Below are 115343 nucleotides of genomic sequence, written 5' to 3'. Positions count from 1 at the left end.
GGAATGAGGAACAGGTATGGAAGCTTTACGCTGGAACATGCTGGTGAATAACGTGCTGGATGCAGCGGAAGAGCATCAGTTATGGGTTCCCGGGGATCGGATTGTCGTCGCAGTATCGGGCGGGCCGGACTCGGTAGCTTTTTTGCATATCATGCACGAGATTAGCAAGCGACATGTGCCGCTCGTATTGATCTGTGCCCATGTGCATCATGGTTTCCGGATGGAGTCCGATGAAGAAGCGGAGCAAATGAAGGATCTGGCGCAACAGCTTGGTATCACTTTTGAATGGGTTAAGGCTGATGTACCTTCATATATGAAGCATACGGGTCAGGGACCCCAGGAGGCTGCCCGCAACAAGCGCTATGCCTTTCTGCATGAAGTAGCTGTCAAATATAATGCCGCAAGCATCGCTTTGGCACACCATGCGGATGATCAGGCAGAGACCGTTATGCTTCATTTGCTTCGTGGAACTGGTCTGTCGGGACTCGCAGGAATGAAGTTTAAAAGGCAAGAAAAAAATGTGGAACTTATTCGTCCGTGCCTTCGTATAAACAAGACAGACCTTGTAGAAGCTTGTAATACTCAGGGTTTTACGTATTTCAATGATGAGAGCAACGCCCTGCGTAAATATCGGCGTAATGCCATTCGCTTGGATGTGCTTCCTTTTTTGGGGCAGTATAATGGACAACTCACGCCGTCTTTGAATCGGCTTGCCGAAATTGTGGGTGATGAAGACGATTTCATGGAGCAGAGTGCATATGACACATACAGGTGTCTAGTGCAGGTGAACGGCGGAAGGCAAACCTTTGAGGTGCCTTCCTTCTTGAAGTTACATGTCGCTTTACAACGAAGGTTGATTAAACTAATATTGAATTATCTGCCTTTGGACAGTGATTTTGTCGACTTTACCCGTATAGAAACCATTCGGCGCAAGGTCATGGAGACTCATGTGACGACCTGGAGCCTGGATATAGGACAGACATTCTCCTGCAGCCGGGAGTATGATCTGATTTCTTTTGGCATACGGACGGACGTACAGGATCAATCTTACGAGTATCGTCTTGCGCAATGGAGTGGAACTTATGAGCTTTCACTCACCGAGATTAACCGATATATTCGGTTGAAACCGATGAGTCCCGAGGACTATCATGTACCGGAATCGGCGGATCTAGCCGCGTTTGATGCGGATCAACTTCTTATGCCGCTGGTTGTGCGTTCACGGTTACCTGGAGATACCATGAAAGTAATGGGATTAAACGGAAGCAAAAAGGTGAAAAATATTTTCATCGATGAGAAAATTCCCCCGTCTGTCCGTCCACGCATTCCTGTGGTATGTGATGGAGCAGGCAAAATCATCTGGTTACCGGGTGTTCGACGGTCCGGTGTGGCTCCTGTCACGGAGGAAACTTCCGCAATCCTGTACATGACTGTAGGCGATTCAGCGATTCAGGGGTAGTGGTTATGGTTCAGGTAAGGCTTTCATAGTATAACTTAGGAGGTTCGCACAGTTGCAGAACGACATTCAGGAAGTATTGATCAGTGAAGAAGAAATTCAGAGTAAAGTCAAGGAATTAGGCGCAACACTAAGTGCCGAATATGCAAATCGCAATCCTTTGGTCATTTGTGTGCTCAAGGGTGCGTTTATATTTATGGCTGATTTGGTTAAGAACATAACGGTACCTGTTGAAATGGATTTTATGGCAGTATCCAGTTATGGCGCTTCCACCAAGTCATCTGGCGTTGTCAAAATTATTAAGGATCTGGATGAATCCGTTGAAGGACGGGAAGTTCTGATTGTCGAAGATATTATCGACAGCGGACTTACACTCAGCTATCTAATTGAACTGCTGCAGAACCGCGGTGCCGAATCGGTGCGTGTGGTTACGCTGTTCGACAAGCCATCAGGCCGCAAAGTGGAGTTAGAAGCTCATTATACAGGCTTTGACATTCCTGACGCGTTCATCGTTGGTTACGGTTTGGATTATGCGGAGAGGTACCGGAACCTGCCCTATATCGGGGTTTTGAAGCCGGAAGTCTACAGTAGCTAATATCCTGCCTGACCCAAGCCTTGAGCTGTTCTTGGCTTCTGTTGAGAAGCTGTGTCGGGCTATGTTAAAATAATTAAAGTGTCTCGAGAGGAGGTAGGGGATGAATCGGTTCATCCGGAATTCTGGTTTTTATTTGATTCTTTTTTTAGTTGTGGTGGGGATAGTCCAATTCGTCAGCAATGGCGGCGAAGCCACCGATAATCCTAGATATGATCAGTTGCGCACAGAGATCAAAGCCAACAACGTCTCGGAATTGACAGTTCAATTCAACGGTCAAACGTATCTCGTGACCGGTCAATACAAGAAGGCGCCTGAAGGAGCCAAATCAGAAAATTTCTCAACGTATATTCCTCCTACGGATGAGGCAATTAGTGAGCTTGTAGCTGCAAGTGAAACTAACAAATTCCAATATCATCAGGAACCAATGAAAGGTGACAGCATCTGGTTAACGTTGCTGACTTCCTTCATTCCTTTGATCATTATGTTCCTGCTGTTCTTCTTCCTGTTTAATCAGGCTCAAGGCGGCGGCGGTAAAGTAATGAACTTTGGTAAAAGCCGTGCTCGTCTCTATAACGAAGAGAAGAAGCGGGTTACATTTGAAGATGTTGCGGGTGCTGACGAAGAGAAGCAGGAACTTATTGAGGTTGTAGACTTCCTCAAGGATCCTCGGAAATTCGCAGCAGTAGGTGCACGGATTCCTAAGGGCGTATTGCTCGTGGGGCCTCCAGGTACGGGTAAAACATTGCTCGCTCGTGCGGTAGCCGGTGAAGCGGGTGTACCATTCTTCACAATTTCAGGTTCCGACTTCGTAGAAATGTTTGTCGGTGTCGGCGCATCACGTGTACGTGACTTGTTCGAAAATGCGAAGAAAAATTCACCATGTATCATCTTTATCGATGAGATTGATGCTGTAGGACGTCAGCGTGGTGCTGGTCTTGGTGGTGGTCACGATGAACGTGAACAAACACTTAACCAGTTGCTCGTTGAAATGGACGGATTCGGAGTTAACGAAGGTATTATCATCATAGCTGCAACGAACCGTGCAGATATTCTGGACCCTGCCTTGTTGCGTCCAGGACGTTTTGACCGTCAAATTACGGTTGATCGCCCTGATGTAAGAGGACGTGAGGCTGTTCTGAAAGTACATTCTCGTAATAAGCCGCTGACTAACGATGTGAAAATGGATGTTATTGCGAAACGTACAACAGGTTTCTCTGGTGCAGATTTGGAGAATCTCTTGAACGAAGCGGCATTGATTGCAGCACGTCGTAACCGTAAAGATATTTCCATGAAAGAAGTCGACGAAGCGATTGACCGTGTTATTGTCGGTACGGAGAAGAAAAGCCGTGTCATCAGTGATCGTGAGAAACGTATTGTTGCTTATCACGAAGCAGGTCATACCATTGTAGGATACTTCCTGGAACATGCTGATATGGTACATAAAGTGACCATTATCCCGCGTGGACGTGCGGGTGGATATGTAATCATGTTGCCGAAAGAAGATCGTATGCTCGTTACCAAGCAGGAGCTGTTGGACAAAGTTACCGGACTCCTCGGAGGTCGTGTAGCAGAAGAATTGTTCATTGGTGAAATTGGAACAGGTGCATATAGTGACTTCCAGCAAGCGACAGGTATTGTTCGTAGCATGGTTATGGAATATGGTATGAGTGAGAAATTGGGACCTATGCAATTCGGAAGTTCACAGGGACAGGTATTCCTTGGTCGGGATATCGGTCACGAACAGAATTATTCGGATTCCATTGCCTATGAGATTGATCAGGAAATGCAACGCTTCATTAACGATTGTTACGAGAAATGTAAGGATTTGCTCGTTAAACATTCGAAAGAGATGCATTTGATCGCTCAAACTTTGCTGGAGGTAGAGACATTGGAAATGGATCAGATCAAGCAATTGATCGAAACAGGTTCCCTGACTCCAAAAGTAGAGGATGACAATGAGGGTGAAGGTACGCCAACTGAAGGCGGAGAGCCAATTATCGATACCATCGGTGATGTGCGTGTCCGTATTCAAGGCAAAGATGAAACACCTCAGCCACCAGCCGGAGATATTCCGAACGAAACTCCGAATCTGGAAAAGGGTAATAACAATAACCCGGATGATGGTGGAACGAAGCCAACGTCTTAATGCCTAATAGAGCCTGCCTATTACAGCAGGTAAAGATCAAGAGAGCCTTTGGGCTCTCTTTTTTATCGATTATTATAAAAGGTGTGGCTGTGATATTTGGGGGATAGATGGCGTACTGGTTAGCAAATGGGTGGTTAGGCCGCATTTCTGGGCCTTTTTCATTTATTGACAGAGTCGTGAACGTTGTGTACATTAGTTGTTAAACCGCTTGTGATTCGTTTCTCAAGCGAAGGTGACGACGAGGTTAGCCCTATGAAACAGCGGATGACGCTGTCCCGATAAAGGAGAGGATCGCAGGTGGAAGCTCTGGCTTTAGAGCGCAAGGCTGAGATGAACCGGGAGCTGCGTGAGCGGCTGATGGAATTGAAGAAGGAACGTAATGCTATTATTCTTGCTCATTATTATCAACGTGACGAGGTTCAAGAGGTTGCGGACTTCCGCGGGGATTCATTCCTGCTGGCACAAAAAGCAGCTCAGACCGATGCGGATGTTATCGTTTTCTGTGGTGTTCACTTTATGGGTGAAAGCGCTAAAATTCTGGCGCCTAACAAAACCGTTATAATCCCGGATGAGCGTGCAGGCTGCCCAATGGCAGACATGGTTAATGTAGAGGGGCTACGCAAACTGAAAGCGCAACACCCCAACGCCAAAGTTGTCACATATATCAATTCCTCGGCTGAGATCAAAGCAGAGACTGATATCTGTTGTACGTCTGCGAACGCAGTCCGAGTTATTCAATCGGTTGATTCTGACGAGATCATTTGGGTCCCGGATAAAAACCTGGGACATTATGTGCAACAGCATACAGACAAGAAAATGATTATCTGGGAAGGGTACTGCAACACCCATGATATGTTGACGGTCAAAGATGTGGTTGAGATGAGAGCCAAGCATCCCCAGGCAGAGTTTGTTGTTCATCCTGAATGCCGCCCTGAGGTTGTGGAGATGGGTGACTTTGTGGGCAGTACAACAGCCATTCTGGAGTATTGCAAAAATTCATCAGCCAAGGAGTTTATCGTAGGTACTGAAGACGGCACTGGATATCAGCTTCGTCTGGATAGCCCGGATAAACAGTTCCATTTCGCTACGAAGTTCCTCGTATGTCCTAATATGAAGGTCAACAACTTGAAGAAACTGGTTAAATGCCTGGAAACGATGAAGCCACAAATCTATGTACCACCGGCTGTTGCCGACAAGGCCAGAGAATCACTAGAGCGCATGTTACTGGTGAAGTAGCATGCGCTACTCTTGCTCCAAGACAGGTGAATGACATGATACCGCAATATTTAGTTGACTTTGATCTATCTGCGCTACCGACGGTAGAGATGGATGTGCTGGTGATAGGTTCAGGGATTGCTGGCTTGTTCACTGCAATTAAGGCAAGTGAACAACAACGTGTTTTAATGATCACGAAGAAGTCCTTACTTGAAAGTAACACCCGGTACGCGCAGGGAGGAATCGCTGCAGTTATTGCTGAGGATGATTCACCTGCCTATCACTTGCAAGACACACTTATTGCTGGAGCGGGTTTATGCCGCTCTGAAGCGGTAGAGGTATTGGTGAATGAGGGTCCAGACGGAGTCAAGGAACTGATTCGTTTGGGTACCTTGTTTGACCTGGAGAACGGCGAGTTGGCGTTGACGCAGGAAGGTGCGCATAGCCACCGCCGTATTTTGCATGCCAACGGGGATGCAACGGGATATGAGATCGTACGTGCGCTTGCGGTCGAAGTGAATGAACATCCCGGGATTGAAGTATGGGATGAGCATTTTGTTATTGACCTGATTACAGATCGAGAACGAGGGGAATGCATCGGTGCCCTCATCCAGAAGGAAGATGGATCGCAAGTGTTCGTGAAGGCACAGGCTACCGTTCTTTGTTCGGGTGGGGCAGGACAGTTATATCGATATACGACGAATCCGGATGTGGCGACTGCCGATGGGATAGCCATGGCTTATCGTGCCGGTGCTGTTGTCCGTGACATGGAGTTCATCCAATTCCACCCGACTTCCCTTTGTTACCCAGGAGCACCGCGCTTCCTGATATCAGAAGCCGTGCGTGGTGAAGGGGCATTTTTGCGAAATGTGAAGGGCGAACGGTTCATGGAACGTTATCATACTCAACTTGAACTGGCACCGCGTGACATTGTCGCACGAGCTATCGTCAGTGAGATGGAGTCCACCAACAGCATCTTTGTGTATTTGGATATTACTCATGAACGACCAGAGATGATCAAGCATCGGTTTCCTACCATATATGAGACTTGCATGCGTTATGGGTTGGATATGACAACCGATTGGATTCCTGTTGCACCTGCTGCCCATTATATGATGGGTGGAGTGAAAACGGATCTTAGTGGGGAAAGCAGCATCTCACGGTTATTTGCTTGTGGTGAGGTGTCTTCTACAGGCGTACACGGTGCTAATCGTCTGGCGAGCAACTCCTTGTCTGAAGCGATTGTATTTGGCCGGAGAATCGTAGACCGTATTCAATCTCTTCCTCCACTTGCTTCATCGCCAGTAAGAAGTGCAGCATCTTCGTCTGTGAATATGCATAGCAAGAGTCAAGATGAACAGAAACCGATATCCGAAAGACGGTTGCGGCTGCAGAAAATGATGGTTCGTCAGGTAGGCTTGCGCCGGAATGGTGAGAACCTGCAGAAGGCAATGGATAAGCTGCAACAAGAATTGCAATTTTTTGATCAGACACTGACACATAAGGAAGAGCTGGAGTATGCGAATCTTCTAACCTGCGCCTGGCTAGTTACCAGTGGTGCATTACACCGTGAGGAGAGCCGAGGGGCTCACTATCGTGAGGATTTCCCGGCACGGAATGATATCGTATGGCAGAAGCATAGTCTGCAGCAGCGAGAACAAGCGATTCTGGAGGAATGGATGTCATGATACTGAACGGATATAATGAAGGACTTATCGAATCAATCAAGAACTGGCTTCGAGAAGATGTCGGTGCAGGGGACGTTACAACAAGTGTGACGATTCCGGCGGGCAATCAATCCAAGGCAGTTATACATGCTAAAGATAATGGAATCATTGCGGGAATTACCGTAGCCGGACTCGTATTTCAGATCGTCGATCCTGAACTTGTGTTCACACCTATGGTGAAAGATGGCGATGAGGTCACCCATGGCACGATTTTGGCTGAGGTAGAGGGAAGTACACATTCTTTGCTAACGGGTGAACGTCTGGCTCTAAACCTGTTGCAGCGCATGTCGGGAATTGCTACTCGAACGCGTTCCTATGTAAATGTGTTGGATGGCCTTGAGACCAGATTGGTGGATACACGTAAGACAACACCGGGTCACCGATTGCTTGAAAAGTATGCTGTACGTGTGGGTGGCGGAGCGAATCATCGGTTCGGCTTGTATGATGCGGTTATGATTAAGGACAACCATATCAAGGGTGCAGGTGGAATTATTGCAGCGGTACAGCGTGCGCGAGCCGTTATTCCCCATACGATGACGATTGAGGTGGAGACTGAAAATCTGGAACAGGTGAGAGAAGCCTTGCAAGCCGAGGCAGATATCATTATGCTGGATAACATGCATCCTGATCGGATGCGTGAAGCAGTTAAGCTCGTTCGTGAGCAGGCTCCACATGTGAAGATTGAAGCATCCGGCAACGTCTCACTGAATACCATTCGTGGTATTGCGGAAAGTGGAGTGGATGTAATCTCAGTTGGCAGGTTAACCTATTCTTTTGAGAGTCTGGATATCAGCCTGGATTTAAACGAAAAGAAAGAGGGGTGAACCTCTTTGATTCTAGTTGTAGACGTGGGGAACAGCAATATGGTGCTCGGTGTATATCAAGGCCGGGAATTGCTGCACCACTTTCGTCTGAGTACATCGCGTCAGTCAACAGTGGATGAATACGGCGTATTAATTTATAATTTATTTCATATGTCTGGTATCCGGGCACGTGAGATTGAAGGTGTGATCATTTCATCTGTGGTTCCTCCGCTGGTGAATGTGATTGAAGCAATGTGCGAGAAATATGTGGGCAAAAAGCCGCTGCTCGTGGGGCCTGGCATCAAAACGGGCTTGAACCTGCGGTACGAGAACCCGCGCGAAGTTGGCGCAGATCGTATTGTTAATGCAGTGGCAGCCGTTGAAAAGTATGGCGGTCCTCTCGTTGTAGTCGATTTCGGCACTGCGACAACCTTTGACTGTATTGACGAGAAAGGTCATTACCTGGGGGGAGCCATCGTTCCCGGCATTCACATTGCCACCGAAGCGCTCTATGAGCGGGCATCCAAGTTGCCTCGCATTGAGCTGGAGAAACCCAAGAAGGTCATTGGTCGTAACACGATTCACGCGATGCAAGCAGGTATTATATATGGCTATGCAGGACAGGTGGATGGTATCGTAGAGCGCATTCGCGAAGAAATGGGAGCGAGGCCCAGAGTCATTGCAACGGGTGGTCTCGCATCACTTATTGCAGAAGAAACCCGTAGTATAGAGGAAGTAGATCCGCTGCTTACGCTTGAAGGGCTGCGTATCATCTATGAGCGGAACCGGGAAAGGTAAGCATAGAGACGGCATACAGCGGGCTGAGATTACAGCTTAAGTGTTGTGCCGTTTTTTCTGTGTTACTACTATTATGGCGATACGCCAAAGGAGGCTGAATGACTTGGAAAACAATAACAAGCATGACCGTTTAATTCGTGGTACAGCAATGAACGGAAAGGTAAGAGCCTTTGCAGTCGAGACTACGGAACTGGTTGAAGAACTACGCAGAAGACATGATACGTTTCCCACGGCTACAGCAGCCATGGGGCGTACAGTTACAACAGCAGCCATTATGGGAGCCATGCTAAAAGGTGAAGAGAAGCTAACGATACAAGTCAACGGTGATGGCCCAATTGGACAGATTGTAGCTGATGCCAATGCGAAAGGCGAGGTGCGGGGGTATGTCTCTAATCCACATGTACATCTGCCAAGTAATAGCGTGGGGAAACTGGACGTTGCAGGCGCGGTTGGAACCGAAGGCTTCATCAACATAACGAAGGATCTGGGACTGAAAGAGCCATACCGTGGCAGTGTGCCCATTATTTCTGGAGAACTGGGTGAAGATTTCACATACTATTTTGCCCAATCCGAACAGACACCTTCTGCTGTAGGGGTCGGTGTCCTTGTCGATACGGATCATTCCGTTATTGTCGCAGGAGGGTTCATTATGCAGCTGTTGCCGGGATTGACTGATCAAGAGATCACGGCAATCGAAAACGCTATTGGCGCATTGCCGCCAGTGACGACTTTGCTGGAACAGGGGCTTGAATTGGAAGAGTTGCTTCGCCGTTTACTGCCGGATGTACAGGTAATGGAAGGCATAGATATTCATTTCAGCTGTGAGTGTTCACGTGAGCGAGTAGAGAAGACGCTAATCAGCCTGGGCCAATCGGAAATGGAGCAATTAATTGAAGAAGAAGGTCAGGCTGAAGTGGTTTGCCAATTCTGTAATGAAGCTTATGATTTTAACAAAGAACAACTAATGACGATCCTAGAGCAAGCCAAGAACTGATTCATGCGGGGACGGGATGCGGAATGACAAGACAGGAAAAAGGGTTGTGGACGGCTGTAATTGTCTTAACGCTGGGTATGTTGGTCATGGGTACAGTGATGGCTTTGCATGGTCTCAGACAGGGAAAAGATGAGGCAGATGCATCCCATGATGCCAATACGGAAGAAGGAAGCGCCGTTGCAACGATCAATGGAGAAGTCATCACGGACAAGGAATGGTCAGATGCGCTGAAACGACGTTATGGCAGTGAGTTATTACTCCAGATGCTAAACCGTAAAGCCGTATATGCCGAAGCCATTGAACGTAAGCTAACCGTCACTCCTAAAGAGATTGCAAGGGAACTGGCTGCTGCGATGGAGGGATACGATTCAGAGAAATCATATTTTGACGAAATGAAGTCCCAATTGGGACTGTCGAAACAAGAGCTTGAATTGGAAGCTGGCTATAGGCTATTACTTGAAAAAATCGCCACGATTAGCATACAGATCAAAGATGCAGATATTGAGCATTACTGGACCGAGCACCGTGATGATTACGTTTCCCCCGAGAGATATGATTTGTCCATCATCGTAGTGAAAGAAGAAAAGGAAGCGGATTCCTTACTGGATGCATTGGAGAAGGGCGAAGACTTTGAAGAATCTGCTCGCAGGCAATCGACGGACAGTTTCTCTCGTGATGCTGGTGGGAGGTTGGGTTGGATTGAGCGGAATGATCCATTCCAGTCTGAAGAAATCCTTCAACTCGCTGCTGGACTGGAAGTGGGCGATATTGCAGGTCCAATTCCAGTGGAAGAGGGCTATGCTATCATCAGACTAAATGATAAAGAAGAACGCCAGGAGCAGTCGGCTGAAGAGGTTCGTGAGGAGATTCGAATGCAGCTGGCTCTGGGCCAGGCCGATCCGTTGCCACAGGTGGAGCAAATGCTGCGTAACAAGTACGAAGCCGTGATCCTGTCTGAGATTCCAGCCTCCTAATTTTCATCCGTGAGGATCGTTTGGTACTACTGCATCTTGATAAAAGACTCTGTCTACGGTCCTAAGGCCCAAGGCAGGGTGTTTTTTTTTGAGTACTCATATTGACAATAAGGGTTAACGTTGATAAGATGAAAATAATCAAATACCTACTCGTTTACTCGGATATAAAAGATTAACTTATGAACAAAGAAACTTTCGGAAACCTCCGTCCCGTCTGGAACGCTTAACAGAAAGGGATGGATTAACAGGATTTCCGCAGTTCTTCTATAACATCCAGAGGCTATCGGCCACACAGTATAGGGCAACAGGACTTATTAAGTAGTATTCATCCCACTAAGGAGGGCATTCATATGGCTAAAGTAGTTAATAACGTAACAGAACTCATCGGAGGTACTCCGCTTGTTCGTCTGAACCGTATCGTACCTGAAGGCAGTGCTGAAATATTCGTGAAGCTGGAGTACCAGAATCCAGGTTCAAGCGTGAAAGATCGTATCGCAATTAGCATTGTGGAAGAAGCGGAAAAAGACGGCACGCTGAAGCCGGGTGGTACCATCATTGAAGCAACAAGCGGTAACACGGGAATTGGAATAGCGATGGTGGCTGCAGCCAAAGGCTACAAGTCCGTTATTGTTATGCCTGAAACGATGAGTATGGAGCGTCGTAACTTGCTTCGCGCCTACGGATCTGAGCTTGTGCTCACGCCTGGAGCCGAAGGTATGAATGGTGCTGTCAAAAAAGCCGAAGAACTGTTGAAGGAAAACCCAACCTATTTCATGGCTGAGCAATTTAAAAATAAAGCCAACGTGAAAATCCACCGTGAAACGACCGGCCCTGAGATTGTTGAAGCGATTCAATCCGTGGGTGGTACGTTGGATGCTTTCGTTGCCGGAATTGGTACAGGTGGAACAATTACAGGTACAGGCGAAGTGTTGAAAGAAGCTTTCCCTGCTATTAAAATTGTTGCAGTTGAGCCAGCGGCTTCGCCAATTCTGGCAGGCGGCAAACCAGGACCTCACAAGATCCAGGGGATCGGTGCCAACTTTATCCCTGAGATTCTGGATCAGGAAATCTATGATGAGATCATTCACATTGAGAATGATGATGCCTTTGAAACAGCTCGTCAGGTAGCGAAGGAAGAGGGCATTCTGTCCGGTATTTCTTCCGGTGCAGCGATTCGCGCAGGTCTACAAGTTGCGAAACAGCTGGGCGCAGGCAAACGTGTTGTCGTGATCGTGCCAAGTAACGGCGAACGTTACCTCAGCACACCACTCTACAACTTCGAAGGCTAAGCCGACCAAAGACATAGCCAATCCTCCTTGCCCGCCTGATGGGTATGGGGGATTTTTTTGCGTAATGCTTTTAAAAGGAGCGGCGCTTTAGTATACTATCAGACAATAGAACTAGCGACAGATGGAGGGCGGCAGACCGCAATGACACACCTGATGACAACATACGCCGACTGGACGGATTGGGCTGGACAAGGCTGGAACATGATGCCTTATATCACCAAGTCGGAAGAGGGACCGTATCATGGCGGTTTACCGTTAACGTGGGAAGCAGCCTGGCAGCAGGCGTCACCTTATGCAATTGTGCTGGAGAATGGTAAAGGCGGGAGATATACATTTCTGGGGCTAGAACCCGTATCCGTTATTTCGGGTAAGGGTCAAGAAGCGGTTATTCATGAAGTGACTCAGGGAACCACCTCGACAGACAGCGGTAAACCGCTTGATGTATTGAAGAGATGGACGGCCCCATATAGCGCACCCAAGGTTACTGGGGCTCCAGACTTTGGGGGTGGATACGCAGGTTATCTTAGCTATGATGTAGCGAGATCGTTGGAGAAGCTGCCAGCGTTGGCTGAAGATAATCCGGCTCTGCCCGATTATTGGTGGATGCGTTTTGAAGAAATATGGGCATACGATCATGAGCAGCAGGCGCTCTTCTGTATGGTTCATCTGCATATAGAACCTAACCAGAACGAAACCGATCTTGGTAGCTTTTATGCATCGGCAGAAAGACGAGCAGCAGCGATGCAGCAACGTTGGGTTCATATTATGGGGTTTGCGCAGGCTGAGGAACAACAGCAGGCACTGGAACGCCGCAACAGGCAGATCGGTCGCAACCCACAACCCGAAGATGCACAGAGGGAATCCGAAGGGTGGGAGACCTCCTTTCCGCAGGAGGACTTCGAACAGGCTGTGCGCACGGTACAGGAGTATATCAGGCAGGGTGATGTGTTCCAGGTCAATCTGTCCTTGCGACAGGAAAAGCGGCTTCAATCGAGTGCTGAGCACATCTATGAATGGCTGCGCCTCGTGAATCCATCACCGTATATGGGCATGCTGCGCAGTCCGGACTTTCAACTGGTGAGCGGGTCACCCGAGCTGCTGGTCAAAGTGGATAATGGCAAAGTCAGTGCACGTCCCATTGCCGGGACCCGAAGAAGGGGCCTTAACGCCGCCGAGGATCAGGCCATGGCCGATGAACTGCTCAGTAGCGAGAAAGAGCGGGCAGAGCACATCATGTTGGTTGATTTGGAGCGTAACGATATTGGGCGTATTGCAGCTTACGGATCGGTTCATGTTCCTGAATTGATGACCATCGAGAGGTATTCCCATGTCATGCATCTTGTATCCCAGGTGGAGGGCAGGCTGGCAGAAGGATTATCTGTATTTGATGTCATCGCTGCCACATTCCCGGGTGGAACGATTACAGGTGCACCGAAAGTCCGTACCATGGAGATTATTGAGGAACTTGAGCCTGTGCGGAGGGGGCCTTATACGGGCTCCATCGGGTGGATAGATTACAGTGGGAACATGGAACTGAACATTATCATTCGTACTCTTGCCATTAAGGATGGTACGGGGTATGTGCAGGCTGGAGCAGGCATTGTTATTGATTCCGATCCATACCGGGAATACAAGGAATGCCGCAACAAGGCAAGAGCGATGATGAGAGCTGTGAATTACAGTGAGGAAGCGATGGAGAAGTCAGAACAACAGCAACCAGACGGCCTGAAGCTGGTAAAAAATAAATGAAGCAACCGTCACTTACATCGACGGAACAATAGGAGGAGCAGGCATATGATACTGGTTATCGATAATTATGATTCCTTCACGTACAACCTGGTTCAATATCTTGGAGAATTGGGTGAGACGGTGGAAGTTCACCGTAATGATGAGATTGATCTGGCAGGCATAGAGGCTCTGGCACCGGATCATATTCTGATCTCTCCTGGTCCATGTACGCCGAATGAGGCGGGGATTAGTCTGGCTGTCATCGACCACTTCAAAGGAAATATTCCGATCTTTGGTGTATGTCTTGGTCATCAGGCGATTGGACAAGCGTTTGGCGGCAACGTTATTCGCGCTGAGCGCATGATGCATGGCAAAACATCAGAGATGCACCATAATGGGACATCCGTATTTGTCGGATTGCCATCTCCGTTTACAGCTACCCGCTATCACTCCCTGATTGTGGAGCGTAGCAGCTTGCCCGACTGCCTGGAGATTACAGCAGAGACAACCGAAGGTGAGATTATGGGCCTGCGTCACAAAGAATATGCCATTGAAGGCGTTCAGTTCCACCCGGAATCCATTATTACAGACCACGGTCATCAGATGCTTCGCAACTTCCTGTCTCAACAGGTGAAGGTATAATATGCAATATGCCGCGATAAACGGAGCGTTGGTTCATATGGCGGCAGCCGTGGTTCCTGTAACGGATCACGGCTTTTTGTACGGACTAGGATTATTCGAGACGTTCCGGACGTATCGGGGTGTGCCCTATCTTCTGGAACGTCATCTGGAGCGTATGGCTTCAGGATGTAGGGAGTTGGGTATTCCTTTTACAACAACCGCAGCAGAAGTGACGGAATGGATTACCCGTCTGATGCATGCTAATGAACTTCAGGATGCTTACGTGCGTTACACGGTATCAGCGGGTGAAGCGCCATTGGGCCTCCCTTCTGGTGATTATATGAAACCCAATCATATCGTCCTGGCAAAAGCATTATCTGAACCTTCCCCCTCTCTATACGAGAACGGCAAAATGCTTCAACGTCTATCCACACCGCGTAATACGCCCGAAGGTGAAGTGCGATTCAAGTCGCTGCATTACATGAACAGTATTCTGGCGAAACGGGAGTTGAACGGACACGGGCAGCAGGTACAGGGTGCAGAAGGACTGCAACTAACCCGTGATGGTTATGTAGCTGAGGGTATTGTTAGCAATGTATTCTGGGTGCAGGAAAATGTACTATATACGCCAGCACTCACAACAGGCATTTTGCCGGGCATCACCAGAGCTGTGGTACTTGAAATCGCTAATCAGCGAGGTATTCCTTGCAAAGAAGTGCTAACCTCTTGGGATCATTTCCTGCAAGCAGATGAAATATTTCTAACAGGCTCCGTTACCGAACTCGTTCCAGTTACGACGTTGAGAGATCGGGACGGAGCCGAAACGATAATCAGCAACGGACACATAGGCCCGGTTACCGCGGCCCTTCTGGGTATGTACCGGCAGAAAGCGGGGTATACTTCATGACACTTACACCTGTCATCTATGAGCGAAACTATGCATGGGGACCAGCAGAATTGCAGCTGGGCGCACGAACTCAGATTATGGGCATTCTTAACGTCACACCGGACTCATTCTCGGATGGAGGACGTTATACCAACGTAGAGCGGGCAGTTGCCCAGGCAAAACAGATGATGGCGGATGGCGCGGACCTGATTGATATCGGCGGAGAGTCCACCCGTCCAGGTTCAGAGGTCGTCAACGCCGATGAAGAGCTTAGCCGGATCATTCCGGTGATTGAAGCATTGCATAAGCAAGCCCCGCATATCCCGATATCAGTAGACACATATAAGGCCGATGTTGCGCGTCAGGCCATTCTGGCTGGTGCTCATATCATTAATGATGTGTGGGGTGCAAAGGCAGATCCGAATATGGCCCATACTGCTGCAGAACTGGGATGCCCTATCATATTGATGCATAACCGACAGCAACGAGACTATACCCATTATCTGAATGATGTCGTCAGTGATCTGCAGGGAAGTATTCAGCTGGCAGTAGACGCGGGAGTGCAAACAGATCAGATTATATTGGACCCAGGTATTGGCTTCGTGAAGGATCTCGCAGAGAATCTGAAGCTCATGTCATCATTGGGGCTGCTGGGTGAGATGGGTTACCCGATCCTGCTCGCCACTTCACGCAAAAGATTCATCCAGAACACACTGGATGTCAGCGCGGATGATGCGTTGGAAGGTACAGCAGCAACCGTTGCATTTGGCATTGCCCAAGGCTGCCAGATGGTTCGGGTTCATGATGTGAAGCCGATGCGGCGGACGGCAGACATGTGTGATGCCATGTTATATGCTTCTCCGGGTATACGGAGGAAATAATACTGGCGGGTCGAGTGACCCGTCCAGTGTAAGCGCAGCGTTTTTCAAAGGCAAAGCAAAAAGATATCTTTAAATAGATCACTATTTCAATATATATAGAAGGCAGGCGGAGCCAGTGGACAGAATGGTATTGCACCGTATGGAGTATTACGGATATCATGGCGTTTTTGCAGAAGAACGGAAACTTGGGCAGCGGTATTATATTGATCTGGAGATTGATATGGACTTGGGAGAGGCTGGACGAAACGATGATCTGACCAAAACCATCAATTATGCGGAGATCCATGAGCTGGTCAAACAGATCGTCGAAAATAAATCATTTCAGTTAATTGAAGCTTTGGGCGAACATATTGCATCTTCTTTACTAGACACTTATACTGTTATCAATGCACTGACAGTCAAGGTGACGAAGCCACATCCGCCATTCGATATTCATTTTGAGGGCGTAACGGTAGAGCTTCGCCGCACAAGAAAGTGAGAACCGATCATGATTGCACATTCGACCTCTGAATCTTCAGAGGCTTATATTGCTTTAGGGGCTAATTTGGGAGACCGGGAACAGACGCTGCTTGAAGCATTGTCATTGCTGGATGCGAACCCTCATATATCCGTTTTGCGCTGTTCTGCGCTGTATGAGACGGAGCCTGTAGGATATGTAGACCAACCTGCATTTCTGAATATGGCAGTAGCCGTTCAGGCAAGCCTGACACCGGAGCAGTTGCTTACGGAATTACTGGATATCGAGAACCGGCTTGGACGAGTTCGTGACATTCGCTGGGGCCCACGCACTGTGGATCTGGATTTGCTCTGGATGCAAGGAGAGACGCGGGATACGGAAGTGCTCCAATTGCCTCACCCACGTATGGGAGAAAGGGCTTTTGTACTCGTGCCGCTGTTGGATATCGTACCTGAGGGCGAGGATTCAGGTTTGTATACCTTTGTACACTCATCGTTGTCTGTACTGGATGGAAAGGATGGAATACAGCTTTGGAAAACATGCAATTGGCCAATCGCATCCGGGCATTCCGGAAGCTGAAGGGTTTAACACAACATGAGCTTGCTGCTGAGACCGGCATCTCGCTGGCCATTCTGGGAACCATTGAGCGGGGAAACCGTAAGGTATCCCCGCAAGAACTGGATCGGATTGCCGGTGTGCTGTCGATCAGTATCGAGGAATTAAAGGGCAAATAAAACCGTTTCGTTTTCAATTTGCCCTAACAACAAAGAACACTAATCGATCTTTAATCGTTGAACTATACAACCAGAATTCAATGCAAAATTCTTCGGATTTCAAAAGGAGTGGAACGAATACCGTGCTTAAAATTGGTGGCATTGAAATGAAAAACCAGGTTGTACTTGCGCCGATGGCTGGCGTATGTAATCCGGCTTTTCGTTTGATCGCAAAAGAATTTGGAACAGGCCTCGTGTGTGCGGAGATGGTGAGTGGCAAAGCCATCGTGCATGGCAACCAGCGTACACGGGAGATGTTGTTTGTCGATGAGCGTGAGAAACCACTGAGCCTTCAGATTTTTGGGGGAGATCGTGACTCGCTCGTAGAAGCAGCCAAAATTGTAGACAAAGAAACAAATGCAGATATTATCGATATCAATATGGGATGTCCCGTGCCGAAAGTGACGAAGTGTGATGCAGGTGCACGTTGGTTGCTCGATCCGAACAAAATCTACGAGATGGTGTCTGCTGTAGTGGACGCAGTTGAGAAGCCGGTGACGGTCAAGATGCGTATCGGCTGGGATAACGAGCATATCTTCGTGGTTGAGAATGCACTTGCGGTTGAACGCGCTGGCGGACAGGCGGTAAGTGTGCACGGTCGCACACGTGAGCAACTCTATACAGGTACAGCAGATTGGTCACATATCAAAAATGTAAAAGAGGCTGTCTCCATCCCGGTGATCGGCAATGGTGATGTCCATACACCAGAGGATGCACGCCGTATGCTAGACGAAACGGGTTGTGATGGCGTTATGATTGGTCGGGCTGCCTTGGGTAATCCATGGATGCTGTATCGTACCATTCAATACTTAAGTACGGGTGAATTGCTACCTGACCCGAACGGGGAAGAGAAGATTCGTGTAGCCATCCTGCATATGGATCGCCTGATCGCATTGAAGAATGAAACGGTAGCTGTACGCGAGATGCGCAAACATCTGGCTTGGTACCTCAAAGGCTTGAAAGGATCGGCTCGCATTAAGGACATTATTATGGAAGAAACCAAGCGCGATGAGATGGTTCACATACTGGAGAGTTTTGTAAGTCAGCTCAGAACAGAAGGTAATCTGGAGTCAGAACCAGCAATTGTCGGAAGTGCTTCTTAATCAGGTTGTAGAACATTTACAGCCATATGGGATGTAACATTGACTTTTCGAGACCGTTCCCCTATAATTTCACAGTATAAATTCGCCATGTGCGTTAATAAAGCTAGTGCATCAGGAGGAATATTCTATTTCTCTGGAGAACTTCATATAGTTTTGAAGATGTATGCGGGCGGAGCTCTGTAATAAGCACTGATTCCGTTGCCGTACAATCAAATTATTCCCATGACAGGAGAATCGGTTGAGATGAGCGACAAGGAAGTTATCCTTACACCAGAAGGACTTAAGAAGCTGGAAGAAGAACTGGAAACATTGAAATCAGTGAAGCGCCGCGAAGTGGCTGAACGGATTAAGGTAGCCATCGGTTATGGAGATATCAGTGAAAACTCCGAGTACGAAGATGCCAAGAACGAACAGGCTTTCATTGAAGGTCGAGTTATTACTTTGGAGAAATTACTTCGGAATGCGCGGATTATTAACAGTGACGAGATTAATACTGAAGTGGTAAGTGTGGGTGCAACAGTCACTGTGGAAGATTTGGAATTCGGCGATATCACAGAATATACGATTGTAGGTTCTGCAGAGGCAAATCCGCTTCAAAACAAAATATCGAACGAAAGCCCTGTCGGAAAAGCCATTCTGGGTAAAAAAAGAGGTACGGTTGTTGATGTAAGCGTGCCTGCGGGCGTCATTCAATATAAAATTGTAGATATTCAAAAAAAGTAATATAGCAATGAAGCAGTCGAGCACTGAGACAAAAGCTTCCTTAGGGAAGCTTTTTTCAACATGAGAGGGTTATCTACCTTCTGAGGTGCCTGCCATGTAAATAAGGAGATGAATATAGATCATGACGGATGAAGTCTTGAATCAGGAAACCGAACTTAGCGAGCTTTTGCAAATTCGCCGTGACAAATTGGACGAGCTCCGCAAATTGGGCATCGACCCTTTTGGCCAAAAATACGTACGCACGGAAGAAGCCGGCTCCATTCTGAAGAAGTATGAAGAACTGACCAAAGAAGAGCTGGAAGAGAAGCACATCGAAGTCAGTATTGCCGGACGGATTATGGCGAAGCGGGGAATGGGCAAGGCAAGCTTTGCACACATTCAGGACCTGAGCGGCCGAATCCAGATCTATGTTCGTCAGGACTCGGTGCCAGAAGACAAATATGCGGCCTTTAGCCTGCTGGATCTTGGCGATATCGTCGGAATTCAAGGCGTAATTTTCAAAACCAAAACAGGTGAGACATCCGTCAAAGTTAAAAATTTGGAAGTGCTGTCGAAATCGCTCTATCCGCTTCCGGATAAATTTCATGGTCTTACGGACGTAGAGCTGCGGTACCGCCAGCGTTATGTTGACCTGATTATGAGCCCGGACGTACAACAGACCTTCATCTTACGTTCCAAAATCATTCAATCGATGCGTCGTTATCTGGACTCCCTGGGATATCTGGAAGTCGAGACACCAACACTGCACACCATTGCAGGCGGTGCGGCGGCACGTCCGTTTATCACACATCACAATGCGCTCGATATGGAATTGTACATGCGGATCGCCATTGAACTTCACCTGAAACGCCTGATCGTTGGCGGATTGGAGAAGGTATATGAGATTGGCCGTGTATACCGGAACGAAGGCATGTCGACACGTCACAATCCGGAATTTACGATGATTGAACTGTATGAGGCATATGCGGACTACAAGGATATCATGCATTTGACGGAGAATCTGGTTGCCCATATCGCACAGGAAGTACTGGGTAAGCAAGTGATCCAGTATGGAGATTATGAGGTGAATCTTAAACCGCAATGGCGTCGTGTTACGATGGTGGATGCAGTTAAGGAAGTTGTGGGCGTAGACTTCTCCGTGCACATGACGGATGAGGAAGCTCATAGCTTGGCGAAAGAGCATAAAGTTCCGGTTGAAAAACATATGACATTCGGTCATATTCTGAATGCATTCTTCGAGCAGTTCGTGGAAGAGACGTTGATTCAACCGACATTCATTATGGGACATCCCCTGGAGATCTCACCACTGGCGAAGAAAAATGATGTGGACCCACGCTTCACGGACCGCTTCGAGTTGTTCATCGTTGGACGCGAGCACGCGAATGCCTTCACCGAGCTGAATGATCCGATCGATCAGCGTCAGCGCTTTGAAGCACAGATGCTGGAGAAAGAACATGGGAACGACGAGGCTCATGAAATGGATGACGATTTCATCCGTGCGCTCGAATATGGTATGCCGCCAACAGGCGGACTGGGAATCGGGATTGATCGTCTGATCATGCTGCTCACCAACTCCCCATCGATTCGTGACGTACTGCTTTTCCCGCACATGCGTCCTCGCACGCAAGATTAAATAAGGAACGTATTATTCGTTCATAATAGAAGAGGAACCTGCCGTTCAGTATCATGCTGGGGCAAGTTCCTCTTTAGGTTTACATAGGCGCTATTGTATAGGTTGAGTTCCGATTTGCTTCCCAGTTCGTATTTTGTTAAAAGAGGTGCCCTTCATGAAGTTCAGGCTTCACTTTGCCCGATTTTTATCCCCCCCGTTAATCCTGGTCGGCGGTTTTCTATTGATCATTGCGATTGGAACGGTGCTTCTCATGTTGCCGATCTCTAACCAAAGCGGTAAGCATTTGGCGTTTATTGATGCTCTCTTTACATCAACCTCTGCAGCATGTGTAACTGGGCTAGTCGTGGTGGATGTAGGGACTACCTTTAATCTGTTCGGTCAGATCGTAATTATGGTACTAATGCAGCTTGGTGGACTCGGCTTCATGACTATAGCTACTCTCTTTGCACTGGTATTGGGTAAGCGGATTTCACTCAAGGACAGGCTGTTGCTCAAGGAAGCCATTAATGCAGACAGTATGGAGGGTATCGTACGCATTATCCGTAAGGTGTTGATTTTCTCCTTTACCATTGAGGGAGTGGCAGCTGTCATACTGGCACTGCGCTGGGCGTCGGAGATGCCTTTGGGCCAAGCCGTATACTATGGAATATTTCATTCCGTTTCATTGTTTAACAACGGGGGCTTCGATCTGTTCGGCAACAGCTTCCAATACTACACTGGAGATTGGACGTTCAATCTGACTGCTTCCATACTTGTTATCTCTGGTGGACTTGGTTTTGTGGTATTGAATGATCTGTTTGAATATCGGAAACGCCGCCGCTTATCTCTTCAGTCCAAGCTGGTGCTTTCTGTATCGGGAGCACTGATAGGCATAGGAGCAATTGTGCTGTTTGTTTTCGAATTCACCAATGGACATACGCTGGCTTCACTCACCTGGATTGAGAAGATCTATGCAGCATTCTTCCAGTCGGTCTCTACTCGTTCGTCCGGAACAAGTACGATTGATATCACGGAGATGAGACAGGCCACCCAGTTCTTCTTCATCCTGCTGATGTTTATCGGGGCTTCCCCGGGTTCGACGGGTGGCGGGATTAAGACGACTACATTCCTGATCATGATTGGAGCAGTGTATGCCATGATTCGTGGCAATAAGGATATCGTATTTTTTCGCCAACGTGTTCCGAAAGAGTTACTTATGAGAGCGTTGACCATTATTATGGTTTCTCTGATTATATTCATGATTGTGGTGATGCTTCTGCTTACGACTGAGGATGCACCGTTCCTTTCACTTATGTTTGAAGCGGCTTCCGCAATCGGTACCGTGGGGCTCTCCGTGGGAGTGACACATGAATTGACCAATTGGGGAAAGATCATTATTACCTTTACCATGTTTGTGGGTCGCATTGGGCCATTAACCATAGCGTATGCCCTTCGTCCGCGCAAAGAGAAGAAACTGTATCGTCATCCGGAGGGCCGGATCATTATCGGATAAAAAGAAAAACCGTCAGACATTCAGAGCTAGTCCTGTTACGTTTACAGGCCTTAGTTACAATGAATGTGCTACGGTTTTTTTTATTTATGGAACCATTTCGTTTTGCTTTTGCCTTTTACATTAAAACTAGATCTAAATTAGGTCTCTGTATTGGCGTACGCCAGCTTAGCGACATAAGGAAGCAAGATGCAGGGTGAGAATATCATCCATAATCTTGCCATTCATCTGGTCCGGTCTAAGCACGGTATGAATACCCAAGCCATCCAACAGCGCATACAATCTCTCGATCTCCAGTTCTTTGTTCAGATCAGGTCTGGAGAGATCGAGTTTGATCAGGTAAGTGATAACCGAACCTACAGCTTGTCTGAGTTCATTATACACTGTATCGGCAAGTTCTCTGAGAGTGGGATCGGTTTTGGATCTGGCTGTAAAAGCGTACCACACCTCCATTTCGGCCAATTTTTCGTCCGTATTCGGTAAAAATTCAAGCAACAAGCATTTCATATTGTCCATGGGAGAACCATTGAACGACATTTGTTGGATTCGATTGGATACCCGTTCAGATACCAATTTCATGGCATATAGTAGTAATTCCGACTGAGTAGAAAAGTAGTGGCGCATCGAACCGACCGAGATGCCAGCTTCTTCAGCAATATTTCGAACAGAGGCCTGCTCCATGCCATCTTTTCGTATAATACGCCAAGCCGCTTCGGCCACGTGCACGCGTTGCTTATCATGATCAACAATTTTTGGCATAATCGCATTATATCATTGTTGATTATTATAATACAAATGTGCTAAATTATATTTAATACAACTGCACCATAAAAAGGGGGTGCTAAATTGATTGGTTATTTTATCATAGGATGTGAGATTTCCTTTTGGATTTTTGTTGCTGCGGGCCTGAGTGTAAGATATCTGCTTGGCATGAAAAGGTTGGGCATCGCATTGTTGATGGCAACACCGATCGTTGATCTGTTATTGCTGGTAGCTACAGTGATGGATCTTCAGCGCGGGGCGACAGCCAGTGCAGTTCATGGTATCGCTGCGGTGTATATAGGAGTCAGCATCGCTTATGGTCATCAAATGATTGCTTGGGCAGATCGGTACTTCCTATATTGGTTCAAGGGTGGAGAGAACCCGCGTAGTAGCAAGTTATATGGCAGAGAGCATGCAAGCCGTGAACGTATTGGTTGGTTCAGGCATCTGTTGGCTTGGGCTATAGGCAGCGCATTCCTATTCGTCATGATATGGTGGATCGGTGATGCTGAACGTACAGCCGTCTTCAACAATCTGAGTAGCGTATGGGGAATCATCCTTGGAATCGATTTTCTGATAAGTTTTAGTTACAGTTTGTGGCCAAGAAAGGTCCCTGTAGAGAGTATTAAACATTAATGAGTAAGATGGGCGTGCATAAAATCTTGTTAAACTGAGAGAATACTGTATGTACGTCCATAACTGAACGAACAAACGAAAAGTATAACTTAAAAAAAGACTTGCAATGAAAATCTGTACATGGTATATTCTAATTCCGGCCAAGAAAACACAGGATAAACGGTGCGGCAAGCAAATGAAATAAGCTTCGAAAGAAACTTAAAAAAAGAGCTTGCAACGTTGGTTCGGATGTGATATGATATAAAAGTTGCTGAAGAGAACGACATTCGGTAGCGAAATAAGTTTGATCTTTGAAAACTGAACAACGAGTGAGTAAACATTCTGCTTGCAGAATGAACGCGAAAGTTTGAGACAAGCCTTGGCTTGAATCGGCTGGAGCACAAATGAGATTTTTAATCTCGTCAGATTCAAAATGAGCATATCGCTCTTTTCAAATACTTGAGATGATTTTTATAGCGTCTAACCACGCTACTGAAATTCATCTTTTATTGGAGAGTTTGATCCTGGCTCAGGACGAACGCTGGCGGCATGCCTAATACATGCAAGTCGAGCGGACTTGAAGAGAAGCTTGCTTCTCTGATGGTTAGCGGCGGACGGGTGAGTAACACGTAGGCAACCTGCCCTCAAGTTTGGGACAACTACCGGAAACGGTAGCTAATACCGAATAATTGTTTTCTTCACCTGAAGGAAACTGGAAAGACGGAGAAATCTGTCACTTGGGGATGGGCCTGCGGCGCATTAGCTAGTTGGTGAGGTAACGGCTCACCAAGGCGACGATGCGTAGCCGACCTGAGAGGGTGATCGGCCACACTGGGACTGAGACACGGCCCAGACTCCTACGGGAGGCAGCAGTAGGGAATCTTCCGCAATGGGCGAAAGCCTGACGGAGCAATGCCGCGTGAGTGATGAAGGTTTTCGGATCGTAAAGCTCTGTTGCCAGGGAAGAACGCTTGGGAGAGTAACTGCTCTCAAGGTGACGGTACCTGAGAAGAAAGCCCCGGCTAACTACGTGCCAGCAGCCGCGGTAATACGTAGGGGGCAAGCGTTGTCCGGAATTATTGGGCGTAAAGCGCGCGCAGGCGGTCATTTAAGTCTGGTGTTTAATCCCGGGGCTCAACCCCGGATCGCACTGGAAACTGGGTGACTTGAGTGCAGAAGAGGAGAGTGGAATTCCACGTGTAGCGGTGAAATGCGTAGATATGTGGAGGAACACCAGTGGCGAAGGCGACTCTCTGGGCTGTAACTGACGCTGAGGCGCGAAAGCGTGGGGAGCAAACAGGATTAGATACCCTGGTAGTCCACGCCGTAAACGATGAGTGCTAGGTGTTAGGGGTTTCGATACCCTTGGTGCCGAAGTTAACACATTAAGCACTCCGCCTGGGGAGTACGGTCGCAAGACTGAAACTCAAAGGAATTGACGGGGACCCGCACAAGCAGTGGAGTATGTGGTTTAATTCGAAGCAACGCGAAGAACCTTACCAGGTCTTGACATCCCTCTGATCGATGCAGAGATGTATCTTTCCTTCGGGACAGAGGAGACAGGTGGTGCATGGTTGTCGTCAGCTCGTGTCGTGAGATGTTGGGTTAAGTCCCGCAACGAGCGCAACCCTTATATTTAGTTGCCAGCACATGATGGTGGGCACTCTAGATAGACTGCCGGTGACAAACCGGAGGAAGGTGGGGATGACGTCAAATCATCATGCCCCTTATGACCTGGGCTACACACGTACTACAATGGCCAGTACAACGGGCTGCGAAATCGCGAGATGGAGCCAATCCCAACAAAGCTGGTCTCAGTTCGGATTGCAGGCTGCAACTCGCCTGCATGAAGTCGGAATTGCTAGTAATCGCGGATCAGCATGCCGCGGTGAATACGTTCCCGGGTCTTGTACACACCGCCCGTCACACCACGAGAGTTTATAACACCCGAAGTCGGTGGGGTAACCGCAAGGAGCCAGCCGCCGAAGGTGGGATAGATGATTGGGGTGAAGTCGTAACAAGGTAGCCGTATCGGAAGGTGCGGCTGGATCACCTCCTTTCTATGGAGAATCGTTTCCCGAGTGGAAACATTCAAATAAGCAGGTTCTTTAGAACCTGCACAGCGATTCATTTCGGTCCGCCACTTCGGTGTGGATGAAATGGAAAGCACAAGCAACTCACTCGTTGCTCAGTTTTGAGAGCTCAAACTCTCAAACAGCTTGCTTTTGCATGGAGCTTGTTCTTTGAAAACTAGATATCGAAACGAAATTTTGCGAATTAGAACATTCCTTTAAGGGATGAATGCTTGTTCGGTTCAAGTAACCGATCAACAATCATCCTAGCTGATCTTGTGTAAACAAGTGAAGTGTTTATAAGGTAGATAATTGCTGTTGCGATGGTATCGAATGGGAGCGACTTTTGGCTTTGCGCAAGCAAAACAAGGGAAGCGAGCAGTCAATACCGGAACAATTTGGTTAAGCTACTAAGAGCACACGGAGGATGCCTAGGCGCTAGGAGCCGATGAAGGACGTGGCGAACAACGAAACTGCCTCGGGGAGCTGTAAGCAAGCTTTGATCCGGGGGTGTCCGAATGGGGAAACCCAGCTGGGGTAATTTCCAGTTACTCATAACTGAATACATAGGTTATGCAGAGGCATACCAGGGGAACTGAAACATCTAAGTACCCTGAGGAAGAGAAAACAATAGTGATTCCGTCAGTAGCGGCGAGCGAACGCGGAGAAGCCCAAACCAGAGAGCTTGCTCTTTGGGGTTGTGGGACGTCTCACATGGAGTTACAAAGGAACCGATTAAGCGAAGAGGTCTGGAAAGGCCCGCCAAAGAAGGTAAAAGCCCTGTAGTTGAAAGTCTGTTCTCTCCGAGACGGATCCCGAGTAGTGCGGGGCACGTGAAACCCCGTATGAATCCGGCAGGACCATCTGCCAAGGCTAAATACTTCCTAGCGACCGATAGTGAAGCAGTACCGTGAGGGAAAGGTGAAAAGCACCCCGGAAGGGGAGTGAAATAGAACCTGAAACCGTGTGCTTACAAAAAGTCAGAGCCCGTTTTAGGGGTGATGGCGTGCCTTTTGTAGAATGAACCGGCGAGTTACGTTCCCGTGCAAGGTTAAGGTGAAGAGCCGGAGCCGCAGCGAAAGCGAGTCTGAATAGGGCGACATAGTACGTGGACGTAGACCCGAAACCGGGTGATCTACCCCTGTCCAGGGTGAAGGTGCGGTAACACGCACTGGAGGCCCGAACCCACGCATGTTGAAAAATGCGGGGATGAGGTGGGGGTAGCGGAGAAATTCCAATCGAACTCGGAGATAGCTGGTTCTCCCCGAAATAGCTTTAGGGCTAGCCTCGGAAAACAGAGTCGTGGAGGTAGAGCACTGATTGGGTGCGGGGCCCGCAAGGGTTACCAAGCTCAGTCAAACTCCGAATGCCATAGACTTACTTCCGGGAGTCAGACAGTGAGTGCTAAGATCCATTGTCAAAAGGGAAACAGCCCAGACCATCAGCTAAGGTCCCCAAGTGTGTGTTAAGTGGGAAAGGATGTGGAGTTGCACAGACAACCAGGATGTTGGCTTAGAAGCAGCCACCATTGAAAGAGTGCGTAATAGCTCACTGGTCGAGTGACTCTGCGCCGAAAATGTAACGGGGCTAAACACGCCACCGAAGCTATGGCTTGATGCAGTGCATCAGGGGTAGGGGAGCGTTGTATAAGGGTTGAAGGTGTACCGTAAGGAGCGCTGGACATTATACAAGTGAGAATGCCGGTATGAGTAACGAAAAGACAAGTGAGAATCTTGTCCGCCGAAAGCCTAAGGGTTCCTGAGGAAGGCTCGTCCGCTCAGGGTAAGTCGGGACCTAAGGCGAGGCCGAAAGGCGTAGTCGAAGGACAACAGGTCGAAATTCCTGTACCACCGTAAGCCGTTATGAGCAATGGGGGGACGCAGTAGGGTAGTGACGCGGACTGATGGATGTCCGTCTAAGCAGTAAGGCTGATGTGTAGGCAAATCCGCACATTACTAAGGCTGAGCTGTGATGGGGAGCGAAAATTATAGTAGCGAAGGTCATGATCTCACACTGCCAAGAAAAGCCTCTAGCCAGGTGATGGTGCCCGTACCGCAAACCGACACAGGTAGGCGAGAAGAGTATTCTAAGGCGCGCGGAAGAACTCTCGTTAAGGAACTCGGCAAAATGACCCCGTAACTTCGGGAGAAGGGGTGCCCCGGTAGTGTGAATAGCACGAGGGGGCCGCAGTGAAAAGGCCCAAGCGACTGTTTAGCAAAAACACAGGTCTGTGCGAAGCCGTAAGGCGAAGTATACGGGCTGACGCCTGCCCGGTGCTGGAAGGTTAAGGGGAGTGGTTAGGAGCAATCCGAAGCTGTGAACCGAAGCCCCAGTAAACGGCGGCCGTAACTATAACGGTCCTAAGGTAGCGAAATTCCTTGTCAGGTAAATTCTGACCCGCACGAATGGCGTAACGACTTGGGCGCTGTCTCAACGAGAGATCCGGTGAAATTTTAATACCTGTGAAGATGCAGGTTACCCGCGACAAGACGGAAAGACCCCATGGAGCTTTACTGCAGCTTGATATTGAATTTGGGTACGATCTGTACAGGATAGGTGGGAGCCTTTGAAACGTGAGCGCCAGCTTGCGTGGAGGCAACGTTGGGATACCACCCTGATCGTATCTAGGTTCTAACCTGGTACCGTAATCCGGTGCGGGGACAGTGTCAGGTGGGCAGTTTGACTGGGGCGGTCGCCTCCTAAAGAGTAACGGAGGCGCCCAAAGGTTCCCTCAGAATGGTTGGAAATCATTCGAAGAGTGCAAAGGCATAAGGGAGCTTGACTGCGAGACCTACAAGTCGAGCAGGGACGAAAGTCGGGCTTAGTGATCCGGTGGTACCGCATGGAAGGGCCATCGCTCAACGGATAAAAGCTACCCTGGGGATAACAGGCTTATCTCCCCCAAGAGTCCACATCGACGGGGAGGTTTGGCACCTCGATGTCGGCTCATCGCATCCTGGGGCTGAAGTAGGTCCCAAGGGTTGGGCTGTTCGCCCATTAAAGCGGTACGCGAGCTGGGTTCAGAACGTCGTGAGACAGTTCGGTCCCTATCTGTCGTGGGCGTAGGAAATTTGAGAGGAGCTGTCCTTAGTACGAGAGGACCGGGATGGACGTACCGCTGGTGTACCAGTTGTTCCGCCAGGAGCACCGCTGGGTAGCTATGTACGGAAGGGATAAACGCTGAAAGCATCTAAGCGTGAAGCCCCCCTCAAGATGAGATTTCCCAGTATGTAAGACCCCTTGAAGACGACGAGGTAGATAGGCTGGGGGTGGAAGTGCAGCAATGCATGGAGCTGACCAGTACTAATCGGTCGAGGGCTTATCCAATGGCAAGTGATAAATTGCAAATTTCGTTTCGAATCTAGTTTTCAGAGAATGATCTCTGAATTTGCGCTAAACCATTCATCCACACAGCCGTGTCGGACCGAATGGAACGCGAACGCATTTGTACTACAAATGCTCGTTTGGTGGCGATAGCGGAGGGGTTCCACACGTACCCATCCCGAACACGACCGTTAAGCCCTCTAGCGCCGATGGTACTTGGACCGCAGGGTCCTGGGAGAGTAGGACGCCGCCAAGCGAAGAACCACTGCCGATGTTATTCGGTGGTGGTTTTTATTTATATTATTTAGTAGGATCAAAGACAGCCTGTTAACGGTAAATTCACATACTTATAGAGCTAATAGAAGATAAACGTCATTTGATACGAATAGACGTTTTTTTGTTATAAGAACAGTACTTGTCCGCATGAGAAAAACAGTTGTGTTCATCAGGCAACACAACTGATATAACCAAGTACTTTTCCTTGACAGTCTAAATATCGCTTTGCTAAGATGGCAATAATAAATTTTTCAGAAAACGTATTTTCAGCGTATAATACAGCCTGGAATCTTCGGGTTTTGGACCGTAAAGCTGAGCAAACATAAGGAGGAACACCTGCGTGTGGGAAGATAAATTTGGTAAGGAAGGCTTCACCTTTGACGATGTATTGCTGGTGCCACGGAAATCCGAGACACTGCCTAAAGAAGTAGACGTTTCCGTTCGCTTGAGCGATAGCGTAAAATTAAATATACCTTTGATCAGTGCAGGTATGGATACTGTTACTGAAGCGACACTTGCGATTGCCATTGCTCGCGAAGGCGGCATTGGGATCATCCATAAAAATATGTCTGTTGAACAACAAGCGGAAGAAGTGGATCGAGTTAAACGCTCCGAGAGCGGTGTAATTACGAATCCATTCTCACTGACAGCGGATCATCTGGTATCGGATGCAGAAGAAGTGATGTCGAAATACCGGATATCTGGCGTGCCGATTATTGAAGGAGACCAGAAGCTAGTTGGTATTTTGACGAATCGTGATTTGCGTTTTATCCATGATTACGGCATCAAAATCAGCGAAGTAATGACTCGTGAGAATCTGGTTACAGCTCCTGTAGGTACGACACTGCAAGAAGCTGAAGGCATTCTTCAAAAGCACAAAATTGAGAAACTTCCATTGGTTGATGATTCAAACACTTTAAAAGGTCTCATCACCATTAAAGATATTGAAAAAGCCATTCAATTCCCGAAAGCAGCCAAAGATGCACAAGGCCGTCTGTTGGTTGGTGCGGCTATTGGTATTTCGAAGGATACGTTTGAACGTGCAGATGCTCTGGTACAAGCTGGTGTTGACGTGATTACGGTAGATTCCGCTCACGGGCACCACATCAATATTATTGAGGCAGTTCGTCAACTTCGTGAACGCTTCCCTAACCTGACTATCATTGCAGGTAATGTGGCTACGGGTGAGGCAACTCGTGACCTGATTGAAGCAGGGGCTTCCGTTGTCAAAGTTGGTATTGGTCCAGGTTCCATCTGTACGACTCGTGTTATTGCAGGTATTGGTGTTCCTCAAGTTACAGCTGTGTACGATTGTGCTACTGTCGCACGTGAGTATGGTGTGCCAATCATTGCGGATGGCGGTATTAAATACTCTGGTGAGATCACGAAGGCTATTGCAGCAGGCGCTCATGCAGTTATGCTGGGTAGCTTGTTTGCAGGGACGGAAGAGAGCCCGGGCGAATCAGAGATCTATCAAGGTCGTCGTTTTAAAGTATACCGTGGCATGGGTTCCATGAGTGCGATGAAGCAAGGTAGTAAAGATCGTTACTTCCAGGATGATGACAAGAAACTGGTTCCGGAAGGAATCGAAGGTCGTGTGGCTTACAAAGGTCCATTGTCTGATACGATTCACCAACTGATTGGTGGTCTGCGTTCGGGTATGGGATACTGCGGAACAAGCAATCTTGAACAGCTTCGGAACGATACGGGCTTTATTCGTATTACAGGTGCGGGTCTGCGTGAAAGTCATCCGCATGATGTACAGATTACGAAAGAAGCACCTAACTACTCGTTGTAATCGGAAGAGAGTCAATTATTTCCAGGACAGGCTTGGTGATTTTCACCGGGTCTGTCTTTTTTTGCAGATACCCCTGTGATAGAATAGAACAAGCGTTGACGATCCACAGATGGATTAGTGCGTTGCGCCGGCTTTTTGACGTGAATCTATGAATATTGTTTTGTAAGCAAAAGGAGCGCCAGAAAAGGCTGCCAGCTAAATAGAAGCGCGGACGTCCTTTTACATAAGCATTCGCAAAAAATGCGGACTAAGTGACAATCGATAACGAACTTTAGGAGCGAAATTATATTGCTCGTTCGATACAGCGCATACAGAACACATCTCACACACATCCACGCAGGTTAGGGAACTAGAAAATCGCAGCTTGAGCTGCACTGAAGTATATCAAAGTGCTTCGGATCGAAGGGAGTATTCATCATTGAAAGCCAAACACATGAATAAAAAGAAACGCCAAATGCTCAAAAAGAGCGTAGCCTCGGTTATGCTGATTAACATGCTCTGCATGTCCGCAGTAATGCCTGTTATGGCTGCTGCGAATAACTCTGGTCAGGTTCTGACGGCTGCTGCAACAGCAACAAAGACGGAGAAGGCAGTGCAGGTTCCCGCGGTAGACTCACTTGGGCTTGAAGTTAAATCAGCCGTGCTGATGGAGGCTTCAACAGGTCAGGTTCTATTGTCTGTCGATGCGGATAAAGCAATGCCACCTGCAAGTATGACTAAGATGATGACGGAATATATTGTTGCAGAACAAGTCAAACAAGGGAAATTCAGCTGGGACGATATCGTGACTGTTAAAAAGAATGCTGCACAAAGCGTCGGATCACGTATTTTCCTGGCGGAAGGTGACCAGCATACGGTTAAAGATCTCTATATTGCTATGGCTGTTGGCTCTGCCAATGATGCTACAGTTGCGCTGGCTGAACATGTGGCAGGTTCGGAAGAAGCTTTTGTGAAAATGATGAATGATGAAGCGAAGCGTATGGGCATGAAGGATACGTTCTTCATCAACTCTTCGGGTCTGGACCGGGCAGATATGCCAGCCGATTTTCGCCCAGCTGAAGAAAAGGAAACAGTTATGTCCGCATTGGATGCTGCAATTCTATGCAGATACATCATTAGGGATCACCCCGACTACACAGAATTTACAACCATTCAATCTTACAAGTTCCGCCCCAATGATAAAGCTCCAATTATCAACTACAACTGGATGCTGGAAGCGAATAAAAATATAACCAATTTCAAAAGCTATGCCTATGAAGGTCTGGACGGAATGAAAACAGGCCATACCACGAATGCGGGCAATAACTTCACAGGTACGGCAGAACGTAATGGTATGCGTCTGATTAGTGTTGTTATGGGCACCGATTCGGAATCCGCACGTTTCAGAGAAACCAAAAAGGTACTGGATTTTGGATTTAATAACTTTGAAGTGAAACAGGCTGTTGCGGGTAAAACCAAAGTGACAGGCTGGGAAGCAGTACCTTTGAAAAAAGGGAAAGAAACGACCGTTCCTGTCGTAACAGATAATGCGGTAAGTTTCGTTGTTCCCAAAGGTACTCAAAACCTGGATGTGACTTTCAAAGCCAATGTAACTGAGGCCGACAAGCTGGTAGCCCCAATCAAGGCAGGTACGAAGGTTGGTACGGTAACGTATACGTATAAAGCAGATGGAATGGAACCTCAGGAAAAAACAGTGAACTTGATCACTGCTGAAGAAGCCGATAAAGGCGGATGGTTCCGTCTGTTCTTCCGTGCTGTGAAGGATTTCTTCGTGGATCTCTTTGACGGAATCAAAAACCTGTTCTAACCAATAGTAAACGTAATGAAAAAGAGTGGAATTATGAATTTGACGCCTATCTGGTCAAATCACTGACAAAATACAAGTTATTCCGACCGGATGGATTGTATATTTGCAATTTTTCCGGTAAAATATCAAGTTAGAATTCTACGTATGGTGAAGTAAAAAAGTCTATTGTTCTTTTACTTGGGGGAGCGAGTTTACCCGCAGTATTCAAGGCAATGAACGACACATACATTACGGGGGGCTTGGAATATGGAAACGGGGACATCACGCGTTAAAAGAGGTATGGCTGAAATGCAAAAAGGCGGCGTCATCATGGACGTCATGAATGCTGAACAAGCTAAAATCGCTGAAGCAGCAGGCGCAACAGCAGTTATGGCGTTAGAGCGTGTTCCTTCAGATATTCGTGCAGCAGGCGGAGTAGCTCGCATGGCTGATCCAACCATTGTTGAAGAAGTGATGAAAGTCGTAAGTATTCCTGTTATGGCTAAAGCACGGATCGGTCATTATGTAGAAGCGAAGGTACTCGAATCACTGGGTGTGGATTACCTTGATGAGAGTGAAGTACTGACTCCTGCGGATGAAGTATTCCATATTGATAAACATGAGTTCACTGTACCGTTTGTATGTGGAGCCAAAGACTTGGGAGAAGCGCTGCGTCGGATCGGTGAAGGAGCTTCTATGATTCGTACCAAAGGTGAACCGGGAACAGGTAATATTGTTGAAGCTGTGCGTCATATGCGCTTTATCAATAGCCAAATTCGTAAAGTAACCAACATGTCCAAGGACGAGCTGTACGCTGAAGCCAAAAATCTTGGTGTGGCATATGAGCTGCTGCTTGATATCCATGTAAATGGAAAACTGCCTGTAGTTAACTTCGCAGCTGGCGGCGTGGCTACACCTGCAGATGCTGCACTGATGATGCATCTGGGTGCTGACGGTGTATTTGTAGGTTCAGGTATCTTCAAGTCCGAAAGCCCGGAGAAGTTCGCACGTGCAATTGTAGAGGCGACAACTCACTACACAGACTATAAACTGATTGCTGAAGTGTCCAAGAATCTTGGAGCACCGATGAAAGGTATTGAGATTTCCAAACTTGCACCTTCCGAGCGTATGCAAGATCGTGGCTGGTAGAGAAGGGGAATGTGCAGATGAAGATCGGCGTTTTAGCACTTCAAGGGGCTGTAACAGAGCATATACGGAGTATTGAACGTGCTGGAGCAGAAGGTGTGGCCATCAAAGAGGTTAAGCAACTGGATGATCTGGATGGTCTTATCCTTCCTGGAGGGGAAAGCACGACAATTGGCAAACTGATGCGCAAGTATGAGTTTATCGATGCTATTCGTGCGTTTGCTACTAAAGGCAAACCGGTATTTGGTACCTGTGCAGGCCTGATCGTTATGGCTAAACACATTGCAGGGCAAGAAGAAGCTCACTTGGAGCTAATGGATATGACTGTATCTCGAAATGCATTTGGACGGCAGAGAGAAAGCTTTGAGACAGATCTGCCAGTCAAAGGCATCGAGGAAACGGTAAGGGCTGTGTTTATCCGGGCTCCCTTAATCGAGAGTGTCGGAGACCAAGTGGAAGTTCTCTCCACCTACAAGGATGAGATTGTTACGGCTCGTCAGGGACATTTACTGGCTTGCTCCTATCATCCAGAGTTGACGGATGACTATCGTTTGCATGCTTATTTTGTGGACATGGCCAGATCCTACAAACACTCGGTAGACCCTAAATAATGTATGATGTACAACCTATGATCTCCCGGTCATCGGATCACTCCCCAGCAGCCTTGTAAGGCCGCTGGTTGGCAGTTGCATCTGAACGGATGCCTGATGTTGCCTGTAACTGCTTCATAGCGGGAATCGCAGCGGAGGGTGACACCGGGGAGTGTAGGTTGTTTTTTTGGTTATAGGGTCCGATAAGTATATAGTAAGGTACACAGAAGAGTTATGAGATTGGAAGTAACATAAGGCTTCACTTCGTGGGGTTATTTAGGAGGGGTATATTGTGCTTGATGTGAAAATATTGCGGAATGAGTATGCGCGTGTTGAAGAAGCATTGACTAACCGTGGCAAATCACTGGATCTTGTTGCTGGATTTACTGAGATGGATACCAAGCGTCGGGAATTACTTCAAGAGAGTGAAACGCTGAAGAGTCGTCGGAATACGGTCTCTGGTGAAGTCGCCAGACTGAAGAAGAACCGTGAGAATGCAGACGAATTGATTACGGAGATGCGCGAAGTCTCGGATCGAATCAAAGCCATGGACGAAGAAGTACGTGAACTGGAAGCGAAAATTAATGACCTTACGATGGCGATTCCGAACATTCCTAACGAGAGCGTACCCATCGGAGCTTCCGAAGAGGACAATGTGGAGATTCGGCGTTGGGAAGAACCCAAGTCATTTTCGTTTGCACCAAAAGCACACTGGGAAATCGCACAGGATCTTGACATCCTTGATTTTGAAGCGGCAGCCAAAGTAACAGGTTCACGTTTTACCTTTTATAAAGGGCTGGGGGCACGTTTGGAGCGCGCATTGATCAACTTCATGATGGATCTGCACAGCGATCAGCATGGATATGAAGAGATTCTGCCTCCATATATCGTCAATCGGGACAGCCTTTTCGGAACAGGTCAACTGCCGAAGTTCGAAGAAGATCTGTTCAAGCTGAAAGATACCGAATATTATCTGATTCCTACCGCTGAAGTTCCGGTAACGAACTACCATCGTGAAGAGATTCTGAATCTAGATCAATTGCCTAAGCACTTTGTGGCATACAGTTCTTGTTTCCGTTCTGAAGCCGGCTCAGCTGGCCGGGATACACGTGGGTTGATTCGTCAGCATCAATTTAACAAAGTAGAGCTACTCAAGCTCTCTACTCCGGAGACTTCATATGAAGAGCTGGAGAAAATGACACAAAATGCGGAGCGTGTGCTTCAATTATTGGGCTTGCCGTATCGTGTTCTGACATTATGTACGGCAGATATGGGCTTCACTTCAGCGAAAACGTATGATATTGAAGTGTGGTTACCTGAGAGCAACACCTATCGTGAAATTTCTTCCTGCTCCAACTGTGAGGACTTCCAGGCACGCCGTGCGAATATCCGTTTCCGCAGAGAGCCAAAAGCCAAACCGGAATTTGTGCATACATTGAACGGGTCAGGATTGGCTGTAGGACGGACGGTAGCTGCAATCCTGGAGAATTATCAACAGGAAGATGGCACGGTTGTTATTCCAGAAGCATTGCGTCCTTATATGGGCGGCCACAGTGTGATTGCACATCGGTCTTAAGAGTCAGTATCTTTTCTCATATTAAGGGATTACAAATTCCGTCCGTCATTTCTGAATGGCGGATTGGAATGTATTGTATAATGGAGTCTGCTTTCTGATATGGATCACCCATTGAGATACAAAAAGCTTGCATTATGATATTGAATTGTGGTATGATACTTTTTGTGGAAAGTTTATAAAAGTTTTCTTTTTGGAGAGGTACCGAAGCGGTCATAACGGGGCGGTCTTGAAAACCGTTAGGGGGCAACTCCACGTGGGTTCGAATCCCACCCTCTCCGCCATACTACACTTATAACAAGGACTTGAGCGATATCGCGCGGGTCCTTTTTTGCGTTTTAAGAAAGCGCAACGTCGCGAGAGCGCACCATGGCGGCTGATGGAGACTTTGTCGAGTACGACCTATATTTCAATCCGGCGGTTATGCATAAAAACATCCTCATCGCCGCACTTTATAGGAGTGGAGGTGGTAAGATGAACCGCGAGTTAAACATTGATCAGACGGAGCTTGTAGGAGCTTGGCAAGAACGGTTGCCGGAAGTACTGAATGTTGGCGACCAGGCTCAAGTGATGGCTGATGAAGCCGATCAGCAGGCTATTCGGATACACATTGCGACGGCAGGGCACGAGATGTACTCCTTTGATTTCAAATGTGCTTATGTCGATTCCCGTGAAGTCAGTGTACAACTGATTGATGTGGAACGGGATGGACGAACGACAGATGAGCGTACAGAACCGATTCAGGAATTGGCTCATGATTATACGCGGCACATTCACGAATGTGCCCAGTCGTTACAGTCTCAGACGAATCAGTAGCCTGAACTCTGAAGGAGTGAACTCCATTGACTCAAGCTAAACAAAAACTTGCAAAATGTAGTCGATGATCTGAAGCAGCCAGCCGTAAACAGTCATCATGCCCAGCAAATTCAGCAAGGTACCAATGATCGTCGCCATCAGGATGCACTGAATCATGACCAAACGGAAGATAGGGATCCATCCCATTCCTAACAATGATGAGGGGGCAACAACATGAGCAAACCCAAAGCAATTCCTGTACCGGAAGCGCAAACCTCTGAACAGCACCGTCATTCATCCAAACGCTCTTCCATGCAGGAGCCACTGTCCGGTTCCAAAAAAGTAAAAAATCAGAATCATGTGGATCACTTGAATCCACAAGGTTAATAGAAGAAAACACCACGAGTTTTACTCAGGATAGACCCTGTGGTCTGCAACTCAACACGAAAGTCCCTTGTTACCTAACAAGGGGCTTTTGCGTATTCATACATATATAAAGACAGGTAACTGGTTATTCCCAAAGCTGACATAGGTCTTTGTAGCCATTTTAAAGAGGAAAGATCACAATTTTCCCAAATTAGGTTTCGGTATCTGGCTAAATGGTATATCATTGATATTGAATTACTTTTTTTGGGGTTATCACGAGAGGAGAGACACAAAATGACTAAACGTATGGGGGCGCTTCTTCTTACGTTGCTGTTAACCGTATCCATGGCATTGACAGCATGTAGTAGCAAGCAGGAACCAAAAGAGGCATTGAAAACGGCTGCGGCCAATGCTTCGAAATTGACTTCGTATGAGATGAGTTCCAACTTCACAATTAATGAATTGAGCTATAAACCTGCAGACGCGTCACAAAGTGACCCGACCATGACTCAGTTCATGAGCATGCTGAAGGATGCCCAGTTGAACGTAACAGGTGTATACCAGAGCGAGCCAATGCAGACAGAGATGACTGTTAGCATCGAGCTTAAAGGCGACATGGGTATGACCTTTAATATTCCAATGGTAATGACGGCAGAGAAACTCTATGTCAAGGTACCGAATATTCCGTTCTTCCCGATTCCAGAAAATGTTGTTGGTAAATTCCTGGAGCTGGATCTAAAAGAACTGGCTGAGCAAGAGGGCACGGAATGGAACCCGGATGCTATGGACGCAGCCAAAACACAAAAGTTGAGCAACGAAGTAATGGATGCAGTGCTGAGCGAGTACGACCAAGCTAAATTCTTCAAAAATCTTGACACCAAAGATGCAAAACTTCCTGAAGGTGTAGATGCGAAGCAGGTCGTACAATTCTCGGTGAATAATGACAATGTTAAAGAAGCGGTTACTGTACTGGTAACGAAAGCTATGCCTAAAGTATTGGATATTCTTTCCAAAGAGGAATATCGTGAAATGCTGCAAATGGATCAGGCTGATATCGACAAAGCGAAAGAAGACCTGAAAATCACTGAGGCAGATCAGGCTGAAATGGCTAAAGACCTGGACAAATTGAAAGATGTTCTGACGATTAATCAATTCAACATTGATTTCGCATTGGACAAAAACGACTTCCCGGTATATCAAAAGATCGTTGCGGATGTGCTGATTAAACCGGAAGATACAAAAGACGAAGTGAAATTGGCATTTACCGGTTCTAATACGTACACCAAGATTAACGAAAAGGCAGCATTCAAAATCAACATCCCTACTGGCGATGATGTGATTACGATGGCAGAGTTCGAAAAAATGATGAACGCTTCGTACGGATACTGATCTAAGATTCAAGCCAACCGTTTGCTATTCAAGTGGAAGATATCAATCCGCTTGGGTACAAGCGGTTTTTTTGTTAAACACAGTAGAGAGGATGTCTACTGAATAAATGGCTATGATTTTGAGTTGACCTGAAGTTCTATACCAAAAACCGCACTGTTCCCTAGGAAAGGGAAGTGCGGTTTCTGGTATGATGAACTACAATGTGGACAGCTGTAAGAGGTAGCAGGTTATCTTGTGAGTTCATCATCCAGATCCTCTGCAAGCACAGCGTAGATCTGATGATCCTGATATTTGCCGTTGATCTTGAGATATTTGCGAGCTATGCCTTCAGCCTGAAATCCGTTCTTCTCCAATACGCGCTGTGAACCCTTATTAGAGGGCAGTACCGCAGCCTGAATCCGATTTAATTTCAGGGCACGGAAGCCATATGCGACAGCCAATTTAACAGCAGCAGTCATTCGTCCGCCGCCCTGATAATCCGGATGGATAAAGTATCCCATGTCAGCATAGTTAGCGACACCCAATGCCACATTATTGAGACTTACTTGTCCAATTAGGCGGCTGTCTTCGATCGTATAGATTCCGAATTGATACCCCGCACCTTCTTCTGCAGCTTGTACCCGATCCTGAATGCGGCGAGTCTGAGCATCCAGCGTATAGAAATCGTCTTCCCGCACAGGTTCTACAGCTTGGTAGGGGATACGTGTGATCTGGATCAGGTCCAGATATGACTGTGTATCCTGGGATGTGAGCAACCTAAGGCTTATGCCGTGGGCTGTATCATAGAGTGTTAGTGCCATTGCGTTATACTTCCTTTCCGATTCGAATGTTTATGTTCAAACTTTGTTTTTGCGTAAACTTCTGAAAAATTGAGTCAACATAGTAGAACATTCAGGCTGGAGAATATCTGGAATAACCTCGGTTCGATGGTTAAAACGGGGCTCCTGTAGCAGATTCATCAGTGTACCTGCACAGCCAGCCTTGGGATCGGCAGTACCATAGATTACACGGGGAACTCTGGATTGTACAATAGCACCAGCACACATCGGACAGGGTTCCAATGTGACGTATAGAGCACAATCGAGCAAACGCCAAGCACCAATGGTCTCGCTGGCCTGACGAATTGCAACCATCTCTGCATGGGCGGTAGAATCCAGTGTCGTTTCACGCAGATTGTATCCTCGACCAATGATCTGGTTGTTTTGCACAATTACAGCTCCAATGGGAACTTCTCCAAGAGCCTCAGCTTTGTAGGCCTCGGCAATGGCCGCGCGCATCCAGTGCTCATGCTGAGCTTCCTCGGATAAATTCACAAGATCAGGCTGGAAAGAATGGTCATTCATTACAATATAACTCCTTCCAAAAGCGTTTATTCAGCGAACAAATATTCGGGTTGTTAACATGTTGTGCATAAAGATGTGGATAACCATGTAGTTGCTCACATAGTTATAAACAAACTATCCACAAGCCTGTGGATTTGTGGATAATTATAGTGATTAATTTCACTGTAGAGTCCGAAAAGGCATAAAACAACGAATTTCGAGCTTTTCAGCCAATCGGTAAACTTTGGACACAGGTCAATTATCCTTTTCAAATAGACATACAAGCGTTATGATGGATATAGGTTTTGCCATATATCGCCAGAGGGTACAAGCCGAGAGGTGAACAAAAAAAGTTGTCTATTAAAACGAAATTATCCATGATTATGTCGTGCTCAGTGCTCGTTATTTTAGTGTTGAATATCGCACTAAGTTATTATACTACAGAAGAGAATCTGAGGCAGGACAGTGAAAACAAGATGGTACTCACTGCAAAGCAGATTGCAATTGCTGTCGAACAGAATCAATACAGTTCGGATTATGTAAAACGACAGATTGGAAACAATCTGTGGCTTGCTGCCGTAATGGCGGCGGAAGAATTGGACCCTGATATTAATAATATCACAAATGAAGAACTTGTTCGTATGAGCAAAAAGGTAGGCGTTTCGCATATTTCGTTGATGGAGCAGACGGATGATGACATTGTTGTAAGTCGCTCTTCAGATCCGAGAGAGATCGGACTATCGACGAAATCCATGACCTACTGGTATCAGGCATTTAAGCAGTTGTTTGAAAAACAACAGGTGACCATTCCCCAAGGGCAAAAGTTGGAGCACTTCTGGTCAGATGGATTCGAGTATTCTACATCCAGTCCTACAGATATTGATATCTGGGGTTACTATCATGATGGAAAAAGAAACTACATAATCAACCCCTTCTTTAATAATACGGAAGTCGATGACTATGTGAAAATCTCTAGTCCGGACGAGATTTTGAATAAAATTCGTGAGGTTAATCCGTCTATTCTGGAGATTACAGGTATCAATCCGTTGACTTTCGGTAGCCCAAACATGGGCGATGACGGAAGAGATTCGAACTTTAGCAATTTGAATAACAGACCCATTCGTTTCGGTACATACCAGTATGGTTCAGCGGATGAAGACCATCGTGCTGTGGTGCGAGCCATTCGAACAGGGCAGAATGTATCTTTTGTCAGTGAAACACACGAACAGAAGGTATTGAAGAGTTTTATCCCGATTTTCACACCTAATCAGTCCTCTTATGTCATCAGTATTGTCATGGACTATAAGCAAATATCCTCCATGGTATCTGAGCAGTTGGTTAGCCATGCCTCAATATCCCTTGTTTTGCTGGAGATCGTGATCTTTGGCAGCTACTTGCTCGCAGGGTATATTACCCGCCCGATTCAATCCATACTGGGCAAAGTGAATGATGTGGCTGATGGACACTTCGATTTCCGTCTGAAAGTAAGGAGGAAGGATGAACTCGGCCAACTGGCCAATCGTATTAATGCCATGATTCGCAATCTGGGTCATTATACGAGCCGGTTGAAACAGATGTATGAAGAGAATCGGGCTGTGAAAGAGCATCTAGAGTCCATTATCAATCAGACAGCGGATGCCATTCACATTACGGATCTTGAAGGGAAAGTGCTGCGGGTTAACCGGGCATTTGAACAATTATACGGCTGGCGAAGTCGTGAGGTGGAAGGTCGTAACTTGAAGATCATTCCGCCGGAGGCAGAAGAAGAAATGAGTCGTCAGCACGCCCAACTCGTTGAGGGTATGTCCATTACATCCAACGAAACGATCTGGATGAAGAAGGACGGGACCCGAGTAGAGGTCAGTGTCAGTACGGCCCCGGTACGAGACGAGGCTGGAGAGATTACCGCGCTCATTAGCGTCTCCAGGGATATTACAAGCCGTAATCGGATGGAGGAGCTTCTCAGACGCTCTGAGAAGCTTACTACCGTGGGCCAGCTTGCAGCGGGTGTGGCCCATGAGATTCGCAATCCACTCACCACATTGCGCGGGTTCCTACAGCTTCAGCAAGAGAGCAACAAGCTGAATCATCGTCATCTGGATCTGATGTTATCAGAGCTGGATCGTATCAATCTTATTGTTGGTGAATTTCTAATTCTGGCGAAACCGCAGGCTGTTCATTTTCAGAATCGGGATATTCGATTTATTCTCGGCGATGTCATCTCATTACTGGATAGTCAGGCCCATCTGCATGGTGTAGAATTTGTACTGCGTGCCTCATCCGATTCGGCTATGGTACACTGTGAAGAGAATCAGTTGAAGCAGGTATTTATCAATTTGCTGAAAAATGGTATGGAGGCCATGCCAAATGGAGGAAAAATCCATATTAAGCTCAAGCATGATGAGCAGCTGAACCGGGTAAGAATTGAGATCAAGGATGAAGGGATTGGTATCCCGGAAGAGATGATGCCCAAGCTCGGTGAGCCCTTCTTCACGAATAAAGAGTCTGGAACAGGGCTTGGCCTTATGGTCAGTCAGCGCATTATTCAATCACATAAGGGCATGATGGATATTAGAAGCGTCATGAACAAGGGAACAACGGTTATTATTGAACTGCCTGCATCCGAGCAACAACCGGAAGTTATGGAGGCAGACCAGGTAACGGATGACACACTTACAGATGAACAGAAATAGATGAGGTGAGATTACCTTTTGCGTATTAATAAATTTATTAGTGAAACAGGCTATTGCTCCCGGCGTGAGGCCGACAAGTTGGTGGATAACGGAATGGTTACCATTAATGGAGTTAAGGCTGAACTGGGCAGTCAGGCAGAGGATGGCGACGATGTACGAATTAATGGTAAACCGATTAAGGAAAAGAGAAAACATGTATACATCGCGCTGAATAAACCGATCGGGATCACAAGCACAACGGAGCAGCATATCCAGGGTAATATTGTTGATTTTGTCGGGCACGATGAACGTATTTTCCCTATCGGACGTCTGGATAAGGATTCGGAAGGTTTGATCCTGATGACGAATGACGGGGATATCGTGAACCGGATTCTTAGAGCAGAAGGACGTCATGAGAAAGAGTATATTGTCACCGTAGATCGAGCGGTAACGCCGAGTTTCCTTCGAGGCATGAGTACAGGGGTCAAGATTCTGGGTGAAATGACTCTGCCATGTACAGTCACTCGGATGACGGAGCATGTATTCCGTATGATTCTGACGGAAGGAAAGAATCGCCAGATTCGGCGGATGTGCAGCGCGTTTGGCTACGAGGTCCGTAAGCTGAAGCGGGTTCGTATTATGAATATCCATCTTGGAGAAATGGCAACCGGTTCATGGAGAGAGCTTACGTCCGCAGAAAAAGCAGAATTGGGAAGTCTGCTCGACTACTCAATGGAATAACCGATTCAATTTGGACTTATCGAAGCTCTGCGTTCCGTAATGGAATGCAGGGCTTTTTGGTATCTGTACATTTGGTTCAGGATGAATTGGAGAAGATGGCAAGAGTATAGTGCAACATACAACGTATAAAAAAAAAGACCGCTCTCCATGTAAGATGAAGAACGGTCTGTGGTCATATGTCATTGGAAGTCGTCTGTAGACCTCTAATTGCCTTTGCCAACGGCTTTTACAGCCGTATTGTTACTTTGGTACTTCCGAATGATAGACACCTCTACACGGCGGTTCTGTGCCCGTCCGACATTGGAGTCGTTGCTGGCAATCGGATGATATTCCCCATAACCACTGGGTGTGAATTTGGAAGGGTCCAACTTCGTATTCAGCAACAGAATTTTCAGGAAGTTAAGTGCACGGTCTGCACTCAGATCCCAATTATCCTTATACTGGTTGTTCGAAATGGGAATATTATCGGTATGACCGGATACAACCACTTCGTATTCAGGGAACTCTTGCAGCATGCTCGATATCGCTTTGGCCAGGGATCGTGACTCAGGCTTCACATCCGCTCGTCCCGAAGAGAACAGGGCATTGTCACTGATCGTGATCTTCAATTCAGACTGATTTAGCTTGGTGTTCAGCTGGTCCGAAAGCCCGTTTTTGGAAATATACTGGTCAAGTCGTTTCTTGAGCTTCTCCAGATCTTCCTGCTCTTTCTGAGCCATCTGAGCATCTGTAATCTGACCCGGTGTGTTCTTGGTGATTTCCTTGGGCTCTTGTTTATTCTTACCCAAGTCCGCACCAGGGGTGTCTGGATTCATGGACGTATGATCCAGAATACCAGAGCCACCGTTCAATGCACTGTTTAGTGCGGAAGCCATCTGCTCGAACTTAGCTGCATCGATTGAACTCATGCCGAACAACACAATAAACAGAGCGAGCAACAAGGTCATCAAGTCGGAATAGGGAAGCAACCAGCTCTCGTCTATATGCTCTTCATGTGGTTCGTGCTTCTTAGCCTTTTTCACCTGATGATCCCTCCTTCTCTTCCAGTTGTTTACGCTCGGAAGGTGTCAGGAATACGGATAACTTTTGGTTGATGGCGATGGTGGAGACACCGGATTGTATGGATAACAGTCCTTCAACCATCATCAGCTTGATCTCCATTTCTTTCTTGGACATCCGCTTCAGCTTGTTAGACATCGGGTGCCATAACACGTAACCACTAAATATACCGAGAAGTGTTGCGATAAATGCGGCCGCAATCGCATGGGAGAGTTTCTCCATGTCACTGAGATCGGCAAGTGCTGCGATGAGACCTACAACGGCCCCGAGAACCCCGAGCGTTGGTGCATACATCCCCGCCTGAGCGAAGATCAAGGCACCGCCACGATGGCGATCTTCTGTAGCATGAATGTCTTCCATAAGTACATCACTTACAAATTCCTGATCGTTGCCGTCAATAATCATACGCATACCGCCACGAAGGAATTGATCGTCAATCTCTTCTACTTTTGATTCCAGTGCAAGCAAACCTTCACGACGGGTAGTGGAAGCCCATTCCATAAATGTGCCGATCAGAGATACTCGATCAATAAGTACTTGATTTTTGAAGACAATCCCGAAAAGCTTAGGGATTTGTTTAACTTCAGACATCGGAAATGCGATAAAGATGGTTCCTGCCGTACCAACAAAGATAATAATGTAGGCTGCGGGATTGTTAACCAGGTTGATTAAGGGCGCACCCTTCAAGAACATACCAAATACAAGGGAGACCAGCCCCAAAATTAGTCCAATAATCGTTGAAATGTTCATCATACACCTCATCCATGAGATAAAATTGAATCCTTTCAAGCGGCTGTATTCGGGCTTCCGGACGAATGTTTGGCCACAATCCGTTCAACGTTAGGCATTCCTTACGGTTGCTAAAACAGTTAAAACGGTCATATATACTATTTATCGACCAGAAGGCCTTTTTTTTTAAGGGTTATTTTCAGGTATAATAAGATCAAATCCGCTCCTTAGGGGCCGAATAGGAGTGAAAAATCAATGGGCGTAAAGCATGGACGGGATTATGAAGGAATTTTGACAGATTTGACAATGGCAATCGGACGCATACCAGATCGGTATGTTTTCTTCGAAATGGACTCGGAAGAGTGGGAGAGACTAGGTGCATCTGAGCAACTTGAAGTGGATGAGGCTTTGGCGGAAGATCTGTTCTATGGGCTGGGTGAAGACTCTATTATTCCAGTTGGAAGTGGGGTTGTGATCCATGATAAGGATCAGCACCGGATTCATATTTTGATCGGGGAAGAAGAATTGACGTTTGTACCGTTAATTTAGCATGCGCACATACTATTTTTAAGGATAGGAATCAAAATGGGGATACTAGGTGTCGATGGTTATACGGACATATGTCTGTCATGTACCGTCCTATGGGGAGGAAGATAACGCATGGTTTTTTCGCAAGAGGAAGTCGAAGCTCATCTGGGAAGGCTGGAAGGCTGGGAACTGGAAGAGGGACGGTGGATAGTACGTAAATTCGTGTTTTCCAACTACATGAAAGGGATTGCATTTGTGGATGAGGTCGCTGCGATCTCGGAAGCATTCAATCATCACCCTTTTATTACGATTGATTATACAACGGTTACGCTGCGTCTCACGTCATGGGATGAGGGCGGCATTACATCAGTAGATATTAAGGAAGCAGAGCAGTATAACGAAGCTTTTGAGAAAATGAGGTTATCATGACCGCTGGAAGTGAGTGAGCCAATACATGTCAGACCCTAATCAGAAACAACCTCTTATCGCTGTTGTAGGCAGCCTTAATATGGATCTCGTGGTCAAGACGGATACGATTCCGGAAGAGGGCGAGACGGTGAGTGGTGAGGAGCTGCATTATCTCGCCGGTGGCAAAGGAGCCAATCAGGCAGTTGCTGCCGCACGTCTGGGTGCACAGACTACAATGATTGGTGCAGTGGGCTCAGATGGTTTTGGCGAACGTCTGCTGCACAGTCTGACGGAAAGTGGTGCAGATGCTTCGCAGGTGCGCATATTGGAAGACACGGTTACAGGGACAGCTTCCATTTGGCTCTCTAAGGGAGACAATCGAATCATTGTCATTCCTGGCGCGAATGGACAAGTTGTGCCTGCCATGCTGGATGAGGCGGATACGGTAAAAAGCCTGACTGCAGCCGCAGCGGTGCTGCTGCAGCTGGAGATTCCGCTGCCAGCGGTTACCCGCGCCGCCCAACTGGCGGCTGAAGGCAGCGCACTGGTGGTGCTCAACCCGGCTCCTGCGGTGCCGGGTCTGCCCCAAGAGCTCCTGCGGTGCGTCGACGTCGTCACGCCCAACCGCAGCGAGCTCGCCGTGCTTACCGGCCGGGATGATCTCCGGCCGGAAGACCTGAATGCGGCGGTCGCTGAGCTCGCCGCATCCCTCGGGGCCGCCGTCGTCACGACGCTCGGCCCCGAGGGGGCTGTGTACGCGGCGGCGCCTGGTGGCCGCGTACAGGCAGGGCATGCCGGCGCGAGCCGTGCGCCCGGCTATGCCGTTAGCGCCGTCGATACGACCGGCGCTGGCGATTGCTTCAACGGCGCGCTGGCGGTAGCCCTCGCGCGTGGCGAGAACCTGGACGCGGCCGTAGGCTTCGCCATGGGGGCGGCTGCGTTGTCCGTGACGAAGCTCGGCGCCCAGTCCGGGATGCCGTCCGCACGTGAAGTAGAGGCCTTTCTGGCCGAACACGCGAAAGATGCCCGATAAAAGTGGGGATTGCTTATCCTGGTAACATGTCCTCACGGGGCTATGTTGTCACTGGACAGACCATTCAACTGAACGTGTGAAATATTGGTATAACGAAGAGGCTCTTAGTCTCCCAACAGGGAATTAAGGGCCTCTTCGTTGTAATCAGCAGATTATTTCTTCTCTGCCAGCCACATAGCAATATTTGAAATTTCTTCATCTTGCAGTTTGCCCTTGAAGGAAGGCATGCCGCCCTTACCTTTGACAATGGTAGAGTAGATCTTCTCCACGTCGTCCTGACTGCCAATGTTCGCAAGAGCTGGGCCTACGCCCCCTTGAAGCTGATCACCGTGACAGGAAATACAGTTGGCTTTGACCAATGCCTCAGCCTGTCCAGCATCCATCACAACTTCCGGCATGGTTGGTTTCGCTTCTTCAGCCACTTCCTCTTTCCCTGGAAGCGCAAACATCAAAACAATTGCTAACGCGCATGCTGCAAAAAATACCCCGCTCATGATCCATTTGTGCATCCCTTATGTCCCCTCCAGAATGAAAGATCATCTAACTTGAAACTATCCATATCATTATAACGGAAGCTGTAGTCACATCATAGCATTTTGTGGTAATTTTTTGAACTAATCACATAACAAGGAGCAGATTCGGTGATTTTGTACCGGAAACTAATCGCGAGGCCCTTCATAGACCATGCAATAGAAGGGCATTAAACCGCTTGGGGTCTGTCGTTCGTATGTATCCTGGGTGACAAATCCACTCTTCAGATAGACTTGAATGGCACGAGCATTCCAGGTGAGCACTTCCAAATCAATCTCATTCGTCGGATTCCGGCGGATGGCTTCCTGCACAATGGAGGTGACAAAATGGCTCCCTTGACCCTGACCACACAGCTCTGGATGCATGCCCAGTCCAATCCGGGTTACGCCTTGAAGTGGGAAGTATTGAGCGAATCCGCACATCCGATCGTTCTGATCCAGTACGACCGCATATTGTTCTTTCCGCAACTGTGCATCCCCAAATTCAACTTCGAGTGCTTTCATTTGCTCCCAAGGGAGCCAAGTATAGATATTGTAAGGCGGATCATACTGCCAACTGCAGATGATTCCCGCGTGTTCCTCTTGCATGGGTACTACGTGAAACGTCAAGGGGTTTCCATTCATACAACGGTATGCTCCTTTTCTGGTAACAGAACTCTGTGTCTACTCTACAAAAGAGATGTTCATTTGGCAAGTTTGCCTTATCAGAAAAAAAAGTGAAACAAAAGTTCCGGTAATTCCGTTTATATTATAATGAGATGGGTAAAAACATCATAAGGGCACGGACGAACGAGTGAAAAATGAACCAATTCATGCAGTTGTTACACCCCGGGTTTAACTTGCAACGTCAACAGAGGATGAAGCGCAAAAAAACCGCCGGATACATTCCTGCGGAGAATGTACCGGGCGGTTCTGTTATGTTTCTTAACTTGGTTACAGTAATGGTCATTGGTTACAGCACCATGTTGCTCAGCTTGTCCCTACTCTTGGGCCAGTGATTCATACGTGTCCGTGCTCATAATCCGTTTAGCGCCAACATAACGATTGGCCCAGTAGTTTTCACTCAAAGCACTGATCGTTACGCCTTTGGAAGAAGAAGAGTGTGCAAACTTTCCATCCCCTACAAAGATTCCTACATGTGATACGCCTTTACCTGTTGTATTAAAGAATACCAGATCGCCAGCTCTCATCTCCATGCGGGATACGGAGTCACCCATGTCGAATTGGGAACTGGATTGACGTGCCAAATCAATACCCAACTTGTCGAATACATAACTTGTGAATCCGGAGCAGTCAAAGCCATTAAGCGTTGTTCCTCCGCTTTTGTATGTAGTTCCCATTGCTGAATCAATAACTTTGTCCATCTTTGAATCTGCGAATGCGCTACCTGCACCAAGTGACAATGCGAATGTGAGGCTAAGTACAGCTGCGGTTAATTTCTTCTTAAACAAGAGATATACCCCTTCCAACGCCTGCGAGGTTAGCTTAAGGATTCGGTTGAAGGTCCCCTATGATCCCTCTGTAGCAAGATCAATTCACCCATAACTGGTTCCCCCGCTTCCCAGGTGCCAGGAATTTGGCTATGCTAGTTATGCACCTGTGAAATCAAGAAAAGACGATTTAATTTTAAGGTTTAAATTTAAGTTGTTACAAATATGAATGTAAATATTACAAAGTTGTTACTAAAAACTCACTGCGATTATTGTAACAGAGGAATCTTGCTTTGGCAACGTTTAGCAACAAATTTAGCAAAAAAAACCTCGACCTTTGACGGGGAAAGGTTGAGGTTTTCCTATTTACTAGTACATATTAGGCCATAAATTTAACATGGATTGGTAACAATTTTTAAACTATCTTCTCTAACCTTTGGATGATTTGGACTGCCATAACCGGAAATGGGCACATATTTTCCACAGACTCAAGAGACATCTGGCAAGTGGATAAGTCTGTTGTAGTATAAGTCCGGTGAGTCCCGTTAGTAACCATGAGGCTGAAGTAAATGCCCCGAAGACAAGCAGATGGACTCCGCCCAGCAGCAGTGCAATGCCAATCACAGCAATAAGATGACGCAGTGCAATCCAGAGCGCTTTGAGTATGCCGTGAGCGCCGCCTTCCCCTTCCGGTGCGGAAACACCGAACTGCATGTAGAGCAGGGTATGGTGGATAATCCAACCATATGCGATCCAGGCAGCAACATAAGGTATGCCAGGCAAAAGCAATTGAAGGGAATGAAATCCGTCCATTAGAATCGAGTACAGCTTCGGCACGAGCCAGTAGCCGGGCAGAAGCACTAATAATGTACGAATGGTGTGGAGCAGCAGCATCGGTTTCCATAGACTTTTAATCCCGCGGACGAATGGAATTCGCTCTTCTGTACTATTATAGTGCTGAAGCGAGTAAAGCAGTCCTGCCTGAATGAGGGGGCTGATCAACATGCGAACCAGCAGCATGGCCCCCAGAATCCACAGATAACGGTGAACTTCTGGATTAGTTGACAGGCTAAGCTGGCTTTCCATTTTGAACAGAAGTGTACTCAGCTCCCCGGCATCGGGATCCGGATAACGCAGGAGCAGAGGAACGACAGCCGATTGTACCATTCGATACAGGAAATATCCCCATATGAGTTGATAAAGAAATAAGAGTGCCGCAATGAACATATGCTGACGGACGAGAAACCAGCCTTCGCGAATTTTTGCTTTCACTGTCTCCACCTCACCATGATAGACCTCCAAGTATGGCTTCTATTAGTTTGGTTACACTCATGCTCCAGCGGGACTTCGCCCGCTCATCCAGTCCGGTTTTCAGGAAATTGTTCATATGGCGGTTCTCCAGCACGATCGTGTACAGGGGATCGGTCATGGCCCAGGAAGCCGGGGATGTGTGCGTTAGCTTATAGGTGATGCGATCTTCTTTGCCATTCCATTGCTTCGTGAGCGTATGCCCGTCTTCAAAAGCAATGCGGACAGGAACTGCGCTGTAATCACTGCCTTTTTTCACAATTGTCACAGATGACTCGTACCATGTTTGACCGTCTTTCTGCACGGGAGTGACACGAATCTTCTCTACAGCAAAGTCAGCCATTCCGCTACCATAAACGTATTGATCAAAATAATCAGACCAGGATGTGCGGGTTACTTGCTCCACAACCTTTTGAAAATCAGCCGATGTGGGATGTTTGAAACGGTACTTCTTCACATAGGTAGAGAGAATGCGCTCCATCTTCTTGGCACCAACTTGATGTTCAATGCCGAGCAATACTAGCTTGCCACGTGTGTACACATTGGCTGCATACTCATCCTGTGAATCGAACTTCCAGGACTCTTGTGTTAATGATGAAGGAGATGTAATCAGACCCGATTGTACCGGCAGATTCGGGATGAGTCCGTATTCTTGCTCCATCAATTTGTCTTCTGCATAAGAGGTGAACCCCTCATCCAGCCAAGCTTCCTCGAATTCGTTGCTCGCGACCATCCCATAGAAGTATTGATGGCCAATCTCGTGAACTACGGTACGCTCCAGGTCATAACCTGGTGTGCTATCATCGGCTCCGAAGGCTGTAATTAGCGTGGGGTATTCCATGCCTCCTGCACCATTCCCCGCTTTGGGTGGAACAACGATCGATAAGGTCGCGTAAGGATATGGACCAAACCATTTGCTATAATTGGCTAGAGCTGCCTTCGCGGCGTAGAAATAACGTTCCTTGAGATCCTGATGGGCAGGGTCCAGATATAACTTGATTCGTACACCAGGAACATTGGGTGCGGAGAAGGGCTCCTCGGCGTAGACAAAATCAGGTGAGGCTGCCCAAGCGAAATCATGCACATCATCGGCATAGAATTGATAGACTTTTTCTCCGTTCTTCACCACGGCTTGCTGCGTTGGAAATCCGGTAGCAGCCACTTTGTATGTTTCAGGCACCCGAATACGCACACTATATATACCGAAGTCGGCGTAAAACTCCGAATTGCCGTGGTATTGGTGCAGATTCCAGCCTTCTGTGGTTCGTCCGCGTCTGCCCACAGGTTCATAGGCACTGATTTTGGGAAACCATTGACCCGCCATGACAAAGTCATCGGCTGTGCCCATCCGGGCAAAAATCTTAGGCAAATTCACTACAAATCGGGTGTGGAGTGTAATGCTCTCTCCACCTTTGACAGGTTTGGGTAATCGTACTTTAATGAGAGTAGTATCTTTGATATTGCCATCATCCGGTTGCACATACTGCATCCGGTGCAGCAGAGAGAGCCCGTCCTCCGTTTTTATTTCGGTAATGTTCATGGAGCCATAGCCATTCGTTGGCATGACATCACCACGAAGCTTTCCGCCGGATTCCTTCATAAAGGTGGTGTCAGCAGTAGAGAAGGCGTTGGGATACATATGCAAGTAAAGCTCGCTGACGGTTTTTTTGCCCGGATGTGTCCAGGTGATCGTCTGAGTTCCTTCCAATACGTTCCTTTCGGCCAGTTTCACATCCATGTGATATTCTACAACACGGTTGCTGTACACTTCGGCGGTAGGGGTCTGTACACTTTCTGGAGGTGCTGGCGTTGGGGCTATTGCCTTGGGCTTGCCCGATTCCGGGGCGAGTACTGGCAATTCGGAATGAGTTGAGCGATTATAACCCAGAGTGACCCATATCCCTCCGGCAAGCACACACAGGATCAGGGATAGGGTGAGCCAGCTCTTGGCGCGTCGTGGAATCATCGTTTAATACCTCCCGTTGACAAGCATCTACAGCATGTATATGTTTGCAATGGGCCGATTATTAGTTAAAATATTCGTATCAACTCTTGGAGGCTATAAACATGGACCAGAACGAGCAAAACGGCAAAAAACAGATTGCCTTGAATATCGTTAGTGCAAAAAGCAAGCATAAAGGCTTCGGTGCAGGCTCCATTGATCTGAATAACCTTTCCCCGGTCATTATTGATAATGGTGAAGCCAAGATCGATATCGGTGCAATGCATGCGAAGAGCAAAGTGGAGCGTAATATCAAGTTCTCGACGAACCGTGAGGATGTACCCAACGGACGCCAGGTATGGCTGGTGTGGGTAGCTGTGGATCGCACGGAGGAAGGGCAACTGTATGGTGGAGCAACCGCATGTGAGATGTGGATTGATACAGAAGCAAGACGTGGATGGAAACTGCTTGCGGAACATGTGAATCGGATGGATTATGCTCTGAAGCGTCGCTTCATGCTAGATGAGCTTGGGCCAGAAGATCGGGCCGCACTCAAGACGCTGCTGATCTCACACAACGAAGAATGGTGGAATGCTTCTCCGGATGTATTAAAGGAAGCACTCTCCTAAGTTAGAGTATTCAACAGATTATAGAAGAAACAAGTAAAAGGCCTCGTGACCGGAAATATCGGTGCGAGGCCTTTTACTTGTATTGCAGCAGTATTCACTGGTTTGAATAATTATAAGTTTGGACGAAAGTGAATTTCCAAATGTAACGATGTATTGGTCGTGACGCAATAAAGTCATCACGCATTTACGTCATTCAACCCACCAACGCTTGAAATCTGTCCACCAGGAATGTTTCTCTTCCTGTATTCCTTGTTGGTTTTGTACCTGGCGAGCCTTATCGTCCGCTCCTGAATCCGAACCATCCGTCGTCGTACCATGACATACCTCAGTCGGTTCTGTGCCATCAATAAATACTTCCAGTCGCTTCTCTTCACAGCCGTTTCCAGCCAGTTTGCCGGATTCAGGATCGATATAGACACTTACGACATGGTCAGGCACTGAGAAGATTTTGGGGGGGACACTCGCAAGCGCCTGCTCTGTGAATTGGGCAAATATTGGCGCAGCCCGGCGACCATCCGAAGTCGAGATGGCTTTACCTTGGTCATACCCGACCCATACCGCAGTGGAGAGCTCGGGAGTGAATCCAACCAGCCAGGCATCTGTATTGGTTGTTCCCGTTTTGCCGGCTACCGGACGTTTGATCGCGGCAGACACCCGGTTACCCGTACCCCCATTTTCGAAGACGCTTTCCATTAAACGGGTCAGTACATAAGCTGCGGGAGGTTCCACCACGGTCTCCGCTTGGGTCTGAGGAGATTCATAGAGTACACGTCCCGCAGCGTCCGTCACTTGCAGAATGGCAACCGGCGGTGTCCGTTGCCCGCCAGCGGCAATGACGGAAAAGGCCGATGCCATCTCCAGCGGACTGACAGGCGAGGTTCCTAATGCAAGAGAAGGTACGGCACTCAGGTTGCTTGTAATGCCGAGGCTTTTCGCCATGTTCACGACCTGCTCGGCACCAATCTGCATGATGGTATTCACTGCATAGATGTTGTCCGAAGCAGCAATCGCTTGCCGCAGATCAATCTCACCCAGATACTTGTCTCCGAAATTGCCAGGTTTATAGGTTTTGCGGTCATTGTCATAATGGAACAGGGTGGGCTCACTGTTAAACATCGATGCACTAGTGAGTTGCTTGGATTCCAGAGCTGCCAGATACATTATGGGCTTAAATGCTGAACCTGGCTGGCGTGTGGTTGCCAGCACGTGATTGATCTGATTGGTGCGGTAATTCTTGCCTCCAACCATCGCTTTAATATAACCGGTGCGAGGGTCGATGGACACGAGAGCCGTCTCCAGCTCACTTTTGGCGTCCATTCCTTTCGCTATGGCGTCTTCAGCCGCTTTTTGTACACGCAGATCCAGCGTGGTGTAGATGTTCAATCCCCCGTGATCCAGCATTGCTTCACTGATTCCCAACTCCTTGATCGCCAGACTTCGGATATAATCACGAAAATAAGGGGCACTTTCGACCGTCTTACGCTCGCTTTCCGGTTTGAAAGAGAGGATCTCCTCATAGGCCTTATCTGCCTCAGTCTGGGTGATCTTGCCGATATCAGCCATGGCGTTTAATACAATTTTCTGCCGGTCTTTGGCATTCTTCATATGGTTATAGGGCGAATAGTAAGTGGGTCCTTTTGGAATTCCGGCCAGCATGGCGCTCTCTGCAAGATCCAGTTGTTTGGCTGGTTTACCAAAATACATACGCGAAGCTGCTTCAATCCCGTATGCTCCATGTCCGTAATAGATTTCATTCAGATACATCTGCAAAATTTCATCCTTGCTGTATTTCATCTCCAATTGTGCGGTGTACATCGCTTCCTTTGCTTTGCGGGTCCAGGTTTTCTCATGAGATAGATACAGGTTCCGCGCCAGTTGTTGGGTCAGTGTGCTCGCACCCTGAGACATGTGCATATTTTCAATGTTAACCAGCACGGCTCGTCCCATGCCTTGAATGTCGAAACCGTAGTGATTATAGAATTTGCGGTCCTCTACAGCCAGAGTGGCATGGACCAGATCTGGAGCAATATCCTCCAGTTGAACAGGTACGGAATCTTTGCCGCCTGCGGAGAACGTAGCGATTACCTCACCCTGACTATCCAGCAGTCTGGAATTGCGATCCGAGTCTGCGAGGGGCAGACTGGTTGCGTATAGGTAGACTAATCCCGCTGCGGTAGCAAGTACACCGAGCACAGCGAGTATAGACAGATTTTTGAGCAGTTTTCGTATACGGAACCCGCGTTTGCGGGTCTTTTGGTTTGGCTTGTTCATGGAACGGGCTCCTCTCTTTTCTTTCCAGTATGGGACTTCTACGACAGGGATATTCAATCGGGTGTCTAAGCGAACAAAATGTAGCATTTTCGCGAAAAAAACCGTTTTGCAGTCTAAACCTCAATCGCGTATAATGCAAAAGGGTAATGAAAAGGTAAGCTTCGGCACAATATACTAAAGCATACAAGGATGAACAGCATTAAATATACAGCGCCAAACGCTGGACGTGCTTGGGCGAACCGATGGCGCATTTCGAAAGGCCGGTATGACTTGATCAATAACTTTACGGAAAGAAGGTAGAGATCATGGAATTGTGGTTTACGGAGAAACAGACCCCTGTATTCGGGATCACCGCGAAAATTAAGCAGACCTATGTTACAGAGAAAACCGAATTTCAAGATTTGGCAATGGTAGAGACCGAGGAATTCGGTAACATGTTGCTTCTTGATGGCATGGTGATGACTACCGTAAAAGATGAGTTCGTATACCATGAAATGGCGGCACACCCTGCGCTGAACACTCACCCGAATCCGAAAAAAGTTCTGGTTGTCGGTGGCGGTGATGGCGGTGTCATTCGTGAAGTGATTAAGCATGCTGGTGTAGAAAAAGCAGTCCTCGTCGAAATCGACGGCAAAGTCATTGAATACTCCAAAAAATATTTGCCTCAAATTGCCGGCAAGTTGGACGAGCCTAATGTGGAAGTGATCGTGAATGACGGTTACATGCATATTATTGAACATAAAAATGAATACGATGTGATTATCGTAGATTCCACGGAACCTGTAGGCCCTGCTGCTCCGTTGTTTGAGCGTGGTTTCTACCAAGGTATCTATGAATCGTTGAAAGAAGACGGAATCTTCGTTGCCCAGACGGACAACCCTTGGTTCAAGGCGGATCTGATCCAGAAGGTGAACAAAGATGTCAAAGAAATCTTCCCGATCGTACATGTGTACGGCTGTAATATTCCAACCTACCCAAGTGGTCTGTGGACATTCACCATGGGCAGCAAGAAACATGATCCACTTGAGGTTGATGAAACTCAAATTCCAGAGATGGATACGAAGTATTACTCTCCGCGTCTGCACAAAGCGGCATTTGTACTTCCTAAATTCGTGGAAGATTTAACGAAATAAAGGGGAAATCACTAATGAAATTGGATCAAGCTTATTCAGGAAACGTATTTATTTGCAGCTCTGAGGATTATGAGAACTCCAAAGCCGTTATCTACGGTATGCCGATGGATTACACCGTCAGCTTCCGTCCGGGCTCCCGTTTTGGCCCAACGCATATTCGTCAAGCATCGGTGGGACTTGAAGAGTACAGCCCGTACCTCGACAAAAGCATTGTGGACATGACGTACTTTGACGCTGGAGACTTGCTTTTGCCTTTCGGTAATGCAGGACGAAGCCTTGAAGTGATTCATGAATACATCGGTAGCCTGCTGGCTGACGACAAATTCCCGATTGGTCTCGGTGGCGAACATTTGGTCACTTGGCCTGTCATCCAACAAATGTACAAAAAATATCCGGATCTCATTCTGATTCATATTGATGCACACGCAGACCTTCGTGAAAACTATGAAGGCGAGCCATTGTCCCACTCGACGCCTGTACGCAAAGCGGCTGAGCTGATGGGTGGCCAAAATATCTATCAGTTCGGAATTCGTTCCGGTTCCCGTGAGGAATTCCAATACGGTCGTGAGAACATCAATTTCTATCCGTTTGAAGTGGCAGCTCCTATGAAGAAAGCTCTTCCGAAAATGGGCAAACGCCCAGTATATGTGACTATCGACATTGATGTACTTGATCCATCAGCAGCACCGGGAACAGGTACAGCAGAAGCGGGCGGCATTACGTCCAAAGAGCTGTTGGAGGCTATTCATATGATCGCTGGCTCCGATGTGAACGTAGTTGGCTGTGACCTTGTTGAAGTTGCGCCGATCTATGATCCAACACAACAGACACAGATCGTAGCTGCAAAAATGATTCGCGAAATGCTGCTTGGATTCGTGAAATAATCACAAAATAATCGATAAACCTAATGCTCTCTTTCTGTGCGGTATCAAATCTGCGCAGGGGAGGGCATTTTTGATTGCTAATGTTTATCCGTGCGTCCTTAACTTTTGTCCAGAGCTATGCTATACTGACTACATAAGTATTCAGTAGTATATAAGTTGATATATTACTTTCGTGAAGTATATGGTGATTGGGTTCGACCATATACTAAAAAAGAGCCTCTACCGCGTCAACGGTAAAGACTCTTAGGACCCGAAAGGCTGTGGACTGCCACGGCGCGCATGAATTAAATGCTATTCAAGCGAAACCCACCGTCAGGCGCCAACCTTATGAGGTGGGTTTTCGCTTGCTACGAAACTTTTTACGCAACCAACGGTACAGCTTTCGGATACTCAGCACTAGACTGAGAACCGCAGCAATCCATCGGATTACATCAAGCAACGCTACAAGTTTGACCATCGACGTCACCCCCTTTCGGGAAGCTGCGCCGTGATCTGGAAAACATCCACCGTTATTCAAAAGTCCATAAGACTGATTATAGCACGTACGTTCCTATACCACTACCATTTGTTGTATATGTTAGTGTATGGCCCTCCCATACAGATATTCTGCTTTGGGATGACACTGTATTTCTCAATTTCACTTTGTTGATGGCTAATCTGGCAATGCTTTTTTGCTGCATATAGCATTCGGGAATATAAATATAACAAATTGGATTTCGGATTATTTCTATTTTTAAGTATCAGTTTTGTTATCATTGCTATCCGGACATTTCCTGGTTAGCATAGATCACACAACGTTTAGTGATGAACCACCCTTGCCTGCATGATACCAATCATGGGTAAAGGTGGTTTTTTTCTTGCAGAATTGTCATCCGGCTTCATTGGATTGTTACATTAGAACAATCGAAATTGGGTAAAACCATAGAAGGAGGTGTTACGATGACAACCAGTATAAAGACATGGAAACGGATGGGTACAATCGTATTATCGTTAACGCTGGCATGGGGGATGGGGCCGATACATACACTATCAGGCGCTAATGCTGCATCCTCACAGGCATGTGGTAAGGGTGATCATGGACTAGCTGCAACGTTGCAAAAAGGCAGTGGTGTGGAAGAGCAACACCTGGAATTTACCGATATTGATTTTCTTAATGATACAACTGGACGAGCCGGGGGGAAGGGGTTCCTGATCGGCACCTCAAATGCAGGCTGTACATTGCAGTCCATATATACGGGACAGTGGCAGTTCGCGCAGTTGGATTTTCCGAATAATGTGATTGGATATGCGTTGGCACAAGTAAAAAATTCACCTGCAACCTACCTAATTCGTACTAATGATGGGGGATCTCATTGGAAACGACTTGATACGCCGCCGGGCATCCAATTCAAACGGATTGATTTTCGCAATAAAGATGTAGGCTATGGTTACACCTATAATGGCGCATACCAGACGAAGGATGGCGGCTTAACCTGGAGCAAAATGAACACGCCTGCCAATACGCGTGCAGCTGCCTTCGCGACAGAGAAGCAAGGATATGCTGTCGTGGTTGTACCCGGATCGGGTTATCAATTGAAGCAAACGAGTGATGGTGGCAAGAACTGGAGCACTTCTCTCCGGGTTGCATCAGACACATGGAGCGGAGCGGATCTGTATGCACAGGGACAGCAAGTATGGGCCCTTCTGTATGGTGATGCAGGCATGTCCCAGCAATCTTACTCCCTCTATGCGAGCGGTAACCAAGGGAAGAACTGGACACAAGTATTTGCGCAATCCACAGCAGGGGGAGGGCCCGCACCGGGCGGAAACAGTGTAGGTAAAGGAACTGGACCTGCCAATCCCGGCGGTCATCCTGGCAATATGGCGTTGATTGGTGACCAGACGGCTTATCTGTCCGCAGGGTCACCCGCAGCTGGCAAAGTGGGGATTGGGCGTTCATATGATACAGGTTCCACGTGGAAAAACGTAGACCTGAAAGATCCGGGATACAGTTCCCGTATCTCCTTCCCATCCGCCCGAACAGGCTGGCTTGTGGTAACCAGTGATAACTCTCCAGCGATTTATCAGACCACTGATGGTGGAACCACCTGGACTCCAAAAATGTTACTTCGTTCAGAACAGGACTAGATGCCCTGATATTCTGAAGTAATAACCAGGCGAATCCAGATCAGAGACGACTGATAAACGTTTACGCTTGTCTCTGTATGTTTTTTATAATAAGCTAGCCCTTTCCTGATTGGATGCAACGGAAAGGGCTTTTTTTTATGGAAATAAAAACGGTTGAAACCTGCTTCAAAACAAGTTATTGTAAGCGATAACAATACATTTTATGGGGGTTGGAATTATGGTTGATGTTATTCTAAAGGCCGATTCAGATCAAGGATTAATAAATCGCAATATATATGGTCACTTTTCCGAACACTTGGGACGTTGTATTTATGAAGGGTTGTGGGTAGGGGAAGATTCACCTATTCCGAATACGGATGGCATCCGAAATGATGTGCTGGCGGCCTTACAGAAGCTTAATGTTCCTGTTCTGCGCTGGCCAGGCGGTTGTTTTGCCGATGAATATCACTGGAAAGATGGTGTAGGGCCTAAGAGTGAGCGTGCTCGTATGATCAATACACACTGGGGCGGTGTGGAAGAGAACAACCACTTTGGTACGCATGAATTCTTGAGGTTATGTGAGCTGCTCGGCACTGAGCCTTATATTAGCGGCAATCTTGGTAGCGGTACGGTACAGGAGATGCAGGAATGGGTGGAATACATCACGTTTGATGGCGAATCCCCGATGGCGAACTGGCGGAAGGGCAATGGCCGGGAAGAGCCATGGAAACTGAAATATTTCGGCGTCGGCAATGAGAACTGGGGATGCGGCGGGAACATGCGGCCGGAATATTATGCCGATGAATATCGCCGGTATGCCACTTATGTACGTAACTATTCCGGGAATGAAATCTATAAGATTGCTTGTGGACCCAATGACAGCAACTATGAGTGGATGGAAGTACTGATGCGCGAGGCTGCCCGTTTCATGGACGGAATTAGTCTTCATTATTACACGATTCCAACAGGTGTCTGGGAGGATAAGGGGCAGGCAACTGGCTTTGGAGAAGCCGAATGGTTTACAACTCTGAAGAAGACGCTGTTCATGGATGAGTTACTTGTGAAGCATTCTGAAATTATGGATAAATATGATCCAGAGGGCAGAGTCGGCATTATTGTGGACGAGTGGGGCACGTGGTATAACGTTGAACCGGGAACCAATCCGGGCTTCCTGTACCAGCAGAATACAATGCGTGATGCTGTGCTCGCAGCCGTTAACTTGAATATTTTCAATCAGCATAACAAAAGGGTACAGATGGCAAATCTTGCGCAGATCGTCAACGTGCTGCAATCACTGGTGCTCACGGAGGGAGACAAGATGCTCCTGACACCTACGTATCATGTATTCGATATGTATCAGGTTCATATGGATGCACAGCGACTGGATTTGAATTATGAGAGCCCAGGATACACGTTCGGTGATGAAACGATTCCCCAACTCAGCTTGTCTGCTTCCCGCAACAAAGAAGGCGTTATTCATGTGACAGCATGTAATTTGAGTCACACAGATAAGCTGGAAGTCGTATGTCAGCTTGAATCCGCTCAAGCGTCCCGTGTATCCGGACAGATTCTGCATCATGCTGATTTTGGTGCGTTCAACACATTTGAACAACCGAGCCACGTTACGCCTACGGCTTGGGAGGGTCTCACACTGGAGAATAACACATTACGTTTTGTTCTTCCTCCAGCATCGGTCGGGGTGCTTGCTGTAGAGGGTTAGTGGATGAGCTCAACAAGTACGGGCAGACACATGAAAAGACAGGAACCTTGCAAGGGATGTAATGATCAGTATGATGTGAAGATTAGCGATGCCAAAATGGCTAAACTTGTGGAGATTGCTTCCCGTTCGCGCCCGACGGTGAAGGATGAGGAGTATGAGCGACGTTTATCGATCTGCGCCGAATGTCCGGGATTGCAATATGGCACAACCTGTCGGCATTGCGGCTGTCTCGTACAGGTGCGAGCCAAGCTGGTTGAGTCGACGTGTCCCTTTCCTTATGAATCGCAATGGGCCTGATCTAATGAACTTATTTCATTATAATGAAGCAAAAGGGAGTTGCACTTTACAGGTGTGGCTCTTCTTTTTTTGTCGTGCTGAGGAAAAAACTCTGAATTTGGATTTGAATTGAGCGGGTGAACTGGATATAGTTATACAGTAGAGTGTAGGATAGCGAGCTATCCAGGAATATGAGCGCGTATAGCGACACAACAATACGGGAAGGGCTGTTCTCACCAGCCGTACCTGATTTTGCGTCGCCTCGAATATAATGGAGGTTAACATTCATGTCGAACATGCGACCGGTACACATCCGGCTGCACAGCCGTTATGAAGGTGAAGATGTGCTGCAGGAAATGCAGGGTGAAGCCGTGTTAAAAGGGTCATTTCTTTATGTTCGTTATGAAGAGCCACAGGTTGGACCCGAGGGAGGCACTACCCGTACAATATTGAAGCTGGACGAACAATCTATCAAGATTATACGTCATGGCGAGGTAGAATCGGAGCAGACGTTTGAATTGAATCAGAAGCTCCCTGGTTTTTATCGATCTCCATACATGTCGTTTGCCTTGTCCACGCATACACAGAAGCTGGAACTTTCCATTCAGGGATTGAGCGCACGCGCAGCGTGGAGCTACGACTTTTACCGCTTTGATGAAGAATTCGGACATTTCGCGATTAGTTTGCATATACAGGAGGAACCAATTTCATGACACGTAATCCACTAGATACGATTAACGAACGGGTAAGCACGGCCATAGGCAATGCTATTGTGAAGGCCGGAATTGTTACACAGGAAGAATTGCCAGTCATTACATTAGAAGTACCGCGTGAGAAAACACACGGTGATCTGGCGACCAATACGGCCATGCAACTGACCAAGATTGCCAAGCGCAATCCTCGTCAGATCGCTGAAGAGATCATTGCCAATCTGAATCTGGCTGAAGCAGGAATCGAGAATGCTGAGATTGCTGGCCCAGGGTTCATTAACTTCAGATTGGACAAGAGTTATCTCTATCCAGTGCTTGCGCTTGTACAGGAGCAGGGTGAGAACTACGGAAGAATTAACATTGGTGAAGGACGCAAAGTGGAGATGGAATTCGTCAGTGCCAACCCGACAGGCAGCTTGCATCTGGGTCATGCCCGGGGAGCGGCTGTAGGTGATGCACTATGCAACATCCTCGACTATGCAGGATATGATGTAACCCGTGAATACTACATTAATGATGCGGGTAATCAGGTGTTTAATCTGGCTCGTTCCATTGAAGCTCGGTATCTGCAAGAGCTGGGTCAAGATGCAGAGATGCCGGAAGATGGTTATCACGGTGAAGATATCAAAGGATTCGCCAAGCAGCTTGTTGCTGAAAAGGGTGAAGAATTGCTGGCGATGCATCCTGGAGACCGTGCAGCTTATTTCCGTGACTTTGGTCTGGAGAAAGAGTTGGACAAAATCAAACGTGACTTAAACCGCTTCCGCGTTAACTTCGATATCTGGTTCAGTGAAACGTCTCTGTATGACAATGGAGAGGTTCTTCGGGTGCTTGATGAATTGCGTGACCGTAATGAGATCTATGAGCAAGATGGAGCGACTTGGCTGAAAACGATGCAATATGGTGATGACAAGGAACGTGTATTGATCAAAAACGACGGCACGTATACTTACCTGACGCCGGATATTGCGTATCACCGGGATAAATACGCTCGTGGATACGACACGATGATTAACATCTGGGGAGCGGATCACCATGGATATATTCCACGGATGAAAGCTGCGATGCAGGCACTCGGTAATGACCCTGAGAAATTGGTGGTCTTGATTGCACAGATGGTGAGCCTGTTCCAGAACGGTGAAAAAGTGAAGATGTCCAAGCGTACAGGTAAAGCTGTAACGATGGAAGATCTGATGGATGAAGTGGGTATTGATGCGATCCGTTACTTCTTTACGATGCGTAGTATGGACTCCCATCTGGACTTTGACATGGACCTTGCGATTTCAACGTCCAATGAGAATCCGGTATTCTACGTACAATATGCTCATGCACGTGTATGCAGCGTATACCGTCAGGCTGAAGAACAAGGGATTGAGCTGCTGCCACTGGCGCAGATCGACTTGTCCAAGCTGACAACAGAACATGAATATGATCTTCTACGCAAAATGGGCGAGCTGCCTGAAGAGATCTCAGCAGCTGCTATCGGATATGCGCCTCATCGCATTATCCGTTATGTTTACGAGCTCGCATCCCTGTTCCACAGTTATTACCGTGCGGAACGCGTTATTACGGAAGACGCGCAGCAAACTCAGGCGCGTCTGATGCTCATCGGTGCTGTGCGCACCGTCATCGCAACATCACTCCGTCTGGTAGGCGTAACCGCACCAGACAAAATGTAAATCAGGGCTCGCGGTACATCGCCGCATTGCCTATGGCAAAAAGTCTCCATGCATCACGTTGGCAACGCAACGTGGCATGGAGACTTTTTGTGTATCCGGAGCTGGATCTGAACAGACCACCCTGACCCGGATACACAAGCTTGGCCTTGCTGTGCAAGTCTCAACGGGTTTCTCCCGGCGAAGGTAGAGCCGGATTACTCTCCACCCTCTTGTATTAGCCGCAGGGCATCAATCTCCCCACCGCGCACCTTACTTTTCGCGGTGGTAGTCTTGCGGGCGCGCAGCGGGATCGTAGCACGTTTGACGAGAGTCTTGATTTCGCCGGGGGATAACCCTGGATGTTTCGCAAGCAGCAGGGCGATTGCGCCGCTCACATGGGAAGTCGCCATGGATGTGCCGCTCATCTCGTGATGCTTGCCTTGCACCCAGGAGGAGACAATCTTATCACCTGGTGCATAGACATCCACGTATGCGCCGCGATTGCTGAAGGACGCAATACGTCTATTTTTGTCAGTTGCCCCAACAGATATGGTCTGCGGATATCGCGCTGGATAATCGATGCTACGGCGTTTGCCGTCATTTCCTGACGAAGCGACAATAACGATACCGGCATGGTACGCACGGTTAACCACATCAAGAAGCGCCTTACTACGTGTTTTCATACCAAAGCTCATATTGATGATATCAACCTTGTTGCGTACACACCAGTCGATCCCGAGGACAATATCGGATACATAAGCTGATCCGTTGTGGTCAAACGCTTTCACCGGATAGATCAGAGAGCGTGGAGCTACACCGATCATGCCAGCAGTGCTGTTGGCGGCAGCGATGGTCCCTGCAATGTGGGTACCGTGTCCATTATCATCATGGGGAAGCAGGCTGCGGTTTAACAGATTGATCCCGCGTGCCAGAGAATAACGAAGATCAGGGTGGTGGTAATCCGCACCTGTATCAATCACACCAATTTTAATCCGGTGTCCGGTAGATACAGACCATACTTTGGGTGCCCGAATCTGTTTCACTCCCCAGGGTATGCCCTGGGCATTGCTGGGTTTGCTGTGGAGTGAAGTGGCGTGAAGTGAGATGGGGACATCTGCTTCAATGGTAATCTCATCCCCGTAGCGGTACAGATCCTCCGGGCATTGCACTGAAGCGATAATCGAACGAGCCAGCCGTGAGGAACGGACGGCCCCGAGGTCGGTGTATTCATTTCGCATTCGGGACATTTCCAGGAGACATGCCTCGTACTGCTGTGGTTTGGAGAATCGGATCAAATATCGCCCTCCCTGTTCTGGTTCGGGGCGTCGCATTCCGTCAATCAATTGATGTAATAAACCAGTATAGTCCATAATGGGCAGCCCCCTTCGGGATGAACATGCTGAGGTATTCTATGAATTCGCTCATCTCGCCGCATGGGGAACTTGCCCTTTTTTTACAAAAACGCATTCTCTTCGTGTCAAAACGGGCGCAGGGACATATGATGGATGGAGAGCTAGAGGGCTCTTGCGGGGAACCTGGTGAGGAGCAATCCTACGAGGGTATACAGTCAGAAGGCGGAGGGGGACTCCGTCTTTTTTATATTTCTAAAGGTTAATGGGTGGGCGGATTGGAGTCGCTCCCCGCATTTGCGTCATATGCTTACATAAAAACTTGCTTTTTAACGCTAAATAGGTTTTACTTAGGTTTGTTAATGGATATGTTATACGTAACGTTCCAGTTCGTAGGGGATATAAAGTGAATTTGTGTGAGAGGAAGTGTCTGCAGTGAGTACCTCGCTCAATTTGAAAATTGATAAAGAAAAGGTTAGAGAGATTCCTTTGGTGGACCTCGCCTTTATGGTGCTGAAAGCGGCAAATACGCCGTATTACTACCGTGATTTGATGAATGAGGTAGCGAAGCAACGTGGAATGAACGATGAAGAAATCAACGAATTTATCGCCCAGCTATATACCGAGATTAATATCGATGGTCGTTTCGCTTGTGTCGGTACGAGTCTGTGGGGATTGAAGCGCTGGTATCCGGTAGCTGGAACAGAAGATTCCATGACGGGTGCGAAGCGTCCGCGTATCATCAACGATGAAGACGATGATCTGGAAGATGAAGACTTCGGCGAAGAAGAGATCTATAACAGCGACGAAGACTTCGACAGCACGGATAGCGAGCAAGAAGAAGACGAAGAAGAAGAAGAGGAAGAAGACGAAGAAGACATCTTTGAAGAAGACAGCGAAGAAGAAGTGCTGGTCGAAGATGACGATTTGGAAGATGAAGACCTCGAAGAAGACGAAGAAGAGTCCGAAACTGAGGATGAATTTGACGACGATTCTGATAATCGGTAGTCATTTTTGACGTCTATAATTTACCCGTTTCCCCGACATAGTCAGCCTTGACAGCAGACGGGGTAACGGGTAAACTATTGCATGGGCTTATGAATGAGCGACAATATATTTATGTTTTTTATAGAGAGTGCCCCGTCCTGCGGGAGTACTTTTTTTTTGTATTTTTAGAGGCATAATTTTGCAAAATGATTTCTTTTCCGTATGCTCCCGGCCAACATTTCGTGGCCCGTTTTTGTATATCAAAAACACCAAATGGAACAGCAAGCTGATCTCGGTTTGGAGATAGGCATGAAATGACGGCGATCGGAATGTTTGCACCATCTTTGCTGTAGAACAACATGTTTTAATCCGTCTTCGCAAAAAAGAGCAGTTCGCAGATGCAGGGAATTTCTGCCATTGCTCTTTTTAACGATGATTACCTGGGAAACAGGTTACGATAACACCATATATCGCCTGAATTTCTGTACTTATATTAGGAGGGTAATAACAGTGACAAAGTATATTTTCGTGACGGGCGGAGTTGTGTCCTCCCTGGGCAAAGGGATTACGGCTGCTTCGCTGGGCAGACTGCTGAAAAACAGAGGACTTAAGGTAACGATCCAGAAATTTGATCCATACATTAACATCGACCCAGGGACAATGAGTCCTTATCAGCACGGTGAGGTTTTTGTAACGGATGATGGCGCGGAAACGGATCTGGACCTTGGCCACTATGAACGTTTTATTGATATCAACCTCTCCAAAAACAGCAACGTCACGACTGGTAAAGTATACTCTTCCGTCATCAGCAAAGAGCGACGCGGGGAATATCTGGGCGGCACGGTACAAGTCATTCCGCACATTACGAACGAGATCAAAGAGCGTGTATTCCGCGCTGGACGTGAAGCGGGTTCGGATGTTGTTATTACGGAAATTGGCGGAACAGTGGGCGACATCGAGAGTTTGCCTTTCCTGGAAGCTATTCGTCAGATCAAGAGTGATGTAGGTCGCGATAATGTGATGTATATCCATGTAACACTTATTCCTTACATCAAAGCTGCTGGTGAAGTGAAAACAAAACCAACGCAACATAGTGTTAAGGAATTGCGCAGCATCGGTATTCAGCCAAACGTGATCGTATGCCGTACCGAGTATGAGTTGTCTGATGACATGAAAGCCAAAATCGCTCTCTTCTGCGACATTGATGAGAATGCTGTGGTTGAATGTCGCGATGCAGACACCTTGTATCAAGTGCCTCTGAACCTGCGTGAAGAAGGCTTGGACGAGATCGTGGTAAATCACCTGAAACTGACTACTCCTGCACCGGATATGAGTGAGTGGGAAGGGTTGGTTGACCGGATCAACAAGTTGGAGCGTACGGTTGAGATCGCCATTGTAGGTAAATATGTAGCGTTGCATGATGCATACCTGAGTGTTGTGGAGTCCTTGTCTCATGCGGGATTTGCATCCAATGCAGATGTCAAAATTCGCTGGATTCATTCCGAAGATGTCACTGATGAGAACGTAGGCGACCTGTTGCATGGCGTTGGCGGGATTCTGATTCCTGGCGGATTCGGAGACCGGGGTATCGAAGGTAAAGTATCCGCAATCCGTTATGCTCGTGAGAAACAAATTCCGTTCTTTGGTATTTGTCTGGGTATGCAGGTTTCTGTTATTGAGTATGCACGTTCTATTGTTGGTCTGAATGGTGCGAACAGCTCCGAGATTAATCCGGCTACGGAATTCCCGGTGATTGATCTGTTGCCTGAGCAAAAAGATATCGAAAATCTGGGGGTACTATGCGCCTGGGTCTGTATCCTTGTAAGCTTCAGGAAGATTCTTTGGCGATGGCTTGTTACGATGACGAGCTGGTGTATGAGAGACACCGTCACCGGTATGAGTTCAACAATGAATACCGTGAAGCCATCGAAAAAGCAGGTCTGGTGATCTCGGGTACATCTCCGGATGGACGTCTGGTTGAGATCGTGGAGCTTCCAGGACACCCATGGTTCTTGGCGGTGCAATTCCATCCGGAATTCACTTCCCGTCCGAACCGTCCACAGCCATTGTTCCGTGAATTTGTGAAAGCTTCTCTGGAGAATGCAGAGAAATAATACATGTGTTTAATGATTATGTAATAGATATTGGGGATGTTCCTGGCAGCCATAGCGGAGGCCGGAACATCTCTTTTTTCTTTGCGTGAAAAGTAGGTCGAAATGGTTCTTGCCATTTTGAGAAGGTAGCAGGATTTTAATGGAAAAGGTAGAATACTTATCATGACGACTATGGGATAGTTATCCAGATCAGAAGATGTACATGCTTTCCTAATTCTAGGAGGTTACAGAGTGGAAGATAAAAAAGTTTTGATTGTTGATGACCAGAACGGTATTCGAATCCTGTTAATGGAAGTGTTCAGCAGTGAAGGATATAACACGTTTCAAGCACCTAACGGCAAGGTAGCGCTGGAGATAGTGAACAATGACAAGCCTGATCTGGTATTGCTCGATATGAAGATCCCTGGCATGGACGGCCTGGAAATCTTGAAGCATATTAAAGAAATTGATCCGGATATTAAGGTCATTATGATGACCGCTTATGGCGAACTGGACATGATCAAGGAAGCCACGGATCTTGGAGCGCTCATGCATTTTACGAAACCGTTTGATATCGATGAGATGCGAGTGGCCGTGAATATGCAGCTTCGTAATGGTGCCGCCAATAAATGCAGCTGAATCCTGTAGATACAGGATTTTTTTGCGTGTGGAGAACATAGAAGGTACTTGGTGGGCAAATAGGGTATTTCACTCTGTCATCCGGGGAATATTGGAAATGAAGACGTCATTATGCGGTGTCTATGAAAACTGTGCTGCATAGCACAGCATTTTTGCAAATGCTTGTTTAGTATTTGACATGGGATGTGGTATAATAAGGCCGTATGTGATTTCGGCTAAAAACCATAGACACAACCCAACACCCTAGGAGGATTGAAACCATGCCATTAGTATCTATGACAGACATGTTGAACAAAGCACTCGAAGGAAAATATGCAGTTGGTCAATACAACATCAATAACCTTGAGTGGACTCAAGCGATTCTTGGTGCTGCTGAAGAAGAGAAATCCCCGGTAATTCTGGGCGTATCTGAAGGTGCAGCACGTCACATGGGCGGCTTCTACACTGTAGTTAAAATGGTAGAAGGACTCATTCACGACATGAAAATCTCCGTTCCAGTTGCCATTCACCTGGACCACGGTTCAAGCTTCGACAAGTGTAAAGAAGCGATTGATGCTGGGTTTACATCCGTAATGATCGACGGTTCCCACCACTCCATCGATGAAAACATCGAAATGACTAAAAAAGTAGTTGAATATGCACATGCTAAAGGCGTTTCTGTTGAAGCCGAAGTTGGTACTGTAGGCGGACAAGAAGACGACGTTATCGGTGGTATCATGTACGCTGACCTTAATGAGTGTGTACGTATCGTTAAAGAAACAGGTATTGACACATTGGCTCCAGCTCTTGGTTCCGTACATGGTCCTTACCATGGCGAGCCTAACTTGGGCTTCAAAGAGATGGAAGAAGTTCGTGACGCGGTACAAGTTCCACTCGTATTGCACGGTGGTACAGGTATTCCTAAACACGACATCGACAAAGCCATTTCTCTCGGTACTTCCAAAATCAACGTAAACACAGAGAACCAAATTGTTTTCGCGAAAGTGGTTCGTGAAGTGCTTGCAGCTAAACCGGATGCTTACGACCCACGTACGTTCATCGTACCAGGCCGTGATGCAATCAAAGAAACTGTTAAAGGTAAAATCCGCGAGTTTGGTTCCAACAACAAAGCGTAATTTATCGATACCAGTTCCATACTGTGAAATGGAAGAACACCGCCTAGCCGGTGTCTTTCCATTTTCACACCTTATTTCTACATCGAAAGCCATCAGCACGTATTGCCGTTCATCGGCTGCAAAACACGTAGGGGGACATTAAGCTTTATGGAAAAATTGATGATTAGTGGCGGACGTCCGTTACAGGGAACTGTAACCATAAGCGGCGCCAAGAACAGCGCCATTGCGCTTATACCTGCAGCATTGCTTGCCGAGTCAGAGGTCGTGCTGGACAACCTGCCACTTTTAAGTGACGTAGCGGTTTATGCGGAAATTTTGGAGGAACTTGGAGCACATGTGACTTGGGAAGGTAGTCAGATGAAGATTAACCCTTCCGATATTAAATCCATTCCCATGCCAAATGGTCCCGTGAAGAAGCTTCGTGCTTCGTATTATATGATGGGAGCATTGCTTGGCCGTTTTAAAGAAGCAACAATAGGTCTGCCTGGGGGCTGTAATTTCGAGCCTCGTCCAATTGATCAACATATCAAGGGGTTTGAAGCGCTTGGCGCTACCGTAACAAACGAACATGGTTCCATTCATTTGCATGCCAAAGAGTTGCGCGGAGCAAAGATTTATCTGGATGTAAGCAGTGTCGGTGCAACCATTAACATTATGCTGGCGGCTACTCGTGCCAAAGGCTCTACAATTATCGAAAATGCGGCTAAAGAGCCTGAGATTATAGATGTAGCAACACTTCTGAATTCCATGGGTGCCATCATCAAAGGTGCAGGTACCGAAACGATCCGTATTGAAGGTGTTTCGGAGCTTAAAGGCTGCCGTCATTCCATCATTCCGGACCGCATCCAAGCAGGTACGTATATGATTGCTGCAGCGGCGACGCGCGGAGATGTTCTGATTGACAATGTCATTCCCAAACATTTGGAGGCTTTGACGGCAAAGCTGCTGGAGATGGGAGTTGGCATTGAGGAATTGGATGAAAGTATACGTGTCATTGGTAAACCGAGCTATAACCATGTCGATGTGAAAGCACTTGTGTACCCTGGTTTTCCAACGGATCTACAGTCACCAATGACCAGTGTGCTAACACAGGCAACGGGTGTGAGTGTTCTGAGTGACTTTGTATACAGTAATCGGTTCAAGCATGTGCCTGAGCTGGTACGGATGGGCGCAAAGATTCGTGTAGAAGGACGGTCAGCGATTATCGAAGGCAGTGCATTGAATGCTGCCAAAGTAAAAGCATCCGACCTTCGCGCTGGAGCAGCTCTGGTGATCGCAGGGCTCACCGTTAGTGAAGGTGTGACTGAAGTGACGGGAGTCGAATATATCGACCGTGGCTACGATCACTTGGTTACCAATTTGCGTCTGCTCGGTGCAGATGTATGGCGGGAAACCGATTGATACGGCAACAGAATCATGCGTGATTCGGTTAGTTGCGGGTTCGTTATAACTGAATTGCATAATCCTTCTGTAATTGGGCAAACCTGTTCTAATAGAGTTCTCAGCCTCTCCGGCATAAGACGAAATGTTCCTGTTTCCTTTACCGGAGGGTCTTTTTTTGAATCAAACTTCATATGGCTGTAAGAACATCATTTCTTTTCCTCAACCCCCGGTTTTGTTTGAACCTGCGCTCCATAGCCGGTTTGCCCGGATTGATCGCCTCAATGTATCGTGTTCACTCAATAGCGGATCATGCCGAATATGGTCTATCCCACCCGGAAACTTACACTCAAAGACAAGTATTTGCATTACAACGGTTACATTCCGTACAATGGACAGAAGAGATTGTGGCAGTCGCCGCTCTCTATAGCCGGAACATCTAGCGAAACTATCCATTTCACGGACTTATTAATTGAATAGGTGGTTATTATATGGATCTACAAATTACCGATCTGGAAGAAATGAAATTAACGGATCTCTACAAGCTGGCCAAAAAATATCAGATTCCCTACTATGGTACGTTAAAAAAGAAAGAATTAATCTTTGCCATATTACGTGCACAAGCTGAACAAAGCGGTCTGATGTTCATGCAAGGCGTACTCGAGATTTTACCTGAAGGTTACGGATTTCTCCGGCCAATTAACTACTTGCCAAGTACGGAAGACATCTACATCTCAGCTTCCCAGATTCGCAAGTTCGACCTTAGAACGGGTGACCTCGTGTCAGGTAAGTGTAGAACACCCAAGGAAAACGAGAGATACTTCGGTTTGTTGCAAGTCAATGCTGTAAATGGTGAGAATCCATCGGCGGCTGCAGAGCGACTTCACTTCCCGGCACTAACCCCACTGTATCCGCAGAAAAAGCTGGTTCTCGAAACAGCCCCCGACCATTTGTCCACACGAATTATGGATGTGCTCGCCCCAGTAGGATTGGGACAGCGTGGATTGATCGTAGCACCTCCCAAAGCGGGTAAAACGCTTCTCCTCAAAGAAATTGCCAACAGCATCTCAACTAACAATCCAGAAATTGAACTGTTTGTCCTGTTGATTGATGAACGTCCAGAGGAAGTAACGGATATGTCGCGTTCGGTTAAAGGGGAAGTTGTGGCTTCAACATTCGACGAACTGCCTGAGAACCATATCAAGGTGGCGGAGTTGGTACTTGAGCGTGCACTTCGTTTGGTTGAGGCCAAAAAAGATGTTGTTATCCTGCTGGACAGCATTACGCGTCTCGCCCGTGCGTATAACCTAGTTATTCCGCCATCCGGTCGTACACTTAGTGGTGGTATTGATCCAGCTGCATTCCATCGTCCGAAACGTTTCTTCGGTTCTGCCCGGAATGTGGAAGAAGGCGGAAGCCTGACCATCCTGGCAACGGCTTTAATTGATACCGGATCACGTATGGATGACGTCATTTATGAAGAGTTCAAGGGTACAGGTAATATGGAGCTTCATCTGGACCGTCGTCTGGCAGAGCGTCGCATATTCCCGGCGATCGATATTCGTCGTTCGGGTACGCGTCGTGAAGAAGTATTGCTCAGCAAAGAAGAATTGGATACGATTTGGACGATTCGTAAGAATATGAATGATTCCCATGACTTTGTCGAAGGTTTCCTGAAGAAACTTCGTAACAGCAAGACGAACGCAGAGTTTCTGGCGGCGTTTGATTCGGCTGGTAATAGTCCGACAAGTAATTCGGGGACAACAACAACTCGTCGTTCACCTAGACAGACGGCTACGTCGGGAACATCTACGTAGGCATCAAAGCATCAACAATGTGCTTTCACAGTTTAGCTGTGGAATTTGACAATATACTCGTCGTTAGGTTTAAGCCATTAAATGTGAGGAGAACATCATGTATTTAGTATACGCAGATGAAAAAGGTAATGTATTTGATCATCCTTCTCTGTACGGGCTTGCCCGTAGTGGAGATATGATCGTTGAGATTATGGAGGATGAGTTGATTCCTCTTCCAGACGGTGCAACGTTGGTTGGACTTCCGAGTACTCGTCCTATTGGTATGGACCCGGATACGGGGGAGATGCTGCCAATGCCTAGTGACACACAGGCTGTGGGTGCATTGCTTCCACAAGGATTCACTCGTTTGTGTCTCCCGGGTTATGTGAAGACGGATAAGGAGTATAAGTTGCCTTTGTTCGGTTATTCCGCGGTCGTCTGGAAAGATGGTGGATTCTATGTCACGGCCTCGAAGTCGGATAGTCCTGACCAATGGAACCCGCTGAACTGTGACCGTGACGATGTACTTACGGGGGTTAAGCGTTTGACCGAGCAATACCCGGAGAATCGCCTTTATACCCATCTGTCCAATTGTGCGCTCGGCTATGAATGTCTAACTTCGTCGAACACGTTCCTGAATCGTTGGGAAGGTGGAGTGCCGGTATCTTCCTCCTGTAATGCAGGCTGTTTCGGATGTATATCGGAACAACCGGATGACAGTGGCTTTGTTTCCCCGCAGACGCGAATGAACTTCCGGCCACGTGTGGATGAAATTGTGGAGGTAATGTTGGAGCACCTGAAAACACCGGAATCCATTATTAGCTTTGGGCAAGGTTGTGAAGGAGAGCCTTCCACACAGGCCAAGCTGATTATTGAAGCGATTCGTGAGGTGCGTTCCGTAACCGATATGGGTTATATCAACATTAATACTAATGCTGGTCTGAACGATCACATTAGAGGTATTGTAGACGCTGGATTGGATCTAATGCGTGTAAGTACAATCAGTGCTCTCGATGAACACTATAATGCCTACTATAAACCGCGTCGTTACACATTGGCTAATGTTGAGAAATCAATGAAATACGCCGCAGAACAGGGTGTATACACATCCATCAACTATTTGATCTTCCCGGGAGTAACGGATCGTGAGGAAGAGATTGAAGCGATGATCGAGTTTGCCCGTAGAACGGACTTGCGTTTGATTCAGATGCGTAATCTCAACATTGATCCGGAGAGTTATCTGGAGTTAATCCCTCCAGCTCAAGGTGATATCTTGGGTATGAAGCAGATGATCGAGATCTTTGAGGAAGAGTTGCCTGGCGTTGTGATCGGGTCTTATACTCATGTTCCACCTGCTGGCATGGCGCGCCCGAAACGGCTGATCACCTCCTGACAATAATGAATTGCAACCGGCATTAGGTCGTGTTATAATCTCTGAAGTTATGCCATTTACTCTGGGTCCACTTGAGGCTCAGGGCGGAAAGAGGTGAAAGGTAATGAAAGAAGCAATTCATCCTAATTACACGATTGGTGAAGTATCTTGCGCTTGCGGGAATACTTTTGAGACAGGTTCGGTTAAAGACGGACTTCGTGTAGAGATTTGCTCCGCGTGCCACCCGTTCTTCACAGGTAAACAGAAGTTTATCGATGTTGGCGGCCGTGTTGATCGTTTCAATAAGAAATACGGAATCTAATAGCTCAAATCCATGTGAATTGTCTACTAATTGCATCCAAACCACCCCTGTCGACCTGGCAGGGGTTTTATATGTTTATATAGGTATCGTTGTTTCCGGTTTCCTTCTGGTTGCAATTTGGATAACCTTACGTTATACTATTTCTTACCGTGCTAGATGGGGAGGTAGCGGTGCCCTGTAACTCGCAATCCGCTATAGCGAGGTTGAATTCCTGCTAGAGGTTTTGTCGATGTGAGGTTTGGTCCCTGTACGTGGTGTTGACGGTTGGGTCCTCCGCAATGAGTGCTCATGAACCTGGTCAGGTCCGGAAGGAAGCAGCCATAAGTGAGATTACTCTTGTGCCGGAGGATTGCCTAGCCCGAGCTATTGTTCAGGGGTGCCGCTTGGATCGCAATTATCGATAGCAGGTGCACGGCTTACTTTTAAAAATGTAGAGACCTTTGCAGTTATATGTATGCAGGGGTCTTTTTGATATGTCGTCAATAAAACAGTCATAAATGAGTCAGATAAAGTTTGGATTCACCCTGGAATATAGTATAATGGGGAGACGACAAAGGACTCGAATGCGAAGTGGAAGGAAGGTAACGCATCATGGAGCATATCGCGTTATACCGGGCTTGGCGCCCCCAGTCGTTTCAAGATATGGTGGGACAACAGCATATTATTCAAACCTTGCAGAACGCGATTCGTGAACAGCGGACTTCCCATGCCTACTTATTTAGCGGGCCCAGAGGAACAGGGAAGACGAGTGCTGCCAAGATTTTGGCTAAGGCTGTTAACTGCGAACGCGGGCCTGCGCCGGAGCCTTGTAACGAGTGTGAAGCTTGCCGCAGGATTACGTCTGGCGCTGTGATGGACGTGCAGGAGATTGATGCAGCATCCAATCGGGGCGTTGAGGAGATCCGAGATCTTCGGGAAAAGGTCAAGTATGCGCCAACCGAAGTAAGGCAGAAAGTCTATATTATTGATGAAGTGCACATGCTGACGACAGAGGCGTTCAATGCTTTACTCAAAACATTGGAAGAGCCGCCGCCACATGTGATGTTTATTTTGGCAACGACAGAACCACATCGCCTTCCAGCTACTATTATTTCGCGCTGTCAGCGATTTGATTTCCGCCGGGTTTCTCTGGAAGAACAGACAGCAAGGCTTACGCTGATTTGTGAACAGGAAGGCATGGAAGCTGACCAGGATGCACTCCAGTACATTGCCCGTTTATCGGATGGTGGAATGAGGGATGCGCTCAGTGTTCTGGATCAGATCTCTTCATTTACGGATGGACGAGTAACGTACCAGCAGGTTATGGATATGACCGGTGGTATTGCTTCAGAGCAATTCGCTATACTGGCTGCTTCGCTGCTCAAAGGGGATGTTGGCCATATTTTGCAGATGATTGAAGGCTTCATGCATGAAGGTAAGAGTGCAGACAAGTGCATGGAGAATTTACTGTATTATTTCCGTGATTTGCTTATGATTAAGATGGTGCCTGGTGCAGACAAACTGACGGACCGGGTGCTTAATCCGGAATCGTTCCGTGATATGGCGGAATCTTTCACCAAGGAACAACTGTTTCATATGATTGATACCCTTAATCGGTATCAGGGTGAAATGAAATATGCAGTACAGCCACAGACGTTATTTGAAGTCGCGTTGCTTAAACTCTGTAGTATTCCGGCACAAGGAGAGACCTCTGTTCAAGTGGGATCTTCATCCAATGCGACATCTGCTGATGGTGGAGAGATTAATCGTTTGAAGCAGCAGCTTGCCGAGTTGGAGAAGAAGTTGGATCGTGCGCTTAAAAGTGGATTGTCGGGTGGGGAGGCTGCATCGAGTGCCCCTTCGCGCCCAGCAACACGAGCACCAGTATCGAGAGGGAACTCGCCAGCGAAACTCCCTGCACAGCTTGATCAGTATGTTGCGCGTAAGGGAGCCCCTGAGTTCGCAGAGATTAGTAAGAAATGGAGTCAGATCCTGCAACGAGTGAAAGAAGAGAAGGTTACGGTTCATGCTTGGTTTATGGATGGTGAGCCGGTATCCTTGCTTGAAGACAACGTTCTGGTTGCTTTTAAAAACAACATTCACCGTGAAACGACGGAGAAACAGGCCAACCGCGAAGTCATTGAGCGGGTGTTGTCGGAACAGCTGGGGCGTTCGGCTCGACTGGTGACGATGATGCTCAAAGATTGGACCGGAGCGATCGAGGGAGTTTCTGAAGCTCCCAAGGAGGACTTTAAGCTTGAACTGGAGCATGAAGACGGCAGTTCAGGCAACAAGCAGCCTTGGATTGATGAAGCCATTCAGCTCTTTGGTGAAGACCTTGTAGTGATCAAAGAATAATGCGCATGGCGCGATAACCATAACAAAGGAGATGAACAATCATGAACAACATGAACCAAATGATGAAACAAGTGAAGAAAATGCAGGAGCAAATGCTAAAAGCGCAGGAGGAACTGGCGGACAAAACAGTTCAAGGTACTTCGGGTGGTGGTGTTGTAACAGCTGAGGTTAACGGACACAAAAAATTGCTTGCTATTACAATTAAACCTGAAGCGGTAGATCCGGAAGATGTTGAAATGTTGCAGGACCTCGTGATGACAGCGGTGAATGATGCGATGGCCAAGGCTGATGAGATTGCTAACAAGGATATGGGCAAGTTCACAGGCGGCATGAATATTCCGGGATTATTTTAGTTTAAATTGATCCTCTCAAAGGAGACACAGTCGATTGTATTATCCCGAACCGATAGCAAAGCTGATTGATGCCTTCACCCGTTTGCCGGGTGTGGGTCCCAAGACAGCGGCGCGTTTAGCTTTTCATGTGCTTAAAATGAAGGAAGATGACGTTATTGATTTTGCCAAAGCGCTCGTTAGTGTGAAGCGTAATCTTCATTACTGTTCTGTGTGTTGTAATATTACCGACACGGACCCGTGTCGGATCTGTCAGGATAAATCCAGGGATGTCTCTGTAATCTGTGTAGTTCAGGATTCGAAAGATCTGGTTGCCATGGAGCGCACCAAGGAATTTGATGGATACTATCATGTGTTACAGGGTGCGATTTCACCTATGGAGGGAATTGGCCCGGACGATATTCGTTTGAAGGAACTCCTGATTCGATTAAGTGATGAACGGATAAAAGAGATCATTCTGGCGACGAACCCCAATATTGAGGGTGAGGCTACAGCGATGTACATCTCCCGCTTGGTGCGTCCGTTTGAGATCAGTGTGACCCGGATTGCCCATGGATTGCCTGTAGGTGGCGATTTGGAGTATGCGGATGAAGTGACCCTTTCCAAAGCGCTGGAAGGGCGCAGGGAGATGCGCTAGTGTGTTTAATTTGTTTTAAGCACAGCACAACTTCCTGAGGGACTTTATTTTTAATTACGCTTCAGTTTGCCAAGAGAGCCTTAGGGCTCTCTTTTTTTTGTGAAGAAACGAAACATCCAAGTTCTAAGTTTGTCCTTTCCCTGATAAGTATGAGAATATGCTGCGCTTATCAGGAGGGGGAACGTTTATGTTTATGTGGGGAAATACACGGAACTCGGTAGAGAAACATAACAGAATATTGAAAGAGCTTGAGGCAGATCGGATCTATGCTGATGTTCAGATGGCGAAACAGGAATGGGAGCGGGCTATGATGCAGTTTGAAGATGCACAGGGGCAGGATGAGATTGATTATGCCATCTATGTATTGGAGGCGGCAGAACGAAAATATCAGATTCATTTGAAGAGAGCGAAGCAGGCAAGAGTTAATGATGATACTTCAACACAACGGCAGGTTAGCATGTAGACTCAGATTTACATTACGCGTGGAGGTGTTGGAGATGAAAAGTATTATTCTTGGGAGTATATTGGTTGTGTCAATGCTGGGACTTATTATTGTTCTATTCCGAAAGAGAATAGGGCTGTCATTTTTTACGTCATTCGGTATTCACCTGGTTCTGGCTGCAGTAGGGTTATATACCGTCAATTATTCGGGTTGGATTACCGGAACGTACATCCCGTTGAACCCTGCAACCATAGGGACTGTAACTGTTTTAGGATTGCCAGGGGTGGGGTTATTATTGGGACTGAAAATTTCTTTGTTTGGATAGTTGACTCATAGGATATTTATATGGTACATTATATCTCGTTGCTTTGCTTGCTTGGTTACATGCTTTTGATGAAATGAACGAGTTCATTACGAACATCGAAAAATTATTTCAAAAAAATACTTGACTGAAACAAACGAAGTATGATATATTATAAAAGTCGCCGCTGAGAGAAAATGGTGACGAAAATCAAGGTTTGATCTTTGAAAACTGAACAACGAGTGAGTTAACATTCTGCTTGCAGAATGAACGCGAAAGTTTGAAACAAGCCTTGGCTTGAATCGGCTGGAGCGCAAATGAGATTTTTAATCTCGTCAGATTCAAAATGAGCATATCGCTCTTTTCAAATACTTGAGATGATTTTTATAGCGTCTAACCACGCTACTGAAATTCATCTTTTATTGGAGAGTTTGATCCTGGCTCAGGACGAACGCTGGCGGCATGCCTAATACATGCAAGTCGAGCGGACTTGAAGAGAAGCTTGCTTCTCTGATGGTTAGCGGCGGACGGGTGAGTAACACGTAGGCAACCTGCCCTCAAGTTTGGGACAACTACCGGAAACGGTAGCTAATACCGAATAGTTGTTTTCTTCACCTGAAGGAAACTGGAAAGACGGAGCAATCTGTCACTTGGGGATGGGCCTGCGGCGCATTAGCTAGTTGGTGAGGTAACGGCTCACCAAGGCGACGATGCGTAGCCGACCTGAGAGGGTGATCGGCCACACTGGGACTGAGACACGGCCCAGACTCCTACGGGAGGCAGCAGTAGGGAATCTTCCGCAATGGGCGAAAGCCTGACGGAGCAATGCCGCGTGAGTGATGAAGGTTTTCGGATCGTAAAGCTCTGTTGCCAGGGAAGAACGCTTGGGAGAGTAACTGCTCTCAAGGTGACGGTACCTGAGAAGAAAGCCCCGGCTAACTACGTGCCAGCAGCCGCGGTAATACGTAGGGGGCAAGCGTTGTCCGGAATTATTGGGCGTAAAGCGCGCGCAGGCGGTCATTTAAGTCTGGTGTTTAATCCCGGGGCTCAACCCCGGATCGCACTGGAAACTGGGTGACTTGAGTGCAGAAGAGGAGAGTGGAATTCCACGTGTAGCGGTGAAATGCGTAGATATGTGGAGGAACACCAGTGGCGAAGGCGACTCTCTGGGCTGTAACTGACGCTGAGGCGCGAAAGCGTGGGGAGCAAACAGGATTAGATACCCTGGTAGTCCACGCCGTAAACGATGAGTGCTAGGTGTTAGGGGTTTCGATACCCTTGGTGCCGAAGTTAACACATTAAGCACTCCGCCTGGGGAGTACGGTCGCAAGACTGAAACTCAAAGGAATTGACGGGGACCCGCACAAGCAGTGGAGTATGTGGTTTAATTCGAAGCAACGCGAAGAACCTTACCAGGTCTTGACATCCCTCTGATCGATGCAGAGATGTATCTTTCCTTCGGGACAGAGGAGACAGGTGGTGCATGGTTGTCGTCAGCTCGTGTCGTGAGATGTTGGGTTAAGTCCCGCAACGAGCGCAACCCTTATATTTAGTTGCCAGCACTTCGGGTGGGCACTCTAGATAGACTGCCGGTGACAAACCGGAGGAAGGTGGGGATGACGTCAAATCATCATGCCCCTTATGACCTGGGCTACACACGTACTACAATGGCCAGTACAACGGGCTGCGAAATCGCGAGATGGAGCCAATCCCAACAAAGCTGGTCTCAGTTCGGATTGCAGGCTGCAACTCGCCTGCATGAAGTCGGAATTGCTAGTAATCGCGGATCAGCATGCCGCGGTGAATACGTTCCCGGGTCTTGTACACACCGCCCGTCACACCACGAGAGTTTATAACACCCGAAGTCGGTGGGGTAACCGCAAGGAGCCAGCCGCCGAAGGTGGGATAGATGATTGGGGTGAAGTCGTAACAAGGTAGCCGTATCGGAAGGTGCGGCTGGATCACCTCCTTTCTATGGAGAATCGTTTCCCGAGTGGAAACATTCAAATAAGCAGGTTCTTTAGAACCTGCACAGCGATTCATTTCGGTCCGTCACTTCGGTGTGGATGAAATGGAAAGCACAAGCAACTCACTCGTTGCTCAGTTTTGAGAGCTCAAACTCTCAAACGTTTGGTGGCGATAGCGAAGGGGTTCCACACGTTCCCATCCCGAACACGACCGTTAAGCCCTTCAGCGTCAATGGTACTTGGACCGCAGGGTCCTGGGAGAGTAGAACGCCGCCAAGCGTAACCCATTTTGGGTTCGAAATATAATATAATGTGGGCCCTTAGCTCAGTTGGTTAGAGCGCACCTCTGATAAGGGTGAGGCCGGTGGTTCGAGTCCACCAGGGCCCACCATTTTCACTTTTTCATTTTATATGGGGCCATAGCTCAGCTGGGAGAGCGCCTGCCTTGCAAGCAGGAGGTCAGCGGTTCGATCCCGCTTGGCTCCACCAATAATGTTTTACAAGTTTGTTCTTTGAAAACTAGATATCGAAACGAAAAATGCGAATTAGAACATTCCTTTAAGGGATGAATGTTTGTTTGGTTCAAGTAACCGATCAACAATCATCCTAGCTGATCTTGTGTAAACAAGTGAAGTGTTTATAAGGTAGATAATTGCTGTTGCGATGGTATCGAATGGGAGCGACTTTTGGCTTTGGACGTAGTCCAAAACAAGGGAAGCGAGCGGTCGAAACCGGAACAATATGGTTAAGCTACTAAGAGCACACGGAGGATGCCTAGGCGCTAGGAGCCGATGAAGGACGTGGCGAACAACGAAACTGCCTCGGGGAGCTGTAAGCAAGCTTTGATCCGGGGGTGTCCGAATGGGGAAACCCAGCTGGGGTAATTTCCAGTTACTCATAACTGAATACATAGGTTATGCAGAGGCATACCAGGGGAACTGAAACATCTAAGTACCCTGAGGAAGAGAAAACAATAGTGATTCCGTCAGTAGCGGCGAGCGAACGCGGAGAAGCCCAAACCAGAGAGCTTGCTCTTTGGGGTTGTGGGACGTCTCACATGGAGTTACAAAGGAACCGATTAAGCGAAGAGGTCTGGAAAGGCCCGCCAAAGAAGGTAAAAGCCCTGTAGTTGAAAGTCTGTTCTCTCCGAGACGGATCCCGAGTAGTGCGGGGCACGTGAAACCCCGTATGAATCCGGCAGGACCATCTGCCAAGGCTAAATACTTCCTAGCGACCGATAGTGAAGCAGTACCGTGAGGGAAAGGTGAAAAGCACCCCGGAAGGGGAGTGAAATAGAACCTGAAACCGTGTGCTTACAAAAAGTCAGAGCCCGTTTTAGGGGTGATGGCGTGCCTTTTGTAGAATGAACCGGCGAGTTACGTTCCCGTGCAAGGTTAAGGTGAAGAGCCGGAGCCGCAGCGAAAGCGAGTCTGAATAGGGCGACATAGTACGTGGACGTAGACCCGAAACCGGGTGATCTACCCCTGTCCAGGGTGAAGGTGCGGTAACACGCACTGGAGGCCCGAACCCACGCATGTTGAAAAATGCGGGGATGAGGTGGGGGTAGCGGAGAAATTCCAATCGAACTCGGAGATAGCTGGTTCTCCCCGAAATAGCTTTAGGGCTAGCCTCGGAAAACAGAGTCGTGGAGGTAGAGCACTGATTGGGTGCGGGGCCCGCAAGGGTTACCAAGCTCAGTCAAACTCCGAATGCCATAGACTTACTTCCGGGAGTCAGACAGTGAGTGCTAAGATCCATTGTCAAAAGGGAAACAGCCCAGACCATCAGCTAAGGTCCCCAAGTGTGTGTTAAGTGGGAAAGGATGTGGAGTTGCACAGACAACCAGGATGTTGGCTTAGAAGCAGCCACCATTGAAAGAGTGCGTAATAGCTCACTGGTCGAGTGACTCTGCGCCGAAAATGTAACGGGGCTAAACACGCCACCGAAGCTATGGCTTGATGCAATGCATCAGGGGTAGGGGAGCGTTGTATAAGGGTTGAAGGTGTACCGTAAGGAGCGCTGGACATTATACAAGTGAGAATGCCGGTATGAGTAACGAAAAGACAAGTGAGAATCTTGTCCGCCGAAAGCCTAAGGGTTCCTGAGGAAGGCTCGTCCGCTCAGGGTAAGTCGGGACCTAAGGCGAGGCCGAAAGGCGTAGTCGAAGGACAACAGGTCGAAATTCCTGTACCACCGTAAGCCGTTATGAGCAATGGGGGACGCAGTAGGGTAGTGACGCGGACTGATGGATGTCCGTCTAAGCAGTAAGGCTGATGTGTAGGCAAATCCGCACATTACTAAGGCTGAGCTGTGATGGGGAGCGAAAATTATAGTAGCGAAGGTCATGATCTCACACTGCCAAGAAAAGCCTCTAGCCAGGTGATGGTGCCCGTACCGCAAACCGACACAGGTAGGCGAGAAGAGTATTCTAAGGCGCGCGGAAGAACTCTCGTTAAGGAACTCGGCAAAATGACCCCGTAACTTCGGGAGAAGGGGTGCCCCGGTAGTGTGAATAGCACGAGGGGGCCGCAGTGAAAAGGCCCAAGCGACTGTTTAGCAAAAACACAGGTCTGTGCGAAGCCGTAAGGCGAAGTATACGGGCTGACGCCTGCCCGGTGCTGGAAGGTTAAGGGGAGTGGTTAGGAGCAATCCGAAGCTGTGAACCGAAGCCCCAGTAAACGGCGGCCGTAACTATAACGGTCCTAAGGTAGCGAAATTCCTTGTCAGGTAAATTCTGACCCGCACGAATGGCGTAACGACTTGGGCGCTGTCTCAACGAGAGATCCGGTGAAATTTTAATACCTGTGAAGATGCAGGTTACCCGCGACAAGACGGAAAGACCCCATGGAGCTTTACTGCAGCTTGATATTGAATTTGGGTACGATCTGTACAGGATAGGTGGGAGCCTTTGAAACGTGAGCGCCAGCTTGCGTGGAGGCAACGTTGGGATACCACCCTGATCGTATCTAGGTTCTAACCTGGTACCGTAATCCGGTGCGGGGACAGTGTCAGGTGGGCAGTTTGACTGGGGCGGTCGCCTCCTAAAGAGTAACGGAGGCGCCCAAAGGTTCCCTCAGAATGGTTGGAAATCATTCGAAGAGTGCAAAGGCATAAGGGAGCTTGACTGCGAGACCTACAAGTCGAGCAGGGACGAAAGTCGGGCTTAGTGATCCGGTGGTACCGCATGGAAGGGCCATCGCTCAACGGATAAAAGCTACCCTGGGGATAACAGGCTTATCTCCCCCAAGAGTCCACATCGACGGGGAGGTTTGGCACCTCGATGTCGGCTCATCGCATCCTGGGGCTGAAGTAGGTCCCAAGGGTTGGGCTGTTCGCCCATTAAAGCGGTACGCGAGCTGGGTTCAGAACGTCGTGAGACAGTTCGGTCCCTATCTGTCGTGGGCGTAGGAAATTTGAGAGGAGCTGTCCTTAGTACGAGAGGACCGGGATGGACGTACCGCTGGTGTACCAGTTGTTCCGCCAGGAGCACCGCTGGGTAGCTATGTACGGAAGGGATAAACGCTGAAAGCATCTAAGCGTGAAGCCCCCCTCAAGATGAGATTTCCCAGTATGTAAGACCCCTTGAAGACGACGAGGTAGATAGGCTGGGGGTGGAAGTGCAGCAATGCATGGAGCTGACCAGTACTAATCGGTCGAGGGCTTATCCAATATGCAAGTGATAAATCGCAAATTTCGTTTCGAATCTAGTTTTCAGGGAGCAATCCTTGAAATGATGTTGAAGATTGTTATTCGGAGAGATACCCAAGTGGCTATAAGGGGACCCTCTGCTAAGGGGTTAGACTGCGTAAGCGGTGCGAGGGTTCGAATCCCTCTCTCTCCGCCATCTTTACCTAAGATGGACAAGCAATCAAGACACAATTAATGTGGCGGTGTAGCTCAGCTGGCTAGAGCGTACGGTTCATACCCGTAAGGTCGGGGGTTCGATCCCCTCCGCCGCTACCATATTACCCAGGAGGCTTAGCTCAGCTGGGAGAGCATCTGCCTTACAAGCAGAGGGTCGGGGGTTCGATCCCCTCAGCCTCCACCATATACGCCGGTGTAGCTCAACTGGTAGAGCAACTGACTTGTAATCAGTAGGTTGGGGGTTCAAGTCCTCTCGCCGGCACCATTAATGCATGGAACCGTGGTGTAGTTGGCCTAACATGCCTGCCTGTCACGCAGGAGATCGCGGGTTCGAATCCCGTCGGTTCCGCCATTAATCTTAAAAATTAAATAAGGCTCGGTAGCTCAGTCGGTAGAGCAGAGGACTGAAAATCCTCGTGTCGGCGGTTCGATTCCGTCCCGAGCCACCTTTAATCCTGGAGGATTAGCGAAGCGGCCAAACGCATCAGACTGTAAATCTGCTCCCGTACGGGTTCGGTGGTTCGAATCCATCATCCTCCACCAGTTTTATGAGTCATTAGCTCAGTTGGTAGAGCACCTGACTTTTAATCAGGGTGTCGAAGGTTCGAGCCCTTCATGACTCATCGTATAGTAAAGAGTAATTAATCATAATTTGATTAATTACTCTTTTTTTTGTTTTTGAAATTGAAGTATTCACCTGATAACACATAAATAAGCTGGTAAAAGACGATGCTGTGCAAGATATGATAAAATAGTAGAAAACATGCAGAGTGGTGGCGTTCATTATATGAAGCTCATACCTGATTTAAAACAACAAATTGAATTAATTATAGGCATAACTCTGGACGCATATGAGATTACAATAGAAGAATGGAACCAATCGGTGGCGAATCTGGTTGGTTTTAATGAGGATCGAGAGAGCCTTGTTAATGATGATAGAAGCCAGGGACTCCCTGATCAATCTAAATCCCCAAGTTCATTATCTGATGTGATCAGTCTCAATACGGGAGAGCGTATATTTTTTAAAGTTCACATGAATGAGAAAGAAGAGAACGTCGTGTGTTGGGGATGTGCTGAGAGGTCAATTACCTTGGAAACAAAGCGATTCATTGAGCTTTTGATTCGAAGTAATACGAGACTGACTGCTGAGGCAGAGCCCGTTATATATGAGAATGATAGAGAGCAACAATTAACGGAATTAGGACTGTGGCTTAAACAGCAGATAGAACATCCAGGCAAGCAGGAATCGGTGCCTAATCGTTATGTATTGGCAGCAGAATTGAATGCTGAGAAGATTCTGTTCTTGCTGCAAGGGGACACACCTGATGCACACCGTGTACGGTCCAAAGAACTCAATAAGTTGCTTGAGAGTTACTTTGGCGAAGAAATTGTATTCATCCCCTTAGGAGAGCAAGAATGGATTTTCATGGGGGCTACAGAGATTGTTACAGGAGAAGCCGAGGAAGACACAGCAGAGGCCAGAAAGGATTCACTGAATGCTTTTTGTCTAGGTTTGCATGAATTAGTTTCCAGTGAGTGGGCTGGTGTGTTCCATCTGTCCGCATCTCTGCCATGCATTCCTGCACAACAACTCGTATCGGTCACAGCTCTTCTTGAAGAAAGTGTGCACTTGGGGAGATCATTCCATGTTACGCAGCATATTCATCTCCCATGGGATCTACATCTGGAACGGTTGGTAGCGAGTATTCCAGAAGAACAACGTACACGTTTCATACAGGAAACAGGCAAAGATACCTTGATCTTCAATGACAGTGAAACGCTTGCTACGATGGAGACTTTTTTTAGCCTGGATTGTAATGTCAGCGAGACAGCCAAACGACTTTTTATTCATCGTAATACGCTGGTGTACCGTCTGGACAAGATCAAACAGGAGATTGGCTATGATGTAAGGAACTTCGAAAGTGCTGTTCTGGTGCAGTTTTTACTGCTTATGTACAAAGTGACGAAAAAGCTTTGATATTTTTGTGCAGTTTGCGAATAGTCAAACCTCATGAAGATAGGGTATTATAAAAATACAAATTGTATTCGATTACAAAATGATCTCTGAGGAGGCAACAATCATGGCTGGAGTACGTTTAGAGCATATTTTCAAAAAATACCCGGGTTCTGATAAAGCAACTGTAGTTGACATTAACCTGGACATTAAAGATAAAGAATTTCTGGTACTGGTAGGTCCGTCCGGTTGTGGTAAATCAACAACACTGCGTATGATCGCAGGCCTTGAGGAAATTTCTGAAGGTAAACTCTATATCGGTGACCGTGTCGTTAATGATGTTGCACCTAAAGACCGTGATATCGCGATGGTATTCCAATCCTATGCCTTGTATCCGCATATGAGCGTATATCAAAACATGGCGTTTGGTTTGAAATTGCGTAAGGTTAAAAAAGACGAGATCGACAAACGTGTACGTGAAGCAGCTAGAATCCTGGATATCGAGCATTTGCTTGAGCGTAAACCTAAGGCATTGTCCGGTGGTCAACGTCAGCGTGTCGCTCTGGGACGTGCGATCGTCCGTGATCCACAAGTTTTCTTGATGGATGAGCCTCTGTCCAACTTGGATGCCAAACTTCGTGGTCAAATGCGTGCTGAGATCACTAAACTTGCGAAACGTTTGGAAACAACTGTTATCTACGTAACGCATGACCAGATTGAAGCTATGACGATGGGTGATCGGATCGTTGTTATGAAGGATGGTATCATCCAACAGGCAGCTTCTCCGGAAGAACTGTATAACCTTCCGGCTAACTTGTTCGTAGCTGGTTTCATCGGTTCCCCGACAATGAACTTCATCTCGGGTAAACTGGCTGAACAAGGTGCTAACATGCACTTCATAGCTCCAGGCGTGGACGTTGAAATCCCGCAAGGTAAAGCACAAGTGCTGAAATCCAGAGGGTACATCGGCAAAGAAGTCATTCTGGGTGTTCGTCCAGAAGACATTCACGAAGAGCCTGTATTCTTGGAAGCATCCCCGAACTCTGTATTCTCTACACACGTAGATGTAACAGAGAACTTGGGTCACGAAATGCTCCTCTACTTGAGCGGTGTAGGTAACGATACTACAATCGCACGTGTAGACGGACGCTCTAACACTCGAGATGGTTCGACAGTGAAAATGGCCATTGACATGAACAAGGTTCATATCTTTGACAAAGAAACTGAAGTGAACGTACTTCTTCAAGACTAATATTATTGAGATTCCTCGGTGACGATGGAATCAATCAAATAACGCAATTATACAATGTACTCAGAGCCCCTTCCGTTTTAGCTGGAAGGGGCTTTTTTGAAGATTATTGAATTTATAAGTTTTCAGCGGAGCTGAAGAATTCGTTAGTCGCATTAAAAGTAACCACTAAACCACGAATGTAGCATCCTCGATAGTGCCTTTGATCAGAAGACTCTTCTTACTAATGGTTGGGAGAGGCCACGATTGCATTCAGCCCGGAATTCATTTAAGATTATTTGAAGGTCTGTCCTCTCGGAATTAGGAGAATTGCTGCTCTAGGGATGCGGCCTGTACTAATGATGTGAATGCGCTAATAATGGAAAGAAATGATACTCGATCTGATGTACATAGAAGGACAGCGAATGCTGAAAGGAAGAGACAAATGGCTAAAAAAGTGAAAGTATCCGAATTGGCACAGCAGTTTCAGATGGAGGTTGTTTCTGGATCTCAAGGACTGAAAAGAGTCATTACGGTAGATGATCTGAACCGTCCTGGTCTAGAAATGGCCGGTTATTTTGAATACCATCCACAAGAACGGGTACAACTGCTTGGAAGAACCGAGTTGGCCTTCTTTGCAATGTTACCCGAGCAGGACCGGCGTGATCGCATGCAACGTCTATGCACAGAAGAGACGCCGTGTATCGTTGTAACGCGTGGCCTTGAAGTTCCACAAGAGCTGATTGACATCAGTGAAGAACAGAATCTGGCTGTACTCCGCAGCAACATGGCGACAACGATTCTATCCAGCCGTATTACGGGATTTTTGGAGAGTAAATTGGCACCTACTGCAACCATTCATGGTGTATTGTGTGATGTCTATGGCGTAGGTATGCTGATTACAGGTAGTAGCGGTATTGGTAAGAGTGAGACAGCTCTTGAACTGGTTAAGCGTGGTCACCGACTGATTGCTGATGATGCGGTAGAAATCCGCCAAACATCAGACTTTCAGCTACACGGCACCGCACCTGAATTGATCCGTCATTTGCTCGAAATTCGAGGTGTCGGTATTATCAACGTCATGACGTTGTTCGGAGCTGGAGCAGTACGGAATAACAAGCGGATTACACTGGTTGTACGTCTGGAAGCATGGCAGCAGGACAAGCAATATGACCGTCTGGGCTTGGATGAAGAGACGACACGTATCATTGACACGGATGTACCTCTTGTCACAATCCCGGTGCGTCCAGGGCGAAACTTGGCTGTTATCATTGAAGTGGCAGGTATGAACTACCGTCTGAAACAGATGGGTCTTAATGCAGCACTGCAATTCACGAACAAGTTGACAGCAACCATCTCGGAAGATATGGAAGATAATGATTAAGAAGCATAAAGTGAAATCGAGGTGAATGGTTGACGTGTACTGCTTCTCTGGAGGGGCAGGCCATGCCAACCATTCGTCATGCGTGCGATCGAGTGAATTTATAGGAGTGTGAATGAATGGATACATTATTACTGTTGAACCCGATTGCGTTCTCTATTGGAGCGTTAAAGGTTCACTGGTACGGGCTTATTCTTGGTGCCGCAGCTCTGCTAGGGCTATTGCTCGTGCTTCGGGAGGGCAAACGATACAATATTCCACAGGAAGTGTTCATGGACATGGTCCTGCTGGGTGTACCCTCTGCCATCATTGGTGCCCGCATCTACTACGTAGCATTTAAGTGGGATGATTATAAGGACAATTTCTGGGATGTCTTTAAAATATGGAACGGCGGTATCGCCATCTACGGTGCGCTTATTGGTGCCATTATATGTGCAGTCATTTTCTTCCGTCGCAAAGGGTATAACTTCTGGCGTATGGCCGATATCTGTGCACCTGGACTAATCGTTGGACAGATGATCGGACGCTGGGGGAATTTTGTGAATCAGGAAGCCTACGGCGGTCCTGTGGAAGAATCATTTTTGAGAGACAAGCTTCATTTACCGGACTTTATCGTGAATCAAATGAACGTAGAAGGGGTATTTCATCATCCTGCGTTTTTGTATGAATCTATGTGGAGTCTCGTTGGATTGGTCTTGCTGCTGGTTCTGCGGCGTCAGAAATTTCTGCGTTCAGGTGAACTGTTCATGTCTTACTTCATATGGTACTCGATCGGTCGCTTCTTTATTGAAGCGTTGCGTACGGATAGTCTGGGCTTCCAGGCCCCGCAGTGGGTTGCTTCATTAGTGAATGGATTGTGGTCTCCAATGACTGCTATGGGTTTCGAACAAGGATATTTGGATCCAGCGTACGGTAATGTGAGAATCTCACAGCTGCTCGCGATTGGCATTATTATAGTTGCAGTCGTGTTCATTGTAGTGAGAAGAGTGACAGGCAAAGCAGATGTACGCTATAGCGATCCAATTGTATCGTCGAAAATCCTTTCGGATGATATGGAGCATACGGGAACGGTTGCCAGTAAAGAGGATAAGGTAATACTTCCAACCAAAGATGATCCAAAGCAAGTTGAGGATAAAAAGGAGTAATGCAGCATGATTGACACGGTATTGTTCGATCTGGATGGGACGATTATTGATACCAATGAGCTGATTCTCAGCTCATTCCTGCATGTCATGGAAGGATGGGATCATTCATCCCCATGGACACGGGAACAGATTATTCCGCATATGGGCGGCACATTGGAGCAACAAATGCGCACCTTCTCGGGTCGGGAGGAAGTTTCCGAATACGTGAAAGGTTACCGTGCCTATAATGATATCCATCAAGAAGGGATGGTTAGACCATTTCCGCATGTTATTGAGGTTGTAGAGGCACTGCACCAGGCGGGCATTGTGATGGGGGTAGTTACAACCAAAATTCGTCCATCCACTTTAAAGGTACTGGAGCGATTCGATCTACTGAAGTATATGAAAACAATTGTGACAGTGACGGATGTAACGAATCCGAAACCTCATGCTGAACCTGTATTGAAAGCGATGACTGAACTGGGTGCAGATCCTGCCAAGACGCTCATGGTGGGTGACAGTCCGGTGGATATTCAATCAGCACAGAATGCAGGGGCACTCTCGGCAGGGGTTGCATGGTCTCTTAAAGGAGAAACGATATTGAACGGATACGGCCCTGATTATATTTTGCATGATATGAGGGACTTGCTCAAGCTCACCCGTGTTGAAATGGGACGTTCATGAGAAAAGTAACCCGCTATCCGGTAGAGGACCAGAATGCACTTTGGCACATCTACAAGACAGTGAGTCCGTGGAAGGGCGTTCGAAATTTTATCTGGATCCAGTTATCGCGGTACTGCCCGATTCTATCGGTTAAGAACTGGATTTACCGCCGAATGCTCGGTATGAAAGTGGGAAAACATACGGCCTTTGGCCTGATGGTGATGGTGGACGTTTTTTTTCCTGAGAAAATAACGGTTGGCGAAAACTCGGTGATTGGATACAACACTACGATTCTTGCTCACGAGTATCTCATTAAGGAGTACAGGCTCGGTGAGGTCATTATCGGAGAAAATGTACTGATTGGTGCCAATACAACGATTCTGCCAGGGGTAACCATAGGAGATGGAGCTGTTGTCGCTGCCGGTGCTGTAGTACATAAAGATGTAGCTCCAGGGGCCTTTGTTGGAGGAAATCCACTGCGTGATTTATCCCATTCTGCGGCTTCTTCAGAAGAGACGGTCTTTAATATGGATGATAACTCTCAGGGAAGTGTGCACTGAGAGAGGGATATTCGATATATTCAACAAAGTCCTCTGAGACAAATCTCTAATCCATGAAGTGATTCATGCACATGGATTGAAGTAAAAAAGCTGCTGATGGCAGCTTTTTTCGTATATAAATATCGACTGGCAAAGGTAAGGGTGGGTGTTTCAAATCAATATGTCCATTTAAGGACGAGCAAGTTTCAGTATTGTTGACGATGATGCAGAATTCGTGTTATCATATCCCATATCCTTTAGTTTATTAGCACTTTACCACGTTAAAGAAAGTAAAATGAAATATACAGGTAAAGTATAAATTAAACGAATATATGACGGCTGCTTGCAGCAGTACGGTGAATCAGGGTTACAAGATAAAATGAGGATTTACAATACATAAATCCTGTTGAAATAGAACGAGAGCGACTCTTAAAATATTGATTCGGGGTGAATAATACCAATGTCCAAACCAAAAGGCTTTGAAAAACCGACCGGCTTCCGTGACTATACGCCACATGTGGTATCCAAGCTGCGGACGATTGAGCGGAATGTATTGGAATGTATGGAACGCTGGGGTTACCGTCAGATCATAACACCAACGATTGAATACTACGATACGGTAGGTGTAGCAAGCTCTACATCAGATCGCAAATTGTTCAAATTGCTGAACAGCCGAGGAACCACCCTGGTTTTGAGATCAGATCTAACGGCTCCCATTGCTCGGGTTGTTTCGTCGATGCTCAAAGATGAAGAGCTGCCGCTGCGTCTGTCCTATCATGCGAATGTGTTTCGTTCCATTGAAGAGGAAGCCGGGCGTGAAGCGGAATTCTTCCAGACGGGCGTTGAGCTTGTTGGGGATGATTCACCTGAAGCGGATGCAGAAGTTGTTGCGCTTGCGATTGCCTCTTTGCAGGCAGCGGGTGTGTCTTCTTTTAAAATAGCGATGGGCCATATGGGATTCCTTAACGGATTATTGGAAGAAGTCATTCCAGGCCGAACTGCGGAGCAGGAGCAACTGAAGGAAGGTCTGCTCGGACGTGATTATGTCGGCTATCGCAAGTCGATCGAAGCACTGAATCTGGAGCCTAAGCTGAAAGAACAGCTTGAAGCCATCCTTCGCCTGCGCGGTGGGAAGGAAGTATGTACACACGCGGCAGAGCTTAGCTCAAACGTGGAAGCAGCACAATCGATTGCACATCTGTGTGCCGTATTTGAAGTATTGGAAGCGTATGGAGTGTCGGAGCATGTATTGATTGATCTGACAATGATCGGTGATTTCTCGTATTATACGGGCATGACGTTTGAGGGTTATGCGGCAGAACTGGGTTCACCGGTATGTAGTGGCGGTCGATATGATAATCTGTTGCAACAATTTGGACGTTCGTTACCAGCGACGGGATTTGCGCTAAAAACCAATCGAATTATTGATGGTGTTCATGGCATTATCATTGAAGAGAAAAAACCGGTACTTATTCAATATCGCCCGAATCGTCGGGCCGAGGCATTAACCGAAGCAGCAAGATTACGCAGCATGGGACAAAATGTAGTGACATCTCTCCTTCCTGTAGACGGAACTGAGGCAAATGCAGTACCTGGTGGGGAAACAACTATTCAGGCTGAGCAGGTTATCACTTACGGATCTGAAGAAGGAGGGCGTTAAGATGTCGGATATTCTAAAGGTGGCCATGCCAAAGGGCCGAATCTATAAAAAAGCCTCCAAATTGTTCCGTGAGGCAGGGCTGAATATTCCTGAAGACGTGGATGATACACGCAGACTGGTCATTGAAGTACCGGAAGCCGGAATGGAATTCATCATGGCGAAGCCCGTGGATGTTCCAACATATGTGGAGTACGGTGTTGCGGATATCGGAATTGTCGGTAAAGACGTTCTACTGGAGGAAGATCGGGATGTGTACGAACTGTTGAATCTGGGAATCGCCCAGTGCCGTATGTCTGTGATTGGTCTTCCCGACTGGAAGCCAGGCATTCAGCAACGTGTCGCAACGAAGTATCCAAGAATTGCATCTCAGTATTTCCGGGAGCAGGGTCAACAGGTAGAGGTTATTAAGCTGAATGGTTCCATTGAGCTTGCTCCCCTGATTGGTCTGGCTGATCGGATCGTCGATCTGGTGGAGACAGGTCAGACGCTACGCGAGAACGGACTGGTGGAGATGACGGGTATTCTGGATATTACCAGCCGCCTTATCGCGAATCGGGTAAGTTATCGGATGAAAAATGCACGGATTCAAGCTTTGTGTGATGCACTTCAACAGGTTATTCCGGCATCAAATGAGATTTCGGCGGGAAGCCTTCGGGGATAAAATGATGCTTTAGAAATGTAGATGAAATACGCAATATAGAAAAGATTCTATTATATGATGACAGGCATCACAGGGGATAAGGAGGTTCCAGGGATGAAAATTGTACCTGCACGGGAGTTTAATCTGAAGAGAGAAGTTGAATACGGTACACCGGAGCAAAATGAGACGGTACGGCGCATTGTCAGTGACATTCGCCGGGAGGGGGATGCAGCTCTGCTGCGTTACACGGAGCAACTTGACCGCACGAAGCTGAAGGCCGCGGATCTGCGCGTGCCGCAGGAAGAGCTTCAGGCGGCTTATGCAGCCGTGGAGCCCTCTTTTGTGACGGCGATTCGGCAAGCCGCCGCCAACATTCGTTCGTTTCATGAGAAGCAGAAACGCAACTCGTGGATGGATTGGCAGCCGGACGGTAGCCTGCTGGGCCAGGTAATCCGGCCGCTGAAGCGGGTCGGTGTGTATGTACCTGGCGGCAAAGCGGCGTATCCATCGTCGGTGCTGATGAATGTGATTCCGGCACAAGTGGCAGGCGTGCCGGAGATCGTGCTTGTGACGCCGCCATCAACGAATGGCGGCGAAGGTATTAACCCGTACATTCTCGTTGCTGCTGCGGAAGCAGGTGTGAGCGAGATGTACCGGGTTGGCGGCGCTCAGGCGATCGCCGCCCTCGCTTACGGCACGGAGAGCATTGCCCCGGTCGACAAGATCTGTGGACCGGGGAATATCTACGTGGCGCTCGCGAAGCGCGAAGTGTTCGGTGCGGTCGATATCGACAGTATCGCCGGGCCGAGTGAGATTGTGGTGCTCGCCGATGATACGGCGAATCCGGTGTACGTCGCCGCCGACCTGTTGTCGCAGGCGGAACATGACGAGATGGCATCGGCCATTCTCGTCACGAATTCGGCCATGCTGGCGGAAGCCGTGCAAGCCGAAGTGCAGCGGCAGCTGGCTGTGCTGCCGCGGCGCGATATCGCTGCTGCATCTGTAGAGCAGTATGGCGCGATTATTGTGGTCGATTCCATCGATGAGGGAATCGATGTAGTGAACCGGCTCGCACCGGAGCATCTGGAGATCATGGTGCAGGAGCCGATGGCTTACGCTGGCCGGATCGAGAATGCCGGAGCCATCTTCCTCGGCCCGTACAGCTCGGAGCCGGTAGGGGATTATTTTGCCGGACCGAATCATATTATTCCGACTAATGGAACTGCCCGGTTCAGTTCACCGGTGGATGTGGATGATTTTATCAAGAAGTCGAGTTTGATCTATTATAGTAAGGAAGCGCTGCTGCAGAATGGAGCGGCTATTATAGAATTGGCCCGTCATGAGGGTCTTGAGGGACATGCTCGTGCAATCGCTGTACGGTTAGAACAGGAAGGAAAGGCGGAATTGGACAATGGATAAGCAAAATGATGGAGTGGAAGTTGAAAACAAAGGCGCTGTACGCCAGGCAGAGGTAGATCGCAAAACGAATGAGACGAATATCCAATTGGCTTTCGCTGTGGATGGGACTGGACAATCTAATATTGAAACAGATGTACCCTTCCTGAACCATATGCTGGATTTGTTCACGAAGCATGGACAATTCGATCTGAACGTGAAGGCCCGCGGGGATATTGATATTGATGATCACCACACGGTTGAAGATATTGGGATCTGTCTCGGACAGACGTTGCGAGAAGCGTTGGGTGACAAACGCGGGATCAAGCGTTACGCCAGTGTTTTTGTACCGATGGACGAGGCCCTCGCTCAAGTCATTATTGATGTGAGTAACCGACCTCACTTTGAATATCGGGCAGAATATCCATCACAGCAGGTGGGCAGTTTTTCCACGGAGCTAGTGCATGAATTCCTGTGGAAATTGGCGCTGGAAGCACGGATTACCTTGCATGTCATTGTTCACTACGGCCAGAACACACACCACATGATTGAAGCGATCTTCAAAGCATTGGGACGTGCACTGGATGAGGCAACCTTGATTGATCCGCGTGTAACAGGTGTGCCTTCCACGAAGGGAGTGCTGTAGACGATGGCGATTGCAATTGTCGATTACGGTATGGGCAACCTGCACAGCGTCGGCAAAGCGGTCGAACGTCTCGGCTACGAAGCGCTGGTCACAGGCGATCGGGAAGCTATTCTTGGAGCGGATGGAGTTATCCTGCCCGGTGTAGGAGCTTTTGGTGATGCGATGGTTCATCTGCGGGAGACTGGATTGGACACGGTAGTGAAGGAAGCGGCTGCCGGGTCCAAACCGCTGCTCGGCATCTGTCTGGGTATGCAGTTGTTGTTCAGCTCCAGCGAAGAGCATGGAGAGCACGAGGGACTGGATATTTTGCCGGGAAAAGTGGTGCGATTCTCACCAGGTGAATTGAAGGTTCCTCATATGGGCTGGAACCGCTTGGAATTCATGCACCCTGAAAACTCGTTGCTTGCGGGGCTGGATGCAGGACATGTATATTTTGTCCATTCCTATCATGCGCTAACTGAGAATAGGGACGATCTATTGGCCGTGACGGATTACGGACATCCGGTTACAGCCATTGTAGGCAGGGGATCTAACTTCGGCATGCAGTTCCACCCGGAGAAAAGCGGTGATCTCGGCATGAAGTTACTTGGTAACTTTCTGGCTTTAACAGGGACACCTGTACAAAGGGAACTGTAAGTGGTGCAATGAAAACAAACAAAGCCATGATGGCAAAAGCCGAATTCACTTTAAATCTTTAAACACGGGGCTGCGCTGCGCGAGATTACATGGTATGTTCGGCATGTAGCTTCGGCTCGTCTCCTCCAACCGATAGAACAATAGGATGCCGAAAGTTAGCAATACGGGGGCGAAGTCCCACGTACTCATATAATTCATATCGCAAGCTTGCAATGATTTTTTCAAATCTAATCTATATTCAGGGGGCCTTGTATGTCATCTTTTATCCTATATCCGGCAATTGATATCCGGGACGGCAAATGTGTAAGACTGGTGCAGGGAGATTATAATCAGGAGACTGTGTATAACGATGACCCCGTTCAGGTTGCTCTATCCTGGGAGAAGCAAGGCGGTACATACGTGCATCTGGTGGATCTGGATGGTGCCAAAGCGGGTCATCCTGTTAATGATGAGTTGATCGGTCGGATCGCGTCAGCGGTGAACGTACCTGTTCAAGTGGGTGGCGGACTTCGTACGGTAGCGGATGTAGAACGTTTGCTGGGTCTGGGTGTTAGTCGTCTCATCATTGGGACAGCAGCAATTGAGGATCGTGCTTTTACAGAGGAAGTACTGGGACGTTACGGGGATAAAGTGGCGATTGGAATCGATGCACGTAACGGTTACGTGGCAACCCGCGGATGGCTTGAGACATCGGAAGTACAGGCAGAGGTACTCGCGAAAGAATTGGCTACATATGGGGCAGAGACGTTTATCTTTACGGATATTTCACGTGATGGCATGATGCAGGGTCCTAATGTGGAAGCGATTGTGTCTCTTGCCAAAGCGAGCGGACGCACGGTTATTGCTTCTGGCGGTGTAAGTGTAATGGATGATCTGCTACGTCTGAGTCGTCATGCGGATGATGGTGTTGGCGGAGCAATCGTGGGCAAAGCACTGTATACGGGTAGCATCGATCTGTCTGAAGCGGTACGCGCAGTAAACAAGTAAACGATTTTCGGGTAGAGAGGAAGAGGGAGCATGCTGGCAAAAAGAATCATTCCCTGTCTGGACGTGAAGGACGGCCGGGTCGTCAAAGGCGTGAACTTCGTCAATCTCCGCGATGCGGGTGATCCGGTAGAGCTGGCGGCACTATACGACCGCGAGGGTGCGGATGAATTGGTATTTCTCGATATCTCCGCTTCAGTGGAAGGCCGCGAAACGATGGAAGAAGTGGTACGGCAGACGGCGGGCGAGATTGCTATTCCATTTACGGTAGGCGGAGGCATCTCCAAGGTGGAGGATATGAAACGTATTCTGCGTGCAGGAGCAGACAAGATTGCAGTGAATACGGCAGCCGTGCTTAATCCACAGTTGATTGCCGATGGCGCACGTCGTTTTGGCTCACAGTGTATCGTCGTAGCGATCGATGCCAAGTATAACGAGGCATGGGGCGAGTGGGAAGTCTATACGCATGGCGGACGGAAAGCATCTGGTATCAAAGCACTGGAATGGGTGAAACAGGCCGAGACCTTGGGCGCGGGCGAGATTCTACTGACAAGCATGGATGCAGATGGGACAAAAGATGGTTTTGATCTGAAGCTGACAGCTGCAGTCTCGGAATCGGTGCGTATTCCAGTCATTGCTTCGGGTGGAGCAGGCAAAGAATCTCATTTCTATGATGTATTCACAACAGGCAAAGCAGACGCAGGCCTGGCAGCAACAATTTTCCATTACAAAGAAATCGCCGTACCGGCGCTAAAACAACATTTGAGAGAACAAGGGGTGGAGATCCGTGACTAAAGTAAGCGATGAGATTAAGGAGCAGCTATCCTTGGAGCAGGTTGTGGAACACATTCGTTGGAGTGACGGGTTGGTTCCTGCAATCGTGCAGAATACCGATACTCGTGAAGTATTAATGATGGCCTATATGAATCGTGAATCTCTGAAGTTGTCACTGGAATCCGGTGAGGCCTGGTTCTGGTCACGTTCACGTCAGGAGTTGTGGCACAAAGGTGCAACATCAGGCAATGTTCAGACCATCACTTCCCTGAAATATGACTGTGACGGCGATACCTTGCTCGTTGAGGTCAAACCAAACGGTCCTGCTTGCCATACGGGTGCGGTGACTTGCTTCCATAATGAGATCATTGGCCTGCCAGAGAACTCTGCGGACAAGGCTTCAGATGAAGCCAATACTGATTCTACAGGATCTATCTCTGAAAGTTCAAGTTCGGAAAGCCGCTTCGAGGTATTGGCTGAACTGGAATCCGTTATTGCCGAGCGTGAACGCGAGCGTCCAGAAGGTGCTTATACCACGTATCTATTCGACAAAGGTGTAGATAAAATACTGAAAAAAATCGGTGAAGAAGCTTCCGAAACGATTATCGCTGCCAAAAATAAAGATAATGCCGAGCTTCGTCTGGAAGTCAGTGACCTGATGTATCACCTGCTCGTCCTGTTACAAGAGCGCAAGCTGCCGCTGGACGACATTATGTCAGAGCTGAGTCGCCGTCATGAGCGGCCTCGCCGCGATTAGGAGGCGGAGTCTGGTGCGTATAGATTATCACACACACCATGAGCGGTGTGGACATGCTGTCGGCAAACTGGAGGAATACGTGCAGCGTGGTGTGGAGATTGGACTATCCCAGATTGGATTGTCTGATCACATGCCGCTATTGCATGTAGATCCGGCTCAATATTATCCGGAAATGGCGATGCCTATGGATGAACTACCGCGTTATGTAGAGGAATGTTTCTCACTGAAAGAACGTTACCGTGGGCAGATTGACGTACGTGTTGGCCTGGAAGGTGACTATATTGAAGGCTGGGAGACAGAGATCGGCGCGATCATTGAGCGTTATCCATGGGACTATGTGATTGGCTCGGTTCACTTCCTCGGGGAGTGGGATATTACGGATTTCCGTCAGACCCATCATTGGGAGGGCAAAGACGTACTTGACGTATATCGTCAGTATTACGATGCTGTAAGCAAGGCGGCTGCCACGGGTATGTACGATATCATGGGTCATGCGGATGTCATCAAACGGTTTGGTTTCGTTCCTTCTGCGGAGCAGACAGACGAACGGATCGCTTTGGAGAATGCAGCTCTGCAAGCTATCGCAAAAAGTGGTTGCGCCATGGAGCTGAATGCTTCCGGGTTATCGAAGCCTTGCGCGGAGATGTTTCCCAGTCGCCGGATGCTAACCGAAGCGATTCGATTGGGCATTCCGCTCACGATGGGGTCTGATGCACATGATCCACTGAAGCTGGGCGATTACTTACCAGAAGCTGAGGCGATTTTACAGGAGCTGGGTTGTAAGGGAGTTTCTGTTTTTGAAAGCCGTCAGCGCTCGTTCATTCCTTTAAATGTATAGGGCAGTGGAGTATAATGAGGGTAGGAAATAACCTTTTAGAAGTAGTTCAAAAAGTCCGCTTCTGATTACGAAGGATGCCTAATGGCATCATCAGCATCGAAGCTGGAATTCAGCCGAAATAGGTGGATGCTTACCGAGTATGTTTCCTCTGGAAACATTGTGGTTGCTCACGTAGTTTTGCCTACGCTCCGCTACTCCATTTCTAGCTTTATCCCATCTTCTCGGTACTGAACACCGGTCTTTATGAACACTCACTTTTAGATAAGGGATTATATAGGGACTTCAAACCCTCGGGAGGGCATTATGCAGCATTCGTTACGTATTTTTTCCGGTTCATCGAACCCTAAGCTGGCAGAAGAGGTATGTGACAAGCTGGGAGTACAACTGGGCAATATCAAGCTGTCCCGGTTCAAGAGCGGAGAAATATACGTCCATTATGAAGAAACGATCCGTAATTGTGATGTGTTTCTAATACAGTCGTTGTCTCATCCAATCAATGAGCTGTTTGTCGAGCTGCTTGTGATGATTGATGCCGCGAAGAGGGCTTCAGCACGCACAGTGAATATCATTGTTCCCTATTACGGTTATGCTCGTCAAGAGCGTAAATCCGCCCCTCGGGAGCCGATCTCGGCCAAGATGGTAGCCGATGTATTAACTACGGCTGGAGCGAATCGGGTGGTAACAATCGATCTGCATGCAGCGGCCATTCAGGGATTCTTCAACATTCCCGTCGACCATATGACTTCGCTGGATCTGATTAGTGATTATCTGTTAAGTAAAGGAATCGAGAACCCTGTTGTAGTCTCTCCAGATGCTGGACGAGCATCGATGGCTGAGAAGCTCGCGAATCGTCTGGATTCACCCTTTGCGATTATGATCAAGAAACGACCGAGCCATAATGAATCGGTTATTACTCATGTTATTGGGGATGTAGAAGGCCGGACACCCATTATTATTGAGGATCTGATTGATACCGGGACGACTATTCTGAATGTCGTGGAAGGGTTAAAGGAACGTGGGTCCAAAAATGTATATGTATGTGCAACACACGGGTTGTTCTCGGATGGGGCAGTCAGTAAACTGAATCACCCGTTCATTGAAGAGGTGGTCGTTACCGATTCCATTGCGCTACCGGATGACCATCCAGAGTGCTTTAAGGTATTGCCTGTAGCTCCAATGTTGTCACGAGCTATTCGTATTATAGTTGAGGGCGGCTCTATGGCTACTTTGTTTAAAGATTCGGGTATTTAGTTTCGAAATGATGTAAGGCGATAGTCCAAATTTTTTTCACATGTCCGTGTCTGAGTTGTGGTTCAAGCTCAGCACGGTATTTTTGTTTAGGCTCCGTAATTTCAATTCCTTACTTTGCCGTTCCAGACTTGTGCTATAATAGCATGAAATCAACAATGATAGCGCTATTATATATATAACCATCCGTAAGGTGTGGAAAGATAATAAACAGCAGAACCACGGCTGATGGACATTGGCATCGTGGAGTGAGGAGTGGGGTCTATTGTCGCGTACTTGGTATTATCGACTGCTCTTTTCGTATTTCCCTATCTTTTTCTTTACCATGACGATACTCATTTTTATCGCCTTTGTTTTCATTAATGACATCTCCAGGGAGGAAACGAAAAAGGCGGATCGGATATCTTCCAATTATCTGGCGACTACGTTGGATCGTACGATTCGGGATATTGAGTTATCGATAACTGAAGCGGTACAGAGCGAACAGGCGTACAAGCTTTATTTTAATAATACCCACCAGATCAGTTCCGATAAAGTATATACGATCGCTCAAAGCTTGCGTGAGTTGAGCGGTTCTTCATCATGGATTCAATCGATATATCTATATGACAAGCAAAACAAACATGTGCTAACGGTAAGTGGCTCCAGGGAAGTAGAAAGCTTCTCTGATCAAGCATGGATTGATCAGATTGTGAATGGGGCTGTCACTTCGGGCTGGCAGCCCGTTCGGGAAATTGCAGTGGATGTTGTTCAGCGAACTCCTGTGCGGGTGTTGACGGTAAATAAGGACATGCCTTTGCCATTCGGCTCAGAGGGTACACTCGTCATTAATGTCAAGATGAGCAGCATTGAGCAGAGTGTGGACAGTATGATAAATGGACAACTATCCTTCCTGACGATAACCGATCAGAAGGGAAAGGTTGTTTATAATGCCCATTCCGATCAAGAGGGAACTCGGGATGGTCAGGAGTTAAACACAATTCCTTTGGAAAGATTAAATTGGACACTCACTAGTGGCATCAAAGCGGGTAATCTGTTTAGCTGGGTCTCTGTTGTCTCCTATGTGTGGATAATCATTGCCATTGTGACCGTCATCTGCGCGATTATATATATTGTGTATATTACACGTCGCAACTATAAACCGATTCAGATTATCATGAACCGAATCGAATCGCAACAGATTCGAGCTTTTGAAAACTCAGGCACGGGTATGGATGAGATGAAGATGATTGATGGTGTGCTTGAAAACTTGATTAACCATATGATGGACTATGACAAAAAAAGCAGGGAAAACGTACTGATGCAGCGCAGCAAGTTGTTCAAAGCATTGCTTTACGGGGAGCACATGGATCATGTCGAAGAGCAACTGAAAGAATTATCTCCGCTGGGTGAGGTAAATGACACTTCACGCTTTATCGTTGTAGTTGGGGAAATTAACCGCTATGAGAAGGGGTTTCAGGAGAGGTTTACAAGAGGAGAGCAGAACACGCTGAAGTTTGCCTTAATGAATGTTCTTCAGGAGCTCTCTCGTAATACAGAAGTGCAATGCTGGACGGAATGGATTAGTGCGGATCGGATCGCCATTCTCTTTCTTTCAAAGGAACAGGCAGCGAGTAGCGAGCAGATGTCCAAGCAGATTCGCTTAGTAGCGGAGGATTGCAGATCTTGGGTTGAGCAAAATCTGCGTATATCGCTGAGCTTTGGCATTGGTTCCGAGGCTGAGGGTATAACCGCCATTCATCATTCTTATACGGCGGCTGAAGCAGTTGTGCAACGTAAATTGTTAATGAACGGTGATGTGGGCCAGGCAGATTCTGGTGAACTTCAGCATCCGTTGTTGGAAACTTACACGTATCTACAGATGATTGCTGACTTTGTCAAACGTTTCCGAATGTCGAGTGGTCAATGGCGCGAGCAATTGGAGGAAATCTTCGTCGCGTTTGAGCAGAATAAGCTGCCTGATGAAGAGATTCGCTCTTTAATTCAGGCGATGTTACAGATGCTCAGCCGGGAAGTATCTATGATGTCAGAGGGACTGCAGGAAGAGCTGTCTGAAAAAAACATTAGCGCATGGCTGATCGCTGTAGAAGAAGCGGAGAAGCTGGAGGATGTGAAAGGTCTGTTATTGGACGGCCTGACTGACTTGTTCCGAACGTATGTGGCGGTAACTGAAACGAAGAGTTACAAGGCGATGGTTAACGAAATGAAAAATTATATCGAGGAACAGTTTGCGAATCCAGATCTGTCACTCAAGCATTTAAGTGATCGCTTTCAGATATCGGGCAAACATGCGAGCTATCTGTTCAAGACGGAGTTCAACATGAAATTCGTTGACTTCGTGACAGAGCTACGAATGAAAGAGACCGAGAAATTGCTTTTGGAAACAGACTGTTCTTTACAGGACATTGCACTAAAGATAGGGTATGCAAATGGAATTACACTTGGACGTGTATTTAAGCGAATCACAGGTATAACTCCAGGCGATTATCGTCGAATGAAACGTGAGCAACGAGAGTCCAAAGAATAAATTGAAGTGTTCGTTCCAACCCAAGGGGTTGCATACAGCCGAATATAAGCACAGGGTGAATTTCATGCAGTCATTTTCCATTCCGGAGATTAGACATGCAGAGGTTCACCCTTTTTCGGCTAAGGCGAAGGATATACCTGGCTAAATTATGGATTGCGAATATAGGCAGTATGTGAAAATGGTTTATGTGGCAACGGGGTAACCACTTGAAGTCTGGGGAACACTATTGCTGAGAAATCCAGTGGCAGCAAGGGTTTGAGTGAAAAGTCGGTATGTGAAAATGCGCGTAGGGGATAAACCATAACTCGTATGTAAGCGCTACCGAAAGTAGTTTGTTGTCAGTGCTCGCATAGATGTGGAATACTCGTATCAGGCTTCAAACATTCACGCAAAGACAAAGGGGATGACAATATGACAAGAAATGCAACCAAGGGGAGTTTGAAGAAATGGATGGGTTTGGCGCTCACGATGGTAATGGGCGTTTCACTTCTTGCGGGGTGCTCATCTGCATCAGATTCAAAATCAACAGAAGGCGGAGCATCCAGTGAGGGTAAACGCGTTACATTAAAGGTTGAAATCTTCGACCGTGGTAACAGTCCTTCACCGTACACGATTACGAACAACTTCATATCTAAAATGATTCAGGAAAAGTTCGGTGATCCTAACAACATCGATGTACAGTTTGTACCTGTTCAGCGTTCCGAGGAAGTAACGAAGCTTAACGTTCTGATGGCCAGTAATTCAGATGTCCCTGATATTGTCTTTGTTTATGACTCCAGCGTGTTTTACCGTTATGCTCAGCAAGGTGGATTGGCAGATGTCGGTGAACTGATTAATCAGCATGGACCGAATCTGAAGAAGTTCCTGGGCGAAGATACATTAAAGTTCGGGCAAGTTGATGGAAAACAGTTTGCTATCCCGGGTAAACGTGCCATCACAGGACGTTACAGTTCCTACATTCGTCAAGATTGGCTCGATAAGTTGGGACTGCCTGTGCCTAAGACAACAGATGAATTGTACACAACTTTGAAAGCGTTTAAAGAAAAAGATCCTGGTCAATTGGGAAGTAAAAACATCCCGATGGGTATGGCGCTTGCACCAGCTAACTTCGAAACATTGATCTATTCGTTCATAAAACCAGTTAGTGGTGATCTGACATACGGTCAACGCTATGAATTACCGCTTCATGAGGGCTTCAAGGATTCCATGAAGTTCCTGAACAAGCTCTATAATGAGGGCTTAATCAGCAAAGACTTCAGTTTGGATAAAGATAAAACACAGCTAGGGAAGGACGTTTCGAATGGTAACATCGGTTACTGGTCTGAAGACGTCGATGCGATGTTCTATGGAGAAGGAACAATGGATAACCTGCACAAAAACGTAAAAGACAGCAACGTTCTGCCGGTTGATGTTTATACGAATCCGAATGCAGACAATAAACACATTAAGTCCCGTTATGGAACAAATGGTATGTATATCATGATTCCGAAAAGCAGTGAACGTTCTGTGGAAGCCGTTAAGTATCTGGACTGGATGGCATCCGGTAATAACCTGATTGATATCTACAGCGGTGTGGAAGGCGAGAACTATGATTTGGTAGACGGCATTCCTGTCGTGAAAGAAGATGCAACGCAAGAAGCGATGGATCGCCTGTTTACTTCAGGGGATACAGCAATTATCTCAAACGGTAAAAATATCGGGGATGAAGCAACCAACGAAAAAGCATGGATTCTGGGCTTCCCGACAAACAATCAGGAAATGTTGAAACAATCTCTTGCTATTGCAAATACGGATACCGTAGGACCAATTATTTTTGATAAACCAATTGAAGCAGAGATGAAATACAGTACAGCACTCAAAGACAAACTCGATGTCATCATTGTGAAAACAGCTATGGCAAAACCAGCAGATTTCGATGCAGTGTTTGATAAAGAAATGGCTGATTTTATGTCCTTGGGCGGTACAGAATTGAAGAAAGAACTGGAACAAGCTGTACAGGAAATGGGCGCTAAATAAACCGAAGCCTTGCTCCAAGCTAATAGATAGAAACACATACTATTTTGCTTGAACTTAGAAAGGAACGGGTGCCGTCGTTTGGCGGCACAAACGTTTCTTCGTTGATAGGAGGAAACCGACTTGACCATCACATACTTGAAAAGGTATTGGCAATTATACGCGCTGATTTCCCTGCCTCTGATCTACTTTTTAATCTTCCGTTATGGACCGATGTACGGTGTGCAGATCGCCTTTAAGGATTTCAACCTCTTTCAAGGCATCAGCGGTAGTAAATGGATTGGTTTCGATGCTTTTCGCGAAGTATTCGCGATGGATGAGTTCTACACCACATTACGTAATACCTTTATGCTAAATTTTCTTGATCTGCTCGTTTCGTTCCCTGCTCCAATCATTTTGGCTATTATGCTCTATGAAGTTCGATTTAAATGGTTTAAAAAAATATCGCAGACAATTCTATATGTTCCTCACTTTATCTCTTGGGTTATTATCGGGGGATTGTATACCAATTGTTCGGTAATCAATCCGGTATGGTCAATGGTGTACTACAGAGTATGGGCTTAAATTCGATACCCTTCTTGACAGAGAAAGGTCCTTGGCTTATTACGTACCTGTTCACAGGTGTTTGGCAAAGTGCAGGATGGGGAACCATCTTATATTTGGCTGCACTAACCGCAGTTAACAAGGAGTTATTTGAAGCGGCAGAGATTGATGGCGCCTCTCGTCTAAAGAGAATTTGGCATATTACATTGCCAAGTATCAAACCAACCATTGTAACTTTGCTTATTCTTAATCTCGGAAATATGGTCAGCATCGGGTTTGATCGTCCGTACATTATCGGTAACACGGCTGTGCGGGAATACTCCGATGTACTTAGTACCTTTGTATACAGAATTGGTCTCCAATCAGGACAGTATACTCTGGCAACCGTTGTTGGTTTGTTCCAAGCTGTAGTTGGACTCATTTTTGTTCTCGGTTCTAACTATATCTCGAAGAAAACAACCGGCGAAGGAATTCTGTAGCTTATACGAAAAAATGAAAGATACGCCATACGGCTTGTATGTATAGACCATCAGTAAAGGAGCTGTGCGCAGATGAGTGAACGCACCTCGAACCGGATTTTTGATATTGTTAATATCTCCTTTATATCTATGTTTGTTATATTCTGTTTGACTCCGTTTATGCACACAATTGCCATATCGCTTAGCTCGAATCGGGCGATTACATCGGGTGAAGTGACCATATTCCCGAAAGAATTCAATTGGGATGCTTACGGTCAGGTATTCTCCGATCAATCTATGATCTATTCTCTGGGATTTACAACGCTTCTTACGGTAGCAACGACAGTGCTTTGTATGCTATTCACCATCGCTGCTGCGTATCCGTTAACCAAGAAAAAACTGAAGGGTAGAAAGCTCTTCATGTATGTCATCATCATTACGATGTTTTTCAGTGGCGGAATCATTCCTGAATATCTGCTGATTCGTGACTTGAATATGCTGAATTCCGTCTGGGCGCTTATTCTGCCGGGTCTGGTAAGTCCCTTTAACCTGATTATCTTGATTTCCTTCTTTAGAGGTATTCCGGACAGTCTGGAGGAAGCGGCTGAGATTGATGGAAGTTCACATGTTCACACTCTCTTCAAAGTCATTCTGCCGTTATCCATGCCTGTGCTGGCTACCTTGGCTCTCTTCTACGCAGTTGGACGCTGGAATGGCTTCCAGGATTCATTGATGTACATCACTGATCCGAAGCTCTACCCGCTTCAGCTCAAGATGTACCAAATGGTGCAGAACAACATGGTGAGTGAGCTGACGTTGATGGAGGGAGCAAGCCGGACACGTTTAACTCCAGAAAGTCTCAAGGCAGCAACCGTTGTTTTCGCAACCGTACCTATTTTGCTTGTATATCCATGGCTTCAAAAATATTTTGTAAGCGGTGCAATGCTGGGTGCAGTAAAAGGTTAATCACTGGATCACCTTGAAAAAAACATTTTGATTTTATACCCGCGGGAAGGAGAAGCATTATATATGCAGGCAAAAGACAAGGGAGAATATTCATTTTCGACTTGCTGGAATATTAGGAAACATACCGTAGGGGAAGACATGATTCAGGAAATCGCAGAACTTGGCTTTCGACGGGTTGAACTCAACTATAATGTGACGAAGGAAATGCTCAAGACCATTGAGCCGATGATTGAGCGCGGAGAAATAGGTGTTTCGAGTGTTCATAACACTTTTCCACATGACCCAGACCCGGATTATGGTACGGATTCTGTCCTGCTGGGCTTCGAGGATGAAGTTAAACGTCAGCGCGCTATAGAGTTGCTTGTTGGATCGGCAGAGTATGCTCATCGTTATGGTGGGGAAGCGGTAGTCGTTCATCCGGGAGAGGTGCCTTTCCCTCACGATATCAGCAAGGATCTGGAGATGCTTTATAGAGAGGAAGGGACAGATTCTCCGAAATATCGTAGCAAATGGGAAGAGTTAATGGAACGCCGTCAGGCGCTAAGCGCAGGATATATCGAGAAGATCATTGTCAGTCTGGATGAAGTCTGCAATCGAGCAGTAGCGAAAGGACTGAATGTCCGTTTTGGAATAGAGACCAGGTCCAGACCTCAACAGATTCCTACGCTGGCAGAAGCCAAAACCATTATCACGGCTCTCAAAGGCGCTCCTGTCGGTATCTGGTACGACACAGGTCACGCTATTATGATGGACCGACTGGGTCTATACGATAGTGTGGGAGAAATGCAGGGACTAATGGATGATATTGTAGGTGTTCATATTCATGAGACGCTGGGTCTCTCTGATCACTGGTGCCCTTATGTACACAGTAAAGACATGAGCTTCTATGATGCTTATCTGCCCATGATTCGCCGGGCACAGGTAAAGGTGTATGAATTAAAGTCTGCCTGCGAGCCAGACGAGATTCACGAGAGTCATGACTTGCTTATGAAGAAGCTTGGTGTGGCAGAGCAGGAGCAATGATGTTGGAACAATCTGCGTCTTCGCATCGTGTGCGCCGGCGCATTTTCTAGCGACATATGTAGATAGATGATATATACTGACGAGAAAATAATCTCATGTATGGCGGTAGGATGATTCTTCCAGTCTGGTCAGAAGAAGATGGGTCGAATACTCCGCACATCGGGAGAATGTATGGGTATGGGAGGAGACTGCGCATGTACAAACAACTGGTGGATAGCAATGACAGAGCAGTGGAAAGAGGCATATCCCGGCAGATGCTTGATCCGGAAAGCCGTTACTATGGAGGAACAATTGATCCCTTTACAGGTGTTGCATGGGTTAACCACACAACAGGAACGCCTACGGATATGTGTTACTGGGGTGCAGCTATCTCCAATCCCGACTCCATCTATTACCGGGATGAGGCGTTGTTAAACCGACTGCTGTTAGCTACGGAATATGTGCTTCGCCAGCAGCATGAGGACGGTTCAATATCGCCCGGCTGGACCAATTATCATTCCCCACCGGACACTGCTTTTGTCGTTGTCGGGTATTCACAGTTGTATCAACTCTTAATGCAGCAGGAATGGGAGCCTCTGCAACCTGTACTGAACAATATGAGATTGTTCCTGGAGCGAACTATTCCAACCATGCTTACGGGCGGTTGTCATACGCCGAATCATCGCTGGGTGCTATGCGCGGCGCTCGGTTTCTTGCATGACATTTTTGGTGTGGAGGAAGCTGTGCAGCGCGCAGAGCAGTGGCTGGCGGAAGGCATGGACATTACACCCGATGGGGAGTGGACCGAGCGAAGCAACGGAATCTATAATGCGGTGAGTGACATCATGCTCATTCATGCGGCACGTCTGCTCCATCGTCCAGAATTGCTGGAGCCGGTGCGTCTAAATCTTCGCATGATGGTGTATCTGGTGCATCCCACGGGTGAGATTGTGACGGATTATTCAGGTCGGCAGGATCTGGGTAGCATCCATGACTTGTCGTCGTATTACCTACCCTATGCCATCTTGGCGAAAATAGATGGAGACTCCATTTTTGCGGGCATGGCCACATGGGCAGACAGTACATTAACGGACCCGGGCGTATGCTCGGTCAACGCTCTCGTTAGATTGTTGCTGGAACCTGACCTTCAACAGACCAGTGGTACGAAGGATGCGCTCCCGGAAAATTACGAGATCATGCTGAATGAACACTTTGTACGCGATGAATATCTGGGGCAGATGGAGTCGGCAGGACATCATGGACGAATCACCCACAGTCGGATGCATACGGACTTTGGTGCTCCTGTGGCCCGAATCCGTAAGGGTGAGACAAGCGTAACTGTGATGACAGAGGTGCCACCTTTCTTCGCACTCCGACATGGTAAGGTGCGCCTGCTTGCTGTGCAACTGGCTTCTTATTTCAATCCAGGGTATATACCCATGCAACAAATGACCAAGCTGCCCGAAGGATATCAGCTGACAGGTGAACAGAAGAAAGGGTACTACGGCCCAATCCCTACGGAACTTCTGCCGGAATCGGCTGCATCAGCTATAAGCCCGTGGTACTTGTTACCCCATCAGAGCCGTCAACTTACTCATGAGCAGATATTCCGTGTAGGGGCAGAAGTTCTGCAAACGGAAACTGGCTGGACGATGCATCTCACAGGGAAGGAACCGGAGGACATGATGATGCAGTTGTCCTTTGTATTCGGAAGTGAAGGTGAGCTTACCTGTGAGGATGCGATTGAAACGAGTGATGGTCACATCTTGTGGAAAAGCGGTACATTACGCTATGCCTGCGGTGAAGACTGGCTGGAGATCACCGGGGGTGAGCTGGGACACCTTGCAGCAACGGTGCGGGAGGCTAATTTGCCTGAAAAGTGCAAGGTTGTACTGGTCAACTTTATGACGCCTTTTGATAAAACGATTCAAATTTCCCTATCGCCATCGCTTGCCAAGAAATAATAATCGTAAATATGGTTTAATAGGAAGAGTCCACAAAGTCCAAAAGATGACATTTCATTCAGTGAATGAGATGTCATCTTTATTTTTTTGCATTTTTTTCATAAACGACATGAAACTACATATTGAGAAGCAGACCACAAGATGTGGTATACTGGAGAGTATGAATGAAAGCAAAGAGGAGGTGCCTTGGGAGATGAAGGGCAAGCTAGTGCGGGCTGAGGGACACCTTGCCAATATTATACCGATTCATTTGGATGCTTCTTTCTTCTTTGAAAGAGCTGTCCGCTCGCTGGACCGTAATCATGTCGACAAGGCATTAAAATATTTTCGCAAAGCTGTTGAATACGAACCGGAAAATCCGGTAAATCATTGTAATATGGCGGGTATATTATCGGAAAAGGGGGATTACGAAGCCTCCAATACCATTCTGGCCAATGTGCTGGAAGTGGTAGATCCGTCAATGACGGAATGTTATTTCTATATGGCGAACAATTATGCAAATATGGATCGGTTTGAGGAAGCCGAGCAAGCACTTGTTTCCTATCTGGAGGAAGATACCCAGGGTCAGTTCATGACAGAAGCTGAAGAGATGATGGAGCTTCTATATTATGAGCTTGATCGTCCAGCCAAACTGAATCGAATCAAATCACGCAAAGGTGTGGTTGAGCACGATCAGGCAAGAGAACTGTTGGAAGAAGGGAAATTTGCACAGGCTGCTGAACTTCTCGAAGGTATGTCATCGGATTATCCGGATTACCTGGCAGCCCGTAATAATCTGGCACTGGCCTATTATTATATGGGACTGTTCCCCAAAGCGAGGGAGACCATTGATGAAGTGCTCGAACAGGAGCCGGGTAATCTGCATGCACTCTGCAACCTTGCCATTTTCCATCAAAATGAGAATCGGGCTGATCAAGTACTGCTATTGATCAAAAAATTGCGTGTGATCGTGCCATTCCAGCACGAACAGGTCTACAAACTGGCTACCACGATGGGAATTTTGGGTCAACATGATATAGCCTATAGTCATTTCCGTCGTTTGCTCAAGGATGAAGAGACGGCTGCTGATCCGGCACTTGCCCATTATGCAGCAGTGGCGGCTTATAATACGGAGCGTTACGATGCTGCCGAGCGTCTATGGCATTATGTGGCCAAGCTTGATCCGGGTTCGGAAGTATCCCGGTACTATCTGTCGAGTCTTGAAGCTGTACGGCAAGGCGAGCAAGATCCGGAGAAGCTGAGTTATCACTATCATCTGCCATTTGACGAGCAGTTCAGACAGTGGGAGAACTATGGTAATGGCATACCTGAAGAGATGAAGAATGATCCACTGATACGTTCATCGTTCTTCTGGGCATTACGACACGGTGATCGCTCAACCAAGATGCAGGTCATTCATGCTCTCGGCATGATTGGTGATTATGAGGTGCAGCAGGCTCTGCAATCCTTTGTTGAGGAACCGGGAGAAGAACAGGATCTACTTGAGGCAGCACAAGCTGTGTTGAACGATCTGAAATCTGCTGAACATGAGGAACGGAATGCTGAGATGGTTCGACCCCTAACTGCGGTAACCTTGAAGTCCATTGGGAAGGTTCAGTCACCATCAGAACAACCGGAAAACCGACCAGTTTCCCATTGGCAGGCTGTTGTCGATCGTGCGCTACAGATGTCTGAAGCAAAGGCTGAGTTGCAGCAAGAGATGGAGCGGCTCTGGACTTATTATGTATCCCGTGTACATCCCGAGGTGCCTGGTACGAAGCAGATCGAAGGCTGGGCTGCAGGACTGGAATACTTGGCTGCCAAGAATCACAATCGACCAGTTACCTATCAAAGTATAGCGGAGCGGTATGGCATATCGGCATCAACGGTTAGCAAGTATGCTAAACAGATCCATCGGGTTTGTAACAGCAACTCACCACTTATATAGAAAGTTCGCCTCCACTCGTTTTTCAGAAAGTCATCATAGGGTGAAGGATACAATAACCGGGAAAACGGGTAAACTTAACGAATGGGCCTCGTAAAATGCCTGTAGGATATCATCTTTGCAAGTTAATTGCCAGTACAACACACTCTCACCTTATCAAGGAGGCTGTATCTATATGTCTAAATACAGAACGATTGTGATCGGAACTGGACCTGCGGGTCTGACAGCAGCGATATATTTGGCTCGTGCTAATCTGAACCCACTGGTCATTGAAGGTCTTCAGCCGGGTGGTCAATTGACGACGACAACGGAAGTTGAGAATTTCCCCGGTTTCCCACAAGGTATCATGGGTCCCGAACTGATGGATAATATGCGTAAGCAAGCTGAACGTTTTGGAGCCGAGTTCAAAAACGGCTGGGTGGAAGAGGTCGATTTCAGCAAACCGCCTTTCAAGGTCAAAGTTGGTGGAATTGGTGAAATGGAAGCTGAATCGATTATTATTTCCACAGGTGCCACTGCTCGATATCTCGGTATTCCTGGAGAGCAGGAGAATGTGGGACGTGGTGTAAGCACGTGTGCGACGTGTGACGGATTCTTCTTCCGTGGCAAAAAAATTGTGGTCGTGGGCGGCGGTGACTCTGCAATGGAGGAAGCGAGCTTCTTGACCCGTTTTGCAACGGATGTTACTTTGGTTCACCGTCGGGACGAACTGCGTGCATCCAAAATTATGCAGGATCGGGCTCGCGGCAATGTGAAGGTAAAATGGGCTCTGAACCGTACGCCACTTGAGGTCGTGCCTGACGCGATGGGCGTCAAAGGACTCAAGGTACGCAACAACGAGACGGGTCAGGAAGAGTTGCTTGAGGCGGATGGCGTATTTGTTGCCATTGGTCACACACCGAACACGGGGTTCCTCGTTAATGCAATTAATCTGGACGAACATGGTTATGTTGTGGTTACACCAGGGACAACGGAAACGAATATTCCGGGTGTATTTGCCTGCGGTGATGTTCAGGATACAAAGTATCGTCAGGCCATTACGGCTGCTGGGTCAGGATGTATGGCAGCGATGGACTGCGAGAAGTTTCTTGAAGGAAGCATTGTGCATGACTGGAGCGAAACGTTGGATAAGTAAGCATCACAAGAGCGTGATTGGGCATAAGTTAAAGATAAGAGACAACGGGAAGTCTCATGAAGTGAGAGAAGCCGGAAGGCTTCTCTTTTTTTGAAACTGAAATGGGCATGAGTTCGTATACATAAGGGGCATATTAGCTGTGAGGTGAAGATTTTGGGGGAAATGATAAAAGATTGGTTACAGAATGCAACAGTGAGACGGTTTTTGATTCTGCTCTTATTCTGTTTGATTTTGTTCAGTATGGGGAGTATGCTGCACATGATTCTGCTGTTGTTCCTGGTGACGTATGTCATGAACAGGTTACAGCACTTCATTACAGGTGGTTTGAATCGGTTGTTTCGGATCAATTATAAAGTTGTGGTCATCCTGCTCTATATGATCGTGATTGCCGTGATCGTGCTTGGCATATCCAGATATTCACCACGAATTGTGGATCAGGTCGTTCAGTTGACGAACGAGATTATGAAATTTCTGGACAGTGCAGACGGTGATAATTTCGCTTCCAAGATTGCGGGTTACCTTCAATCCTTCGATATCAAAAATTATACCAATGATGCATTGAAGTATATATTCGCTTTGAGCAAGTGGCTGGAGTTTATTCTGTTGGTTATCATTCTGAGTCTGTTCTTCTTATTACAGAAGCAGGAGATATCCAAATTCACATCCAAGTTCAAAACAAGTAAGATCGGCTGGTTCTACAATGAAGTAGCTTATCTGGGTGATAAGTTCGTTTCTTCTTTCGGTAAAGTTATTGAGGCGCAGTTGCTGATCGCTGTATTCAATACCGTACTGACGATTCTGGGCTTATGGATTCTGGGATTCCCGTATTTGTTCGCTCTGACCATTCTGGTGTTCCTGCTTAGTCTGGTGCCAGTTGCAGGAGTTATCATCTCACTCGTTCCACTCTGTCTAATCGGTTATCAGATGGGCGGTCTGAAACTAAGCATTATTGTGATCATCATGATTATTATCATTCATGCCTTGGAGACGTATTTCCTGAATCCAAAGCTGATGGCACACAAGACCAAATTACCGATGTTCTACACCTTCATTGTCCTTATTCTGTCACAACACTTTCTGGGGATCTGGGGACTGATCATTGGTATTCCGATCTTCGTCTTCCTGCTCGATATTCTGGATGTGAACAAGATGGAGAAGACAGAAGAGCCGGTACGTGTGGAATCAAAGTTATAACGTAAGAAGATCGACCGAGTTCAATCAAGTTGAATAACTTCAGATATTTCGAAAAAGTAAGGGCGCCTTCCCTATGTGGAAGGCGCTTTTGTGTTCACCAAACCGTCGATCGAAGTCTCCGCATGAGAATGACAGGGGTGACGGGGTGTGTGAAATGGGGTCACCACTTCGAGGTGACGATGATTATCTTTTACGAATGGAACGAGTGAAGATGCAATATCATGAATGGAGGCTGCCTCTGCAATGGAGGAAGGAACAAAGCCTGCGTTTATATATGAAGCTTCATAAGCTTGTATACGTATTCAAAAATCGTGTGTGATATGGTTCACA

The 115343-nt window shown here is 47.4% G+C and carries 93 protein-coding genes, 11 tRNA genes, 6 rRNA genes, 1 other RNA gene, 2 pseudogenes and 1 riboswitch; of the genes and pseudogenes, 100 read left to right on the top strand and 13 right to left on the bottom strand.

Annotated features, from left to right (window positions below):
* Positions 1–16 precede the first annotated feature (16 nt).
* The 21 genes from tilS (at position 17) to C0Q44_RS05320 (ending at position 22291) form a co-directional block, all read left to right on the top strand.
* Entirely contained in the window at positions 17–1456 is a 1440-nt protein-coding gene (gene tilS / locus C0Q44_RS05420; protein WP_105406364.1) for a tRNA lysidine(34) synthetase TilS, read from the top strand.
* Positions 1457–1508: 52 nt separating this feature from the next.
* Positions 1509–2048 carry a hypoxanthine phosphoribosyltransferase gene (gene hpt, locus C0Q44_RS05415; protein ID WP_105406363.1) on the top strand — a complete coding sequence of 180 codons (540 nt, stop codon included), beginning with the start codon at positions 1509–1511 and terminating at the stop codon, positions 2046–2048.
* Between the two features lie 100 nt (positions 2049–2148).
* Complete coding sequence (gene ftsH / locus C0Q44_RS05410) at positions 2149–4194, top strand: ATP-dependent zinc metalloprotease FtsH (RefSeq protein WP_105406362.1); 2046 nt, start codon at positions 2149–2151, stop codon at positions 4192–4194.
* Positions 4195–4491: 297 nt separating this feature from the next.
* On the top strand, positions 4492–5430 hold the full coding sequence (nadA, locus tag C0Q44_RS05405) for a quinolinate synthase NadA (protein WP_105406361.1): 939 nt from the start codon (positions 4492–4494) through the stop codon (positions 5428–5430).
* 35 nt (positions 5431–5465) lie between these two features.
* Positions 5466–7097: an L-aspartate oxidase gene (gene nadB / locus C0Q44_RS05400; RefSeq protein ID WP_105406360.1), complete on the top strand. Its 1632-nt coding sequence runs from the start codon at positions 5466–5468 to the stop codon at positions 7095–7097.
* Positions 7094–7960, top strand: a complete 867-nt coding sequence (gene nadC / locus C0Q44_RS05395; protein WP_105406359.1) for a carboxylating nicotinate-nucleotide diphosphorylase — start codon at positions 7094–7096, stop codon at positions 7958–7960. The genes nadB and nadC overlap by 4 nt, the downstream gene beginning before the upstream one ends.
* A gap of 6 nt (positions 7961–7966) precedes the next feature.
* Complete coding sequence (locus tag C0Q44_RS05390; RefSeq protein WP_105406358.1) at positions 7967–8737, top strand: type III pantothenate kinase; 771 nt, start codon at positions 7967–7969, stop codon at positions 8735–8737.
* A 103-nt stretch (positions 8738–8840) separates the two neighbouring features.
* Positions 8841–9731: an Hsp33 family molecular chaperone HslO gene (gene hslO, locus C0Q44_RS05385; RefSeq protein ID WP_258166179.1), complete on the top strand. Its 891-nt coding sequence runs from the start codon at positions 8841–8843 to the stop codon at positions 9729–9731.
* Positions 9732–9754: 23 nt separating this feature from the next.
* Positions 9755–10705, top strand: a complete 951-nt coding sequence (locus C0Q44_RS05380; protein ID WP_105406356.1) for a peptidyl-prolyl cis-trans isomerase — start codon at positions 9755–9757, stop codon at positions 10703–10705.
* Positions 10706–11055: 350 nt separating this feature from the next.
* Entirely contained in the window at positions 11056–11994 is a 939-nt protein-coding gene (cysK, locus tag C0Q44_RS05375; protein WP_105406355.1) for a cysteine synthase A, read from the top strand.
* Positions 11995–12135: 141 nt separating this feature from the next.
* Positions 12136–13743: an anthranilate synthase component I family protein gene (locus C0Q44_RS05370; RefSeq protein ID WP_105406354.1), complete on the top strand. Its 1608-nt coding sequence runs from the start codon at positions 12136–12138 to the stop codon at positions 13741–13743.
* Between the two features lie 45 nt (positions 13744–13788).
* Positions 13789–14364, top strand: a complete 576-nt coding sequence (pabA, locus tag C0Q44_RS05365; protein ID WP_105406353.1) for an aminodeoxychorismate/anthranilate synthase component II — start codon at positions 13789–13791, stop codon at positions 14362–14364.
* Between the two features lies 1 nt (position 14365).
* The gene (locus C0Q44_RS05360) at positions 14366–15250 is read left to right on the top strand and encodes an aminotransferase class IV (RefSeq protein ID WP_105406352.1); all 885 of its coding nucleotides are present in this window, start codon (positions 14366–14368) and stop codon (positions 15248–15250) included.
* The gene (folP, locus tag C0Q44_RS05355) at positions 15247–16110 is read left to right on the top strand and encodes a dihydropteroate synthase (RefSeq protein WP_105406351.1); all 864 of its coding nucleotides are present in this window, start codon (positions 15247–15249) and stop codon (positions 16108–16110) included. The genes C0Q44_RS05360 and folP overlap by 4 nt, the downstream gene beginning before the upstream one ends.
* A gap of 115 nt (positions 16111–16225) precedes the next feature.
* A complete protein-coding gene (gene folB / locus C0Q44_RS05350) occupies positions 16226–16588 on the top strand; it encodes a dihydroneopterin aldolase (protein ID WP_105406350.1) in 363 nt (120 codons plus the stop codon).
* A 9-nt stretch (positions 16589–16597) separates the two neighbouring features.
* Complete coding sequence (folK, locus tag C0Q44_RS05345; protein ID WP_105406349.1) at positions 16598–17146, top strand: 2-amino-4-hydroxy-6-hydroxymethyldihydropteridine diphosphokinase; 549 nt, start codon at positions 16598–16600, stop codon at positions 17144–17146.
* Positions 17107–17301, top strand: a complete 195-nt coding sequence (locus tag C0Q44_RS05340) for a helix-turn-helix domain-containing protein (protein ID WP_105406348.1) — start codon at positions 17107–17109, stop codon at positions 17299–17301. The genes folK and C0Q44_RS05340 overlap by 40 nt, the downstream gene beginning before the upstream one ends.
* Positions 17302–17423: 122 nt before the next feature.
* Entirely contained in the window at positions 17424–18443 is a 1020-nt protein-coding gene (dusB, locus tag C0Q44_RS05335; RefSeq protein ID WP_105406347.1) for a tRNA dihydrouridine synthase DusB, read from the top strand.
* 243 nt (positions 18444–18686) lie between these two features.
* On the top strand, positions 18687–19166 hold the full coding sequence (gene greA / locus C0Q44_RS05330; RefSeq protein ID WP_105406346.1) for a transcription elongation factor GreA: 480 nt from the start codon (positions 18687–18689) through the stop codon (positions 19164–19166).
* Between the two features lie 121 nt (positions 19167–19287).
* On the top strand, positions 19288–20799 hold the full coding sequence (lysS, locus tag C0Q44_RS05325; RefSeq protein WP_105406345.1) for a lysine--tRNA ligase: 1512 nt from the start codon (positions 19288–19290) through the stop codon (positions 20797–20799).
* Positions 20800–20953: 154 nt separating this feature from the next.
* Positions 20954–22291 (top strand): TrkH family potassium uptake protein, encoded by a 1338-nt coding sequence (locus C0Q44_RS05320; RefSeq protein ID WP_105406344.1) that lies wholly within the window; start codon positions 20954–20956, stop codon positions 22289–22291.
* A gap of 165 nt (positions 22292–22456) precedes the next feature.
* Here C0Q44_RS05320 and C0Q44_RS05315 read toward each other — a convergent pair whose 3' ends face one another.
* Positions 22457–23047 (bottom strand): TetR/AcrR family transcriptional regulator, encoded by a 591-nt coding sequence (locus C0Q44_RS05315; RefSeq protein WP_105406343.1) that lies wholly within the window; start codon positions 23045–23047, stop codon positions 22457–22459.
* 87 nt (positions 23048–23134) lie between these two features.
* Here C0Q44_RS05315 and C0Q44_RS05310 point away from each other — a divergent pair, with 87 nt between their 5' ends.
* From C0Q44_RS05310 to C0Q44_RS05250, 13 genes are all read left to right on the top strand, one after another.
* Positions 23135–23686, top strand: a complete 552-nt coding sequence (locus tag C0Q44_RS05310; protein WP_105406342.1) for a hypothetical protein — start codon at positions 23135–23137, stop codon at positions 23684–23686.
* Between the two features lie 485 nt (positions 23687–24171).
* A 16S ribosomal RNA gene (locus tag C0Q44_RS05305) occupies positions 24172–25725 on the top strand.
* A gap of 412 nt (positions 25726–26137) precedes the next feature.
* A 23S ribosomal RNA gene (locus C0Q44_RS05300) occupies positions 26138–29064 on the top strand.
* A gap of 136 nt (positions 29065–29200) precedes the next feature.
* Positions 29201–29317: ribosomal RNA gene (gene rrf / locus C0Q44_RS05295) — 5S ribosomal RNA — on the top strand.
* Together the 16S, 23S and 5S rRNA genes form the textbook arrangement of a ribosomal RNA operon.
* Positions 29318–29677: 360 nt before the next feature.
* A complete protein-coding gene (guaB, locus tag C0Q44_RS05290) occupies positions 29678–31135 on the top strand; it encodes an IMP dehydrogenase (RefSeq protein ID WP_105406341.1) in 1458 nt (485 codons plus the stop codon).
* 418 nt (positions 31136–31553) lie between these two features.
* The gene (locus C0Q44_RS05285) at positions 31554–32942 is read left to right on the top strand and encodes a D-alanyl-D-alanine carboxypeptidase family protein (RefSeq protein ID WP_105406340.1); all 1389 of its coding nucleotides are present in this window, start codon (positions 31554–31556) and stop codon (positions 32940–32942) included.
* Positions 32943–33188: 246 nt separating this feature from the next.
* Complete coding sequence (gene pdxS, locus C0Q44_RS05280) at positions 33189–34070, top strand: pyridoxal 5'-phosphate synthase lyase subunit PdxS (protein ID WP_105406339.1); 882 nt, start codon at positions 33189–33191, stop codon at positions 34068–34070.
* Positions 34071–34087: 17 nt separating this feature from the next.
* A complete protein-coding gene (pdxT, locus tag C0Q44_RS05275) occupies positions 34088–34678 on the top strand; it encodes a pyridoxal 5'-phosphate synthase glutaminase subunit PdxT (protein ID WP_105406338.1) in 591 nt (196 codons plus the stop codon).
* 271 nt (positions 34679–34949) lie between these two features.
* Complete coding sequence (gene serS / locus C0Q44_RS05270; protein ID WP_105406337.1) at positions 34950–36233, top strand: serine--tRNA ligase; 1284 nt, start codon at positions 34950–34952, stop codon at positions 36231–36233.
* Between the two features lie 192 nt (positions 36234–36425).
* Positions 36426–36514 (top strand) — tRNA-Ser (locus C0Q44_RS05265).
* Between the two features lie 190 nt (positions 36515–36704).
* The gene (locus C0Q44_RS05260) at positions 36705–37046 is read left to right on the top strand and encodes a hypothetical protein (RefSeq protein WP_105406336.1); all 342 of its coding nucleotides are present in this window, start codon (positions 36705–36707) and stop codon (positions 37044–37046) included.
* 213 nt (positions 37047–37259) lie between these two features.
* Positions 37260–37412: a small acid-soluble spore protein P gene (locus C0Q44_RS05255; RefSeq protein ID WP_105406335.1), complete on the top strand. Its 153-nt coding sequence runs from the start codon at positions 37260–37262 to the stop codon at positions 37410–37412.
* A gap of 273 nt (positions 37413–37685) precedes the next feature.
* Positions 37686–38780 carry a hypothetical protein gene (locus C0Q44_RS05250; RefSeq protein ID WP_105406334.1) on the top strand — a complete coding sequence of 365 codons (1095 nt, stop codon included), beginning with the start codon at positions 37686–37688 and terminating at the stop codon, positions 38778–38780.
* Between the two features lie 227 nt (positions 38781–39007).
* Here C0Q44_RS05250 and C0Q44_RS05245 read toward each other — a convergent pair whose 3' ends face one another.
* Together C0Q44_RS05245 and tadA are read right to left on the bottom strand one after the other, a co-directional pair.
* On the bottom strand, positions 39008–39580 hold the full coding sequence (locus C0Q44_RS05245; RefSeq protein WP_105406333.1) for a GNAT family N-acetyltransferase: 573 nt from the start codon (positions 39578–39580) through the stop codon (positions 39008–39010).
* Between the two features lie 36 nt (positions 39581–39616).
* Positions 39617–40123: a tRNA adenosine(34) deaminase TadA gene (gene tadA, locus C0Q44_RS05240; RefSeq protein WP_105406332.1), complete on the bottom strand. Its 507-nt coding sequence runs from the start codon at positions 40121–40123 to the stop codon at positions 39617–39619.
* Positions 40124–40455: 332 nt separating this feature from the next.
* On the opposite strand from tadA, the gene C0Q44_RS32000 reads away from it, so the two are divergent.
* Together C0Q44_RS32000 and C0Q44_RS05230 are read left to right on the top strand one after the other, a co-directional pair.
* A complete protein-coding gene (locus C0Q44_RS32000) occupies positions 40456–42795 on the top strand; it encodes an ATP-binding protein (RefSeq protein ID WP_105406331.1) in 2340 nt (779 codons plus the stop codon).
* Positions 42796–42813: 18 nt separating this feature from the next.
* Positions 42814–43515 carry a pseudouridine synthase gene (locus C0Q44_RS05230; protein ID WP_105406330.1) on the top strand — a complete coding sequence of 234 codons (702 nt, stop codon included), beginning with the start codon at positions 42814–42816 and terminating at the stop codon, positions 43513–43515.
* A 203-nt stretch (positions 43516–43718) separates the two neighbouring features.
* On the opposite strand, the gene motB is transcribed toward C0Q44_RS05230, so the two are convergent.
* Together motB and motA are read right to left on the bottom strand one after the other, a co-directional pair.
* On the bottom strand, positions 43719–44537 hold the full coding sequence (gene motB / locus C0Q44_RS05225) for a flagellar motor protein MotB (RefSeq protein ID WP_105406329.1): 819 nt from the start codon (positions 44535–44537) through the stop codon (positions 43719–43721).
* Positions 44524–45324, bottom strand: a complete 801-nt coding sequence (gene motA, locus C0Q44_RS05220; protein ID WP_105406328.1) for a flagellar motor stator protein MotA — start codon at positions 45322–45324, stop codon at positions 44524–44526. Before motA ends, motB begins: the two co-directional genes overlap by 14 nt.
* A gap of 234 nt (positions 45325–45558) precedes the next feature.
* Between motA and C0Q44_RS05215 the strand changes: the two genes are divergently transcribed.
* From C0Q44_RS05215 to rbsK, 3 genes are all read left to right on the top strand, one after another.
* Positions 45559–45852, top strand: a complete 294-nt coding sequence (locus C0Q44_RS05215; protein WP_105406327.1) for a hypothetical protein — start codon at positions 45559–45561, stop codon at positions 45850–45852.
* A gap of 111 nt (positions 45853–45963) precedes the next feature.
* On the top strand, positions 45964–46260 hold the full coding sequence (locus C0Q44_RS05210; RefSeq protein ID WP_105406326.1) for a 4a-hydroxytetrahydrobiopterin dehydratase: 297 nt from the start codon (positions 45964–45966) through the stop codon (positions 46258–46260).
* Positions 46261–46285: 25 nt separating this feature from the next.
* Positions 46286–47272: a ribokinase gene (gene rbsK, locus C0Q44_RS05205; protein WP_105406325.1), complete on the top strand. Its 987-nt coding sequence runs from the start codon at positions 46286–46288 to the stop codon at positions 47270–47272.
* Positions 47273–47424: 152 nt separating this feature from the next.
* Here the strand turns inward: rbsK and C0Q44_RS05200 are convergent, their stop codons facing one another.
* Both C0Q44_RS05200 and C0Q44_RS05195 read right to left on the bottom strand, forming a co-directional pair.
* A complete protein-coding gene (locus C0Q44_RS05200) occupies positions 47425–47781 on the bottom strand; it encodes a c-type cytochrome (protein ID WP_105406324.1) in 357 nt (118 codons plus the stop codon).
* A 150-nt stretch (positions 47782–47931) separates the two neighbouring features.
* Positions 47932–48426 carry a GNAT family N-acetyltransferase gene (locus C0Q44_RS05195; RefSeq protein ID WP_105406323.1) on the bottom strand — a complete coding sequence of 165 codons (495 nt, stop codon included), beginning with the start codon at positions 48424–48426 and terminating at the stop codon, positions 47932–47934.
* A gap of 176 nt (positions 48427–48602) precedes the next feature.
* On the opposite strand from C0Q44_RS05195, the gene C0Q44_RS29830 reads away from it, so the two are divergent.
* Positions 48603–48800, top strand: coding sequence for a hypothetical protein (locus tag C0Q44_RS29830; protein WP_146113427.1), 198 nt, complete (start codon positions 48603–48605; stop codon positions 48798–48800).
* On the opposite strand, the gene C0Q44_RS05190 is transcribed toward C0Q44_RS29830, so the two are convergent.
* From C0Q44_RS05190 to C0Q44_RS05180, 3 genes are all read right to left on the bottom strand, one after another.
* Positions 48783–49253, bottom strand: a complete 471-nt coding sequence (locus tag C0Q44_RS05190; RefSeq protein ID WP_105406322.1) for a C40 family peptidase — start codon at positions 49251–49253, stop codon at positions 48783–48785. The genes C0Q44_RS29830 and C0Q44_RS05190 overlap by 18 nt on opposite strands.
* A gap of 3 nt (positions 49254–49256) precedes the next feature.
* Positions 49257–49394: riboswitch (cyclic di-AMP (ydaO/yuaA leader) on the bottom strand.
* A 267-nt stretch (positions 49395–49661) separates the two neighbouring features.
* Positions 49662–50504, bottom strand: coding sequence for a hypothetical protein (locus C0Q44_RS05185; protein ID WP_146113426.1), 843 nt, complete (start codon positions 50502–50504; stop codon positions 49662–49664).
* A gap of 10 nt (positions 50505–50514) precedes the next feature.
* Positions 50515–52506, bottom strand: a complete 1992-nt coding sequence (locus C0Q44_RS05180; RefSeq protein WP_105406320.1) for a M1 family metallopeptidase — start codon at positions 52504–52506, stop codon at positions 50515–50517.
* A 101-nt stretch (positions 52507–52607) separates the two neighbouring features.
* On the opposite strand from C0Q44_RS05180, the gene C0Q44_RS05175 reads away from it, so the two are divergent.
* Positions 52608–53111, top strand: coding sequence for a YwhD family protein (locus tag C0Q44_RS05175; RefSeq protein WP_105406319.1), 504 nt, complete (start codon positions 52608–52610; stop codon positions 53109–53111).
* 189 nt (positions 53112–53300) lie between these two features.
* Here C0Q44_RS05175 and C0Q44_RS05170 read toward each other — a convergent pair whose 3' ends face one another.
* Positions 53301–55382, bottom strand: a complete 2082-nt coding sequence (locus C0Q44_RS05170; protein WP_105406318.1) for a transglycosylase domain-containing protein — start codon at positions 55380–55382, stop codon at positions 53301–53303.
* A 305-nt stretch (positions 55383–55687) separates the two neighbouring features.
* Between C0Q44_RS05170 and speE the strand changes: the two genes are divergently transcribed.
* A complete protein-coding gene (speE, locus tag C0Q44_RS05165; RefSeq protein WP_105406317.1) occupies positions 55688–56515 on the top strand; it encodes a polyamine aminopropyltransferase in 828 nt (275 codons plus the stop codon).
* A 14-nt stretch (positions 56516–56529) separates the two neighbouring features.
* Positions 56530–57399, top strand: coding sequence for an agmatinase (gene speB / locus C0Q44_RS05160; protein WP_105406316.1), 870 nt, complete (start codon positions 56530–56532; stop codon positions 57397–57399).
* Positions 57400–57724: 325 nt separating this feature from the next.
* Here the strand turns inward: speB and C0Q44_RS30740 are convergent, their stop codons facing one another.
* Positions 57725–57856, bottom strand: a complete 132-nt coding sequence (locus tag C0Q44_RS30740) for a hypothetical protein (protein WP_258166178.1) — start codon at positions 57854–57856, stop codon at positions 57725–57727.
* A 482-nt stretch (positions 57857–58338) separates the two neighbouring features.
* Between C0Q44_RS30740 and C0Q44_RS05155 the strand changes: the two genes are divergently transcribed.
* From C0Q44_RS05155 to argS, 5 genes are all read left to right on the top strand, one after another.
* Positions 58339–59526 carry a WD40/YVTN/BNR-like repeat-containing protein gene (locus tag C0Q44_RS05155; protein ID WP_105406315.1) on the top strand — a complete coding sequence of 396 codons (1188 nt, stop codon included), beginning with the start codon at positions 58339–58341 and terminating at the stop codon, positions 59524–59526.
* Between the two features lie 217 nt (positions 59527–59743).
* Positions 59744–61225 (top strand): alpha-N-arabinofuranosidase, encoded by a 1482-nt coding sequence (locus C0Q44_RS05150; RefSeq protein WP_105406314.1) that lies wholly within the window; start codon positions 59744–59746, stop codon positions 61223–61225.
* Between the two features lie 30 nt (positions 61226–61255).
* On the top strand, positions 61256–61522 hold the full coding sequence (locus C0Q44_RS05145) for a DUF6171 family protein (RefSeq protein ID WP_105407603.1): 267 nt from the start codon (positions 61256–61258) through the stop codon (positions 61520–61522).
* Positions 61523–61788: 266 nt separating this feature from the next.
* Entirely contained in the window at positions 61789–62214 is a 426-nt protein-coding gene (locus C0Q44_RS05140; RefSeq protein ID WP_105406313.1) for a YwiB family protein, read from the top strand.
* A complete protein-coding gene (gene argS / locus C0Q44_RS05135) occupies positions 62211–63890 on the top strand; it encodes an arginine--tRNA ligase (RefSeq protein WP_105406312.1) in 1680 nt (559 codons plus the stop codon). The genes C0Q44_RS05140 and argS overlap by 4 nt, the downstream gene beginning before the upstream one ends.
* 194 nt (positions 63891–64084) lie before the next feature.
* Here the strand turns inward: argS and C0Q44_RS05130 are convergent, their stop codons facing one another.
* Positions 64085–65239 (bottom strand): S8 family peptidase, encoded by a 1155-nt coding sequence (locus tag C0Q44_RS05130; protein ID WP_105406311.1) that lies wholly within the window; start codon positions 65237–65239, stop codon positions 64085–64087.
* 414 nt (positions 65240–65653) lie between these two features.
* On the opposite strand from C0Q44_RS05130, the gene rpoE reads away from it, so the two are divergent.
* The 52 genes and pseudogenes from rpoE (at position 65654) to C0Q44_RS04865 (ending at position 115013) form a co-directional block, all read left to right on the top strand.
* Positions 65654–66226: a DNA-directed RNA polymerase subunit delta gene (rpoE, locus tag C0Q44_RS05120; RefSeq protein ID WP_105406309.1), complete on the top strand. Its 573-nt coding sequence runs from the start codon at positions 65654–65656 to the stop codon at positions 66224–66226.
* 489 nt (positions 66227–66715) lie between these two features.
* Positions 66716–68319, top strand: a pseudogene (locus C0Q44_RS05115) (CTP synthase).
* A 231-nt stretch (positions 68320–68550) separates the two neighbouring features.
* Positions 68551–68937, top strand: a complete 387-nt coding sequence (locus C0Q44_RS05110) for a response regulator (RefSeq protein ID WP_076334180.1) — start codon at positions 68551–68553, stop codon at positions 68935–68937.
* A gap of 260 nt (positions 68938–69197) precedes the next feature.
* Positions 69198–70052: a class II fructose-1,6-bisphosphate aldolase gene (gene fba / locus C0Q44_RS05105; RefSeq protein ID WP_105406308.1), complete on the top strand. Its 855-nt coding sequence runs from the start codon at positions 69198–69200 to the stop codon at positions 70050–70052.
* Between the two features lie 147 nt (positions 70053–70199).
* Positions 70200–71453, top strand: a complete 1254-nt coding sequence (locus C0Q44_RS05100) for a UDP-N-acetylglucosamine 1-carboxyvinyltransferase (protein ID WP_105406307.1) — start codon at positions 70200–70202, stop codon at positions 71451–71453.
* 470 nt (positions 71454–71923) lie between these two features.
* Positions 71924–73249, top strand: a complete 1326-nt coding sequence (gene rho, locus C0Q44_RS05095; protein WP_105406306.1) for a transcription termination factor Rho — start codon at positions 71924–71926, stop codon at positions 73247–73249.
* A 97-nt stretch (positions 73250–73346) separates the two neighbouring features.
* Positions 73347–74621, top strand: a complete 1275-nt coding sequence (locus tag C0Q44_RS05090) for a radical SAM family protein (RefSeq protein WP_105406305.1) — start codon at positions 73347–73349, stop codon at positions 74619–74621.
* Between the two features lie 103 nt (positions 74622–74724).
* Positions 74725–74922 (top strand): 50S ribosomal protein L31, encoded by a 198-nt coding sequence (gene rpmE / locus C0Q44_RS05085; RefSeq protein WP_105406304.1) that lies wholly within the window; start codon positions 74725–74727, stop codon positions 74920–74922.
* Positions 74923–75069: 147 nt separating this feature from the next.
* Positions 75070–75337: signal recognition particle sRNA large type (ffs, locus tag C0Q44_RS05080), an RNA gene on the top strand.
* A gap of 176 nt (positions 75338–75513) precedes the next feature.
* On the top strand, positions 75514–77259 hold the full coding sequence (gene dnaX / locus C0Q44_RS05075) for a DNA polymerase III subunit gamma/tau (RefSeq protein ID WP_105406303.1): 1746 nt from the start codon (positions 75514–75516) through the stop codon (positions 77257–77259).
* Positions 77260–77300: 41 nt separating this feature from the next.
* Positions 77301–77612 (top strand): YbaB/EbfC family nucleoid-associated protein, encoded by a 312-nt coding sequence (locus tag C0Q44_RS05070; RefSeq protein ID WP_036607248.1) that lies wholly within the window; start codon positions 77301–77303, stop codon positions 77610–77612.
* Between the two features lie 34 nt (positions 77613–77646).
* Complete coding sequence (gene recR, locus C0Q44_RS05065) at positions 77647–78246, top strand: recombination mediator RecR (protein WP_017691283.1); 600 nt, start codon at positions 77647–77649, stop codon at positions 78244–78246.
* Between the two features lie 187 nt (positions 78247–78433).
* Positions 78434–78709: a YaaL family protein gene (locus C0Q44_RS05060; protein ID WP_258166177.1), complete on the top strand. Its 276-nt coding sequence runs from the start codon at positions 78434–78436 to the stop codon at positions 78707–78709.
* 34 nt (positions 78710–78743) lie between these two features.
* Positions 78744–79013, top strand: a complete 270-nt coding sequence (locus C0Q44_RS05055) for a pro-sigmaK processing inhibitor BofA family protein (RefSeq protein ID WP_105406302.1) — start codon at positions 78744–78746, stop codon at positions 79011–79013.
* A gap of 395 nt (positions 79014–79408) precedes the next feature.
* A 16S ribosomal RNA gene (locus C0Q44_RS05050) occupies positions 79409–80961 on the top strand.
* Between the two features lie 157 nt (positions 80962–81118).
* Positions 81119–81235, top strand: a 5S ribosomal RNA gene (gene rrf, locus C0Q44_RS05045).
* Between the two features lie 35 nt (positions 81236–81270).
* A tRNA-Ile gene (locus tag C0Q44_RS05040) sits at positions 81271–81347 on the top strand.
* Positions 81348–81369: 22 nt separating this feature from the next.
* Positions 81370–81445, top strand: a tRNA-Ala gene (locus C0Q44_RS05035).
* Between the two features lie 254 nt (positions 81446–81699).
* Positions 81700–84625 (top strand): 23S ribosomal RNA (locus C0Q44_RS05030).
* Between the two features lie 83 nt (positions 84626–84708).
* A tRNA-Ser gene (locus C0Q44_RS05025) sits at positions 84709–84800 on the top strand.
* A 42-nt stretch (positions 84801–84842) separates the two neighbouring features.
* Positions 84843–84919, top strand: a tRNA-Met gene (locus tag C0Q44_RS05020).
* Between the two features lie 9 nt (positions 84920–84928).
* Positions 84929–85004, top strand: a tRNA-Val gene (locus C0Q44_RS05015).
* A 5-nt stretch (positions 85005–85009) separates the two neighbouring features.
* Positions 85010–85085: transfer RNA gene (locus C0Q44_RS05010), tRNA-Thr, on the top strand.
* A gap of 9 nt (positions 85086–85094) precedes the next feature.
* Positions 85095–85172, top strand: a tRNA-Asp gene (locus tag C0Q44_RS05005).
* Between the two features lie 21 nt (positions 85173–85193).
* Positions 85194–85266 (top strand) — tRNA-Phe (locus C0Q44_RS05000).
* Positions 85267–85277: 11 nt separating this feature from the next.
* Positions 85278–85363: transfer RNA gene (locus tag C0Q44_RS04995), tRNA-Tyr, on the top strand.
* A gap of 7 nt (positions 85364–85370) precedes the next feature.
* Positions 85371–85443: transfer RNA gene (locus tag C0Q44_RS04990), tRNA-Lys, on the top strand.
* A gap of 140 nt (positions 85444–85583) precedes the next feature.
* The gene (locus C0Q44_RS04985) at positions 85584–86798 is read left to right on the top strand and encodes a PucR family transcriptional regulator (RefSeq protein ID WP_105406301.1); all 1215 of its coding nucleotides are present in this window, start codon (positions 85584–85586) and stop codon (positions 86796–86798) included.
* A gap of 103 nt (positions 86799–86901) precedes the next feature.
* On the top strand, positions 86902–88026 hold the full coding sequence (locus C0Q44_RS04980; protein WP_105406300.1) for an ABC transporter ATP-binding protein: 1125 nt from the start codon (positions 86902–86904) through the stop codon (positions 88024–88026).
* A gap of 421 nt (positions 88027–88447) precedes the next feature.
* Complete coding sequence (gene hprK, locus C0Q44_RS04975) at positions 88448–89386, top strand: HPr(Ser) kinase/phosphatase (RefSeq protein ID WP_105406299.1); 939 nt, start codon at positions 88448–88450, stop codon at positions 89384–89386.
* 116 nt (positions 89387–89502) lie between these two features.
* Positions 89503–90528: a prolipoprotein diacylglyceryl transferase gene (gene lgt, locus C0Q44_RS04970; RefSeq protein ID WP_105406298.1), complete on the top strand. Its 1026-nt coding sequence runs from the start codon at positions 89503–89505 to the stop codon at positions 90526–90528.
* 6 nt (positions 90529–90534) lie between these two features.
* Positions 90535–91191, top strand: a complete 657-nt coding sequence (locus tag C0Q44_RS04965) for an HAD-IA family hydrolase (protein WP_105406297.1) — start codon at positions 90535–90537, stop codon at positions 91189–91191.
* Positions 91188–91730, top strand: coding sequence for an acyltransferase (locus tag C0Q44_RS04960; protein ID WP_105406296.1), 543 nt, complete (start codon positions 91188–91190; stop codon positions 91728–91730). Before C0Q44_RS04965 ends, C0Q44_RS04960 begins: the two co-directional genes overlap by 4 nt.
* 439 nt (positions 91731–92169) lie before the next feature.
* Positions 92170–93369, top strand: coding sequence for an ATP phosphoribosyltransferase regulatory subunit (locus tag C0Q44_RS04955; protein WP_105406295.1), 1200 nt, complete (start codon positions 92170–92172; stop codon positions 93367–93369).
* Between the two features lies 1 nt (position 93370).
* Positions 93371–94030, top strand: a complete 660-nt coding sequence (hisG, locus tag C0Q44_RS04950) for an ATP phosphoribosyltransferase (protein WP_105406294.1) — start codon at positions 93371–93373, stop codon at positions 94028–94030.
* Between the two features lie 93 nt (positions 94031–94123).
* Entirely contained in the window at positions 94124–95428 is a 1305-nt protein-coding gene (gene hisD / locus C0Q44_RS04945) for a histidinol dehydrogenase (RefSeq protein ID WP_105406293.1), read from the top strand.
* Positions 95421–96050 carry an imidazoleglycerol-phosphate dehydratase HisB gene (gene hisB, locus C0Q44_RS04940; protein WP_258166176.1) on the top strand — a complete coding sequence of 210 codons (630 nt, stop codon included), beginning with the start codon at positions 95421–95423 and terminating at the stop codon, positions 96048–96050. Before hisD ends, hisB begins: the two co-directional genes overlap by 8 nt.
* 3 nt (positions 96051–96053) lie before the next feature.
* Entirely contained in the window at positions 96054–96686 is a 633-nt protein-coding gene (gene hisH, locus C0Q44_RS04935) for an imidazole glycerol phosphate synthase subunit HisH (protein WP_105406292.1), read from the top strand.
* Positions 96687–96938: 252 nt separating this feature from the next.
* Positions 96939–97673, top strand: coding sequence for a 1-(5-phosphoribosyl)-5-[(5-phosphoribosylamino)methylideneamino]imidazole-4-carboxamide isomerase (gene hisA / locus C0Q44_RS04930; protein ID WP_105406291.1), 735 nt, complete (start codon positions 96939–96941; stop codon positions 97671–97673).
* A gap of 30 nt (positions 97674–97703) precedes the next feature.
* Positions 97704–98465 (top strand): imidazole glycerol phosphate synthase subunit HisF, encoded by a 762-nt coding sequence (gene hisF / locus C0Q44_RS04925; RefSeq protein WP_105406290.1) that lies wholly within the window; start codon positions 97704–97706, stop codon positions 98463–98465.
* Positions 98458–99201, top strand: a complete 744-nt coding sequence (gene hisIE, locus C0Q44_RS04920) for a bifunctional phosphoribosyl-AMP cyclohydrolase/phosphoribosyl-ATP diphosphatase HisIE (protein WP_105406289.1) — start codon at positions 98458–98460, stop codon at positions 99199–99201. Before hisF ends, hisIE begins: the two co-directional genes overlap by 8 nt.
* A 13-nt stretch (positions 99202–99214) precedes the next feature.
* Positions 99215–100039, top strand: coding sequence for a histidinol-phosphatase HisJ (gene hisJ / locus C0Q44_RS04915; protein WP_105406288.1), 825 nt, complete (start codon positions 99215–99217; stop codon positions 100037–100039).
* Between the two features lie 303 nt (positions 100040–100342).
* On the top strand, positions 100343–101290 hold the full coding sequence (locus C0Q44_RS04910) for a ribose-phosphate diphosphokinase (RefSeq protein ID WP_105406287.1): 948 nt from the start codon (positions 100343–100345) through the stop codon (positions 101288–101290).
* A gap of 262 nt (positions 101291–101552) precedes the next feature.
* Positions 101553–103814 carry a helix-turn-helix domain-containing protein gene (locus C0Q44_RS04905; protein WP_105406286.1) on the top strand — a complete coding sequence of 754 codons (2262 nt, stop codon included), beginning with the start codon at positions 101553–101555 and terminating at the stop codon, positions 103812–103814.
* A 411-nt stretch (positions 103815–104225) separates the two neighbouring features.
* Positions 104226–105830 carry an extracellular solute-binding protein gene (locus tag C0Q44_RS04900; RefSeq protein WP_105406285.1) on the top strand — a complete coding sequence of 535 codons (1605 nt, stop codon included), beginning with the start codon at positions 104226–104228 and terminating at the stop codon, positions 105828–105830.
* Positions 105831–105950: 120 nt separating this feature from the next.
* Positions 105951–106849, top strand: a pseudogene (locus tag C0Q44_RS04895) (ABC transporter permease).
* A gap of 72 nt (positions 106850–106921) precedes the next feature.
* On the top strand, positions 106922–107794 hold the full coding sequence (locus C0Q44_RS04890) for a carbohydrate ABC transporter permease (protein ID WP_105406284.1): 873 nt from the start codon (positions 106922–106924) through the stop codon (positions 107792–107794).
* A gap of 63 nt (positions 107795–107857) precedes the next feature.
* Positions 107858–108817, top strand: coding sequence for a sugar phosphate isomerase/epimerase family protein (locus C0Q44_RS04885; protein WP_105406283.1), 960 nt, complete (start codon positions 107858–107860; stop codon positions 108815–108817).
* 194 nt (positions 108818–109011) lie between these two features.
* The gene (locus C0Q44_RS04880) at positions 109012–110760 is read left to right on the top strand and encodes a prenyltransferase/squalene oxidase repeat-containing protein (RefSeq protein WP_105406282.1); all 1749 of its coding nucleotides are present in this window, start codon (positions 109012–109014) and stop codon (positions 110758–110760) included.
* A 193-nt stretch (positions 110761–110953) separates the two neighbouring features.
* Complete coding sequence (locus C0Q44_RS04875; RefSeq protein WP_105406281.1) at positions 110954–112687, top strand: tetratricopeptide repeat protein; 1734 nt, start codon at positions 110954–110956, stop codon at positions 112685–112687.
* Positions 112688–112859: 172 nt separating this feature from the next.
* Positions 112860–113819 (top strand): thioredoxin-disulfide reductase, encoded by a 960-nt coding sequence (gene trxB, locus C0Q44_RS04870; protein WP_105406280.1) that lies wholly within the window; start codon positions 112860–112862, stop codon positions 113817–113819.
* A gap of 162 nt (positions 113820–113981) precedes the next feature.
* Positions 113982–115013: an AI-2E family transporter gene (locus C0Q44_RS04865; protein ID WP_105407600.1), complete on the top strand. Its 1032-nt coding sequence runs from the start codon at positions 113982–113984 to the stop codon at positions 115011–115013.
* Positions 115014–115343 lie beyond the last annotated feature (330 nt).

The sequence above is a fragment of the Paenibacillus sp. PCH8 genome (assembly GCF_002968835.1).
Lineage (GTDB): Bacteria > Bacillota > Bacilli > Paenibacillales > Paenibacillaceae > Paenibacillus.
This window is presented reverse-complemented; position numbering and strand designations above follow the sequence as displayed.

Coding starts and splice junctions, on each gene's coding strand:
- hisF (WP_105406290.1), top strand. CDS start 97,704: ATGCTGGCAAAAAGAATCATTCCCTGTCTGGACGTGAAGGACGGCCGG.
- C0Q44_RS04980 (WP_105406300.1), top strand. CDS start 86,902: ATGGCTGGAGTACGTTTAGAGCATATTTTCAAAAAATACCCGGGTTCT.
- lysS (WP_105406345.1), top strand. CDS start 19,288: ATGACGGATGAAGTCTTGAATCAGGAAACCGAACTTAGCGAGCTTTTG.
- hisG (WP_105406294.1), top strand. CDS start 93,371: ATGTCGGATATTCTAAAGGTGGCCATGCCAAAGGGCCGAATCTATAAA.
- ftsH (WP_105406362.1), top strand. CDS start 2,149: ATGAATCGGTTCATCCGGAATTCTGGTTTTTATTTGATTCTTTTTTTA.
- rbsK (WP_105406325.1), top strand. CDS start 46,286: ATGTCAGACCCTAATCAGAAACAACCTCTTATCGCTGTTGTAGGCAGC.
- C0Q44_RS05145 (WP_105407603.1), top strand. CDS start 61,256: ATGAAAAGACAGGAACCTTGCAAGGGATGTAATGATCAGTATGATGTG.
- hisB (WP_258166176.1), top strand. CDS start 95,421: ATGGATAAGCAAAATGATGGAGTGGAAGTTGAAAACAAAGGCGCTGTA.
- rho (WP_105406306.1), top strand. CDS start 71,924: ATGGATCTACAAATTACCGATCTGGAAGAAATGAAATTAACGGATCTC.
- C0Q44_RS05070 (WP_036607248.1), top strand. CDS start 77,301: ATGAACAACATGAACCAAATGATGAAACAAGTGAAGAAAATGCAGGAG.
- C0Q44_RS05255 (WP_105406335.1), top strand. CDS start 37,260: ATGAGCAAACCCAAAGCAATTCCTGTACCGGAAGCGCAAACCTCTGAA.
- C0Q44_RS05260 (WP_105406336.1), top strand. CDS start 36,705: ATGAACCGCGAGTTAAACATTGATCAGACGGAGCTTGTAGGAGCTTGG.
- C0Q44_RS04885 (WP_105406283.1), top strand. CDS start 107,858: ATGCAGGCAAAAGACAAGGGAGAATATTCATTTTCGACTTGCTGGAAT.
- C0Q44_RS04900 (WP_105406285.1), top strand. CDS start 104,226: ATGACAAGAAATGCAACCAAGGGGAGTTTGAAGAAATGGATGGGTTTG.
- pabA (WP_105406353.1), top strand. CDS start 13,789: ATGATACTGGTTATCGATAATTATGATTCCTTCACGTACAACCTGGTT.
- C0Q44_RS05155 (WP_105406315.1), top strand. CDS start 58,339: ATGACAACCAGTATAAAGACATGGAAACGGATGGGTACAATCGTATTA.
- C0Q44_RS05380 (WP_105406356.1), top strand. CDS start 9,755: ATGACAAGACAGGAAAAAGGGTTGTGGACGGCTGTAATTGTCTTAACG.
- C0Q44_RS05370 (WP_105406354.1), top strand. CDS start 12,136: ATGACACACCTGATGACAACATACGCCGACTGGACGGATTGGGCTGGA.
- hisA (WP_105406291.1), top strand. CDS start 96,939: ATGTCATCTTTTATCCTATATCCGGCAATTGATATCCGGGACGGCAAA.
- C0Q44_RS05215 (WP_105406327.1), top strand. CDS start 45,559: ATGGGCGTAAAGCATGGACGGGATTATGAAGGAATTTTGACAGATTTG.
- hisD (WP_105406293.1), top strand. CDS start 94,124: ATGAAAATTGTACCTGCACGGGAGTTTAATCTGAAGAGAGAAGTTGAA.
- rpmE (WP_105406304.1), top strand. CDS start 74,725: ATGAAAGAAGCAATTCATCCTAATTACACGATTGGTGAAGTATCTTGC.
- C0Q44_RS04890 (WP_105406284.1), top strand. CDS start 106,922: ATGAGTGAACGCACCTCGAACCGGATTTTTGATATTGTTAATATCTCC.
- pdxS (WP_105406339.1), top strand. CDS start 33,189: ATGGAAACGGGGACATCACGCGTTAAAAGAGGTATGGCTGAAATGCAA.
- tadA (WP_105406332.1), bottom strand. CDS start 40,123: ATGAATGACCATTCTTTCCAGCCTGATCTTGTGAATTTATCCGAGGAA.
- hprK (WP_105406299.1), top strand. CDS start 88,448: ATGGCTAAAAAAGTGAAAGTATCCGAATTGGCACAGCAGTTTCAGATG.
- C0Q44_RS04955 (WP_105406295.1), top strand. CDS start 92,170: ATGTCCAAACCAAAAGGCTTTGAAAAACCGACCGGCTTCCGTGACTAT.
- C0Q44_RS05245 (WP_105406333.1), bottom strand. CDS start 39,580: ATGGCACTAACACTCTATGATACAGCCCACGGCATAAGCCTTAGGTTG.
- C0Q44_RS29830 (WP_146113427.1), top strand. CDS start 48,603: ATGAACCAATTCATGCAGTTGTTACACCCCGGGTTTAACTTGCAACGT.
- pdxT (WP_105406338.1), top strand. CDS start 34,088: ATGAAGATCGGCGTTTTAGCACTTCAAGGGGCTGTAACAGAGCATATA.
- C0Q44_RS04965 (WP_105406297.1), top strand. CDS start 90,535: ATGATTGACACGGTATTGTTCGATCTGGATGGGACGATTATTGATACC.
- speB (WP_105406316.1), top strand. CDS start 56,530: ATGAAATTGGATCAAGCTTATTCAGGAAACGTATTTATTTGCAGCTCT.
- folP (WP_105406351.1), top strand. CDS start 15,247: ATGACACTTACACCTGTCATCTATGAGCGAAACTATGCATGGGGACCA.
- C0Q44_RS05060 (WP_258166177.1), top strand. CDS start 78,434: ATGTTTATGTGGGGAAATACACGGAACTCGGTAGAGAAACATAACAGA.
- C0Q44_RS05140 (WP_105406313.1), top strand. CDS start 61,789: ATGTCGAACATGCGACCGGTACACATCCGGCTGCACAGCCGTTATGAA.
- C0Q44_RS04910 (WP_105406287.1), top strand. CDS start 100,343: ATGCAGCATTCGTTACGTATTTTTTCCGGTTCATCGAACCCTAAGCTG.
- trxB (WP_105406280.1), top strand. CDS start 112,860: ATGTCTAAATACAGAACGATTGTGATCGGAACTGGACCTGCGGGTCTG.
- C0Q44_RS05195 (WP_105406323.1), bottom strand. CDS start 48,426: ATGAATGGAAACCCCTTGACGTTTCACGTAGTACCCATGCAAGAGGAA.
- C0Q44_RS05210 (WP_105406326.1), top strand. CDS start 45,964: ATGGTTTTTTCGCAAGAGGAAGTCGAAGCTCATCTGGGAAGGCTGGAA.
- C0Q44_RS05170 (WP_105406318.1), bottom strand. CDS start 55,382: ATGAACAAGCCAAACCAAAAGACCCGCAAACGCGGGTTCCGTATACGA.
- C0Q44_RS04880 (WP_105406282.1), top strand. CDS start 109,012: ATGTACAAACAACTGGTGGATAGCAATGACAGAGCAGTGGAAAGAGGC.
- C0Q44_RS05200 (WP_105406324.1), bottom strand. CDS start 47,781: ATGCACAAATGGATCATGAGCGGGGTATTTTTTGCAGCATGCGCGTTA.
- tilS (WP_105406364.1), top strand. CDS start 17: ATGGAAGCTTTACGCTGGAACATGCTGGTGAATAACGTGCTGGATGCA.
- C0Q44_RS05340 (WP_105406348.1), top strand. CDS start 17,107: ATGCAATTGGCCAATCGCATCCGGGCATTCCGGAAGCTGAAGGGTTTA.
- motA (WP_105406328.1), bottom strand. CDS start 45,324: ATGAACATTTCAACGATTATTGGACTAATTTTGGGGCTGGTCTCCCTT.
- C0Q44_RS05150 (WP_105406314.1), top strand. CDS start 59,744: ATGGTTGATGTTATTCTAAAGGCCGATTCAGATCAAGGATTAATAAAT.
- C0Q44_RS05175 (WP_105406319.1), top strand. CDS start 52,608: ATGGACCAGAACGAGCAAAACGGCAAAAAACAGATTGCCTTGAATATC.
- nadC (WP_105406359.1), top strand. CDS start 7,094: ATGATACTGAACGGATATAATGAAGGACTTATCGAATCAATCAAGAAC.
- fba (WP_105406308.1), top strand. CDS start 69,198: ATGCCATTAGTATCTATGACAGACATGTTGAACAAAGCACTCGAAGGA.
- speE (WP_105406317.1), top strand. CDS start 55,688: ATGGAATTGTGGTTTACGGAGAAACAGACCCCTGTATTCGGGATCACC.
- argS (WP_105406312.1), top strand. CDS start 62,211: ATGACACGTAATCCACTAGATACGATTAACGAACGGGTAAGCACGGCC.
- C0Q44_RS05090 (WP_105406305.1), top strand. CDS start 73,347: ATGTATTTAGTATACGCAGATGAAAAAGGTAATGTATTTGATCATCCT.
- cysK (WP_105406355.1), top strand. CDS start 11,056: ATGGCTAAAGTAGTTAATAACGTAACAGAACTCATCGGAGGTACTCCG.
- greA (WP_105406346.1), top strand. CDS start 18,687: ATGAGCGACAAGGAAGTTATCCTTACACCAGAAGGACTTAAGAAGCTG.
- C0Q44_RS04865 (WP_105407600.1), top strand. CDS start 113,982: ATGATAAAAGATTGGTTACAGAATGCAACAGTGAGACGGTTTTTGATT.
- nadB (WP_105406360.1), top strand. CDS start 5,466: ATGATACCGCAATATTTAGTTGACTTTGATCTATCTGCGCTACCGACG.
- C0Q44_RS05100 (WP_105406307.1), top strand. CDS start 70,200: ATGGAAAAATTGATGATTAGTGGCGGACGTCCGTTACAGGGAACTGTA.
- C0Q44_RS04985 (WP_105406301.1), top strand. CDS start 85,584: ATGCAGAGTGGTGGCGTTCATTATATGAAGCTCATACCTGATTTAAAA.
- folK (WP_105406349.1), top strand. CDS start 16,598: ATGATTGCACATTCGACCTCTGAATCTTCAGAGGCTTATATTGCTTTA.
- dnaX (WP_105406303.1), top strand. CDS start 75,514: ATGGAGCATATCGCGTTATACCGGGCTTGGCGCCCCCAGTCGTTTCAA.
- hisH (WP_105406292.1), top strand. CDS start 96,054: ATGGCGATTGCAATTGTCGATTACGGTATGGGCAACCTGCACAGCGTC.
- C0Q44_RS30740 (WP_258166178.1), bottom strand. CDS start 57,856: ATGGTCAAACTTGTAGCGTTGCTTGATGTAATCCGATGGATTGCTGCG.
- C0Q44_RS05315 (WP_105406343.1), bottom strand. CDS start 23,047: ATGCCAAAAATTGTTGATCATGATAAGCAACGCGTGCACGTGGCCGAA.
- C0Q44_RS04875 (WP_105406281.1), top strand. CDS start 110,954: ATGAAGGGCAAGCTAGTGCGGGCTGAGGGACACCTTGCCAATATTATA.
- C0Q44_RS05360 (WP_105406352.1), top strand. CDS start 14,366: ATGCAATATGCCGCGATAAACGGAGCGTTGGTTCATATGGCGGCAGCC.
- C0Q44_RS04960 (WP_105406296.1), top strand. CDS start 91,188: ATGAGAAAAGTAACCCGCTATCCGGTAGAGGACCAGAATGCACTTTGG.
- C0Q44_RS05130 (WP_105406311.1), bottom strand. CDS start 65,239: ATGGACTATACTGGTTTATTACATCAATTGATTGACGGAATGCGACGC.
- C0Q44_RS05180 (WP_105406320.1), bottom strand. CDS start 52,506: ATGATTCCACGACGCGCCAAGAGCTGGCTCACCCTATCCCTGATCCTG.
- C0Q44_RS05250 (WP_105406334.1), top strand. CDS start 37,686: ATGACTAAACGTATGGGGGCGCTTCTTCTTACGTTGCTGTTAACCGTA.
- C0Q44_RS05320 (WP_105406344.1), top strand. CDS start 20,954: ATGAAGTTCAGGCTTCACTTTGCCCGATTTTTATCCCCCCCGTTAATC.
- lgt (WP_105406298.1), top strand. CDS start 89,503: ATGGATACATTATTACTGTTGAACCCGATTGCGTTCTCTATTGGAGCG.
- C0Q44_RS05055 (WP_105406302.1), top strand. CDS start 78,744: ATGAAAAGTATTATTCTTGGGAGTATATTGGTTGTGTCAATGCTGGGA.